Genomic DNA, 115343 nt, shown 5'->3' with positions numbered 1-115343 from the left:
GGTGATCGCGATGATCCACGGCGTGTGCGTCGGCGGTGGCCTGGAAATCGCTGCACTCTGCGACCTGCGTATCTGTGGCACGTCCAGCCGCTTCGGCGCGCCGGTCGGCAAGCTCGGGCTGGTCATGTCCTATGACGAAATGGCCGGGCTGGTGGCGCTGGCGGGACGCTCGACGACCCTGGAGATTCTCCTTGAAGGCCGCATTCTCGACGCCAACGACGCCTACGTGAAAAACCTCGTGACCCGCGTCGTACCGGATGCCGAAGTCGAATCCGAAACCCTCGCCACCGCCAAACGCATCACTAACGGCGCCCCGCTCGTCGCCCGCTGGCATCGCCAGGCGGCACGACAACTGGAAGCGGGCATCGCCCCCACCGTCGAGCAGATCGACAGCAGTTACGCCTGCTACGACACCGACGATTTTCAGATCGGCCTGAACGCGTTCATCGCCAAAGCCAAACCACAATTCGAGGGCAAATAACATGGGACCGCTGACAGGAATGCGCGTGGTAGAACTGGCTCACATCATGTCCGGCCCGGTGTGCGGCATGATGCTGGCCGACATGGGCGCCGACGTGGTGAAGGTCGAGAAAGTCCCGGACGGTGATGATTCGCGCCGCTTCTCGCCGATCATGGCCAGCGGTGAATCCGCTTCGTTCATGGTGGTCAACCGCAACAAGCGCGGGATCGGCCTGAACCTGAAAACCGAGGGCGGCCGCGACGTTCTGCGCCGCCTGCTGATGGACGCCGACGTGGTCACGGAAAACTACCGCGCCGGCACCATGGAAAAATTCGGCCTCGGTTACGAAACCCTGAAAACCCTCAACCCCGGGCTGATCTACTGCGCGATTTCCGGTTACGGCCGCAGCGGGCCGTTCGGCGAGAAAGGCGGTTTCGACCTGATCGCCCAAGGCATGAGCGGCATGATGAGCATGACCGGCGAAGCCGGGCGTGAGCCGGTCAAGGCCGGTTCGCCGGTGGCCGACATCAACTCCGGCATCCTCGCCGCCCTCGGCATCTGCGCCGCGTATGCCGCGAAACAGAAAACCGGCCTTGGGCAGATGGTCGACACCTCGCTGTTCGAAGCCGGCCTGCAACAAATGTACTGGCCAGCAGCGGCGTATTTCGCCGACGGCACCATCCTGCCAAAAATGGGTTCGGCCAACTCCACCAGCGCGCCGTACCAGGTGTTCCGCACGGCGGACGGCTGGATCAACATCGGCGCCGCCAACCAGGCCAACTACGAGCGACTGGTCGAGGCGCTGGCCGTTCCGCAATTGAAAGCCGACCCTCGTTTCGCCAGCAACGCCTTGCGCATGGAGCATCGCCTGGCGCTGGTGGAAATCCTCAACGAAGTCCTGGTCGCACGCACCACGGATGAATGGATGGTGTTGTTCGACAGCCTCGGCCTGCCTGCCGGGCCGGTCCTCGACATCGCCGCCGCGCTGGCCCACCCGCAAACCAAGGCACGCGGCATGGTCGTCGAAACCGAACACCCGACCGAAGGCCGAGTGCGCGGCATGGGCTTGCCGATTCACTTCTCCGACATGGACAACGCCGCGCCACCGACCAGCCGCCCTGCACCGCTGCTCGGCGAGCACACCCGCGAAGTGCTGAAGGAAAGCGGGTATGCGGAAAACGAAATCGACGAGTTGATTCGCACCCAGGCGGTGGTCGCACTCGCCTCCTGAACCGAACTGTGCGGGAGCGAGCCTGCTCGCGATGGACGTTAACGAAAACGCGTTTTTGGCTGGATAAACGCGACGCCCTCAGGTCCATCGCGAGCAGGCTCGCTCCCACAAGGAGCAGCGTTCGCGTTGCTTTTTTGAACAACTACAACAAAAACAATAGGTGAACATCATGAGCCGTATCTTGACCGAGTCCGTCAGCCGCCGATCCTTTCTAGTGTCTGCCGGCGTCACCGTGGGTGGTGCTTTCGCCGCCAACCTGCTGCCTTCCAGCGTCTTCGCCGCGACCAAACCCATCGTGCTGCGCTACACCAGCAGCCTGCCCGACACCCATCCGCTGAACCAACAGATGAAGGCCGCCTCGCTGGCGATCAAGGCCGAAACCAACGGCGCGGTGGACTTGCAGGTGTACGCCAACGGCGCCATGGGCGGCGACACCGACATGCTGTCCCAGGTGCGCGCCGGGGCAATCGATTTCATTCCACTGCCGGGTGCGATTCTCTCGACGCTGGTGCCGGCCATGTCGATTGAAAGCATGCCGTTTGCGTTCAAGGACTACGACAGTGTCTGGGCTGCACTGGACGGCAAGCTGGGCGAGTACGTGCGCGCCAAGACCGAGAAGGTCGGCCTGATCCCGATGGAAAAAGTCTGGAACAACGGCTTCCGCCAGATCACCAGCTCGACGCGGCCGATCAACACGCCGCAAGACCTCGCCGGCTTCAAACTGCGCGTCTTGGTCAGCCCGCTGTGGACGTCGATGTTCAGCGCCCTGGGCGCCTCGCCGACCGGCATCAGCATCAACGAAACCTACTCGGCCTTGCAGACCAAAGTGGTCGACGGCCAGGAAAACCCGCTGGTGGTGGTCGAGTCCGCACGTTTCTATGAAGTGCAGAAATATTGCTCGATGACCGACCACATCTGGGGCGGTTTCTGGATCGTCGCCTCGGGCAAGACCTTCCCGAAACTGCCGGCGGACGTGCAGGAAATCGTCTCCCGGCAGATCAACGCCGCCGCGCTGGTTCAGCGCCAACAGGTGATCGACCTCAACTCCAGCCTGGAGCCGTCGCTGACCGCCCACGGCATCACCTTCAACAAAGTCGACCGCACACTGTTCAGGACAGACCTGCAATCGAAAGGCTTCTACACCCAATGGAAGGACAAGTACGGCCCGGAAGCCTGGAGCTTGCTTGAGCAATACGCGGGTCAACTGTCCTAAGCCGGAGACAAAGTCATGAAAAATGAACTGCCAATGACGGATGTTGCTCCCGCTGAAGGACTCAGCCCACACCAAACCACATTTCGTCTCGGCCGCGCGCTGGACACCGGTCTGCGCTGGCTGACCGAGGGCAGCGCGGCGTTGCTGGTGGTCATCGAAGTCACGCTGCTGTTCTGCAACGTGTTCTCGCGTTATGTGCTCAACCAGCCGATTGTCTGGGGCGACGAACTGGCTTCGCTGCTATTCCTGTGGCTGGCGATGCTCGGTTCGGTGGTGGCGATGCGACGCGGCGAGCACATGCGCCTGACCTCGTTCATCTCGCGGCTGCCCGTGGAGAAACGTGCGTTCATCGACACCCTGGGCGCGGTGATCGTCATCACCTTCATCGGGCTGCTGTTTACCCCGGCCTGGGAGTACGTCAGCGACGAGTGGATCATCACCACCGCCGCCCTCGAAATCCCCAACGCCTTTCGTGTGTCCGCCATCGCCGTCGGCCTGAGCCTGATGTTGATGACCTGCGTCGCCCGGCTGTTGACCAGCGCACGGTTGATCGACTTCTCGGTCTCGGTGGCGATGCTCGCGTCCCTCGGCGCGTTGTTGTGGGTGGCCGAAGGCTGGATGCTGCTGATGGGCAACTGGAACCTGGTGATCTTCTTCATGGTCGGCGTGATGGCGATGATCGTCATCGGCGTCCCCATCATGGTCGCGTTCGGCCTGGCCACGGTGGCGTACCTGTCGACCATGACCAGCACACCACTCACGCTGGTGGTCGGGCGGATGGACGAAGGCATGGCGAGCCTGATCCTGCTGGCCATCCCGCTGTTCGTGTTTTTGGGTGCGCTGATCGAAGCCATGGGCATGGCGCGGGCGATGATCCGTTTCCTGTGCTCGCTGATCGGCCATGTGCGCGGCGGTTTGTCGTATGTGCTGATCGGCGCCATTTACCTGATCTCCGGCATTTCCGGCTCGAAAGCGGCCGACATGGCCGCCATCGCCCCGGCGCTGTTTCCGGAAATGAAGAAGCGCGGCGAGGACGAAAACGAACTGGTGGCGATGCTTAACGCTTCCGGGGCGATGTCGGAAACCATTCCGCCGAGCCTGGTGCTGATCACCATCGGTTCGGTGACCGGTGTGTCGATTTCCGCACTGTTCACCGGCGGTTTCATGCCGGCGGTGGTGGGCGCGATTGCGATGGCAGCCGTCATCTGGTGGAAGAACCGCAAAGGTGAGGCCTCTACCGGCAAACGCGCCTCGGGCAAGGAAATCGGCCACTCGCTGCTGCTCGCGATCCCTGCGCTGGCCCTGCCCTTCGTGATCCGCACTGCGGTGGTCGAAGGGGTCGCCACCGCGACCGAAGTCGCCGCCATCGGCGTGGCTTACACCTTCATCGTCGGTCTGCTGTGTTACCGCTGCTTCGACTGGCGCCGCTTGTACCCGATTCTGGTCAGCACCGCGTCGTTGTCCGGCGCGATCCTGATCATCATCGGCAGCGCCACCGCCATGGCCTGGGCGCTGACCCAGTCGGGCTTCTCGCACCAATTGGCGCAAGTGATGGCGACCGTTCCGGGGGGCGCGATGGGCTTCCTGATCATCTCCGCCGTGGCGTTCATCCTGCTCGGCAGCTTCCTGGAAGGCATCCCGGCCATCGTGCTGTTCGGCCCGCTGCTGTTCCCGATTGCCAAAGCCATGGGCATCAACGACGTGCATTACGCCATGGTCGCGATCTTCGCCATGGGCCTGGGCTTGTTCGCCCCGCCATTCGGCGTCGGTTTCTACGCCGCGTGTGCCATCGCCAAGGTCGACCCAAGTGGCGCCATGCGCCGGGTCTGGCCGTATCTCGGCGCCCTGGTCGTGGCCCTGGCGGTGCTGATCGCCGTGCCGTGGATTTCCATCGGTTTCCTGCCGTCTGCCTGAATCAACCTTTGACTGTCAGCACTCAAACACGAGGTTTTTTATGAATTTCTCCACTCTGCACCCAGGCTCCGCCACCGAACGCCCAGTGATCGTCGACAAACAACGCACCATTTCGTTTCTGGGCGAAGACTTGCGCATCTACGCCACGCCGCGCCTGGTCGACGACATTGAACAGACTTGCCTCGATTACCTGCTGACCTTCCTCGACGAGGGTGAAAACACCGTGGGGGCGGCGGTCGATATCCGTCACGTCGGCGCCACGCTGCTGGGCATGTCGGTGAACATTGTCGCCACGGTCACCCGCATTGAAGGTCGCAGCGTCACCTTCAATGTCGAGGTGCGCGATGACGTCGAGCTGGTGGCGACAGCGGCGCATACCCGTGTGGTGGTGAATGTCGCCAAACTGCGCAGCCGCGTCCAGGCCAAAGCCGAGGCAGCGGCCGCCGGCGACGTCGAAGACGGCGTGCTCAGCCCTTCGCAATTCTCCGCGTCGCGCTGAGTCAGGGTCTCCGTCATGATCACCCTTCACGAACGCAACGGCATGCCGAACCTGGCGACCGGGGATGCGCTGCCGGTCGTCGATGCCCATCACCATTTGTGGGACTTGGGCAACGGGCGCTATCCGTGGTTGCAGGACGAGTATCACGAGGAATTCTTCCTCGGCGACTATCACAGCCTGTGCCGTGATTTCCTGCCGGAACAGTTCCTTGCCCTGACCGAAAATCAACGCTTGGTCGGCACGGTGCACGTCGAGGCCGAGCGTGCGCGCGATGAGCAAGTCGCCGAGACACGCTGGCTGGAACAGGTGAACGCCCGTTACGGCTTCCCGAATGCCATCGTTGCCCATGCCTGGTTCGATCGCGAAGACAGTGCAGAGATTCTCGCCGCTCAAGCCGCCAGGCCACTGGTGAAAGGCATCCGTTCAAAACCGGTGACCTCGGCATCGCCGGACGTATCGGTGGCCGGTGCCAAGGGCACCATGCAGGACCCGAACTGGCTGGAAGGCTTTTCGCGGCTGGCCGAGCACGATCTGTCGTGGGACCTGCGGGTGCCGCCGTGGCACCTGGTCGAAGCGGCGGAAGTGGCGGCGATGTTTCCGCAGATCCGCATTGCGCTCAACCACACCGGTTTCGCCTGGGACCGCAGCCCACAAGGCATGGCGCGCTGGCGCAAAGGCCTGGAGGCGTTGGCCTTGCAGCCGAACGTGCACATCAAGCTGTCGGAGTTCGGGCTTAAAGATTCGCCCTGGAATTATGACGACAACCGGATTGTGGTCCTGACCGCGCTGGAAATCTTCGGCCCCGAGCGTTGCATGTTCGCCAGCAATTTTCCGGTGGCCGGGCTGCGCGCTTCCTACGACACGATTGCCGATGGCATGGCCGCGATGCTCGCCCCCATGGGCCGTGCGGTGCAGGAAGCGGTGTTCGCCGGCAACGCCCGACGCTTTTATCGATTGGAGGAGCAGCATGGATAACCTGTCGGCCATCGACTGGCGCGCACGTTTTCTGGCCAGCGGCGACGATGCGGATTTGCCCATCGTCGACGCGCATCAACACTATTTCGATATCGAAACCCATTACTACCCATGGCTGAACGACCGCCCGTTGCGGCCGTTTCGTTATGGCGATTACTCATCGATCTGCCGCAATTTCCTGCCCGCCGACTATCACCGTCTGACCGGCCGCCATCACGTCGTGCAAACGGTCGTGATCGAGGGTGAGTGGGACCCGGCGACACCGGCCGATGAAGTGCGGTTTGTCGAATCGCTGGCGAAAACCGAGTCCACCCTGGGCGCCATGGTCGCGCAGGCCTGGCTGGATCGTGAAGACGCTTTTGATCTGCTGCGCCTGTACGGCGATCACCCATTGGTGCGCGGCATACGCCACAAACCGGCAGTGACCAGCCGTGAGGCCTGGCGCGAAGATTTTGTCGCCCCCGGTTCGATGCGCGATCCGCGCTGGCGCGAGGGATACGCACAATTGGCCGAAAACGGCCTGCACTTCGAATTGCAGGCGCCGTGGTGGCACCTGCCGGAAGCCGCCGAACTGGCCCGGGACTTTCCCGACGTGTCCATCGTGGTCAATCACACCGCACTGCCCGCCGACCGCTCCGAAGAAGGTCTGGCCGGCTGGCGTGAAAACCTCGCCCTGCTGGCAAAGGAGCCGAACGTCGTGCTGAAGATTTCCGGCATCTGCATTCCCGGCCAGGCATGGCCGGTCGAGGCGAACCGCGTGGTGGTGAACGACGCGATATCGATTTTCGACGTCAGCCGCTGCGCGTTTGCCAGCAATTACCCGGTCGATGGCGTAGTGAACAGCCTCAGCGAAGTGTTCGACGGTTTCAAAACCATTGTCCGGGACCGCTCTCTCGAAGATCGGCTTGCGCTGTTTCATGACAACGCCCGACGCATCTACCGGCTCGCTTGACCCGATTTGAACAGCTCATCAGGAGTCCAACATGTTTGAAGTTTCAGGCCACAACTACATCGCCGGCACACGCTCGGCCAACGGCACGCACACCCTGCAAAGCCACGACGCCAGCACTGGCGAAGCACTGCCCTTTCGCTTCCATCAGGCGACAACCGAGGAAGTGAATGCTGCTGCAGAAGCCGCGGCCACGGCGTACCCGACTTTCCGCAACCTGTCGGCCGCCCGACGCGCCGGGTTCCTCGATGCCATCGCCGCAGAACTCGATGCACTGGATGACACGTTCATCGCCCTGGTGTGCCAGGAAACTGCCCTGCCCGCCGGGCGCATTCAAGGTGAACGGGCACGCACCAGCGGCCAGATGCGCCTGTTCGCCACGATGCTGCGTCGGGGTGATTTCTACGGTGCGCGCATCGACCGTGCGCTACCGGACCGTCAGCCACTGCCGCGTCCCGACCTGCGTCAGTACCGCACCGGGCTCGGTCCGGTCGCCGTGTTCGGCGCCAGCAACTTTCCGCTGGCCTTCTCCACTGCCGGCGGCGACACCGCTTCCGCCCTCGCCGCCGGTTGCCCGGTGGTGTTCAAGGCCCACAGCGGCCACATGGCAACCGCCGATTACGTCGCCGATGCGATCACCCGCGCAGCGCGCAAAACCGGGATGCCCGCAGGCGTGTTCAACCTGCTCTACGGCAGCGTCGGAGAAGCGCTGGTCAAGCATCCGGCCATTCAGGCGGTCGGCTTCACCGGTTCATTGCGTGGCGGCCGCGCCTTGTGTGACATGGCGGCGGCTCGCCCTCAGCCGATCCCGGTGTTCGCCGAGATGAGCAGCATCAACCCGGTGTTGCTGATGCCCGAAGCACTCAAGGCACGCGGTGAAAAAATCGCCGCCGAGCTGAGCGCTTCCGTGGTGTTGGGTGCGGGCCAGTTCTGCACCAACCCCGGTTTGGTGCTGGGCATTCGTTCGGCGGAATTCACTGCATTCCTCGAACGTTTTACCGGATTGATGAGCGAACAACCGGCGCAAACGATGCTCAACGCCGGCGCCTTGAAAAGCTATTGCCATGGCCTCGACAACCTGCGCGCTCACCCCGGCATCACACACCTGGCCGGCAGCGAGCAACAGGGCAATCAGGCACGGCCACAAGTGTTCAAGGCCGATGCGAGCCTGCTGATCAATGGCGATGAGTTGCTTCAGGAAGAAGTGTTCGGCCCGACCACCCTCGTCGTTGAAGTCGCCGACCACAGGGAATTGATGCAGGCATTGCACGGTTTGCGCGGGCAGTTGACCGCCACGCTGATTACCGAGGATTCGGAGCTCGATACCCTCGGCGATGTACTGGCCCTGCTGGAACAGAAAGTCGGGCGCGTGCTGTTCAACGGTTATCCCACTGGCGTGGAAGTCTGCGACGCCATGGTGCATGGCGGCCCTTACCCGGCGACGTCGGATGCACGCGGCACCTCGGTCGGAACCTTGGCGATCGATCGTTTCCTGCGGCCGGTGTGTTACCAGAATTGCCCCGACAGCTTGTTGCCGGAGGCCCTGAAAAACAGCAACCCGCTGAGCATCGCCCGACTGGTTGACGGCGTCAGCAGCCGCGATGCGCTGTAAGTCACCCGGCTTCAACTAACAACCACGTTTAGCGACAACTTCCGCGCCTGTTGAACTACAGGCGTCGGATTCGCTCGTCCCGAAAACCGCAACACCCACACAACAACAAAAACAGAGGAAGTCTCATGCAAGTCCAACGTCACCCGAAACAACGCCTGTGCAAACTGATGCTGGCCGTGTCCGCCGCCGTGATGATCAACATTGCAGGTGCTCAATTGGCCTTTGCCGAAACCACTCCCACCGCGACGACCGCGCCGATGCAATGCCCCACTGAAGCCACACCGCGCTACACCAAAACCCCCACCGGTTACCTCATGGTCCTGCGCACGGGCGACAACGCGTTCAAGGAGCTGACCAAACTGGCCATCGCCGAGAAGATCCCCAGCGCGTCCATCACCGGTATCGGCTTCGGCAACGTCAAGTTCGGTTTCTGGAACAAGGACAAGAAGGACTTCGACGCCAAGCTCTTGAACGGTGTCGAGATGGCGAGCATCACCGGCTCGGTCGCCTGGAAAAACGATCAGCCTTCGATCCACATGCACGGCGTGGCCGGTGACGCCACGTTCCAGGCGTATGGCGGCCACATCCTCGACTTCGAAGTCACCACCGGCTCGATGGAAATCACCGTGATCGTTCACCAGCGTCGCCTTGAGCGCGGCATTGACCCATGCATCGGCGCCAACGTGCTGGGTATCTGATCCAGGCATCACGCTCCCGCCTGTCACGGCGGGAGCCACCCTCCTGAATTCAAAAACTACAAAAAAAAGGGGCGATTTACATGAGCAACAAGAACACCGTTGTAACCCTGGCGCTGGGCGTCATTGCACTGAGCACCCAGGCCCACGCCGATTTCCTGAGTGACAGCAAGGCAACCCTGGGGATGAGGAATTTCTACTTCAACAACGACAACCGCGACGGCCCGGCCGCGCCGTCAAAAACCGAGGAATGGGCGCAGGGTTTCATGCTCGACTTCAAGTCGGGTTACACCGACGGCATGGTCGGCTTTGGTGTCGATGCGCTCGGGCTGATGGGGATCACGCTGGACAGCGGCAAAGGACGCCACGTCGGCAGCAGCATGATTCCGTCGGACAGCGACAACAGCGCGGTCGATGAATGGAGCCGGCTGGGGTTGACCGGCAAGGTCAAAGTCTCGAAAACCGAGCTGCGCCTGGGCACGCTGATGCCGAAACTGCCGATCCTGGTGTCCAACGACGGGCGCCTGCTGCCACAGACATTCGACGGCGGCCAGATCACTTCCAGCGAGTTCAAGGACCTGACCCTCACAGGTGGCCGCATCGAACATGCGACGGGCCGTGGCTCAAGCGACCGGACAGGCCTGGCGGCCACCGGCGGCACCCGTGAAAGCAATGCCTTCGACTTCGCTGGCGGCGACTGGAAAATCACCAAGGACCTGACCGCCCAGTATTACTACGCCAACCTCGACAACTATTACACCCAGCAGTTTTTTGGCCTGTTGCACACGCTGGCGATCTCGGACAATCAATCGCTGAAAACCGACCTGCGCTACTTCAAGACCGATTCGTCGGGCGCTAACAGCTCGGGCACGTCAGGCTACCGAATCAGCGGCTACACCGAAGGCGCCGATGGCGAAATCGACAACCGAACCTGGAGCGCCGCACTGATCTACACCGTCGGTGCCCATGCACTCACCGCCGGTTATCAAAGCGTCTCCAGCGGCAGCAACTTCACTCAACTCAGCCAGGGCAACCTGCCCGATAAAGGTGCCGGCGGCGCCAGCCTCTACCTGTACACCGATCGCCTGATCCAGACCTTCACCCGTGCGGGCGAACGCACGTCTTTCGGTCAGTATGCGTATGACTTTGCCGGTGTGGGTGTACCCGGTTTGAAGGCTTCGGTCATCTACCTCAGCGGCGATAACATCAAGACCGTCACCGGCGACACCCAGAAGGAATGGGAACGGGATTTCGGCCTGGACTACACGATTCAATCCGGCGCGCTCAAAGGAGTCGGGTTTGGCTGGCGCAACGGCAAGTCCAACAGCGAAGCGAGCCGTGATCAGGATCAGAACCGCTTGATCGTGAGCTACAGCATTCCGCTGCTTTAACGCGTACCGGTTCGCAGGGATGCGACCCCCTTAAAGAATCGAGCGAATGGTGCCGCCCTCGACGCGCATGGCCATGCCATTGAGCGCCGGTGACGCCGCCAGATGCAGCACGCTGCAGGCCACTTCTTCAGGCTCGATCATGCGCCGGATCAACGACGTCGGTTCGGTATCGTCAAAGTAATCGTGGACCACCTGCTGCGGGGTGATGCCTTTCTCGGCAGCGATTTCGCGGTGGTAACGCTTGACCGCCTCGGTGTAGGTCGGCCCCGGCAGGATCGAGTTGACCCGCACGGCGGTGCCTTTGGTGAGTTCGGCCAACGCTCTGGAAATCCCCAGCAGGCAGGTTTTCATCGCACCGTAATGAACCATCCACGGCTGTGGCTTGACCGCGGATTCACTGCTGATAAACACAATCGAACCGTGCCCGCGTTCGAGCATCTGCTTCATGACCAGCCGCGTCATGCGCACACCGCTCATGACATTGACGTTGAAGTAATGAAACCACTGGGCGTCGTCCGTTTCGAAAAAGTCCCGGACCTCGAAGATGCCGACATTGTTGATCAGGAAATCGATCGGCCCGGACTCAAGGGCCAAGGCCACCAGACGTTCCGCCGCGCCTTCCTGGGTCAAGTCTGCCACCAGGCCTTTGCTGCGTTCACCCAGTTCTGCGACGGCTGCGTCGACCTCTTCCGCCAACAGCCCGCTGATGACCACGTTGGCGCCTTCAAGGATGAAACGCTGGGCGATGGCCTTGCCGATCCCCGTCGCGCCGCCGGTGATCAGCGCGGTTTTTCCAGTCAGTTGATAGTCCATGAACACCCCTGGTTTGTTGTTATGCGGACAATCATGCCCCAGGCCTGGCGTGAAGACTTTCAAGGGTTGCTGAAGACTGATTCAGCAAAAAACCGAAACCGCGGGGTTGTGTTGCAATCAGGGCGAGGTCAACTGCGGCCCGATTCGCTCCAGCAGGAAATCAATGAACACCCGTACGCGATGGGGCAATTGCTGTCCCGGGCCGATGAACACGGCGTGAATCGCCTCGGTTTCACCACTGTCGAATGCCTCCAGCACCGGTACCAGACGCCCCGCTTCGATGTCGGCGCTGATGTGGAAATTCGCCAGCCGGGCAATCCCCAATCCGGCCAGCGCCGACTGACGCATGCTCTCGCCGTCACTGAGCAGGACATTGCCCTTGGGCTCGATCTCGATGCGTTGACCGTCAGCGCCGCGAAAAACCCAGGCCTGGGAATGGCGATGAAAACCAAAACTGAGGCGGTTATGCCGCTGCAACTCCTCCAGGGTTTTCGGCTGTCCCCAGCGGGCGAGGTAACCCGGTGAGGCCACGGTGATCTTGCGGCTTTCACCCAAACGTCGCTGGACCAGGCTCGACTCTCTCATCGGGCCGGTGCGGATCGCGACGTCCGCGCGGCGCTCCAGCAAGTCCACCACGGTGTCGGTCAGCTCGACGTTCAGCGTGATGTCCGGGTAGGCCGCAAGAAAATCCGGCAGCAGCGGCAACAGGCAATGCAGACCGAACGGCAAGTTGGCGTTGACCTGAATCAGCCCGCTGGGCCGGGTCACGTTGGCGATATCTCGCTCGGCGGAATCGATCAGTTCAAGAATCCGCAGGCATTCGTTGTTGAACCGCTCGCCTTCCGCCGTGAGTTCCAGACGCCGCGTCGAACGATGCAACAAGCGCGCACCCAAGCGCGCCTCAAGTCGCGCAATCAGTTTGCTGACCGCCGAGGGCGACATGTCCAGGCGTCGTGCGGCTTCAGAGAATGTGCCTGCGTTGACGACCCGGGTGAACACTTCCATCTCGCCGGAGCGGTTGATGTCTTTGATCGTTAGCATGAACTTGATTCACAGATACTTGTAGTTCCAGCAGTCTAGCTCATATACGGAGTGGATCGTATCGTGACCGGATTCCTTGACCAGGAATACCTGCGCCTTCCATTTAATGCGAGGCCGGGCATAACTCAAAGATGCAAGGGAGATAATCCATTGAAAATTTTCGTTACCGGCGTAACCGGTTACATCGGCGGTTCCGTAGCCAAATACCTGGTGGATGCGGGCCATGAAGTCAGCGGCCTGGTGCGTAACCCGGAACACCGCGCAGCGTTGCAGGCACTGGGCATCACCCCGGTACTCGGCACCCTCGATGACGCTTATATTCTCAGCGAACAGGCGCGCGCTGCCGACGCAGTGGTCAACGCCGCCAACTCCGACCATCGTGCTTCGGTGGAAACGTTTATCAGCGCCCTGAGCGGCAGCGGAAAAGTGCTGTTGCACACCTCGGGTTCGAGCGTGGTCGGTGATGATGCTCGTGGCGCCTATGAACGCCCGGATATCTTCACCGATGAAACACCGTTCACGCCGATGGACATCCGCAAGGACCGGGTCGAGATCAATCAGCTGGTGCGTAATGCCGGCGTTGAGCTGGGTATTCGCAGCATCGTGTTCTGCCCGACCATGATTTATGGCGAGACGTTGGGCGTGCCGGCGAAAAGCGATCAACTGCCGAAACTGTTCGCTCAATCGCGCAAGTATGGCGCGGGGGCTTATATGGGGGCCGGGGTGCATCGCTGGTCCAACGTGCACATCGAGGACCTGGCGGAGTTGTATCGTCTGGCTATCGAGAAGGCGCCTTCTGCTTCGTTGTTCTTTGCCGAGAATGGCGAGGCTTCGTTTATCGAGATTGCGACGTCGATCAGCAAGTCGTTGGGTTTTGGCGGGGCGATTCAGAGCTGGCCGGCGGATGAGGCGATTGCTGAGCTGGGGGATTGGGCGCGTTTTGCCATTGGTTCGAATAGCCGTGTGCGTGCGGTCAATGCTCGTGTGTTGTTGGGCTGGGCGCCGAAGCGGGAGTCGATTCAGCAGTGGATCGAGACTAGCGGTGTGCAGTGGTGATTGTTCGCTTTATGCGGTGATGCTGCTGGGTGTGTGCATATCCATTTCTGCGGTAACGGCGGCTATTGGTTCCGCTCTTACAGCGGGTCACTTGGAAGAGCGCCAAGTAACCAAGCGCTCTTGCCCCTTTCGTTCGGTGCCTCGCTAAGGCTCGGCATGCCCTCGCTCCGGTCCTGCTCCGTGGGCCCGCCGCCATCGGCCATCCATGGCCGGGGGCGGCTAACCCGGCATCCATGCCGGGTTGCCCACTGCGCAGAACCTCCACTCGGCCTCTCGAGGGGGCGCTCAGATCAAAAGCGGAAGGCGAGCTAACGCTCGGCCTGATGAGTGGTGGAAATCAAAAGCGTACGCGATTCCCTGTAGGAGCCGGCTTGCTGGCGATAGCGGCGGGTCAGCCAACGTATGAATCGGCAGGACAGACGCTATCGCCAGCAAGCCGGCTCCTACAGGGGGAACGCGTAAATGTCCGAAATTAGTGTGGCTACCACAGTACGGGAGTGTACGTACGGTTGAAGAGCCAGATCGGCTGGCAAGCCACCTCGCATTGCTGTTGCCGTAGTCGTCCCCCCTCGAAAGGCGCGCACGTTACGGATTTCCTGTAGGAGCCGGCTTGCTGGCGATAGCGGTGGATCAGTCAACGTATGTATTGGCTGGACAGACGCTATCGCCGGCAAGCCGGCTCCTACAGTTGATCGTATTTATCCAAACGCATCTGCATTTCCCTTGTAGGAGCCAGCTTGCTGGCGATGGACGTCAACGATAACGCAGGGTGTCTGAATAAACGCGTCGCCTAGACGTTTTTCGCCGGCAAGCCGGCTCCTACAGGGAATCCCATACGCTTTTGATTCCCACCACTCATCAGGCCGAGCGTTAGCTCGCCTTCCGCTTTTGATCTTGAGGTACACGCCCCCTCGAGAGGCCGAGCGCAGGTTCTGCGCAGTGGGCAACCCGGCATGGATGCCGGGTTAGCCGCGCACGGCCAGGGATGGCCGATCGCGGCGGACCCACGGAGCAGGACCGGAGCGAGGGCATGGCGAGCCTTAGCGAGGCACCGAACGAAAGGGGCAAGAGCCCTTGGTTACTTGGGGCTCTTCCAAGTGACTCGCTGTAAAAGCGAAACCATTAGCGGCCGTTACCGCAGAAACGGATATGCACACAAACACCAAGCCAAAAAAAAACGTGCAACCAGCGCGCTCGTCAATGAACACCCCGGTCACACGTACAGGCCCATAACGCCCAAAGGGAAAAACCGCAGGCGACCTCACCAAAAGCCGCCTCAATCAGTCAGCAAAAAACCGCAATCAACCCAGCACTTCCAGCGCCACACTTTCAATCCCGGCCGCATCAAGCCGGTAATGCCGGTAAAGATGAGTCGGCGGCGCAATCAGGCTGTACTCGTCGTAAATGCCATGCCGCCGCACTTTGACCCCAACGCCCTCTTCCGCAATCACCTCACACACCGCCCCACCCAAGCCGCCGATGATGTTGTGCTCTTCCACCGTCAGAATCGCCCGGCTATTGCGCGCCGCAGTCAGCACCGCCTCACGGTCCAGCGGCTTGATGGTCGTCATGTCGATCACCCCCACCGAACGCCCCGCGGCATTCAACGCCCGAGCCGCTTCAAGGGCCGGGTGAACCGTGGAGCCGGTGGCAATGATCGTCAGTTCATCGCCCATCAGGTGCACGGTGGCTTTGCCGAAGACAAAGTCCGGAACGGTGTCATACACCACCGGATCACGCCCGCGCTGAATGCGGAAGTAGATCGGTTGCGGGTAGTTGGCCGACGCCAGAATGGCCGCCTTGAGCTGATTGCCGTCCGCCGGTGCGACCACTGTGATGTCGGCAATCGAACGCATGATCGCCAGGTCTTCAGTGGCATGGTGCGAGGTGCCGTAAAAGCCCAGGGAAATCCCGGCGTGGTGGCCGATCAAACGTACCGGCAACGCGGAGTACGCCACGTCCATGCGGATCTGCTCGCAGCACAGCAACGGCAGAAACGAGGCAAACGTCGCCACAAACGGCTTCATGCCCACCGCCGCCATGCCGGCTGCCGCCGACACCATGTTTTGCTCGGAAATCCCGAATTGCACGAAACGCTCCGGGTGCAGCTGCGCGAATTTCGACAGGCCGTTGGAGTACTGCAAGTCAGCGGTGCCGGCGACAATCGGCTCGCCCTGCTCGACCAGTTCGATCAGTGCATCAGACAAGGCATTCAAGCTGGGTGTCTGGCTGTTCAGTTCCCGGTACTGCCAGGAGTTGTTCGACAGAGGTGCGGTATTCATGAGTTAAATCACCTTGCTTTTGATTTCGTCGATAGCACGTTGCGCATCTTCCGGATCGAGATAACCGAGGTGCCAGCCGGGCTCGGTTTCCATGTAGGAAACGCCCTTGCCTTTCACCGTGTTGGCGATGATGCAGACCGGCTGCGTGCGAGTGGTATCAGCCTTGAGGCGACGCAACAGACGGGTGACCGCCGCCAGGTCATGCCCGTCGACCACGTGGGTTTCCCAACCGAAGGCGATCCATTTGTCCGCCAGCGGTTCGATGCCGATGACGTCGTCGACATTGCCGTCGAGCTGGTAGCCGTTACGGTCGATGATCGCCACCAGGTTGTGGACTTTGTGGTGAGCCGCTCCCAGCGCCGCTTCCCAGACCTGCCCTTCCTGCATTTCACCGTCGCCGAGCATCACGTAGGTGGTGAACGACTTGCCGAGCATGCGCCCGGCCAATGCCATGCCCAGGCCGCCGGACAAGGCGTGCCCGATTGAACCGGAGGAGAAATCCACGCCCGGCACTTTGCGCATGTCGGGGTGATCGCCCAGCGGGTTGCCGAGGCGCGTGTAGTTATCGAGGATCTCTTTCGCAAAGAAGCCCCACTCCACCAGCACCGGAAACAGGCCGACCGCCGCATGCCCCTTGCCCATCATGAAGCGGTCGCGATCAGGCCATTTCGGCTCGCCAAACCGCAAGTCCATCACGTCGTAATACAGCGCGGCGAACAACTCGGCGGCGGAAAAAACCGAGGTGTAGTGACCGACCTTGGCGATCTCGATCAGCCGGATGGTTTCCAGGCGAATGAACTGGGCTTTTTCCCGCAGGCGAGCCAGTTCAGTGGCGGTCAGTTCGAACGCGCGATCACCTTCGCGCAGGTCCTGTCTTGTCAAATCAGTCATGTGTAGTGTCCAGGCGCATTACCAAAGTTGCGGCCACATCCAGGACGTGGCCGTACACACGCACGCAATCGCGACAAGGCGATTACTGCGCTTTCAAACGCGGTGTCATGTAGTCGTTCAAACGGGGCATGACCTGCTGCGCCGTCAGCTCCATCGAGCGCCGCCACAGTGCTTCGTCATCCCACTCGTGGAAGGCGGTCATCAAGGTGCCGAATGGCCCGGTCTGCTCACTGAACGCGACCAGTTGTTCGGTCACGGAATTCACGTCGCCGTAAATCACCATTTCCTTGATGCAGTGATCGACCGTCACTTCCGCGTCGGTCATGTCGGGGCGGGTCTTGAAGATCTTGGTGTAGTTGTTGGAGGACAGGTTATCGATCATGTAATCGAAGTAACGGCGCAGGGTGCAGCTCTCTTGCGCCAGGTAGTCTTCGGCCTGGGCCTGGGAGTCGGCGACGAACACCGAACGGGCCACGCGCCAGTTGTTCGCATCGGCCTTGACCCCGGCACTTTCGGCGCCCTGGCAGTAAGCCAGCCAATGGGAGGCCACGGTCGCCGTCGGGTTGAAGTTGGCCGACATCAGGTCCCAGTCTTTGGCCCCAGCCAGTTTCGCCGTTCCGGAAAACGGGCTCATGGCCGTGGTTGCAACCCGTGGGAACGGCTTCTGGAACGGCGTCGGCATGTAGCCGATTTCCAGCTCGTGATTCACCGAGTCCTTGAGGCTGACCTGGAAGTGTTCCGAGGAAAACTCGTAAGGGGCGCTTGAGTTCCAGATGGCGCGGATCATCTCGTAGCATTCGACCATCATCTGCCCACGGTCCTTGCCGTTGCTGCCGAACACCTCGAAATCCGAGGCCAGGCCACCTGGGCCGATGCCCATGATGAAACGGCCCTTGGACATGTGATCGAACATCGCGGCGTCGGCGGCAATCCGCGCCGGAAAATGATGCGGCAGGTTCAGCACCCCGGTGCACAACTTCATGCGTCGGGTCAGCGGAATCAGGCTGGACATGAATTGCAGGGCATTGGTCACCGGCTCCGTGCGTTGCGAGGTGTGCTCGCCGACCCAAAGCTCATCAAAACCGACGGCGTCGGCGTGGACGGCGCAGGCAATATCCTGATCGTACATCTCGTGATAATCCCAGCCCTTGTGATGAAGGGGCTGCATGAACATGGCAAGTTTCATGTCGTTCTCCTGCTGTTTTCAGTGATCGGTGCGCTGCTTGATTTCTATGCGCAGCACACCGCTTTCAGGACGTGCGCTCGTTTTGCAGGCGTGCCAGTGCCGGCGCTGCAAGTCGCAACGTTCAAGGGATGCGTTCAATTTTTCTCGGCGATCGGCTTGAGCAAGCGCAATCAGCCGCGCCTCTTCAACTGCCGTGCAGCAACCAGCCGCCGTCCACCAACAGATCGATACCCGTCACGTAGGAGGCCAGCGGCGACACCAGAAACAGCACCGCATTGGCGATCTCGAAGGGCTCTGCCGGCCGACCCAGTGCAATGTTGTTCAACACGTTGTTCTGTCGGTGTTGCGCCAGCAGCTCCGGCTCCAGATTGCCTGGCGTTGCCGTCAGCCCGGGGGATACCGAGTTGACGCGAATGTTGAAGGCGCTCAGGTCCTTGGCCAGGCTTCGCGTCATCGCCAGCACCGCGCCTTTTGACGCGTCGTAGGTGCAGTGATTGGCCATCGGCCGGTGACCGCAAATCGACGACAGATTGACGATCGCCCCGGCGCTCGCCTGCTTGCGCATTTGCCGTTGAGCGGCCTGTGCCCCTAGAAACACCGCACGCGTATTGATGGCGTGGAGTTCATCCCAGAAACCTGGATCAATGTCGTCAACGGCCTTGAGCGGATAAACGCCTGCGTTGTTGATCCAAATATCGAGGCGGCCGTATCGCTCGATGGCGGTGTCTGCCAGGCCCTGGATGTCGGTGGGACGACAGACGTCGGTGGCCAGGAACGAAACGGCAAAACCGGCTTCGATCAGTTCATGGCAACGCTCTGGCGCCAGGCTGCCGATCAGCACGTTGGCCCCGGCTTCGGCCAGCCGTTGGCTGATGGCGAACCCGATGCCACTGCCACCGCCGGTGACGACGGCGGTTTTACCGCGCAAGTCGAGCAACTCGGTAAAGGGCCGGTAAGGTAGCGGTTGATACGGGGTAGACATGATGGAGCTCCTCAGTGACAGCCCGTTATCAAGCGGTGGCCAGGGTCATGATGGTGTCGGGCGCGATCTGCGGTCGGTGCAAAATCCCTTGGGAACAACCGCGCGCCATGACCATCACCCGATGGGACAAACCGATGACTTCCTCAAGGTCAGAACTCACGACAATCACCGACACGCCGGTCTTCGACAGTTCGATGATCAACTCGTAAATCGCCGCTCGCGCGCCCATGTCGATGCCCCGGGTCGGCTCATCGAGAATGATGACTTTCGGGTTGCGCGCGATCCATTTCGCGATGACCACTTTCTGCTGATTGCCGCCCGACAACTTGTCGAGCATCTGTTCCGCCAGGCCCTTGATCCCCAGTGTCGCAATGCGCTCCTGGGCAAACGCCAGAACCCGCTGATTGGCCATGACGCCGCAGGAGCTCAGGCTGTCGAGATTGCAGTAGGCAAGGTTTTCGGCAATGGTCTGGCTCAGCACCACACCTTCGGACTTGCGGTCTTCGGGAATCAGCACCACGCCGGCACGGATCGCCGCCAGCACGTTGTTGGCAGGCAGGTGCCGGTCACCCAGCATCACCTTGCCGTGATTCACCGCACTCAACCCGGCAATCGCCTGAACCAGCTCCGTGCGGCCGGCGCCGACGATGCCCGCGATGCCGAAGACTTCGCCGGCCTTCACCGAAAACGAAATGTCGTGGAAGCGCCCGGCCTTGTCCGACAGTTGTTCGACATTCAACACCACCTCTTCGCGAGGCGCTGGCAACTGCGGAAACAAGCGCTCGATCGAACGTCCGACCATCTGCGATACCAGCACGCTGACATCGGCCGCTCCGGTTTCGTGGCGAGCAATGAGGTGGCCATCGCGCATGACCACCACCTTGTCGGCGATCCTGGCAATCTCCTCCATCCGATGGCTGATGTAGATGAAAGAAACGCCCTCTTTCTTCAACTCCTCGATCTGTCTGAACAACAGGTCGGTCTCTTCCTTGCCCAGCGCCGCCGTCGGTTCGTCGAGGATCAGCAGCCGCGAATTGAACGTCAGCGCGCGGGCAATCTCCACCAGTTGCTGCGCGGCGATTTTCAACTGGCGCACAGGGGTGTCCGGCGAGATATCGAGGCCCAGTCGACGCAGCTGTTTTTCTGTCTCGCGGTACATGTGCTTGCGGTCGATGATCCCGTCCCGGGTCGGTAGATGGCCGAGGAAAACGTTCTCGGCCACGCTCAGGTCAGGCAGCAGATGGATCTCCTGATGAATCATGTTGATCCCCAGGGCAATCGCCGCCCCCGGACCGGTCGGTGCATAGGGCTGGCCGGCGAGGAACATCGTGCCTTTGGACGGCGTCAGCGCTCCGGCGACGATGGAGGAAAAGGTCGATTTGCCCGCACCGTTTTCCCCCAGCAGCGCCACCACTTCCCCGTAACCGATATCGAGACTGATGTCCTCCAGCACCTTGACCGAGTTGAAGGATTTTCCGATGTTGCAGGCGCTGAACAGCGGCGCCTGATCGCTGGTGATCGCTTTCATGACGTGCCCTCCTTCGCCGATCTCAAGGATGTTGCTCAAGGAAAGCCGCGACGTTTTCCCGGGTGGTGACGAAGGCCGGCAGCAGCTGGGTCTTCTCGACCGGTTTGCCTTGTTGCAGATTCACCGCAGTGCGCAAGGCTGTACGGCCCATTTCCACCGCTTGCTGGGTGATGGTCATGTCCAGCTTGCCGTCGCGGATGGCTTCCAGCGCCGACGGCAAACCGTCGTAGCCGAACACCCAGACCTTGTGATCGATGTTGGCGACTTTGACCGCCTGGGCGGCACCGAGCGCCGGGGCATCGGAACGCCCGATGAAGACGTTGATCTTCGGGTTCTTCTGCAGCATGTCCTGGGCGACTTTGAAGCCGTTGTCCTGTAGCCAGTCGGTAGGTTTCTGGTCGACGATTTTCATCTCCGGCGCCTGGGACAGCACCGCGTTCAGGCCCTTGGCCCGAGCCACTTCCGTCGAGTCGCCCAAGGTGCCCTGGAGCAGGCCGATTTCAGCCTTGCCCCCGGTCAATGAGATCATCTGCCGGGCCAGCTCACCCGCTGCCGCCAGGTTATCGGTGGAGATGTAGGCATCGCATTCGACGTTCTTCGGGAAATTGTCGATGCAGATCACCGGCACGCCCTGCTGACGCGCCAGCCGCACCGGCACGGCCGACGCCGCGCTGCCCGTGGCGGTATAGAGCAGCACATCAATGCCCTTGCTCAACATGTCCTGAATCTGGCTGACCTGCCGGGCGGGATCGGCCTGTGCGTCGGCCACCAGCACGTTCTTGATGCCCAGGGTCTTGGCCTGTTCCATGACGCCGTCACGGACCATCAGGTAGAACACCCATTGCAGGCTCGGGATCGACATCCCGACAGTGATCTGTTCCGCCGGTTTACTCTCGGCGTGAACGCCTGCCGACATCATGCAGGTCAACAGCGGCAGCCACAGAAAGCGCCGCGAAAATGCGTGGAGGTTCATGTCTTTATCCTTTTTATTGTGTGTTGGACGGTTCGACCAAAGGGGTTCAGTCAGCTTTGCGCTTGAGCAGATCGAGCATCACCGCGAAGGCAATCACCGCGCCGATGACCACTTGCTGGACGAAGGGAGAGATGCCGGCCAGGTTCAAGCCGTTGCGCAAAACGCCGATGATCAGTACGCCGACAATCGTGCCGACCACGCTGCCGGCGCCGCCCTTGAGGCTGCCGCCACCGATGACCACCGCCGCGATCACATCCAGCTCATAACCGACACCGGCGCCCGCTCCGGCAGTGTCCAGGCGCGAGGTCATGATGATTCCGCCCAGAGCGGCGCAAATGCCCGAGATGATGTAGACGGCACTGGTGTAGCCCTTGACGCGGATGCCGGCGAGCTTGGCCACCTTGCTGCTGCCGCCGATGGCGTACAGGCTGCGGCCGGGGACGGTGAACTTGAGAACGAACCAGAACACCAGGGCCAGCACGATGAAGCAGGTCACGGTCAGCGACAGCACACCGCCGTAGCGAATCACCGAGAGGTTGCTGAACCACTCCGGGAAACCGCTGACTTGCGCGCCGTCAGTAACCATGTAGGCCAGCCCGCGAGCGATGGACATCATTGCCAGCGTCGCAATGAAAGACGGCAACCCTGCCCTGACCACCATCAACGCCGTGGTTGAACCACACGCCGCACCGGCAGCGATCGCACCGAGCATGGCGACCCACATCGGCAACCCGAGCACCTGTTCGAGCCAGCTCATGACCATGATCGCCACCGCGAGCACCGCGCCCACGGACAGGTCGATACCGCCGATGAGAATCACCAGCGTCATGCCCAGCGCCATGATGCCGAGCACGGTGACTTGATCCAGTACGTTGAGCAGGTTACTCAACGTCAGAAAACTATCGGTGAAGACTGTTAATACCGTGCATAACAATAAAAGGCCGATCATCGGGCCTGCGACATTGGTGTCCAGTCCGATCCACTTGGGAATGGACCCGGACAGTCTTGATTTCACCAGCAACTGATTATTCATACCCACATCCACTTCTTATCTAATTGTTATAAGACCGAGCAAGACACAACGACTGTTTAATTCCCAAGTTCCCTGTAACGCCCGCCCATATACAGAAGCGGCGCTTCCAGAGGTTGCGTAATCACATCAATGACATTGCCGATGAATATGGTGTGCGTGCCGTGTTCGATTTCCTGCACCACTTCGCAAAAGATCGCAGCCTGCGCGTCGACCAGGTAACGAATGCCGTGCATACCGGTCTGCCAATCGCCTGCGACGAAGCGCTGCTCGCGCAGGTCCGGCTGACTGAAAATCTTGCAGATCGGTTCGTGGTTGTTTTGCAGCATGTTTACGCAGAACAGCCCGGAGCGTTTGATCACGGGTGAGGCGCTGGCGCTTCGGTTGATGCAGATCAGCGCCGACGCGGGGTCCATCGACACCGAAGAAAAAGCGGTTGCCGCCAGACCATGGGGGTGGCCGTCATCATCGAGTGTGGTGATCAGGGTTATGGAGGAGGCGAAGCGACCCATCGCCAATTTGAATTGGCCGGCCAGATCAATCGCTGGGGCGGCCTCTTGATATTGAACACGCATACATAAACCCTCTTCTTATTGTGACTCATCAAGCGCAGGCATTCATTATTAACAATCACCCAGCATTTTCTATTCACTTTTAAAAAATTGACTTTTCAACTATTCCGAAAGGTGAAGCCAACAACAAACTCATTTGAATTACCTTCACAAGTGCCCTGAAACGCCCGCCCCAAGGGGCTCTCATGTTTATGGCCGCACTTATCAACACCGCCGACAATATGGCTTTAACTGAATAATCGGCCGATACTTCATGAACAACTAACAAGAAACTTCCGCGAGACGAACTGCCATGGTTGATCGATTACAGGACATGCGAATGTTTCGCCTGGTCGTGCAGACCGGGTCACTTTCAACCGCCGGACGACAAATGGGCCTGTCGCCAGCGGCCATGAGTGGCCGGCTCAAGGCGATGGAGGAGTTCTATGGTTTGCGCTTGCTCAAGCGCAACACCCGCAGCCTGAGCCCCACCGCCGAAGGGCAGTTGCTGTTTGAAAACGCCCTGAAAATTCTCGAACAGGTTGATGCGCTCGACAGCGTCATCAAAAACGGTCACAGCGATCTGCTGGGCACCATCGGCCTGACCTGCCCGACCGACCTGGGTCGGCAGTGGGTCAGCCAATTGGTCGATGCGTTTATCCGCGAAAACCCGCATGTCAGCATCCGCCTGTTTTTCACTGACCGGATACTGGACTTCGTCGAGTCCGGCTCGGACATCGCGATCCGTTTCGGTGACCTGCCGGACAGCTCGCTGATCGCCCGCAGCCTGGGTGTGGACCGGCAAATGGTCTGCTGTTCGCCGCAGTACCTTGAACAACACGGCACGCCCCTGCACCCCGAAGACCTGCATCAACACAACTGCCTGGTGCAACTGCGCGCCGACTTTGCACTGGATCGCTGGAAGTTCATCAACAAGGGCGTGCCGACCACGATTCAGGTCAAGGGTAACCGGCTAGCCAACGACGGCTTTACCCTGCGCCAGTGGGCGGTTCAAGGCTTGGGAATTATCTGGAAGTCGGTCTGGGAGGTGGCGGAGGACATTCAGGCCAAGCGGCTGGTGCCGCTGCTGGAAGACTATCAATGCCCTACCACGGGGTTCCATTTGCTCACCGAAGGCGGGAAGAAATTGCCGCCACGGGTCAGATCTTTTGTCGAGTTTGCCGTTCAGTACTTCAAGCACCTCGACACCGCGTCGCGACACATTCTGAGCCCGACGCCCGACGCCATCGTGCTCAGGGAAGCGAAACCGCCTGCAGATCGGCAAATACCGGCTTGAGGTTTGTCAGCATCCGCTCATAGGCCTTGCGCATGCCGGCATAGAACGCCTGTTTTGAAACGTCGGGCAAGGTCAGGGTTTCGTCCGGACTCGGCCAATCAGTAGCGGTCTGCTGCAAATCTGCGAACACCCCGGCACCGTGCCCTGCCAACATGGCTGCGCCGAGCACACCGTACTCGGCGGCTGGGGGTTTGCGATAAGGCAGGCCCAGCACATCGGCCTTGATCTGGTTAAACAGCTGGCTGCCAGACCCGCCACCCAGACTGAATACATCAACCGGATCGACAACGATCTGCATGTCCTTCATGCACCCGAGAAAACGCGCGTATTCGTAGGCAATCGACTCCAGCATCGCCCGGTATTGGTCGCTGCGGTCGTGGGTCCAGTCGAGACCGACGAAGGCGCCCGCCAGCGAGGCATCGAACGGCGCATGGCGCCCGCCGAGATGGGGCAAGAACAATAATTTATTGCGCTCGGCCAACGGCGCGGCGGCCCGCTGTTCGAGCTGTTGGCATTCGACGCTATCGAGACCGAACCGATTGAGGCTGATGCCGGCCCCACCGACGTAGGCCATCGAATAAAACAGCTCGGGGATGCAATGCCGGAACGTGGCGAGGGTGTTGTGCTGCGAGTCGACCGCATAGTGGTCGAGCAACGTCGCCAACACTGAACCGGTGCCGGCAATGTCGAACAGTTGCCCCGGCGTGAAGGCCCTGGTGCCCAGCAACGAGGCGGCGATATCCCCACAGCCGGCATAAATCGGTGTGCCGGCCAACAGTCCGCAAACGCTCGACGCACTGGGGCCGACCGAGCCGATGCGATCCCAGGGTTTTACCAGCGTGGGCAGCCGGTCGGCCTCAAGGCCGAATGCCTCAATGAGCGAAGTGTTCCATTGCATCGCCTGGCTGTCGGCAAAACTGTTGAAGCCCAGGTAGGTGTAATCCATGAACGCGGCATCGCTGTTCAAGTCAGCCATGCGCCCCGCCACATACGCGGCCGGCATGATGATCTTGCTGATCTTGCGATAGGTGTGTGGTTGCTCCTCGCGCCAATACAGCCATTTCGCCGCGTGATTGGCACTCACCGGGCCACCCGAGCATTGGATGATCTGTGGCTCGCAGGCCTTCAGTCGCGGGACCTGACTGGCGCAACGCAGATCCAGCCACGAGTCATAGGGCGTGGTCGCCTCCCAGTCCCGGCCGATGGTGGAAATCCCGGCCATCTGTCCGCAAATCGCCAGGCCGCCAACGTCCGAGAGCTGGAAGTCGGACTGACTCAAGGCATCCTTTATCGCCAACAGGACCGAGGCATACAGTTCGTCAGGGTTCTGTTCGAACACCTGACGCGCAGGATTCAACAAACGTGTGGGGCGACTGGCGGCGCCCAGGTTGCGGCCGTTTTCGTCCATGACAACGACTCGAGTGCTTGAGGTGCCCATGTCCACCCCAACCAGCAATGCTCGACTCTTCAAGGGTTGGCGCTCGCACAATTCAGCGGTGATTGTTATGCAGACAGAATACTGTCATCAAACACCCTGCGCATTAACTGCCACTGTCCGTGCGAAAAAGCCTGAGCGCTGGTGGTCAGAAGCGACGGCGCAAGATTTCGCCGCCGCCTCTTGCAGGCAGTTTTCAATCCTTGAATTGCGTCAGTTGCTGGTTCAACGACCCGGCCTGATCGCGCAATTGCAGCGACTGATCGAGCAGGCTGCGGATCGCGTGATCGTTCTGCTCGGAGATGCGGCTGACACCCTGGATGGCGACGGACAATTGCTCACCGGTGGCGGCCTGGCTTTGGGTCTGGCGCGCCACTTCGCTGATGCGCGTCAGAATGTCCTGGGCATGCTGGCGAATCTGATCGACACCTTGCGCCGAGGTGGTCAGTTGCACCACGCCCAGGCGCACCGCTTCGCCGACTTGCTGGACGTTGGCAACCGTGTTGCGCACATCAGAACCGATGGCGCCGATCATCTCGCCGATTTCACCGGTCGAGCGGCTGGTGCGTTCTGCCAGTTGCCGCACTTCGTCCGCCACCACGGCGAATCCGCGTCCCTGCTCCCCTGCCCGTGCGGCTTCGATTGCAGCGTTCAGGGCCAGGAGGTTGGTCTGGTCGGCGATGCTGCGAATCACCGCGATGATCCCGGCAATCTGCTGCGAGCGTTTTTCCAGGTCGCCCACAGTGCCGGCAACGTCGTCCATGGTCTGGTCGATGTGGGTGATCCCGGCCAGGGTCTGGTTCATATCGCCGGAGATATGCTTGGTCAGCTCTTCGGTGTTGCGCGCCAGTTGCTCCACGTCTTCGGCTTGCTGCGACATCTCGGTGACCGAGTGCGCCAGCGCGGTTACGCCACTGGCCATTTCTTCGGTCGCGGTGTGTTGCGACGTCGCCCGGTCGGCAACGGCCTGAGTGGTATCGCCCAGGTGATTGGAGATCTGCATCAGGGCGCCGCTGCTGTGGCGAATCGACCCCACCAGGTCCCCCAGGCGCTGGATAAACTGGTTGAATGCGCCCGCCAGTTTGCCGGTTTCATCGCCGCTGCGTTGTTCAAATCTCAGGCCCAACTCGCCGCCCCAGGCCTGGATGCCGACCGTCAGGCCGGACAGCGGACGAATGTGCCACGCCAGCAAATGCCAGAGCACGATGGCCAATGCCAACAGCGCCACCAGGCCGATGACGACCGCAGTCCAGAGGAACTGATTGATACCCGCCATGGCTTCGGCCAGCGGGTACGCCACCATCAGCGCCCAGGTGTTCGGGGCTTTGCCGATGCGCACCGGTTGCAGCACATAACCCCAGCCATCGCGCTGGAAGTCATACGGCTGACCGGCCTTGATCGCCTCTTTGGCAGCCGTCGGCAAATCGTCGGCCGGCTGGCTCAAACGCTTCGCATCAGGGTGGCTGGCGTACAGGCCGTTGCTCGAAACCAGAGCGCCATAACCTTTGTAGGCATCGATTTTCGCCAGTTGCCGATTGATGCTTTCAAGCGGGATATCGACACCCGCCACGCCCAGGGCTTTGCCGCCCTGCAACAGCGGCGCCATGATCGACACCATCATGACTTTCTGGCCGCTGCCCGTGCTGTAGGCAAACGGTTCGGAAGCCCACGGCTGACGGCTGTGCAGCGGCTGATAGTAGTACTGGTTATCGGCATTTTCCGGGGCATAACCGCTGAGCGCTTCCGATTTCACCGAGCCACTCGCACGGTTCCAGTAGGTCAGGTAACGGCCGGTGGCGTCGTGATTCGGCTGGTTGGCGAATTCGCTGTCCTTGCCATCGAAGGCGTTGGTTTCCCAATACTGCCCCAGGCCCAAAAGTTGCGGATTGGCTTCAAACAGTTGGCGGGTCACGGCATCGGCGGTCTTGCGATCAACGTGCTGTTGCTGCATGGCCGTTGCGACACTGGCCAGCGATTCGGCGACGGTAAAACCGACACCCAGTTCGACTTCCACTTCCTTGGCATTGGCCTTGACGACCGTGTCGACCAGCTCGGCGGTTTCTTTGATGGAGGAGCCATAAGCGATATAGGCGATGGAGCCCAGCAGCAGCGCCATGACGACGACGGTCCCGATCAGGGCCGTCCAGAACAGCTTGAAGTGCAGAGAGCGATTAGGCATGGACATTCTCAAGTGCGCGATTCGTCAACCAGCACGGAGCGCCCAACGGTGTGAATGCAGCCCTGCTGGCAAATTATTTATAGTTGATATTATTTTGCCACTATATAGAAGCGCGCTCTGCCGGTGCAACTTGAATGACCGCGAGGTCACAAGCCTTGCACGGCATCACTCGGAAACGGCGATCTGGTTTCGGCCACGGGCCTTGGCTCGATACAGGGCCTTGTCGGCGTTGTTCATCAAGCTGTGCAAATCAAGGTCGGAGGCGTCCATCGACGCGACACCGAGGCTGGCCGTTATGCAATGCACCGGCCCGGTCATCAATTCGGCAATCGAGCGGATGAGTTGCTCGGCAATGTTCAGGGTTTCTTCAATCGAGGTGTCCGGGAGCAGAATGGCGAACTCCTCTCCCCCCAGCCTGCCGTAGACATCCGTTTCACGAAACGAGGTGCTGATGACCAGGCCCATCTGGCTCAGCACCTGATCCCCGACCTGATGGCCATAGGTGTCGTTGATGTGTTTGAAGTGATCCATATCCAGCATCACGGCGCACAGCGGCAGCTGATTGTTTTTGCAGTAACTGTGCAACTGCTGGGCGTGCTCGAAAAAAGCCCGGCGATTCCTCAGGCCGGTGAGTTCATCGGTCTGCGCGGCAAGATTGGAAATGCGGTGCGCCTGCTCCATTTCACGGGTCAATCGAAAGGCGGTTTCCACCGCATCGGAGAGTTTGCGGGTAGCGCTGGCCACGAAGGAGGCAAACACCAACACCGCCAGTGCCATGCCGACTTGCATCGCTGACGGCTGGAACAACAGCCATATCGTGCACGGCAACAACACCAGGCCAATGGACACCAACGTCATGTATCGGTAGGCCGAATAGCAGGACACCGCACTGACTGACATCCCGACGGTAAAAAGCATGACCAGTGACTGAGCCAGAATATCGTCCGGGGGCATCAATGCCAGCGCGCCTGCGCCCCAGATACCGGCAGATAACACCAGCGTGCTCCAGTATTTCCACTCCCATTGCTCAGGTGTGCGCGTACTTTTGTCGCTACGGAAATAGGCGATAAACATCGAGACGCGCAATGAAGTCGACGCCGTCAGAATGCCCATCCACCAAAAAATGACGTGGTGATCGAAGCGCTCCCAACACAGCAGGCACAGCATGATCGCCGCCAGGACACTGCCCGGGATCGCCGTCACCGACTGATGGAACAACTGGTGCAGGCGATCAGTGCGTACCTGCGCTGCTATCAAAGCATCCGGGTCATACCGGGGTCCGAGTCCTTCCATTTGATCCGCCTGATCATGATGCTTCGTCAAAGAAGTATTGTGGCACCCAGCCAGTAGCGCAAACAACCGAGGCCTTGAAATGTTTCCGGGCGCCAGATTGAAAGAGTACGTCTATCACGCCCCAACACTCGCCCTATTAGCTGACTTCCCGACTCAGGTCTAACCTTAGTCTGCGCTGGCGCCATAAGCCGGCCGGATTAGCGCTGAAAAGGAGACAGGAATGAGCCCGAAGCTTGACTAGGCCACCCGTGGGCCACCGCGCTGGCAACCTGATTGCCGCTGTTCAGAATTCCCGTGTGGTCACCACAATCAGTTGATCCAACTGCTGGCCCTGCAGCCTATGTCCTTGATTCCGCTCGTTGCTATTTAACGCCCGCCCCGGGCCCGATAGCCGGATGAACACGACCAAAGGTAGCTCGCACATGGCAAACGAATCGAAATGCCCGTTCAATCATGCCGCAGGCGGTGGCACCACCAACCGTGACTGGTGGCCGAACCAACTGAATCTGAAGATCCTGCACCAGCACTCGTCCCTGTCAGACCCCATGGACGAGGGCTTCAACTACGCCGAAGCGTTCAAAAAACTCGATTTTGCGGCGGTCAAGCGCGACCTGACTGCACTGATGACCGACTCACAAGACTGGTGGCCAGCAGACTTCGGTCACTATGGGCCGCTGTTCATCCGCATGGCCTGGCACGCCGCCGGCACGTACCGCACCGGTGACGGTCGTGGCGGTGCCGGTTCCGGTCAGCAACGCTTTGCCCCGCTCAACAGCTGGCCGGACAACGTCAGCCTCGACAAGGCGCGCCGGCTGCTGTGGCCGATCAAGCAAAAATATGGCAACAACATTTCCTGGGCCGACCTGATCGTCCTCACCGGTAACGTCGCGCTGGAGTCCATGGGCTTCAAGACCTTTGGTTTTTCCGGTGGCCGCGCAGACGTCTGGGAACCCGATGAAGACGTTTACTGGGGCTCGGAAAACAAATGGCTGGGCGGTGACGTTCGCTACGACAAAGCGCAAAAACCCGTGCAAGCACCCGGTGATGTTCCACTGGTGGCCGAGCCCGGGAGAAATGAAGACAGCCGTACCGATGAGGGGCGCAATCTGGAAAACCCACTGGCCGCCGTGCAGATGGGCCTGATCTATGTGAACCCGGAAGGTCCGGAAGGCAATCCCGATCCCGTCGCTTCGGCCCTGGACATCCGCGAAACGTTCGGCCGCATGGCCATGAACGACGAAGAAACCGTGGCCCTGATCGCCGGCGGCCACGCCTTTGGTAAAACCCACGGCGCCGGCCCTGCCGACAACGTCGGTGCCGAGCCGGAAGCCGCCGGCCTCGAAGCCCAGGGCCTTGGCTGGAAAAACAGCTTCGGCACCGGTAAAGGCCCGGACACCATCACCAGCGGGCTGGAAGTGACCTGGACCACCACGCCTACCCGGTGGAGCAACAACTACCTGGAAAACCTGTTCGGCTTCGAGTGGGAATTGAGCAAAAGCCCGGCAGGCGCTAACCAGTGGGTGACAAAAAACGGTGCCGGGGCCGGCACCATTCCGGATGCACACGACCCGTCCAAGCGGCGTAACCCGACCATGCTCACCTCGGACCTGGCGCTGCGCTTCGACCCGATCTATGAACCGATTGCCCGGCGCTTCCTGGCCAATCCGGATCAGTTGGCCGATGCCTTCGCCCGCGCCTGGTTCAAGCTGATCCACCGCGACATGGGCCCGCTCTCGCGCTACCTCGGCCCGGAAATGCCCAACGAAGAACTGTTGTGGCAAGACCCGATTCCGCCGGTCGACCATGCCTTGGTCAACGACAGTGACGTCGCAGCACTCAAGAGCAAAATCCTCGCCTCTGGCCTGAGCGTCTCGCAGTTGGTATCAACGGCCTGGGCGGCGGCGTCGAGCTTCCGTGGCTCCGACAAACGTGGCGGCGCCAACGGTGGACGCCTGCGACTGGCGCCACAGAAATCCTGGCAAGCCAACCAACCCGAACAACTGGCGAGCGTGCTGGCGAAACTGGAAAGCATTCAGAGTGAGTTCAACAACAGCGGCAAGAAAATCTCGCTGGCGGACCTGATCGTGCTGGCCGGCAGCGCCGGTGTCGAACAAGCCGCAAAAAATGCCGGTCACAGCGTGACGGTGCCGTTCACACCGGGACGGACGGACGCCTCGCAAGAGCAGACGGACGTCGAATCCTTCGGCTTCCTCGAACCCATCGCCGATGGTTTCCGCAACTACCTGAAAACCCGCTACCGCGTGTCAGCCGAACACCTGTTGATCGACAAGGCGCAACAACTGACCCTCAGCGCACCGGAAATGACTGTGCTCGTGGGCGGCTTGCGGGTGTTGAACACCAACGTCGGACAAACCCGACACGGGGTGTTTACCCAGCAACCGGAGGCGTTGACCAACGACTTCTTCAAAAACCTGCTGGACATGGGGGTGGAATGGAAGCCGGTGTCGGACGCCAATCAGGAGTTCGAAGGCCGCGATCGCAAAACCGGCCAAGTGAAATGGACCGGGACGCGGGTCGATCTGGTCTTCGGCTCGAATGCACAACTGCGGGCCTTGGCCGAGCTGTATGCCAGCAGTGATGCGAAGGAGAAATTCGTCAAAGACTTCGTAGCGGCCTGGACGAAGGTGATGAACCTGGATCGTTTTGACCTGTAGGAGCCAGCTTGCTGGCGAAGCGGTGGCGGCCGTGAGGACGCCATCGCCGGCAAGCCGGCTCCTACAGGTTACGGGGTTCATCGATGGATTCTTGTAAATAAACGGTACCGCTGAAACAACAACGCCTCCCAAGTGGAGGCGTTGTGCTTGTTGCGCATTGAAGGAAGGAATCAGGTCGGAGAGATCGTGGCCAAGGCACCGATCAAAATGGTTAACAGCAGAAATCCACCCAGAAAAATGGCCATCTTGGGCATGGGGCCTCCTACATGATGAGTTTGCGGTTCAGTGGCTACCGCGACTGCGGACCGTGCGGTCATTGTGGGGCGCAGGCCGAGTACATGACAGATGCAGATAGCGCAGAAAAATACGGATCAGAGCAAAATCGCCCCGGGCGAGACACCACCCAACCTGTAGGAGCCCGGCTTGCTGGCGATGGCGTCCGTGAGATCGCCATCGCCGGCAAGCCGGCTCCTACAAATTGCGGGGTGTTTGGGATTGAGGGCCCACACAAAACCTGTAGGAGCCAGCTTGCTGGCGATGGCGTCCGCGAGATCGCCATCGCCGGCAAGCCGGCTCCTACAAATTGCGGGGGTGTTCGGGATTGAGGGTTAACGCAAAACCTGTAGGAGCCCGGCTTGCTGGCGATGGCGTCCGTGAGATTGCTATCGCCAGCAAGCCGGCTCCTACAAATTGTGGGGGTGTTCGGGATTGAGGGTTTACGCAAAACCTGTAGGAGCCCGGCTTGCTGGCGATGGCGTCCGTGAGATCGCCATCGCCGGCAAGCCGGCTCCTACAGATTGTGGGGGTGTTCGGGATTGAGGGGTCACGCAAAACCTGTAGGAACCGGCTTGCTGGCGATCCAGGCGCTGCGGTGCATCAAGTACGCTGATAACTACAGGGACGGCGAGCCGGCTGGCTCAGCCACTTCCCGAGTGAGGAAGTCGATCAAGGCCCGTGCGGTCGCTGACAATTGGCGATGGGGCGGATAGATCACCGAGAACGGTCGGGAGCGTCCGCCCGACTGTTCAAGCAGCGGCACCAGGCGTCCACTTTGAATGCGCTCGCGGACGATGAAATCGTAGCTCTGGCAAATCCCCATCCCATGCTCGGCCAGGGACACAATGCCCAGCACGTCATCGGACACCTGCACATTCGCCTCGGGTATCCACTCCCGATCAACCCCCTCTTCGCGAAACAGCCAGGGCCCGACGCGGCCGCTGCTGGGCATCACAAACGGCAGGCAGGCATGCGCCGCCAGTTCGTCGACACTGCACGGTGTGCCGGCACGTTTCAGGTAGTCCGGCGCGGCGACCAGGCACAAACCCGCGTCCTCAAGCTTGCGTCCGATCAGGCCGCTGTCCGGCAATTGCCCGAGACGAATCGCCAGGTCATACCCTTCCGCCACCAAATCCACATTGCGATTGCTGATGCTCAACTCGATGCGCACTTGCGGGTACTGCCGGGTAAAGCGGCACAGCAATGGCGGCAACCGGAAATGCCCGTAGGTCGTCGGCACACTCAGCCGCACACGCCCGGTCAACTCGCCTTCCTGCCCCTGGATCGTTCGTTCGGCATCATCGATCAACCCGAACGCCGCGCGGGATTGTTCAAGGTAAAGCAGGCCCGCCTCGGTCAGGCTCAGACGCCGGGTCGTGCGCCGCAACAGCTGGACGCCGAGGCGCGCTTCCAGGCGCGAAATCGCCCGGCTGACCACCGACGGCGTGGTCGCCAGAAACACCGCCCCGGCGCTCAACGAGCCCTTTTCCACCACGGTGACGAACACTTCAACGTCCGCGAGATAATCGAATCGGCGGGTCACTCTTACCTCCAAAGAACAAGTGCTTTCCTTCACAGCGAGTTTATCGCCCACACAGGCATGAATATAGTGAATCAACGATCCGGCGACCGCCGATCGATCACCTCACTGTTCGGAAGCTCCCATGCGCCCTATCGCCCGACTCGCCCTCGCCATGACCATTTCCGCGGCTGCCTTCAACGCACAGGCCAGCAATGTCCTGATCGTGCTGTCCGATTCCGACCACCTCGACCTCAAGGACCAGAAGGTTTTCGCCACCGGTTTCTACCTGAACGAACTGATGCAACCGGTGAAACTGCTGCTCGATGCCGGGCACTCGGTCACCTTCGCCACACCGACTGGCAAGGCGCCGACACTGGACCAATCGTCCAACGACAAGATGTATTTCAACAATGACGTGGCGGCCTTACAGGCGCACAAGGCGCTGCTGGATCAGCTAAAAGTCACTTCAAAAGGCGAGTCGCCGGTCATCAGCCTGGCGCGGGTCGAACAGATCGGCTACGAGCATTTCGACGCCGTCTACGTCCCCGGCGGCCACGCGCCGATGCAAGACCTGCTGCACAGCGCTGCGCTGGGAAAACTGCTGAACAACTTCCATGACAACGGCAAGACCACCGCCCTCGTCTGCCACGGTCCGATTGCCCTGCTGTCGACCCTGGCCGATCCCGTCGCATTCACCCGACAACTCGAAACCGCTGGCAAAGCCTCCACCAAAGGCTGGACCTACGCCGGCTACAAATTCACCGTCATCAGCAATCAGGAAGAGGAATTGGCCAAGGGCTTGTTGAATGGCGGCGCGATGAAGTTCTATCCGCAAACGGCGCTGGAACAAGCGGGCGGCGTCTATCGCAGCAACACCTCGCCGTGGACCTCCAACGTCGTCATCGACCGCGAACTGGTGACCGGCCAAAACCCAGGTTCCGCGCTGGACGTGGGCAAGGCAATCGTCGAGCGTCTCAAGCCTCGGAGCTAGAGACTGAGTGGTCCCGGAATGGTAAAACTCGTGGCGTTGTTTTTTGTTTGAATGACCTCGAAAAAGGATCACATCGGTGAAGTCACCCGCCACGCCAGATTCAAGTGTCACAGCCGAGTCTGGCCTGCGCCTGCAAACCCGGCTGATCGCGCTGGTGGTGGCGGTGACCTTTTTCATGGAGAACCTCGACGCGACGGTCATCGCCACCGCGCTGCCCACCATGGCCAGCGCATTCGGCATTACGCCGGTCGACATGAACATCGGCATCACCGCCTACATTCTTGCTGTGGCGATCTTCATCCCGCTGTCCAGCTGGATCGCCGACCGCTTTGGTGCGCGAAAAGTGTTTGCCGGCGCAATCATCGTCTTCACCCTCGCCTCGCTCCTGTGCGGGCTCAGCCAGAACATCGAAATGTTCGTTTTCGCCCGCGTGCTCCAGGGCATCGGCGGCGCGCTGATGGTGCCGGTGGGACGCCTGGCCGTGCTGCGCAACACCGACAAAAAAGACCTGGTGAAAATGATCGCGGTGATTACCTGGCCCGGCCTGGTAGCGCCCATTCTCGGGCCAATCGTGGGCGGCCTGATCGTCACCCACGCATCATGGCCGTGGATCTTTTACGTCAACCTGCCGCTCGGTGCGTTGGCGCTATTTGCCGCACTGTGGCTGGTGCCCGAAGGACGTGAAGCAAACGTACGCCCATTCGACGGCAAGGGATTCGCCCTGCTGGCCGGCGCCTGCGCCTCGCTGCTGGGCGGCCTGGAATGGCTGGGCAGCCAGCACGGCAACGCCATGTACTCAGGACTCGCGCTAGTGATCGCCGGCGTGATCCTCGCCGCATGGGCCGTGCACCACTGCCGACATCACACCCACCCGCTATTGCCGCTCGGCACCGTATCCATCAACACCTTCCGGGTCAGCCTCTTCGGCGGATCACTCTTTCGCCTGGCCATCAGCGCCTTGCCGTTTTTGCTACCGCTGTTGTTCCAGGTCGGCTTCGGCTTATCGCCCGTCGACGCCGGCCTGCTGGTGCTCGCAGTGTTCGCCGGCAACCTGGCGATGAAGCCGTTCACCACGGCGATCATGCAGCGTTATGGCTTTCGCCAAGTCCTGCTGATCAACGGTGTCATCGGCGTCATCTCGATTGTCGCCTGTGCCTTCTTCACCCCAGAGACACCCTTTGCCGTGATTGCCGCTGTGCTATTTGTCGGCGGCTTGTCGCGATCCATGCAATTCACTTGCTACAACTCCATCGGCTTTGCCGACGTACCCAAGACGCGCATGAGCGAAGCGTCGGCGTTATTCAGCTTGTTTTTTCAACTGGCCATGGGGTTGGGGGTGACGGTTGCCGCGTTGTTGTTGCGAGCGTCGATGTCGGTGCAAGGCCATGAGTTGCAGGCGCAGGTGGCTGACTTTCGAGTGGCGTTTGTGGGTGTGGCGGTGTTGGGGTTGTTGGCGTTGGTTGATGTGATCAGGTTGCCCAAGGATGCAGGGGACAGTGTGTTGAAGCGGGTTTGAACCTGCCTCAAAGCGGCTGAACAGAGACGGCTCATTCGAGCCGCCCCTGTACTTGATTACCCGCGTTTGGGCAATTTCCAGTTGGGTCGGATGAAGTGGCAGGTATAACCGTCGGGAAGCCGTTCGAGGTAATCCTGGTGTTCCGGCTCCGCTTCCCAAAACGGCCCGGCCGGGGTGATTTCGGTGACCACCTTGCCGGGCCAAAGGCCGGAAGCTTCGACGTCGGCCACGGTGTCTTCGGCAACCTCTTTCTGCTCATCGCTGAGGTAGAACAACGCAGATCGGTAGCTCGCGCCGACATCGTTGCCTTGGCGATTTTGGGTGGTCGGGTCATGAATCTGGAAAAAGAACTCGAGAATCTGGCGATAGCTGATTTGTTGCGGATCAAACACGATCTCGATGGCTTCCGCGTGATTGCCGTGGTTGCGATAAGTCGCGTTCGGCACATCGCCTCCCGAGTAACCCACCCGTGTGGACAGCACGCCGGGGTAACGTCGCAGCAAATCCTGCATACCCCAGAAGCAACCACCGGCCAGGATGGCGGTTTCGGTTTGCGTCGTCATGAACGGTCATTCTCCTCAATGAAAGTAGCGCGTTATTGATTACGGATCGGACTGTTGAACGAGTCGGAGCGACTGCCGCAGGGGTGTCGACGCAATGATCATAAACCTTAACCGCTACGCCGTAAGCTCGACGTAGCTCGACTCCCCACCACCCGTCGCGCCCGACAACCACCCCCAAACGAAGGCCAGAGTGGTACGCCCGGCGTGATCAACGCCCACCGTGCCACGAGACCAGCCGGCAAGCATCTCGCCATTCGCCGTCAAACACTGAAAAAGCAGCTCAATGGTATCGGGGCCTGTCACACGCCCGACTTGATGACCGATGCGTATCCGTCCGCCCTGGTAAGTGCTCGAAATGGCATTCCCCTCGACGTGGTAGTGAAACACGGTGCCGGCACCGGACAGCCCTTGAGCGTTATTCGCGACGGTAAACCGGCGATTGTTCAAACGCTCGCTGATTTGAGAAAAGGGGGTTTCCATGAATGTCGCGTCCTTTGGTTGAGAGGTTCCGTTTTTAGGCTTTGATGATCCTAACTCATTCTTTTCCGAGTGATGAAGGCACTGGGTTGGCGATCTCTGATGCTGTGACTTCAATCCAAAAACAAAAAAAGCTCTGCCCCGACTAATTGGGGCAGAGCTTCTGTTGGCGCATCACGTTATATCAACGCCCTCGCCTACTCCTGCGGGTCAACCTGATCCAGCACCCGATTCACCGTCAATTCCGCTAACGCAATCATTTGCTGAATGCCCAGCGCCAAATTGCATTTGGGACCTTCGAGTATGAACGCCAGCTCACTGGCCATAACGCTTGCAGAAGCGAGTGTTTCGCACGCGTGAACCAGCAAGGTTTCAGTGTTTGCGGTGGGGACGACGGCGAAGATCGGGTTTGCCCGGCGCTCGGCCTCGGCGGGTTTGCGGGGTGGGGATTCAGAAGTTTCGGATGGGTTAACGTTTTCGTCGAGCATTTGGAACTCCAATGAACTGGGCTCCTATGAGAAAGACGGGCTACCACACCCGGTCGCTGTATTGGCAGCGGCAGAGGGAGGTTAGTAATGTTGCTTCCTAGGTGCAAGCCTATTAGGTTGTAGGAAATTTCGATGTAGTTTGGCGACGAATCTGTGGGGTTGCCTTCGGCCGAAGCAATTTTCTGTGAGCAGGCAGTTCGGCTATTTGCGGTACATCGACAGCACACGGGTGGAGCTTTTCGGGCCAGCGGGATCGGGTTGTCGCATTGGTAAAGAATACAGTGGCACTTTATCGCCTTGAGAGGCAGGCTAGAGTGGTTCATGTCAAAGGGAAGGAGCTTATGGAGATCGACCTTACACATCCAACAAAACTTTATCGATACTCAGAGCGAAAGTGGTTAGAGCGATCACTTGAGCTTGGAGAGTTTCGTCTTCGGCCCGCATCCGACTATAAGCAGCATGAGATGGATCCAGCGAGGCACGACGATGAGCTGTTTCGTATTAGTAAATCTCCCGCCAGCTCTGTGTGCATCACTCTCAAAAGCACTGGGCAAATTATCAAGCCAATCGGCGATGTCGTCTACCGATCAGAAGTCGGAACAAACTACTTTACTATCTGTTTTTCCAAACGATGGGATGAACATCTATTTGACGAATTTCCAAACACCGACTCCTGCTTGGTAATTCATGACGTAAAAGAATTTAGTAATCGATTTCACTCAGCTGCTGAAGGACTTCTTCCTGAGTGGATCGGTGTTGATGCTGCGATTGAATATGGAAAGCAAAGCAAACTTGGTGCAGTTTTTTCAAAGCCACTTCTATTCGCTTTACAGCATGAGTGGCGTTTTGCTTGGCGTCCATCGCTACCGATTGAGCACCTAGATCCAATAACAATCGAAATTGGTAGCATCATTGATATTGCAGAAATCGTCGACAGGTCAAACCATGTCGTGTCACGCGCCTAAGAAACGGCATCAATCATTTGCTAAGGCGAGCAACTTAAATCACCTCGAATCCCACTTATAGGGGACCACTTATAGGGGGCAGATTTATTTTTTAGAAAAAAATCCAAAAATAAATCTGTCACCTTTTTTTGAGATGGCATTTTGATATTTCGCGGTGTACATTATCGTCATAAAAATATAAAAATCGCTCCAAACAGATGAAAACCTCTATATTTTTAAACTCAAAAAAATGAGCCGACCGTATGCCTCTTAGCTCCAACTCACTAATCCACCTTACTAACACTAGAAAAGCTCTTGAAGGAATTCTTGAAAATAGCTTTCGCGTCAAGTACTGCAAAGAGAAAATAAAGTGGAATGAAAAAACATCAACCATTCATGTCCCAATGGTTAGTTTTTGCGACATACCCCTATCACAAATAAAAGACCACATATCTAGCTATGGATGTTATGGCATTGGACTCACAAGAGAGTGGGCCGTTCGCAACCGTTTAAACCCCGTACTCTATGTTGAACAGTACTCTCATCTTGCACACAGCTATGAACAGGCGCTTACACATTTCAGCAAGAATGACGATGATGAAGACGAAGCGGCAGATAGAGCACACAAACAATTAGTTGATATTGCCAGATACACAAAAAACTATGAAGGCATGCTTGAACGTAACGGTGAACCTCCAAAAAAATATAGATTTTCAGATGAGAGAGAATGGAGATACGTCCCTGATATAGACCACGCATGCAAGATGTACTACAACAAAGTAGAGTTTGGAGAATCTGGTGCAAAAGAAGAAGCCGCAAAAAGTGTCGCTGACTTGCGCTTAAAATTTGAACCTGACGACATCAAATATATAATCATAAAAGACGAAAGAGAAATAACTGAATTTATAAATCATCTTCGCGCGTCAAAAGGAGCCAATTTCAACATGCATGTCGTGGAGAAATTAACAACCCGCATACTGACATCAGAGCAAATAAAAACAGACTTCTAATCAAACAACAAAAAAACCCGAAAACTCAGATGGAAAACCATTAAAAAAAAACGGGACAGACTTATTAAACGCTATAAAAATAATTCCGTCCCTTTTTCCTATATCACGATATAGCAGCCATTAAATATTGAAGCTATCCGCAATTGCCCCCGAAAAAACTGCCTCTACCGGCCCAATCAAAAACACCGCCCCCACCCCATCCCATTGAACCGTGACACTCCCGCCATCACATTCAACCTCAACGGTATCGTCCAACAACCCCCGACGAATCCCGTTAACCGCAGCACCACAAGAGCACGAACCTGAACCCAGCGGAATACCGCCCCAGCGCTCCCAAATGCGCAGCCGAATATGCTTGCGGTCAATGATCTGGACGAAATGCACATTCGTCCTCAGCGGAAACAGCGGGTGGGTTTCAAGGGTCGGTCCGATGGCCGCAATATCAATCGCCGTCAGGTCATCCATAAAATAGGTGCAGTGCGGATTACCCATACTGCACGCCGCCGGGCCGCCATCAAGGGGCAGAACCAACGTATCCATTTCATGAGCCAGGGGAACATCCGACCAGCCGAACAGCGGCGGTCCCATGCTGACGGAAATGTTGCCGTTGGAGGTTCGTTGGCAAGTGAGCAGACCCCGGTTGGTGCGGAGCGTTATCGACGTCGAATTCGATTCGCGCATCAGTCTGTCCGCAGCACCCCGCGTTGCGCTGCCACACACATCCAGCGTGGAGCCATCGGTATTCCAGAACATCAATCGCGCATCGGCGTCTTCGCAATCGAGCACCACCGCGAGTTGATTGAAACCGATGCCGCGGTGGCGATCCCCCATTCGCCGAGCCAGGGCGCTTGTCACTGGATTGGCCGAGTTTCGCGCGTCCACGACCACGAAGTCGTCGCCATTGGCGTGCATCTTATGGAAACTCAGTGGCATAGACAGATCCCTGTGGTGAATGGCCGTTTGCAGGCGATCTAGCCCCATTCGCATTGCTTTTGCAAGTTGCGTGAGGGCACGCGAAAGCTACCCGTCAGCCCCGAATTCCAGGCACAAAAAAGCCCACTGACCGTCACCGGTTCAGTGGGCTTTTTGACTGGGCGTCTGGTTACAGAGCCATATCAGTTGCAGCGTTTGCTTTCGGCGCTTTTGGCGCTTCAGCCGGGGCAGCTGCCGGGGTCGCTACTTGACCGATCGCCGGTGGCGGGGTCAGTTGCAGGACCTTGGCGGTGTAAGCCCACTCTTGTGCAACCTTCTCAGGACTGCCATTCAGCTGAGTGCCGTAGCTCGGCACGATCTGGTGCAGTTTTTCCTGCCAGGCCGGCGAAGCGACCTTGTCCTTGAACACTTTCTGCAGCACGGTCAGCATGATCGGCGCAGCGGTCGAGGCACCTGGCGATGCGCCCAGCAGGCCGGCGATGGTGCCGTCAGCGGAAGCAACGATTTCGGTGCCCAGTTTCAGCACGCCACCGGCGGCTTCATCACGCTTGATGATTTGCACGCGCTGGCCGGCTTGCCACAGGCGCCAGTCTTCAGCCTTGGCGTTCGGGAAGTATTCTTTCAGGGCGTTGAGGCGGTCTTCGTCCGACAGCATCAGTTGACCGGCAAGGTACTCGACCAGCGGGTATTCCTTGATGCCGACCTTGGTCATTGGCCACACGTTGTGCGTGGTGGTGGTGGTCAGCAGGTCCAGGTACGAGCCTTCTTTGAGGAACTTGGTGCTGAAGGTCGCGAATGGGCCAAACAGGATCACGCGCTTGCCGTCCAGGACACGGGTGTCCAGGTGCGGAACCGACATTGGCGGTGCGCCAACGGAGGCTTTGCCGTAGGCCTTGGCCAGGTGTTGCTCGGCGATGGTCGGGTTTTCGGTGACGAGGAACGAGCCGCCGACCGGGAAGCCTGCGTATTCCTTGGCTTCAGGAATGCCGGACTTCTGCAGCAGGTGCAGGGCACCGCCGCCCGCGCCGATGAACACAAACTTGGCGTCGGTTTCGGACTTGCTGCCGTCTTTCAGGTTTTTGTAGCTGACGCGCCAGGTGCCGTCTTCGTTCTTGGTGATGTCTTGCACTTCGCTAGACAGTTTCAAGTCGAATTTCGGGGTGGTTTGCAGGTGCGCAACGAACTGGCGGGTGATTTCGCCGAAGTTCACGTCGGTGCCGATCGGGGACCAGGTGGCCGCGATTTTCTGGTTCGGGTCGCGCCCTTCCATCATCAGCGGAACCCACTTGGCGATTTGCGCCGGGTCTTCCGAGTACTGCATGCCGGCGAACAGCGGGCTCGCTTGCAGGGCTTCGTAGCGCTTTTTCAGGAACTTGATGTTGTCATCGCCCCACACGAAGCTCATGTGCGGTGTGGAGTTGATGAACGAACGCGGGTTTTTCAGCACGCCTTGCTGAACCTGCCAGGCCCAGAACTGACGGGAGATCTGGAACGCTTCGTTGATTTCAACGGCTTTCGGGATCGAGACATTGCCCTTGTCGTCTTCCGGGGTGTAGTTCAACTCGGCCAGGGCGGAGTGACCGGTACCGGCGTTGTTCCAGCCGTTGGAGCTTTCCAGGGCGACGCCGTCGAGGCGCTCGATCATTTCCATCGAGGTGCCAGGTTCCAGCTCATTGAGCCATACACCGAGGGTCGCGCTCATGATGCCGCCGCCGATCAGCAGCACATCGACTTTCTTTGCCTCTTCCGCGTGGACGGACGTGATCCCCATCGACAAAGCCAGCCCCAGCAGGGCCGTGTTCATTTTCTTAAACATCTTGTAGCACCTTTGATAAAACGTCATCCGCCCTTCCATCCTCACGACGAAACCCTTGTTTCACACGGCATTCAGGCAAATGTCGTGGGGGCTCGCACATGAGATCCGGAGGGTGGGCACACAAGGCCGACGTGATCCATCGACCTCAGTTTATATGTCCCTACTGAACTGACTTTTTATCTTTATTGGCTTCAGCTGCTTGAGCGACAGTGATTCTGTTGGCGCGTCTCGAGAACACGCAAACTGAATAGGTCAAACCAAGTTGAGGTGAAGAATATCACGCCGGAGCAAACCCGCGCGTCTGTTCCCGACCTGATAGTCCGAACACGCGCGCCGGGGCCACTATACTCAACCTGTTTTTTCGATGAACCGGTGAGGAGCAGTCATGAGCGATAAAAACGATCTGCGCAAATATTCCTCTCAAGTGGTCGATGGCGTGGAGCGTGCGCCCGGTCGCTCGATGCTGCGTGCCGTGGGTTTCACCGACGAGGACTTCAAGAAGCCGCAGATCGGCATCGCCTCGACGTGGGCGATGGTCACGCCCTGCAACATGCACATCGACAAACTGGCGGTCGAAGCCGAAAAAGGCGCGAATGCCGCCGGGGCCAAGGGCGTCATTTTCAACACCATCACCATTTCCGACGGCATCGCCAACGGCACGGAAGGCATGAAGTATTCGCTGGTGTCACGCGAGGTGATTGCCGATTCCATCGAGGTCGTGGCCGGTTGCGAAGGCTTCGACGGCCTGGTGACCGTGGGCGGTTGCGACAAGAACATGCCGGGCTGCCTGATCGGCATGGCGCGGCTGAACCGCCCTTCCATCTTCGTCTATGGCGGGACGATTCGGCCCGGTGCCGGTCACACCGACATCATTTCCGTGTTCGAAGCCGTGGGCCAGAATGCGCGTGGCGACATCAACGAAATCCAGGTCAAGCAGATCGAGGAAGTGGCGATTCCCGGTCCCGGTTCCTGCGGCGGGATGTACACGGCCAACACCATGGCCTCGGCCATTGAAGCGCTGGGGATGAGCCTGCCCGGTTCCAGCTCTCAGGACGCTGTCGGCAGCGACAAGGCCTCGGACAGTTTCCGCGCCGGCCAGCAGGTCATGGAGTTGTTGAAGCTGGACCTCAAACCACGGGACATCATGACCCGCAAAGCCTTTGAAAATGCGATCCGCGTGGTCATCGCCCTCGCCGGTTCGACCAATGCGGTGCTGCATCTGTTGGCCATGGCGCATGCCGTGGATGTCGAGTTGACGCTGGATGATTTCGTCGAGCTGGGCAAGGTCTCGCCGGTCGTGGCCGACCTGCGCCCCAGCGGCAAATACATGATGAGCGAACTGGTGGCCATCGGCGGCATTCAACCGCTGATGAAGCGCATGCTCGCGGCCGGCATGTTGCATGGCGATGCGATGACGGTGACCGGCAAGACCCTCGCGGAAAACCTCGAAAACGTGGCGGATTATCCGGAAGGCCAGGACGTGATTCTGCCCTTCGACCAGCCGGTGAAAAAGGACTCGCACCTGGTGGTGCTGCGCGGCAACCTCTCGCCCACTGGCGCGGTGGCCAAGATCACCGGCAAGGAAGGTTTGCGCTTTGAAGGTACGGCGCGGGTCTACCACGGCGAAGAAGGTGCGCTGGCCGGGATTCTCAACGGTGAAGTGAAAGCGGGCGACGTGATCGTGATTCGCTACGAAGGACCCAAGGGCGGCCCGGGCATGCGCGAAATGCTTTCGCCGACGTCGGCGGTCATGGGCAAGGGGTTGGGCAAGGATGTGGCGTTGATTACCGATGGCCGTTTTTCCGGGGGTTCCCATGGTTTTGTGGTGGGGCATATTACGCCGGAAGCATTTGATGGCGGGCCGATTGCGTTGATCGAAGACGGCGACAAAATCACCATCGATGCCGAAACCCGGCAGATCACGGTCGGCGTTTCCGATGCCGAACTGGCCGAGCGCAAAACCCGTTGGGTGCGGCCTGAGTCCAGGTACAAACGCGGGGTGTTGGCGAAGTATGCGAAGACGGTGTCCAGCGCCTCCGAGGGTGCCGTCACCGACAAATACCTTTAATGCTTTGATTCTGTATCGTTTGAGCGATTGCCATCGCGAGCAGGCTCGCTCCCACAGTTGATCTTCGCGTTGACGCAATCAATGTGGGAGCGAGCCTGCTCGCGATGGGGTCCGGTCTGGCAACATCAATGTTGAATGGATATCACAGCCGAAACCGATCCACCGACTGCGACAATTTTCCCGCCAGCGCCGACAGGTCATCCGTCGTCGAGGGTGCCGTCACCGATAAATACTTGTAGGAGCCGGCTTGCTGGCGATGCTAACAACGCGGTATCCCGTCAAACCGAGTTGCTCCTATCGCCAGCAAGCCGGCTCCTACAGGTTCGTGTTTATTTTCAGAGGCGAAACCGATCCACCGACTGCGACAATTTCCCCGCCAGCGCCGACAGGTCATCCGTCGTCGAGGGTGCCGTCACCGACAAATATTTGTAGGAGCCGGCTTGCTGGCGATGCTAACAACGCGGTATCCCGTCAAACCGCATTGCTCCTATCGCCGGCAAGCCGGCTCCTACAGGGTCGTGTTTATTTTCAGAGGCGAAACCGATCCACCGACTGCGACAATTTCCCCGCCAGCGCTGACAGCACATCCGCGCGTAACGCGTCGTGCATCATGTCGGCTTCGAGGTGATTGCGCAGCGCGGTCATGCTGACCTCGTTGTCATTCACTGCGGTCGCCATTTGCGAATTTCCCAGGTAACTGACCAGGCTCATGATCACGGCCGTGAGCAGGCCGGTGCCGATCAGCAAGAGCAAGCGTAATTTTATCGACACGCTGTGGGTCTCCTGTCAGTGGGTGCGGCCATTCGCGCATGGCTTCTGAACAGGTTATCGACTGCGTCACAGCGCAATTGAAGGGCTATTTGCGTTCGTGCGGTTTTTACGACATGCGGTAATTCCCCCTGGCCATGTTCGTTTTTTTCTCAGTGCATGTTAGGTTGTACGACGACTGATGAATGATCTTTATGTTCATCACTCGATCACCCACAACAACAAGGAAACACCCATGAAAAAAGCGAAATTGCTGGTTGGATTTCTGTGCCTGTTCAGTGGCTATGTCGCGGCCGCCCCGTCCGCCGCTGAAAAAGACGTGGCCCAGGCTGTCGACCACCTGACCCAGGCCATGCTGAAAAAGAACATTTCCGAACTGAACGCTCTGACCGCCGAAAACCTGACCTACGGGCATTCCAGCGGGAAAATCCAGAACAAGCAGGAATACATCGCCGACATCGAAACCGGCCGGAGCGCCTTCAAGACCCTCGAAATGCAAAACCAGACCATCACCCTGTCCGGTGACGTGGCGTTGGTTCGCAACCATTTCTCGGCACAGGCGCTGAAAGGCACTGAAGTGATTCCGACCGAAATCGAGAACTTCCAGATCTGGCAGAAGCAGAAAGGCCACTGGCTGCTGGTCGGGCGTCAGGCGTTCAAGTTCTGATTTCCGTGTAACCGCTGTAGGAGCGGGCTTGCTCGCAAGGATTTATGAGCGACGCGTTTGTTCAGGAAATACGCGTAATCGTTGACGTCCATCGCGAGCGGGCTCGCTCCTACAGGGGTCCGTAAACGACCGTTGATCCGCGATTTTGGCGTGCAACCGATAAAAACATATTTTTATGCTTAAATTGATATTGTCGAACAATCCCACTTCCCGAGGGTGCCGTCATGAATATCAAGATCCTGGCTTTAATGTTGTTGGCGTTCTGTGCTCAACCGGTCTGGAGTCAGACGCCGCCCGCCTCAACGGCTGCGCCTGACAGCGTTGCATTGACCACGCGCCTGGCCTTGCGCGACCTGTGGGTCGAACATGTGTTCTGGATCAGAAATTACGCCATCGCCAATCAGGCTGCCGACAAGCAGCAAGCCAAAGTCGCCGCAGATCAGGTGGTCGACAACGCAACCAAAATCGCCAATAGCATCGCCCCGCTCTACGGTCAGCCTGCTGCCGATCAGTTGCTCAAATTGCTGGCCGGTCACTGGGGCGCGGTCAAGCATTACAGCGATGCAACTGTCGCCAAAGACAACAAAGGCAAGCAAGCCGCAGTCGCGGACCTGACCAGCAATGCCAAGGCGATTGCCGCGTTCCTGGCCAAAGCCAACCCCAACTTGCCTGAAGACACGCTGGTTGCCATGCTCGGTGCTCACGGGGGCCATCATGTCGCGCAGATCGATGAACTCGCCGCACACGATTACGCGGGCGAAGCGCAGACCTGGCACATGATGCGCGGCCATATCCTGACGCTGGCCGATGCGCTGACGGCGGCACTGGTCAAGCAGTTCCCGGACAAGTTCTGACGTCGGGCGAGGACACACCATGCTGGAAGGACTGGGCCGGACACAGCAAGACCTGCTCAATGCGCTGCTGCACCACGCGAGTGGCATGAGCATTGACGAGTTGGCCGAACAACTGGCCGTCACGCGCACTGCGATTCGCCAGCATCTGGCGGCGCTTGAGCGTGACGGCCTGGTGTTGCGGGGCGAAACCCGGCCGACGGGCCGGCGGCCAGAGCAACTGTACCGGCTCACCGACCATGCCAAGGAGCAGTTTCCTCGCCAGTATCAAATGCTGGCGAGTGTGCTGATCGATGAAGTGGCCGGCATCATCGGTCCCGAAGCGCTGGCCACGCTGATGCGCAGCATGGGCCGAAAACTGGCGCTGGATCGTGAATCGCAGGTGGTCGACGAAGCCAGGATCGTGCAGCACATGAACCAGGCGGGATACCAATCAGAGGTGTTTTTTCGCTCCAGCGGTGACCCGGAAATCGTCGCGCACAACTGCGTTTTTCACCGACTCGCAGAGGCCCATCCGGTGGTCTGTGAACTGGACCTGGCCTTGATCGGCACGCTGGGCGGCGCAGAAGTCGATCACACGGAATGCATGGTGCGCGGCGGTAACGTCTGCCGGTTCAAGCTTCGACCAACCGCAGAAACGGCCACAGGGCCCGATAACGTGCGGCCTTCTGAGCAAACAGATCCGGTTGATGATTGAGCCGTCTTCGACATCGCCCGGATCGTAAGACGCGTACACCTCACCGCCTCCCTACCAAGGTCGAGGCAGCGTTGGCCGAATGGCATCCGGCGAAGTCAGAGATTGCAGTGGCGATCCTCTCAAAGGTAGTATTGAGAACGATTCACACTAACATCTGGAAAGCCAACCGGTGCAAGTTCCTCCGACCAGCAAGCTGGGCTTCTTTTTCAGCGACCATCATCGCTGGCTGCTGCAGCATATCCAGCGGCGCCTGCGCAATCACGCGGACGCCGAGGACACCGCCGCCGATACGTTTTGCCAGATGCTGGTGGCCCGGGTAGACCCCGACAGCATCGAACAACCTCGCGCGTACCTGTCGACCATTGCCCGACGCCTGATCTTTGACCGTCATCGCCGGCGCAAGCTGGAACTGGCCTACCTCGAACGCCTGTCCACGCTGCCTGAATCGTTCACCCCCTCCCCTGAAGAACAGTTGCAACTGATCGAAGCCCTGGTCGCGATCGACCGGGCGCTCGACGGCTTGCCACTGGTCGTCAAAGCCACGTTCCTCTACAGCCAGCTGGACGGTCTGAGCTACGTGGCGATTGCCCACAAAATGGGGCTTTCGGAACGCACGGTCAGCCGCTACATGAAACAGGCGTTGCGTCAGTGCTACCTGAGCGAGTTGGCGCCATGAGCACGCCGCGCCTTGATCCGGTCAGCGAGCAGGCCATCGACTGGATGGTGAGCCTTCGTGCCGGCAAGCCCGATGCCGCACTGCAAGAACGGTTCAACGCATGGCTGGCGATGGACCCCGCACACGCACGGGCCTGGGCCACCTTGCAGGAACGCCTTGGCGGTTCCTTCAACACGATTCGTGCCCTGGATCGGCGTCTGCCCGGTCAAGCCAACGAAGCGCGGCAACTGCTGTTGCAGCCTCATGGTTCACGCCGCGATGCACTCCGCGTGATCGCGGGCCTGGGCCTGCTGGGCGGCGGCGCGTGGCTCGGCATTCGCAGCCCGCTGGGTGACTCGCTGCTGGCGGATCTGCACACCGGTCGTGGCCAACGTCAGGATTTCACGCTGGCCGACGGCAGCCGCCTGAGTCTGAACGCGAACAGCGCGGTGGACCTGCGCTTCGATGACAAGCAAAGGCTGGTGATTCTGCGCCACGGCGAACTGGTGATTCAGGTGGCGGCCGACCCCCTGCGTCCGCTGCGGGTACGCACCGCTCAGGGCGAAATACGGGCACTGGGCACCCGTTTCCTGGTGGCTCAGGAACAAGACGCGACTCGCGTTGTGGTGCTGCAACACTCCATCGAAGCCCGTCTGTTCGACGGCACGACACTCGACCTGCAGGAAGGTCAATCGGCCTTGCTGTATGCAGGGAAAATTGTCCCGGTGGCCGGCGATCAGCGTCATCGCGCCGATTGGCTCAGCGGGCGATTGAACGTGCTGGACGATCCTCTGGAACACGTCGTCGATGCGCTACGCCCGTACAGCCGGGGTTTTGTCCGCGTGGCTCCCGAGGTTCGCGGCTTGCGCGTCCAGGGCGTATTCCCGTTGAACGATCCGGATCGGGTGTTCACGGCCCTGGCGGAAACCCTGCCGATTCGCGTGGATCGCTACAGCCCATGGTTGACGCTGATACGTGCAAAAGAGTCGCGCTGATAAATTTTTTTGAAAATAACTCTCATTCGTGTCCGGTTTTCATTTCTCGTCCCACCTATCTCCTGACACTTCCACATTTTCAGGAGAACGCTGTGTTCAACCCGTGGCCCCATGCCCTTTCCGCCGCTGTCGCCCTGGCAACCCTGGCGAGCCCTGCCCTGTCGCAGGCGCAAGACCTGATGTTCAACCTGCCGGCCGGCCCACTCGCCAGCACGCTGAATGCCATCGCCAGCCAGAGCGGTCATATCGTTTCATTGGAGCCTTCGCTGGTGCAGGGCAAACAAGCCCCGGCAGTGGTCGGCCAGATGCCTGCGGAACAGGCGATGCAAAAGGCGTTGTCGGGCAGCGGCCTGCAATTGCGAGTGACCGGGCAAGGTAACTTCAGCGTCGAGCCAGCCCCGGACAACAGCGCGGCGTTGCAGTTGGGCGTGACCAACATCGTCGAACGCAGCACCGACGCCACCACCGAAGGCTCAGGCTCCTACGCTGCGCGGGCGGTGACCATCGGCAAGGGCACCCACACCCTCAAGGAAATCCCGCAGTCGGTCACGGTGATGACCCGCAAGCAAATGGACGATCAGGATATCGTCGATCTCAAGGACGCGGCCAACAAGACCACCGGCCTGGTCGGCGCCCAAGGCGTCGGCAGAGGCCTGATCCTGAGCTCGCGCGGTTTCCAGATCGATGACTGGCAGTACGACGGCGTGCCGATTCCGCGCAACTATTACTCGCTGGGCAACTGGGCCACGCAGGACCTGATTTTCTTCGATCGCATGGAAGTGCTACGTGGCGCGTCCGGCCTGCTGCAAGGCACCGGCAGCCCTGGCGGCGCGGTCAACCTGGTGCGCAAACGCGGCCAGGCCGCACCGATAGTGACCCTCACCGGCAAGGCCGGCTCATGGGACCACTACGGTCTGCAACTGGACGCCGGCGGGCCGCTGAACCAGGCCGGCACCGTGCGCGGGCGCTTCATTGCCGACCAGGACGACAGCCACTCGTTCGTCGATTCCGAATGGTACAAGACCACCTCGCTGTACGGCGCGCTGGACTTCGACCTGCGTGAAGACACCACCCTGGGCCTGGCAGTCAGCCAGTCCGACGGCGAATCGCGCTCGAATGTCCGCGGCTTCCCCCGCTACGCCGGCGGTAAGCCCATCGACCTGCCGCGCAGCACGTACACCGGGGCCAAGTGGAACCATTCGGACATCGATGTCACCACGCTCTACACCGACCTGGAACACCGTTTCAACGACGATTGGGCCTTCAAGGTCGGTGCCGTGCGCATGACTGAAACCAATAAAGCGAAAAACCAACGGGTGCAATCCAGTGGCAACGGCATCAATGCCGATGGCAGCGGCGTGCAGTACGCTGACTTCGTGACGGACATGGACTCCACCAAAGTTGCTCTGGACATGAACCTCAACGGCAAATTCGAAGCCTTGTCCATGCAGCAGGAAATCATGGTGGGCGGTAACTACTCCAAGTACACCTCGGATGACAAATTCGCTCGGACCTTCAATAACAGTGCCGACACCATCTTCGACATTGATCACAACCGTCCCGAAATCAGCTACGACGGTTTGCTCAATAGCCCCGGTGGCCGTGGGACACCGAGCAAATATGACATCCGCCAAAAAGGCCTCTACGGCAGCTGGCGGGTCAAGCCGATTGATCCGCTGACCCTCGTGCTCGGCTCACGGGTCAGTTGGTACGACTACAGCTATAAATCGTGGCGCCAGGACGCGACCAGCATTACCGCCGATCCTGAAAGCACCAGCAACGAAAACGGTGAAGTCACCCCCTTCGCCGGTATCGTCTATGACTTGAGCCGCGAATGGGCGGTCTATGCCAGCTACACCGACGTGTTCACGCCGCAAACCGAACGCAGTACAAGCGGCTCGGTAATCAAACCGATCATCGGTACGAACTACGAGTTGGGTCTCAAGGGCGAGCTGATGGAGGGCCGGGTCAATACGTCCCTGGCGTTGTTCCGTTACGACCAGGAAAACCGCGCCACGCTCGATATGGAGGGTGGGCAAAACTGCGACGGTTGGTACTGCTCGAAGGCATCCGGCAAAGTACGCAGCCAGGGGCTCGACGCCGAAATCAGCGGCGAAGTGCTGGACGGTCTGCAACTGTTTGCCGGTTATACCTACAACACCACCAAGTACCTCAAGGACCCGGACAACGAAGGCAAAGTCTTCAGCTGGTGGACGCCGAAACACATGCTGCGCGTCTGGGGCAACTACCAGTTGGGTGGCGACTGGAGCCGTGTGAGTACCGGCCTGGGCTTCACGACCCAAAGCCATACGCTGGGTTACGACCACGTCGTCAACGTACCGGGCTACACCGTCTGGAATGCCCGTGTCGGCTACCAGCTCTCCTCGGAGATCGAGCTGGCGATGAACGCCAACAACCTGTTCGACAAGACTTACTACACGGCGGCCTACAACCAGATCAACGGCAACAACAACTACGGTGAACCACGCAACGTGATGTTCAGCGTGAAATACACGCCGGAGTTCTAACACCACCGTTCGACCATCAACGCCCTCCTTCCGGCTGCTGTCGCAGGGAGGGCCGTTTCAGGGTCATTCAATTTCCAACGGTATCGCAAACGTTCTTTTATTATTCTGCATCGCGACAAACGTCTTGAACTGCTTGATATTTCCGAAGAAAAACAACTCTCTGGTTAATTGTTCGTACTCACTCATGTCGCGTACATTCAACACCAGCAAAAAGTCAAAATCCCCCGTCACATAATAAACCTGCTGAACTTGCGGACAACTCACAAAGCGCCGCTTTATCTCATCCAGCAAATCGAGTCTTTCATTCTCTAGTTTAACTTCGACGATAACGGTAATCGGTCGGCCGACCGCTGCCGGGTCGACAATACTGACGTTATATCTGATCACTCCTGCCGCTTCGAGGGCGGCGATTCTTCTATTGACTGCCGAGGGAGACAGGTTCACGCCCTCAGCCAGTTCCCGCTGGGAAATCCGGTTGTTTTCCTGAAGGAAGTTGAGAATTTTGCGGTCATAGGCATCTAGCTGCATAGGGGAACTCCTTCACCTGGGGCCCAGCCATTACAGCAGAAAAGGCACCTGGACGCTCATTCGTTGCGCACAAACCCTTGTACCAACGCACTTGGCCTGAGCGCCGCGCAACAAAATGCTGAAAACGCAACGATGGTGCGTTTGACGCCGCGATTTTCGAGCAATCGTGCGCCCCCTGAGCATTAGCATCGTTTTATCCCACCTGCTTGTCAGGCAAGGGCTGCGCTCCACCCGCCGAAAACAATAAAAACGGAGAATGCATGACTAACGCCATCTCACCCCCAATCGCAGCTTTTAGTTTGGTACTGCCCCACCACTTAACCGATGGGAGTTTCACGATGAACAGTGCTCAAGAAAGTCGAGTTGACCGCCGTATCATTTCAAAGGCCGGTCGTTTTCTTATCGTTGGCGCAGCCAGTCTTATCTTCAGCCTCGGCATTACCGGCGCAGCGAGTGCAGCCAGCCTGGCAGAGATAAACACTCGCGGCACACTTAACGTTGCAACCGAAGACAGTTATTACCCTTTCGAATTCATAAAGGACGGTGAGTCCGAGGGTTTCCATAAGGACGTTATCGCGGAGCTGCGCAAGTACGCTCAATTCAAAGTGAATCAGGACATCATGCCCTGGACCGGCCTGCTGGCGGGTATCACCTCCGGGAAGTACGACGCCGCCATCACCGGTGCCGGTGTTACGGAGGAACGCCTGGGCGCCTTTGACTTCGTGGCACCGGTCGCCCCTGAGGTCTCGCATTACATCAAGCGCGCAAACGATGACCGCATCAAAAGCGTCTCGGACCTTTCCGGGTTGATCGTCGGCGTGCAGGCCGGTGGTGCGCAACTGGCCCGACTGACGCAGCTGGATGCAAAGCTCAAAGCCTCCGGCGGCTCCATTGGCAAGATCGTGCAGTACCAATCCTACCCGGAGGCGTATGCCGACCTGGCGAATCACCGGCTCGACTACGTTGTGAACTCGATCGTGCCCGCCAACATGCTGGTGAAGGAACGTCCACAAGTGTTCGCCGTTGGCGAGGCCACTTCGAGCATGGGCTACATCGCCTGGCCAGTGGCCAAGGGCAACAAGGAGCTCCTCGATTACCTGAGTGGTTTTGTGAACCACTTGCGTGACACCGGCAAGCTCGCCGAACTACAGAAAAAATGGCTCGGACAATCGTTCGATGACCTGCCCCACGAGTCGATTACTTCTGCGCCACAGTTCACTCAACTGACCGCGAAATAACCTGAGAGCCGCCATCGTTGGCGCAAGAAGTGTCAGCGATGGTCAGGTCAGTAGATCGTTCTTTTGACCCGGCAGGTAGCCGACGGCCAAAAGACTTGTTCGAAGGATGTTTTCAATGCAAAGCAGTGACTGGATCACGCTTGTGTACGCGGCCTGGACGACCCTTTGGGTGTCCGGCATTTCTATCGTGCTCGGCATCATTCTGGGGCTGGTTGTTGCCATGTTGCGGGCGGCAAAAATCCCGGTCTTGAGCCAGGCCCTCGCTGTCTATGTCAGTTTGATCAGGGCGACACCGATGGTCACGCTGGTGCTGTTTCTGTTTGTGATTGCGCCCTCCATCGGCTGGGAAGTTGACGCCCGGGTGGTGGCCATTGCCGCCATGACCCTCAACACCACGGCGTTCAACGCCGAGATCTGGCGCAGCGCCCTGACCAGTTTCTCGCGCGAACAACTGGAAGCGGCAAAAGCCGCCGGCATGACCACGGGGCTGACACTTCGCCGCATCATGCTCCCGCAGATGTTGACCACCAGCCTTCCCGGGCTTGTGAACGAAATGTCCCTGTTGGTCAAAAGCAGTCCCGCGATCGCCATGATCGGCATTGTGGACCTGACGCGCGTGACGAATCGGATCGCTGCCGTCACTTACGATCCGCTTCCTCCCATCCTCGCGGCGGGCCTGCTTTACATCGTGATCATCGGTGGACTTGTCCGCTTCCAGAGAATTGCAGACTCGCGCGCCAAGCGCCTGGCCATGTAGGGGCTCCCATGAACGGAATTAAAATGCTGTGGGACAACCTGGACGTGTTCGCGGCCGGGCTGCAGAACACACTCATACTCTTTGGCGTGTCGTCTGCCTGCTCATTTATGTTGGCCTGCGTTATCGCTTTCCTGCTGGAAGGACAGGACAACCTGTTTCGACGGCTTGTTCGCTGGGCGTTGGACCTGATGCGAATGCTGCCCTTCCTGATCTTCCTGTACCTCCTTTACTACGGGCTTCCCAACCTGGGTATCAGCCTGGATGTATGGTCGGCGGGTTTCATTGCCCTGATTACGTATCACGGTGCTTATTTCGCCGAGATCCTGCGGGCGGCGAGAACCGCGCTGCCCGCAGGCCAGGCGGAAGCGGCCTATGCCCACGGCTTCGTCAACTCAAACATGTACTGGAGGATTCTCCTCCCGCAAATGGTGATGCGTTCCGGGCCGCTCTTTGGCAACCAATTGGTCTGCCTGCTGAAGGACACCGCCTTCCTGTCGATCATCACTTTGATGGATCTGACGGCTGCGGCCTCTGCTGTACAAGCCAAATATTTTGTTCCGCTGCCGCCCTTCATATTCGTGATCGCACTGTATTGGTCCATCACCCTGTTGGTTGAGGCATTACTTCGTCGCCTGGGTCGCCGAGCGCAGAAAAGAGGATTGGTCCATGAATAAGTCCGCCCCGGTCGTTGAAATCCGCGACCTGCATAAACACTTCGCCGGCATTGAGGTGCTTCGCGGCATCAACCTCAAGGTCGAGCGAGGACAGACTGTCAGCATTCTGGGCTCTTCCGGCTCAGGCAAATCCACCATGTTGCGTTGCATCAACTGGCTGGAAGTGCCTGATACCGGTGAAATCTACATCGGCGGTGATCGCATGGGCGTTAAAAGTGGCGGCGGCAAAGCCATGTCCAATCGCGAACTGGCGGCGATGCGCGCAAGAACCGCCATGGTGTTCCAGAGCTTCAATCTCTGGCCCCATCTGACGGTGCTTCAGAATGTCACCGAGGCGCCCATTCATGTCATGGGTGTCAGTCGCAAAGAGGCCAATGATCAGGCGGTTGCGCTGCTGGAGAAAGTGGGCCTGTCACACAAACACGATGCTTATCCCTGGTCGCTGTCAGGAGGCCAACGGCAGCGGGTTGCCATTGCGCGAGCCTTGGCGATGAACCCGCAAGTCATCTTGTTCGATGAGCCGACATCTGCGCTCGATCCAGAACTGGTCGGGGAAGTCCTGGCGGTGATGCGTTCACTGGCCGAGGACGGTTTCACGATGGTCATCGTGACCCATGAAATGGAATTTGCCCGCGCCGTCTCCAACGAGGTCGTGTTCATTGAAAAAGGACAGATCATTGAAAGAGCGGCACCGGAAAAATTCTTTACCAACTCAGACAGTGAACGCGTTCGCCAGTTTTTAGGGCGCTACAGAACGACCACGGCATGACTGCCCCTGGAACTCGCCAAAACGCGCACGCCTTTTCTCCAGCGTTACAAGGAACCGCTATGTTTTTCGCTAACCCACGCGCCTCTCGCTGCACCTACCCAAAACACCTTCAGGACATCATGAGTGTCGACGCGGCCCATGAGTCACGAGACTGGCTATCGAGTTGGGAACACCTGAACCAAAAGGCGACACCGCTGTGGGAACTTCCGGGCATGGCTGAAGAACTCGGCGTGGCCGGGTTCTGGGTCAAGGACGAATCGACACGTTCACCCCTGGGCAGCTTCAAGGCACTCGGCGCACCGATCGCGTTGATCCGGCTGATTCTGCGGCTGATGCCCCATGAATCCTTTGATCCCAAAGGGCTCATCACCGGTCAATATCGGCAGCGCCTGCATGATTTCACGGTCATCAGTGCCACTGACGGCAATCACGGGCGAGCCCTGGCTGCTGCGGCTCAAACCGTCGGCTGCCAATGCGTCATCGTTTTGCATGCCAACGTGAGTACGGAGCGCGAGGCGGCCATTGCCGCGTATGGCGCCCGCATCATCCGGGTAGAAGGTAACTACGACGAGTCGGTGGAACATACCGCCGCCGTGGCAGAACAAAACGGTTGGCCGGTGGTGTCGGACACCTCGTATGAGGGCTACGAGATCGTCCCTCGCGACGTGATGCAAGGCTACGGCACCATCGCCGCCGAGTTGATCGAGCAAACCACGGGCAATGCCCAGGCGGCCTGCCCTTTCACCCACGTGTTCCTGCAAGGGGGGGTGGGAGGCATGGCAGCGGGCATCAGCAGTTACCTCTGGGAAATTTACCAGGAACAGCGTCCCGTCTTCGTCATGGTCGAACCCCGGCAAGCGGATTGCCTGTACCAAAGTGCGGTTCAGGGCCTGCCCGCCAAAGCAACAGGCTCGGTGGACTCGGTCATGGCGGGCCTCGCCTGCGGCGAAACCTCTCCCCTCGCCTGGCGATTCCTCGAACCGTGCGTAGATTTTTTTATGACCATCAGCGACGACGACGCCGTGTCTGCCATGCAGCAGCTGGCTCACGGCAGTCCGACCGACATTCCTGTGGTGGCCGGTGAGTCGGCGGTGGCCGGTCTGGCAGCGCTTCAAATCCTGCTATGCGATTCGGCAACAGCCAAAACGGTCGGCATCGACCGAGACTCCCGAGTGCTCATCATCAGTACCGAGGGTGCGACGGCCCCGTCGGTCTACGAGCGCCTCGTGGGTGAATCCGCGCAAGCGGTCACTGCCCGTCAGCACCGATGGCAGCTACAAAAAAATGTGTGATCAACAGAACGCAGGAGCCCATGCAGTGATCGACGACCACGAGTTTTACGCGCAGCTGGTCAGCTGGCGTCACCACCTCCATCAACACCCTGAGGTCGGTTTCGAAGAAATCCACACGTCCGACTACGTGGCTGATGCGCTCGCGTCGATGGGCCTTGAGGTGCATCGGGGCATTGGCGGCACCGGCCTGGTCGCCAGTTTGAAGGTCGGAGACAGTCCGGCGGTGGTGGGGCTTCGGGCCGACATGGATGCACTGCACATTCACGAAGATGCTCCAGGGCGACATCACGCCTCGGTAACCGCAGGGAAAATGCATGCCTGCGGTCATGACGGCCACATGTCCATGATCCTCGGCGCCGCCAGGCTGTTGACCACCACTCGCGATTTCAACGGGACGGTACGCTTCATTTTTCAGCCCGCCGAAGAACACGGCTGTGGCGCCAAAGCGATGATCGCTGATGGCCTGTTTGATCGCTTCCCGGTGGATGCGATCTACGGTGCTCACAACATGCCGGGGTTGCCCGCCGGCACAATCGCGACGCGCTCTGGAGGGATCATGGCCAGTGAGGACAACTTCGTTATCCGGATCAAGGGCCAGGGCACGCACGCGGCACGACCACACATGGGGGTTGACCCGATCGTCATCGCTTCCGAGGTGGTGCTGGCCCTGCAAACGGTGATTTCCCGCAACCTCGACCCGAGCGTTCCGGCCGTGATTTCCTGCACAGAGTTCATCACCGATGGCATCCGCAATGCGATTCCAACCCACGTCGTCATCAAGGGCGACACGCGCAGCTACGCGCCCGAAGTCCAGGCCATGCTGGAAAGGCGCATGCGAGAAATCTGCGAAGGCATTTGCAGGCTCCACGGCGCATCGTGCGAGTTCGAATACACCCATGAATTCGCACCCACCGTGAACTGGGAAAAGTGCACCCCCATCGCTGTCGCGGCGGCGACCCGAATTGTTGGCCCGGACCGGGTGAATGCGGACATCCAGCCGATGATGATTTCAGAGGATTTCGGCGCGTTCCTGCAGGTCGTACCCGGCAATTTCGTGTTTATCGGCAACGGTGACACAGCGGATGAAGGGGGGACTCCGCTTCACAACGCCAGGTATGACTTCAACGACAATGTGCTGGCCACGGGGGCGCACTATTTCGCCGAAGTTGCCCGTAAGGCACTCGCTGCGGGATAACCCGCCACAGAGCAGCACGCCAACGTGCTGCTTTTTCTGTCGGGTGGCTACGCGCTTCGACTGCCCTTGAACGCCTCACGCCGCGCCTGCCTCTCTGCGCGGTACGCCGCGCTCTGCTCACTGATCAACTCTTCGCGGCGCAACAGCTCACCGCAATGGGCGCACAGCGGCCCTAACCCGGCGGGCTCGCCACAGGTTTTGTGGGTGTACACCACCGCCAACCCTTCTTCCGGCGACTTGCACCAGGTTTCGCCCCAGGCGCGCAGTGCCAACACCACCGAGTAGAAGGCCTGCCCTTTCGCGGTGAGGTGATACTCGTAGCGCGGTGGCCGTTCGTTGTAGAGGCGGCGTTCTACCAGGCCGTCGGCTTCCAGGTTTTTCAGGCGTGTAGCGACCATTTGCGGGGTGCCGCCGGTCTGCGCCTGGATCTCGTCATATCGATGACTTCCCATGAACAACTCACGCAGGACCAGCACGGTCCAGCGGTCGCCCACGACTGTCTCGGCCCGCGCAATCGGGCATAGAGTGTCGGGAGCAGCAATGTTGGTCGACATACGGGCTTGCCTCTTTCGCTGTAACTATGATTATCATATCAACAAGATGCCCAGGCAAGTCCCCGGCACCGATCACTCAACTTTTGTGGAGAACATCGTCATGTCGAACGCCCTTTATCCGCTCAACAGGACCGCCTATCTGCTGGTCGATCCGTACAACGATTTCCTCTCGGAAGGCGGCAAGGTTTTCCCCTTGATCAAGCCGATCGCCGAGCAAGTCGGCCTGCTCGACAACCTGCGCACGCTCGACCGCACGGTTCGCGCCCTCGACATTCCGGTCGTCATCGTACCGCACCATCGCTGGGAACACGGTGACTACGAAGGCTGGGACCATCCAACGCCGACCCAGTGCAAGATCATGCACATGCACCACTTTGCTCGCGGGGAATGGGGCGGTGAATGGCATCCGGATTTTGCGCCGAAGGACGGTGACATCGTCGTGCAGGAGCATTGGGGGTCGAGCGGGTTCGCCAACACCGACCTGGATTTTCGCCTCAAGCAAAAAGGCATCACCCACGTGATCATCGTCGGTCTGCTGGCCAACACCTGCATCGAAGCGACCGCCCGTTATGCATCGGAAATGGGTTACCACGTCACCCTGGTGCGCGATGCGACCGCCGCCTTCCGCCCGGAAATGATGCACGCCGCCCACGAGTTGAACGGCCCCACGTTTGCCCATTCGATTGTGACCACGGACGAACTCGTCGCCGCCCTCGAAGGGCAGGAATAACCGATGATGACACTGACAGGAAACCTGATCATCGGGACCCACGATGTCGCGGCCACCGAAGGAACGATGAAAGCGCTCAACCCCGCGACCAACACGCTGATCGAACCGGATTTTGCCCTCGGCGGCGTCGCGCAAGTCCACCAGGCAGCAACGCTCGCGGACGAAGCGTTCGACAGTTACAGCCATACGTCGCTCGCACGGCGCGCGGCGTTTCTCGAGAGCATTGCCGACAATCTTGAGGCCACCCGCAAGGAGCTGGCGGCACGGGCCGCGCTCGAAACGGGTCTGCCAGAAGCTCAGCTTGAGGGCGAAGCGAGCAGAGCCGCCGTCCAGTTCCGTCAGTTCGCGGAGGTCGTGCGCAAGGGCCGCTTCCTGCAACTGGCCATCGATCCGGCACAACCTGATCGTCAGCCTCGCCCGCGCATGGACCATCGCCTGCAGAAAATGGCCATCGGCCCGGTGGCCATTTTCGGCGCGAGCAACTTTCCGATCGCCTATTCCGTGGCCGGTGGCGACACCGCTTCGGCATTGGCCGCCGGCGCGACCGTCATCCTCAAAGCGCACAACGCCCATCCGGGCGCTTCGGAAATCCAGGCGAGGGCCATCCAAAAGGCCGTGCAGGAGCACGGGTTGCACGAGGGGGTTTTCTCGATGGTACGCGGCAGCGGCAACACCATCGGCGAAGCGCTGGTCGATCATCCTTTGATTAAAGCCGTGACGTTTACCGGTTCGGAACAAGGCGGCATGGCGCTGTATCGGCGTGCGCAACTGCGGCCCGATCCCATCCCGGTATTTACCGAAATGACCAGCATCAACCCCACATTCATCCTGCCCGCAGCCCTGGCCGAGCGCGGCGCGCAGATCGGCGATGGCTTTATCGAGCGCATGCTGGTCAATGTCGGGCAAGCCTGCCTCAGACCCGCGCTGCTGATCGCGATCAAAGGCGCCGGCCTTGAAGCGCTGCGCGCCGCCATGGTGCAGCGCGTCAGTGAGGCCGCAGCCCGCACGATGCTGACGCCGGGGATCCATGCGTCTTACCTGAACGGTCTCACCGCGATGGAAAACGCCGGTGCGCAGCGCATCGCCGAAGGCACGGCCGCCAGCGCCGACGTTGACGGCCAATCGGCGTTACTGGAGGTCACCGGCCAACGTTTCCTCGAGGAAGCCACCCTGTCGCAGGAAGTCTTCGGACCATCGGCGCTGCTGGTGACCGTCGAGGACGAGGCTGAACTGCTCGCCATTGCCCGCTCGCTCAAAGGCCAACTCAGCGCCGCCCTGCACCTCGAAACAACTGACTTGCCACTGGCCCGGCGTTTGTTGCCGGTGCTGGAGCGCAGAACCGGACGCATCGTCGTCAACGCCTTCGCCCATCCGCAGGAGGTGACGCACGCCACTGTTCACGGCGGTCCGTTTCCGGCGACCTCGGACAGTCGCTTCACCTCGGTGGGCATGACGTCGATCGAACGCTTCCTGCGGCCGGTGGCTTACCAGGGTTTTCCGGACGCGCTGTTGCCTGAGGTATTGCGTGATTTCAACCCGTTGGGGCTGCCTCGCCTCGTCGACGGGCAATAGTTGTCAGCCAGACCGGAGATCAAGGATCAACCTGAGCCATGAGTTCAGGGATGGTTTCCTTGCGATTGGCATAGCGCTGCGCCAACACGGCGCAGACCATCAGTTGAATCTGGTGGAACAGCATCAACGGCAGGATCAACACACCCATGGTGCTGCCGGCGAACAGGACCTGGGCCATCGGCACGCCGGTGGCCAGGCTCTTCTTCGAACCACAGAACAGGATGGTGATGCGGTCTTCCTGATTGAAGCCGAACGCCTTGCCCAGCACGGTGGACGCCAGCAAGACCAACGCCAGCAAAATGCAGCAAGCGACCACCAGTCCGGCCAGTTCCCAGAGCGGTATCTGATGCCAGATCCCTTCGATCACCGCTTCGCTGAACGCGCCGTAAACCACCAACAGGATCGAGCCCTGGTCGACGAATTTCAGCCAGCTCTTGTTGCGCGCAACCCAGGCGCCGATCCAGCGTCGAGCGATCTGCCCGGCAATGAACGGCAGCAACAGTTGCACGCTGATCTTCAGAATTGCATCGAGCGTCGAGCCGCCTTCGCCGTGCACATTCAGCAGTAAGGTCACCAGCAACGGCGTGAGGAAAATCCCGAACAGGCTGGAGGCCGCCGCACTGCAAATCGCCGCTGGGATATTTCCACGCGCCAGGGACGTGAACGCAATCGCCGATTGCACCGTAGCGGGCAGCGCACAAAGGTAGAGCATGCCCATGTACAGGTCGGCGCCGATCATCGGCGACAGCAAGGGTTTGAGCGCCAGCCCAAGCAAGGGAAACAGGACAAACGTCAGGCTGAACACCAGCAAATGCAGGCGCCAGTGGCCAGCCCCGGCGATGATCGATTCACGCGACAGTTTGGCGCCGTGCAGGAAAAACAGCAGGGCAATGGCGATGTTGGTCAGCCAGCCAAAACCGACCGCGACCTGACCGCTGGCGGGCAGCAGGCTGGCGAGAATCACCACGCCGATCAGGGTCAGGGTGAAGTTGTCGGGTAAAAAACGGGGGCGGGTCATCGGTATTATCCGGTGGTGGCGAGGGGCGTGGGTCGACTCTAACGCGCCTGCCGATTACCGACTAACGCTAATAAGCCAGTAGATATCGCCTAACGGACATAACGTTGATGCGAATGTATTCATCAGCAAAAACAACGGGGGGCGAGTATCGACATTGCCCCGAGAGTTGATGCATTACACCTAACCCTGTAGGAGCCGGCTTGCCGGCGATAGCGGTGGGTCAGTCCACATATTTATCGCCTGAAAGGACGCTATCGCCGGCAAGCCGGCTCCTACAGGGGAACAAGTACACCCGAAGAAGCCGGTTGGCTGTTAGTCAATCATCCTCATGCAACTTGATGCCCCTGGCATGCAGCAGATGCGGCACCACCAGCACCAGCAACGTCAACGCCAGAAACGCGGCGGAAATCGGTTGTGTCAGAAACACCGTCCAGTCGCCCTCGCTGATCGACAACGCGTTACGCAGCTGTTTCTCCGCCATCGGCCCCAGCAGCATGCCCACGATCACCGGCGCGACGGGGAAATCGAACCGCCGCATCAACACCCCGCCCCACCCGATTGCCAGCATCAGCAACAGGTCGAAAGATGAGTGACGCATGCCATACACGCCGATGGTGGCGAACACCAGAATCCCGGCATTCAGATAAGGCCGGGGGATTTGCAGGAGTTTGACCCACAGCCCCACCAACGGCAGGTTCAGCACCAGCAGGATGACGTTGCCGATGTACAGCGAGGCCACCAGGGTCCAGACCAGTGCACCCGAGGTTTCAAACAGCAGCGGCCCCGGTTGCAGGTTGTAGTTCTGGAACGCCGCCAACAGGATGGCTGCCGTGGCGGAAGTCGGGATACCAAGCGTCAGCAACGGCACCAACGAACCGGTGGCGCTTGCGTTGTTCGCCGCTTCAGGGCCGGCGACGCCCTCGATGGCGCCCTCGCCTTTGTTGGCGGCAAATTCTTTCGGATACTTGCTGAGTTTGCGCTCGGTCGAATAGGACAGGAACGTCGGGATCTCCGCACCACCGGCCGGAATCGAACCGAAGGGAAAACCGATCAGCGTCCCTCGCAGCCAGGCCGGAACCGAGCGCTTCCAGTCGGCGCGCGTCATCCACAACGAGGACATGCGGTGTCGACCGGAGGCCTCTTCTTTCTGGTACAGCAGGCTGTACAACGCCTCGCCCACCGCAAACAGCCCGACCGCCACCAGCACGACTTCGATGCCATCGACCAGCTCGGGGACGCCCAAGGTGTAACGAGCGATACCCGAGGTCGAGTCCAGCCCGATCAAACCGATGGTCAAGCCAATCCCCAGGGATGCAAAGCCGCGCAACATCGACGCCCCGAGCACCGCAGACACCGTCGTGAAGGACAGCACCAGAATCGCGAAATACTCCGCAGGCCCGAACTTCAGTGCCAGTTTCGCCACAATGGGCGCAAACAAGGTCAGCAGAACCGTGGCGACAGTGCCTGCCACAAAGGACCCGATGGCCGCCGTGGCCAAGGCCGGGCCCGCTCGGCCATTGCGGGCCATGAGGTTGCCTTCCAGGGCCGTGACCATGGAAGACGATTCCCCTGGGGTATTGAGCAAAATGGAAGTCGTGGAACCACCGAACTGAGCGCCGTAGTAGATACCGGCGAACATGATCAGCGCGCCGGTGGGATCGACCTTCGCGGTAATGGGCAGCAACAGCGCCACGGTCAGCGCCGGCCCGATGCCCGGCAAGACGCCGATGGCGGTGCCGAGCAGGCAACCAATGAACCCCCACATCAGATTGATCGGCGTCAGGGCCGAGGAAAAACCCATTGCCAGGCTTGCGAGAATATCCACCCTGTTGATCTCCTGCGGCCTGAATCAGATCCAGGCGTTGACAAGCGGCGGAAGGGAAACCCCCAGCCCGGCATTGAACAGCCAATAAATCGGGAGCGTCAGGGCAATGCCTATGGCGAGATCGCGCAGCGGATGACGACTGCCGAAACCCCGCGCCGAACAGGCAAACAACAACGCGGCCGACAGGACAAAGCCAATGAGATTGATAAGCACGGCAACGCCTAGCAGCCCCCCCGTCACCCAGGCCACCCCCGCTTTGCCGCCAGGCACCACTTTGGCGGACTCGTCATCGTGATCGGCCAGTTCGCGAAAACCGCCGGTAACGGCTTGAAAGCACAGAACCACCCCCACGCCCGCGAGGAATACCGCCACGGCGTAGGGATAGACGTACGCCCCCAGGATGACGAACCCCATCTCCTCGGGAAACAGAAAGGCGCCGTAGCCCAACATAGCGCTGATGGCGAGCACACCGACGCCAATCGCCAGTTGCACCGGCACGATTGCACGCGATTGACTCATGGCTTGACCAGCCCCACTTCCACCAGCATTGCCCGCAGCCGCACGTGCTCCGCATCGACGAATTTGCCGAACTCGTCACCGGTGAGGATGTTGGGCGACCATTTGTTGGTTTCGATGTTGTCTTTCCAGACCTTGCTGTTGGCGGCCGCCACCACGGCGTCGGTGACTTCCTTGCGCTGCTCGGGCGTGAGGCCCGCGGCACCGTAAACACCACGCCAGTTGCCGATGATCACGTCATACCCGCTTTCTTTAAGCGTCGGGGCGTCGATACCTGCAACGCGCTCCGGTGCGCCGATGGCGAGTACACGGAACTGATCGCTCCTGATGTATTGGCCAAGTTCGGCATAACCGCCGGTGATGACTTTGATCTGCCCGCCCAAGGCCTGGGCAACCACTTCACCTCCGCCGGCGAAAGCGACGTAATTGACCTTGTTGACCGGGACGCCCATTTTCGCGGCCAGTTCAGCAATGCCGATGTGATCGATCGAGCCCTTGGAGCCCCCGCCCCAGGCGATACTGGTCGGTTTTTCCTTGAAGGCTTTCAGCAAGTCGTCCAGGGTTTTGAATTCGGATTCCTTGCGCACCGCAATTACGTTGTACTCAGTGAATAACCGGGCAATCGGCGTCACATCCTTCAAGGTAATCTGCGGGTTGTTCTGCTCAATGCCAGCGACCATGATCGCGCCCATGACAAGCAGCGCATCCGGATCGCCCTTGGTGCTGTTGGCAAACTGCGCCAGCCCCAGCGTGCCCCCCGCGCCGCCCTTGTTTTCGAAGGTGACGGATTTGGCCACATTGGCTTCAATCAAGGCTTTGCCCAGCACGCGTGCGGTCTGGTCATAACCGCCCCCCACCGAACCTGGGGCCATGAACTTGACGGTTTCCAGCGCAAAGGCAGGCGTTGTGAGCACAGCGGCAGTGACGACAACCGCGAGGCAAAGGGTGGATCGACGTAACGATGCGAACATGCGTTTTCTCCCGGGACTTTTGTTTTTATGGGGCGCCGGCTGAACGTCGGTCCGGGCATAAATCCGGATCGTTGAACAGCTATCTCGGGATAAGCGTAGGCCATGGTTGGAATGGCGGCATACAACAGTGAATCAGTTCATTTCAGGAAGACGCCTGAATGAACGCGCGGGGCGTTGCACGGACTCAAAGTGGTGGCCGTCGCGGTGGGAGCAGTTGCAGGGTTACAGGATGGCTTTTGAGCGTCGTTGACCGGGATTGACCCGCTGACACTGCCCCTTCCCTGACTCGCGCAGTCAAGGAAGGGGCAATCAACCTCAAGTATTGGTTTTCAACTTGGTCCACAGACGCGTGCTCAACCGCGCAATCGCCGCAGGCAGTTCCTCGACAGTGAACAGCTTGTCCAGCACGCTCTTCGGCGGGTAGATCGCCAAGTCCTGCTTCACGGCCGGGGTCACATATTGATCCGCAGTGAGGTTGGGGTTGGCGTAGTGGATGCTGTTGCTGATGTTGGCAATGACTTGCGGCGTCAGCAGGTAGTTCATGTAGGCGTAGCCGTTTTTCTCGTGCGGCGCGCTTTTTGGCATGACCACCATGTCGAACCACAGGGTCGAGCCTTCGTCAGGAATCGAATAGGCGATGTCGATGCCGTTGTTGGCTTCCTTGGCGCTGGCGGCCGCCTGAACGATGTCGCCGTTGAAGCCGATCACCGCGCAGACATTGCCGTTCGCCAGGTCACTGATGTACTTGGACGCATGGAAGTACTGCACGTACGGCCTGATTTTCAGCAGCGCCTGCTCGGCTTTCTTGTAGTCCGCCGGTTCGTGGCTATGGGGCGGCAGGCCCAGGTAATTGAGGGTGATTGGCAGGATTTGCGTCGGGTTATCGATGATCGCCACGCCGCACTGGCTGAGTTTCTTGATGTTTTCTTCTTCAAAAAACAGCTTCCAGGAATGGGTGACATCGGTGTTGCCGAAAATCGCCTTGATCTTCTCGACGTTGTAACCGATCCCCGCCGTGCCCCACATGTACGGATAGCCGTACTGGTTGCCCGGGTCGTTCACTTCGAGTTTTTTCATCAACGCCGGGTCAAGGTTTTTCCAGTTCGGAAGCTGGCTCCGGTCGAGTTTCTGAATGGCCCCGGCCTTGATCAGGCGCGACAGAAAATGGTTCGAAGGGCTGACCACGTCGTAGCCGGTGTTGCCGGTCATCAACTTCGATTCCAGCACTTCGTTGCTGTCGTGGATGTCGTAAGTCGCCTTGATCCCGGTTGCCTGGGTGAAGCTGGTCAGGGTGTCGTCGGCGATGTAGCCGTTCCAGTTGGAAATATTGACGACTTCATCGGCGTAAGTGGCGGCCGACAACGTGGTCAGTACAACCATCAGGGGAAGTGTGTTCGCGCGCATGTTCAATCACCTTATTGATGAGCTTTTGTTGTTTTTTGATCGCCGGGGTTTCTAGATTTCTGTTCTGGCCCTGATCGCCTCCACGCGCATGCGAAGCATGGCACCGATATCGAGCAAGGGCTTTGGCGGCAGCCAGCCCGGTTGCGCCCTGCGCATGACCGATTCGAGGATCGGCGAGCTGGTGCCCGAGGCCATTTCGGCGAGCAATCGCCCCCACAGCGTGCCGCGCGCGACACCCGAACCATTGCAGCCGGCCACCGCAAACACACCCTCTTCGACCTTGCCGAAATAGGGTTGCCCGGTGCGCGAGGCGCTCAAATGTCCGGTCCAGGTGTACTGGATGTCCTGCTCGCCCAAAAACGGAAAACGCCGTTGCAAGCCGAGCACATGGTGTTTGCGCCGATGCAGCAGTTCGCTGTCGGTCAGGTCACGGGAGCGGTACTCCGCAGTGTTGCGGATCATCACGCGACGGTCCGGGGTCAGGCGCACCGTGGCGCCGAGCGGCCGGGTGGAGAGCACGCCCCACGGCTCGACGGCGCCGATGGACTGAAATTCTTCATCGCTGAGCGGACGGGTAAGGCTGGCGCTGAGTTCCATCGGGAAGGTTCCGCTGTCCTCTATACCCGACCGAGGAATGAACGCGTTCAGGCACACCAGGACTTGCGGCGCCTCGATACTGCCAGCGATGCCATTGGCGCGAATTCGCCCTTTGCCCAGACGCTCCAGGCCGGTGATGTCGGTGTTCTCGAACACGGTCACGTTGTCCGGCAGTGCATCCAGCAAGCCCTTCACGTACTTCGCCGGTTGCAGCAGCGCGTTGCCCTGACCGCACCAGATCGCGGCCTGGTAGTGCCGGGTGCCGAGTTTTTCGCTCAGTTGCTCACCTTGCAGAAACTCAGCAGAGGCGCCGACGGCGCGTAGCGTCGCCAGTTTGCCCTCGACATCGGTCAACTTGCCTGGGTCGCTGACCGCGAAGAAGTAACCGCAATCCCTGAAGTCGCATTCGATACCGTGACGGGCGATGCGTTGGCGCGCTTCGTCGCTGGCAGCCCGTGAAATCGCGGTGTCCACCTCGTAGCCGGCGAACCCGTGGTTACCGATCAACTCGTCCCTGGTCGGGTGCTCGTGGCATACGACAAAGCCTGAGTTGCGCGCCGAAGCACCCTGCGCCGCGCGCTGCCGGTCGACGATCACGATCCGCGCCTGAGGGTGCAATTGCGCGAGCGAGTGCGCGGCACTCAGCCCGGTGATACCGGCACCGATAATCAGCCAGTCGGCTTTTACCGTGCCTTTGAGAGGACCGCGAGCGGCTGAACTTCCCGCCTGCGCAATCCAGCCACATTCATTGGTCATGCCTCACCTCATTGACTGTCATTCTGCGAGCACATGCTGTAATCGCATGGACGTTTCCGGAAAACGCTCGCCAGAGCTAGAATCTATAAGGCCTGTAGTGATACAACCAACGTTATAAAATCATCGAGCCATTCAGAAAACGCATGGATAAAATTCGCCACGTTCCTTCGCTCCAGGCCTTGCAGGCACTGGTGGAAGTCTCCGACTCGGGCAGCTTCACCCAAGCGGCCGCCAGGCTGTGCCTGACCCAAAGTGCGGTGAGCCGAAAGATTCAGCTGCTGGAAAGCCACTTTGGCGTGCCGATGTTTGCGAGGAACAGCCGCCATGTGCGACTGACGCCGGAAGGTGAACAGGTGTTGGGCACCGCACGAAATATCCTGGCGCAACTGAAAACCCTGGAGGACCGCCTCTCGCCACAGGAACGCCCCTTCCGCATTCGCATGCATGTGTCGCTGGCGGTTCGCTGGCTGCTGCCGAAGTTGAGCGAGTTTTATCGAAGTCATCCGCAGGTTTCGCTGTCGATCGAGACCGTGGCGACAGAAGTGGTGGAGCCGGCCATCGACAGTGATGCGTACATTCTCTATCTGCCCGAGCCGTCCGCTGACCCGGATAGCCTGACCCTGTTCAAGGAAGCGTTGGTGCCGGTGTGCGCGCCCGGGCTGGGCACCTCGACGCGGCCATTGGCAGCGGTGGAAGACCTGGTGAGTTTCCCGCTGTTGCATCGCTCGGCGGACCGCAATGATTGGGCTCAGTGGTTGTCGGCCAATGGCGGTAAATCGCTGGATGATTACCGGCACATCCCCTTCAACCTCGATGAACTGGCGCTGGACGCGGCGGCGAGAGGATTGGGTGTGGCGATGACGGATATGACGCTGGCAGGAGAGTCGATAGAACGGGGGGTGCTGGTTATCCCGTTTGGCCGTCCGTTGGCAACACGCGGTATTTACGCGTTGAACCTGCAACCTTCAGCCGTTGCTCATCCGGCTTGCGCGATGGTCCTGCAATGGTTTGCGCAGCAGGCGGACAGGCAAGACCTTCAGCGTTAGGTGCTCCCACCGGCCCCATCGCCAGCAAGCCGGCTCCTACAGGTTCGCGGCGTTTGTACCGAATCCTTGCCGGCGATGGCGGTCGCAAGATCACCGCAAAACCCAATGGCCGTGCATTACAAACTTGTCATCGAGTTGTCAGCGTAGCCAGCACCCTCGCTTCCTAAAGTGGCGTCGTCAGTCACCCACACCGGGTGACGCCTCCCACTGATGATGACAAGGGTCGATACCATGAAACCATTGAACAAACTCTGCCTGATCGCCGCCAGCCTGCTGATGCTCGGCACCGGCTCCGCCATGGCCGGCGACATCGCGCCGGTCAAGGCCGACAACGTCGTGCTGGTACACGGCTCCTGGGCTGATGGCTCAAGTTGGGCGGACGTGATTTCGCGGTTACAGGCCGCCGGATTGCACGTCACCGCCGTTCAAAACCCGTTGACCTCGGTCGCCGATGACGTCGCCGCCACCCAGCGTGTACTCAACCAACAGGACGGCCCGACGGTGTTGGTCGGCCACTCCTACGCCGGCACCGTGGTCAGTGAGGCCGGGGTGAACCCAAAGGTCAGCTCGCTGGTATACGTCGCGGCCCGCGCCCCGGACGCCGGGGAAGATTTCGTCGCCCTGTCAGCCAAATACCCGACCATGCCCGTGCGTGCCGGCACCGAAGAACACGACGGTTTCGTCAGCCTGAAACAGGATGCCTTCCTCAAATATTTCGCCAGCGACGTGCCCCACGACAAGGCGATGCAACTGTTCGCCGTGCAGCAACCGATTGCCAAAACCCTGTTCACTGATCGCACCACCGCAGCCGCCTGGCACAGCAAACCGTCGTGGTACGCAGTCTCCAGCCTCGACCAGACCATCAACCCGGACCTCGAACGCTTCCTCGCCAAACGCATGGGCGCGACCACCATCGAGCTGCCGTCGAGCCATTTGTCGCTGGTTTCCCATTCCAAAGAAATCGCCGACCTGATCCTCGAAGCCTCCGGTCGCCAGCCATAACGCCAGGCCCGGTTTCATTACAACTTTGTCATTGAACTGTTGGTCGGCTGTCCGGATCGCCTGTTTAACCTGAACTCACTGTCAGGCCATTCCCGGCAGCCAACCTGAATAGAGAGACACCTCATGAAAATGTTAATCCTCGGTTTCGCCGCCCTCCTCGCCACCGGCTCGGCGTTTGCCGATACGCAGACCACTGCGCCGGTGATCCACGACAAGACCGGTTTCTTCGTGCACATGGACGTCGCCAAAGTCCTCGCCAGTACCGACATCTCGCAGCAATGCGGCGTGATCCCGGCGCGACTCGACTACCTCGACCACCAGGGGCGCGAGCACGTCCTCGATTACCAGGTCAACGGCACGGGCTGCACCAACGATCATTGATCCGGCTACACTGGCGCCAATTGGCTGAGGCACAAACCCCATGAATATCCTGGTAGTCGAAGACGAACCCAAGGCAGGTAATTACCTGCTCAACGGCCTGCAGGAACTCGGTTACTCCGTCAGCCTGGCGCGGGACGGCATCGATGGCCTGCACCTGGCTCTGGAGCACGATTTCGATGTCATCGTTCTGGACGTGATGATGCCGAAAATGGATGGCTGGGAGGTTCTGCGCCGCTTGCGCAAGGAAGCCGACACGCCGGTGTTGTTTCTCACCGCGCGGGATGACATCGCCGACCGCATCAAGGGCCTGGAACTGGGCGCCGACGATTACCTGATCAAGCCTTTTTCCTTCGCCGAACTGGTGGCGCGCCTGCGCACCCTGACCCGCCGTGGTCCCACCCGCGAAGAAGAACAGCTGCAGGTGGACGACCTGCAGATCGACGTGCTCAAGCGCCGCATCACCCGCGCAGGCGTGAAGATCACCCTGACCAACAAAGAATTCGCCCTGCTGCATTTGTTTGCCACGCATCAAGGCCAGGTCTTGTCGCGCTCGATGATCGCGTCACGGGTCTGGGACATGAATTTCGACAGTGACACCAACGTCGTCGACGTCGCCGTGCGTCGCTTGCGCCTGAAAATCGATGACCCGTTCCAGCTCAAGCTGATCCACAGCGTGCGCGGTATCGGCTACCGCTTCGACACCCAGGCATGAGTCGCCTTCGCCATTCCCTGACACTGCGCCTGGCGCTGGTGTTTGCCCTGCTCGCGTTTGTCTCGCTGACCCTGTTGGGCGTGGCGCTGTACCGCGACCTGGAGCGCGAGCTGATCCGCCGCGACGACGCGGCCCTGGTGAACCGCATCGATCAACTGCGCACCTTCCTCAACGACAGCAATACGCTGGAGCTGATCAAGACCAAACCGGCGCTGTTCCAGAACATGCTGGGCAATCGCGAAGCCCTGCTGACCATTGGCGCCCCCGGACAAAAACCGCTGCTGGTGGTCAATCCCGGCAACCTCGCCTTGCCATCGCTGGCACCGGTGTCGATGGACCATCCGTTGAGCCTGGCCGATGTGCAGCACTATCCCGGCGTGGACGGCGTCCCTTTCGCGGCCGTCGCGGCGACCATCGAATCCGACGATATGGGCAGCTTGCAGGTGGTCACCGGACGCCTGATGACCGAGCGCACCGCCGTGCTCGCCCGTTACCGCCTCAACGTGTACCTCTTCGCCAGCGTGGCGGCGATTCTGCTGGCGCTGTCCGGCTATCTGCTGGTGCATCGCGGCCTGCTGCCCGTGCGACGCCTGGCCCGGCATGCCCACGGCATCGGCGTCGGCAACCTCACCGAGCGCCTCGATGGCCAGGGCGCGCCACGGGAGCTGCTGCCGATGATCGACGCGCTCAATGCAATGCTCGACCGCTTGGGCAAGGGTTTCGTGCAACTGGGTCAGGTCTCGACCGACATGGCCCATGAATTGCGCACGCCGATCAACAACCTGCTCGGCGAAACCCAGGTAGCGTTGCAGCAGAACCGCAGCGTCGAGGCCTATCAGCAACTGCTCGCCTCCAACGTCGAAGAGCTTGAGCGTCTGGCGCGGATGCTCGACAACATGCTGTTTCTGGCGCGTACCGACCCGGCCAGTGCCCTGAGCCAACGCCAGGAGCTGGATGCCGCTGACGAAATGGAACGTATGGCCGACTATTTTGAAGGGCTGGCGGCGGATGTCGGGATCAGCATCGATGCCCAAGGCAGCGGCGTGATCTGGGCTGAGCCGATGCTGCTGCGCCGTGCGTTGGCCAACCTGTGCGCCAATGCCATCAAATATGGCGCGGCGCATTCTGAGTTGGTCATTCGCGCCATACCTTCGGCTGAGGGTATCCGGGTGATCGTGCGTAACTTTGGCCAGACCATCCCTGCCGAGCACCTGCCCCGGCTGTTCGAGCGCTTTTATCGGGTAGACGAATCCCGCGAGCGTTCGGCTCATTCCAATGGCTTGGGGCTGTCGATCGTGGCGACGATCATGCAGTTGCATAACGGGGCTTACAGTGTCAGCAGCAGTGAGGGGGTGACGTGTTTTGAGTTGTTTTTTCCGGGGCGGCGGGTGGGTGAGTGAGGTTTGGTGTTGTCGCGGTTGGTGTGAATATCCGTTTTTTTGGTGATGGCGGCTGGCGGTTTCGCCCTTACGGCGAGTCACTTGGAAGAGCCCCAAGTAACCAAGGGCTCTTGCCCCTTTCGTTCGGTGGCTCGCTAATGCTCGCCATGCCCTCGCTCCGGTCCTGCTCCGTGGGCCCGCCGCCATCGGCCATCCATGGCCGGGGGCGGCTAACCCGGCATCCATGCCGGGTTGCCCACTGCGCAGAACCTGCGCTCGGCCTCTCGAGGGGGCGCTCAGATCAAAAGCGGAAGGCGAGCTAACGCTCGGCCTGATGAGTGGTGAGAAGCAAAAGCAAATGCTGATCCCTGTAGGAGCCGGCTTGCCGGCGAAAAGCGTTTGGACAACGCGTTCATTCAGACAGCCCGCGTTATCGTTGACGTCCATCGCCAGCAAGCTGGCTCCTACAATTTTGAGTCGTGTGAACCCAATCCTCGTGTAGGAGCCGGCTTGCTGGCGATAGCGGTGGATCAGTCAACGTATGTATTGGCTGGACGGACGCCATCGCCAGCAAGCCGGCTCCTACAGGGGGGGCACATGTGCGGAATGAGTGAACGCATCAAAAAAGGACAACGCGTACAACTGAAGAGCCAGGTCGGCTTTCAGGCCGCCTCGGCGGCTGTGGCGGTGGTCGCCCCCTCGAGAGGCCGAGTGGAGGTTCTGCGCAGTGGGCAACCCGGCATGGATGCCGGGTTAGCCGCCCCCGGCCAGGGATGGCCGATGGCGGCGGGCCCACGGAGCAGGACCGGAGCGAGGGCATGCCGAGCCTTAGCGAGGCACCGAACGAAAGGGGCAAGAGCGCTTTGGTTACTTTCGCGCTTTTCGAAAGTGACTCGCCGTAAGGGCGAAACCAATAGCCGCCGTGACCGAAGAAACGGATATGCCCCCCCCCAAACCACTCAGACCGATCTAAAATCCCCCCACCAGAACTGGCAAAAAACACCACCCCCCTTGAGCACTTTCGACCTATCCCAACCAAACCACCGCCCCTAGACTCTTGCCCCCAATAACAGCGCCAAACGCGCACAAGACCGAACCAGGAAAACCCACATGAACCCATCCGACATTTTCGTTATCAGCGCCGTCCGTTCCGCCATCGGCAGCTTCGGCGGCTCGCTCAAGGACGTGCCACCGATTCAACTGGCCACTGACGTCTGCCGCGCCGCCATCGAACGCTCGGGGCTGGCACCTGAACACATCGGCCATGCGGTGATGGGCCATGTGATCCCGACCGAAGCCCGCGACGCCTACATCTCCCGGGCAGTGGCGATGAATGCCGGCCTGCCGAAAGAGACACCCGCCTTCAACGTCAACCGCCTCTGCGGTTCCGGTTTGCAGGCAATCGTCAGTGCTGCGCAAAGCCTGATGCTCGGTGATGCGGGCGCGGCGCTGGCCGGTGGCGTCGAGTCCATGAGCCGTGGCGCGTATCTGTTGCCGCAAGCGCGCTGGGGCGCACGCATGGGCGACATGCAGGCCATCGACTACATGCTCGGCGTGCTGCAAGATCCGTTTGCCGGTTTCCACATGGGCATCACCGCGGAAAACATCGCCGAGCGTTATGGCATCACGCGTCAGGCCCAGGATGAACTGGCCATGCTCAGCCAGCAGCGCGCCGCGCGGGCAATCGCCGAAGGCCGCTTCAACAGTCAGATCGTGCCAATCGAAGTGGCATCGCGAAAAGGCACCGTGACCTTTGCGACCGACGAACACGTGCGCGCCGAGGTCAATGCCGAGCAACTGGCCAAGATGAAACCGGCCTTCAAAAAGGACGGCAGCGTCACCGCCGGCAACGCCTCGGGCCTGAATGACGGCGCCGGTGCGCTGATCATGGCCACCGGTGAAATGGTGCGCGCACAAGGCCTCAAACCAATGGCCCGGCTGGTCGGCTATGCCCACGCCGGTGTCGAGCCGGAACTGATGGGGCTCGGCCCGATTCCCGCCACTCGCCTGGTACTCAAGCGTGCCGGCCTGACCGTCGCCGACCTGGATGTCATCGAGTCGAACGAGGCCTTCGCCGCGCAAGCCTGTGCCGTGGCGCAGGAACTGGGCTTTGACCCGGAGAAGGTCAACCCCAACGGTTCGGGCATCTCGCTGGGCCATCCGGTGGGTGCCACCGGCGCGATCATCGCGACCAAGGCCATTCACGAACTGCACCGCGTCCAGGGCCGTTATGCACTGGCGACCATGTGCATCGGCGGCGGCCAGGGCATCGCCGTGCTGTTCGAACGCGTCTGATTCGTCCACCCTGCCCCCGTTCAACGGGGGCAGCCGAACAAACTATTGCTCGAAGGTTTGACTGATGACCTAACCTCATAGGCTGAATGACTAACAACAGAGTCAGGCACTCCTATGCGTCATGCACTGAAAGCCATGATTTTCGTCGCTTTCACGCTTTTCGGGGCGGGCCCCGGAATGCTGTTGGCGGCAGACCCTGCGGACATTTCAATGCCCAGGGCGGTTGCCGCGCCCCCCAGCGTTTCCCCAAGCGACCTCCAGGCGTTGCAACTTCGGCTGGACGCCCTCAAACAACAGATCTCGCTGGTTGATAACTACAGCCAGCTGGAGGCCCCGCAGGACCTCGTCCAGATGTTCATGCTGGATGTCGATCGCCTCTCGACCTCGCTGCTTCCCCTGCAGACTCAACTGCGCGCGCAACTGGGTGTGCTGGGGCCTGTCCCGCGCGATGACGCCGCGGCCGAGCAGCCCGATATCACCGCGCAAAGGGTCGCGCTCACCGAGCAAAAAAACAAAGTCGACGCCACCCTGAAAACCCTGGCCACCCTGAAAACGAGTGCCACCGACCTCATCACCCAGATTGCCGGCATCCGTCGCAACATGCTGGAAAGCGAACTGACCCTGAGCACCCGAAGCGTCCTGAACCCCGAATTCTGGTCACCGATCCTGAGCCCTTCGATGGATGATCGACAGCGCTTCGCATCGTTCCTCGGTCAGGCAAGTGAGGTCGTCAAACTGGCCTGGCAACCGGGCCAACGCCTCTACACCAGCGTACTGTTGCTGCTGGCCCTGCTTATCTGGACGCTGGGCCGTCGTCTCGCAGAACGAGGGCTGACGTGGCTTTGCATTCACCGGATGCCAGAAGGACGCCTGCGCCGCAGTTCCCTGGCGCTGGCTTCCGTATTGGCCACGGTGCTGACGGTCGGCCTGTCCCTGCAACTGCTGTTTTATGTCTTCACACGCCAGGCTCCGCTGACGCCGACACTGTCGACGTTTTCCCAGGAATTCGAAAAAGTCGCCTACACCTGCGTGTTGATCACCGCGTTGAGCCGCGCCCTGTTGTCCACGAAACACCCGTCGTGGCGGCTGCCGGCGCTTGCCGATCAGGTGGCGCTGTCACTCAAGCCTTATCCGCGGGTTCTGGCGGGCGTGCTGCTGGTTCTGGTGACGATGATCCAGATTACCAACGCAACCGGCATGAGCAGCGGCATCGTGATCGCCGGTCGAGGGGTCGTCGCACTGGTTGTTACGTGCGTTCTGGTGGATTTATTGTGGCGCACCGGCAAAGTCCGCAGAGCCGTCGTGGCGTCTGGCGAAGCCTATGAAGCCGGCAGGACGTTCGCGGGCGTGCTTTACACCCTCGCCAGTCTTGCGATGGTGATCTGCCTGGTATCCCTCCTGACCGGTTACGTGTCCCTGGCCAGGTTCGTCACCTATGAACTGGTCTGGGGCTTTCTCATCCTCTCCGGTTTCTATTTGCTGATGCAGTGCTTCAAAGATGCCTGCGAATACTTTTTTTCAATCAAAAGCCCCAGCGGCAAGGCGCTCAAGCAGTTGCTCGGTATTGAAGACCGGCGCCTGGAGCAGATCTCGATCGTTCTTTCAGGGGTCGGGCGGGCCGGACTCTTGCTGCTTGCGCTGGTCACCCTGTTCGTCGGCGGGGTCGGCACGACGCTCGGGCAACTGCTCACCAACGTCTTTTCCATTCTCGGCGGCGCCGGGCTGCGCAAACTGAACATCATCCCCGGGCACTTGCTCAATGCCGCACTGGCCTTGCTGATCGGCATCTACCTGATTCGCACGCTGGGCCGCTGGCTGGACAAGGAGCTCCTGCCGAAAACCGAGATGGACCCTGGCATGCGCGCTTCGCTGACCACGCTGTTTGCCAACATCGGCTATGCGTTGGTCATTCTGCTGACGCTGTCATCGTTGGGCGTGCAGTGGACCAACCTGGCCTGGATCGTCAGCGCGTTGTCGGTGGGGATTGGTTTTGGCTTGCAGGAGATCGTCAAGAATTTCGTCTCAGGCCTGATCCTGCTGACCGAGCGCCCGGTGAAAGTCGGCGACCTGATCAGCATCAGCGGGGTCGAGGGCGACATCCGCCGGATCAACGTGCGGGCCACCGAAATCCAGCTCAGTGACCGCTCGATTGTCATCGTGCCCAATTCGCAGCTGATCTCGCAAAACCTGCGCAACGTAACCCTGGGCGGCAGCGCCCAAGGGGTGGCGTCACTCGAACTGACCTTCCCCCTGGACATCGACCCCGAACAGGTGAAAGACCTGCTCTACAACACCTACCGCGAGCACGAGACCATTCTCGACAAACCGGCGCCGATGGTGCGCTTCAGCAAACTGACCCCCGAAGGCATCACGCTGACGGTCACTGGCTATGTCGGTAGCCCGAGAATCGTCGGCGTGACCAAGAGCGACCTGCTGTTTGAAATCCTCAAGCGCCTGAGTGACGCCGGTATCGAGCTGGCGAAGCCGGCACCCACGGTGTGAATCAGTGGGCGATGCACACTGATTTCAGCTCGGTGTAGGCCTCGATCACCGCACGCCCGAACTCGCGGCCCATGCCGGACTGCTTGACGCCACCAAACGGCATGGCCGGGTCGAGCAGCACGTGGGCGTTGACCCAAACAGTGCCGGCCTCGATGCGCGGCACCAGGTTCATCGCTTTGCCGAGGTCATTGGTCCACAGGCTCGCGGCCAGGCCGTAGCGGTTGTCGTTGGCCAGGGCGATCACGGCGTCTTCATCGTCAAACGGCATCACCCCCAGTACTGGGCCGAACACCTCTTCGCGGGCCACCGCCATGCTGTGATCGATGTCGGCCAGAATGGTCGGCTGCACATAGAAGCCCTCGCCTTCCACCAACTCGCCCCCGGACACTACTCGTGCGCCTTCGCGACGCGCCAGCTCGATGTGCTTGAGCACGCTTTGTTGCTGCTTGCGCGAGACCAGCGGGTTGATCGCCGCTTCGCCGTTCATGCCTGCGCCGATAGGCATCGCCGAAACGGCGGCGGCGAGTGCTTCAACGAATTGATCGTGGATCGAGCGATGCACGTAGAAGCGCGAAGCTGCCGCACACACCTGGCCGTTGTTCAGCAGACCGCCGAGGATTGCGCCCTGCACGGCTTTTTCGATGTTGGCATCGGCCAGCACGATCATCGGGTTTTTGCCGCCCAGCTCCAGCGAGAACCGCGTCATGTTTTCCATGCACGCCACGCCGACGCTTTTGCCCACCGCCGTGGAACCGGTGAAGGACACTTTGCTCACCAGTGGATGCGCCGTCAGCACACCGCCGACATTGGCGCCGCCACCGGTGACGACGTTGAACACGCCCGCCGGAATGCCCGCTTCCAGCGCCAATTCAGCCAGGCGCATGGCGGTCAGCGGCGTTTCCATCGCCGGTTTGATGATCACCGTGCAGCCGGTGGCCAGCGCCGGCATCAACTTCCACGCTGCGATCAGCAACGGGAAGTTCCACGGCACGATCCCGACCACCACGCCCACCGGCTCACGCTTGGTGAACGCGGTGAATTTCGCCCCCGGCGGCAGCGGAATCGACACGTCAAAGGTCTGCCCTTCGATCTTGGTCGCCCAGCCGGACATGTAGCGCATGAACTCCACGGTGGCGTTCAGGTCCAGTGCGCGCGCCATGTTGATCGACTTGCCCTGGCTCAGGGTTTCCAGCTGCGCCAGCTCTTCGGCATGCGCTTCTACCAGCGCAGTGAAGTTCAGCAGGATGCGTTCGCGGTCCGCCGGGCGCAGGCCCGACCACACGCCGGACTTGAAGGCTTTATGCGACGACTGCACGGCTTGCTCGACCACGTCCAGCGGCGCGTCGAGGGTTTCGCACAGGGTTTTTCCGGTGGCCGGGTTGACCACGGCAATGCGCGGCCCTTCGGCGAACACCCATTGGCCATCGATAAAGCAGCCGTGGCGGCGGTCAAGAAATGCAGCAACCTGCGGCAGGATTTCAACGTTGCTCATAAATCACCTTTGGTTCAGACGTGTTGTTCAGCCGGATAACGGGCTGATTACTGTTGTTCTTTGAGGAAACACACGACCGCCTGGCGATCGTCCGCGGAGGCCAGGCCCATGTAGGGCATGTAGGTCCCCGGCACGAAGGCCTGGGGTTGGGTGATGAGTTGCGCGATGTTCTCGGCCTGCCAGTTGATGTCTTTGCTGCGCATGGCCTGGGAATAGTTGAAGCCTTCCAGCGAGCCGGATTTGCGCCCGACCACACCCGCCAGGTTCGGCCCCATCATTCCCGTCATGCCCTTGGTCACCGAATGGCAGACCGCGCATTCATTGGCGAAGACCTGGGCGCCATGCCCTTGGTCGGGCGCGCAGTCAGCGGCCAGCGCGGTGTGCGCGAGGGTGAGTGAGAGCAGGCCGATGAGGGGCAATCGCAGCGAGGTGAACATAGGAAACGACCTTGAAAATCCGCGCTCATCCATTGAGCGGCAACACGGGAGCGCCGACGCAGCGGTGCATCGACAGGGTTGAGAGGGATTGTCGATGGTCAGTGATGCGCAGGTTTTGCCCTGCGTGCCAGTCGTATTGGCGAGGCTGCCAAACCGGGCATTTTGGCAAGCACAGCCAACTCTTTGGCAACCACACAAAAGGCCGGAAAAGTTCCGCGCCTTAGTATCGAAAAAGACCGCAAACCTGCGCTCAAGAACAAGAACGGATGCCACACATGCTCAAGTCCCCCTTGCTGCGTCTCTCTACACTTGCCCTGATGATCAGCGCCGGCCAAGCCGGCGCGTACGAACTCTACGCCGATGACGACAGTCACCTGAACGCCACGCTGGAAGCGGTCTTCGGCATCTTCCACAGCCAGGAAAACTACGCGCTGTCCGGCCGCCTCGACCCGGGTTCTTCGTCGTGGCGCGAGGGCTACATCAAATATGGCCTGAGCTTCGACAAGGGCCTGGCCGGTGTCGGCACCGCGTATGGCGCGGCGAACATGCTCAGCTCCGGCACCTGGGGCGACGGCGATGCCGCAGGCTTCAGCGACGGTTCGGAACGCACCACCAAATTCGAAGACGCCTATCTCGGCTGGCGTTCGGGCAAGCTGTTCGACGTGCTCGGCGAGGACGGCGTCGACCTGTCCTTCGGTCGTCAGAACATCGTGGTCGGTGATGGTTTCCTGATTAATGGCGACGCGCTCAACCTGGGCAAAGGTCTGGCCGACGGTGAGTTCAACCGCGGAGGTGCCTACTGGCTGGCGGCGCGCAAAGCCTTCGACGAGACTGCCGTGCTGCGTTTGGGAGGCAAGGAAGGCTGGCGTAGCGATCTGATGTGGTTGAAGTCCGATAACCGCGCACAAGCGAAAACCGAAATGTACGTCGGCACGCTTGAGCATGTCGCCGAAGCAGGCACGGTCGGCTTGACCTACATCGACACCACCGATGTCGACGAAGAATTCGCCTCCCCTTCGCAGCTTGAACGCGACGGCATGAAAACCTACAGCCTGCGCGCAGCCGGCAATGCCGGGGTGCAAAACCTGTTCCTCTCCGGCGAATACGCCAAGCAGGACAAACCCCACACCAGCACCGAAGACGCCTGGTACCTGGAAGCCGGCTGGACCTTCGCCGACGTGGCCTGGACGCCAAATGCCAGCTACCGCTACAGCCGTTTCTCGGAAGGTTATGACACGCTGTTCTATGGATTCAGCCGTGGCTTCGGCACCTGGTTCCAGGGTGAAGTCGCCGGTAACTACGCCGGCCCGTTCAACACCAACTCGCGTATCCAGCAAGTCAAGTTCACCGTCTCGCCGCTGGAGAACCTGACGGTCGGTGCGATGTATTTCAACTTCGACACCATCGACCGCAACCTCGGCAATACCGATGGCCACGAAGTCGATCTGTATGCCGAATGGCACGTCAACGAGCACCTGACGGTGATGCCGCTGATCGGCCTCTATCAACCAGACAAAAGCGCCGACGAGGGTGGCACGCAGCTGGGCAGTAACGACAAGAACCTCTACAGCCAGGTGATTTTCGCCACTACGTTCTAAGCCCCCACGCAATCCCTGTAGGAGCGAGCCCGCTCGCGATGGACGTCAACGATGACGCGTGTTGCCTGAATAAACGCGTCGCCCAGACATTTTTCGCGAGCGGGCTCGCTCCTACAGGGGACCGTGTCATGCCTCAAGGAAAAAGGCCTTTCCAATGCACAAAAAATTCCTGACGATTCAGAGCAAGATCGCCCTGCTCGCCGGCCTCTGCCTGCTGTTGGTGGTGGGTTTGCTGATGGGTTTGTCGCTGTATCAAACCCATCGGAGCAGCCAGCAAGTGGCCGAGGCCAGCAGCGAAATGCTCGCCAACGCCGCCAAGGAACACATGCAGGCGCTGGGCAAAGTGCAAGCGATGCAGGTGCAACGCACCTTCATGCAGACGCACGAATATGGCCAAGGGTTGTCGCGCTATCTGCTCTACCTGAGGCAGTTGCAACATCAGGGCAACCTTACCCGTCCACAACTGCGCCAGGAGCTGAGCACCCAGCTGCACCAGGCCCTGATCGACAAGCCCGACCTGCTCGGGCTTTATGTCATTTTCGAACCCGATGCCCTGGACGGCGGCGACGCCGGTTTCGTCGATCAGGCGGCCATGGGCAGCAACGAAACCGGGCGCTTTTCGCTGTATTGGGTGCAAAGCAAACCCGGCGAACTGCAAGCGGTGATCGGCGACGAAGCGCTGCTCGCCAACACCTCGCCCGGCCCCAGCGGCGCGCCCTACAACGCCTTCTACACCTGTGCCCGTGACACCCGCAAAGCCTGCGTTCTGGAGCCATATTTCGACGAGGCCTCCGGCAGCCGCAAACTGGTGACCAGCATCGCGTTCCCGCTGCTGGACCATGACAAGGTCATCGCCGTGGTCGGCCTCGACATCAACCTCGCCGCCCTGCAACAGAACAGCGAAGCCAGCGCGCGCCAACTGTTCGACGGCAACGGGCAGATCAGCATCGTCAGCCCGCGCGGGGTGATTTCCGCCAACAGCCAGGACGTCAGTCGCCTCGGGCAACCGCTGGACAATGTAGAGGTGATGGACACCTTGCGTCAGGGCCAGCCGAAAGTGTTCGTCGATCAACAGCAGATCAAAGTGCTTGAGCCGCTGGCACCGATTGCCGGTGCGGCGCAGTGGGGCGTATTGGTCGGCGTGCCGCAGAACGTGCTGCTCGCCCCGGTCACCACGCTGCAACAGGAACTCGATGCGCAAGCCGTGCGAAGCACCGCGCTTGAGCTGTTGCTGGGCGGCGGCTCGGCGCTGCTTGGCCTGGTGTTGATCTGGTACGCGGCGTATCGCATCACCCGGCCGCTGCAACTGCTGACGCGAGTCATGGAGGATATATCCCTGGGCGAAGGCGATCTGACCCGACGCCTGGCCGTGCAATCACGGGATGAAATCGGCCAACTGGCGACGGCGTTCAACCGCTTTGTCGAACGTATCCACCATTCCATTCGCGAGGTGTCTTCGGCGGCGCTCGGCGTCAACGAAGGCGCCAAGCGTGTGCTGCTGGCGTCCAACGCATCGCTGAGCAATTTCGATGAACAATCGACCCGCACCAACAGCGTCGCCGCCGCGATCAACGAACTGGGCGCCGCCGCCCAGGAAATTGCGAACAACGCCTCCGACGCCTCGCAGCAAGCCTCCGCCGCGCGCCAACAGGCCGAAGACGGGCGTCAGGTGGTCGAGCGCACGATTGAGGTGATGAACGAACTGTCCGGCAAAATCAGCGCGTCGTGCGTCAACATCGAAGCGCTGAACAGCAAAACCGTGAACATCGGACAAATCCTCGAAGTGATCAAAGGCATCTCCCAGCAGACCAACCTCCTCGCCCTCAACGCCGCCATCGAAGCGGCACGGGCGGGTGAAGCGGGCCGCGGCTTTGCCGTGGTCGCCGACGAAGTGCGCAGCCTGGCCGGGCGCACACAAACCTCGGCAGCGGAGATTCAGCAGATGATTGAAGCACTGCAAGTCGGTGCGCGTGAGTCGGTGACAACCATGACCGAGAGCCAGCAGCACAGCGAGGAAAGCGTCAGCATCGCCAACCTCGCCGGCACGCGACTGGGCAGCGTGACGCAACGCATTGGTGAGATCGACAACGTCAACCAATCGGTCGCCGCAGCCACTGAAGAACAAACCTCGGTGGTCGAGGCGTTGAACGTGGACATCACCGAGATCAACACGCTGAACCAGCAAGGAGTGGAGAACCTGCAATCGACATTGCAGGCATGTACCGAGCTGGAACGCGAGGCTGGGCGGCTGAATCAGTTGGTCGGGAGTTTTCGCATCTGAAGGCAGCGGTGCCTGATCTACCGCTATCGCGAGCAAACGGAACGCCGCCCGGCTGCTCCTACAGTGACCGCGTCCGTCCGGGCACCCCGGTCACCTGTAGGAGCGAGGCTTGCCCGCGATGAACGATAACGCGGTTCCTCAGTAATGGCCTGGACAGCCCGACAATGGTGGCTTCAACCCTTTGCAAGATCCATCTTGTACCCCGCACCCGGCACTCCTTCATGCAACGCTGCCTGGATGTTTCCATACAAGGCATTTGCCTCGGCGGTTGTGATTGAACGCGAACAATCACGCAGTACCACACGCAGAAGCACATTTTCCTGACCCGGCAGCAGCCCCAAGCGCTCAATTGCCTGCACGGGTAAATCCGAGAACGCCCAACGTCCCTTGATCTGCATCTCCTCGATCCAATCAGAGCAATCACCGGCCGCCTGCAACATTCTTTCGGTCAAAACTTCCTCGCTCAGCCCTGGCGCCACGGCCAACGAAATATCCCGAGCAATCGAAGGTAACCGTGATACAGGACTCCATGGATGCAAATCATGCATCTGCGCCTGCACTCGTACGTTCTGATCACGCAGCAAGCGAATATCCGGGATGCCCTTGCGTAGCATGGTCAGGCGATCCAGCCCCATTCCGAGCGCCAGCCCTCCATGGCGCAGCGGATCTATCTTCAAGCGCTCTAGCAAAGACTTCGCAATGCGACCGCACTCCAGCACCTCGACGGGAGCGCCTTCATTTAACACATTCACTTCGATTCCACCCTCGGTGTAGTGGTGTGGACTGTCGCTGTAGACCCATGGCTTTTCAGGAACGGCAGACTTCAGGATATCGTTGACCAGGCGCAACAAATGTTCATGCGTCGAAAGCTGCGGATCACCCAACACCCAGATATCCATTTGATGAGGTTCTGCGCAGTGCCAACGATCCCGACTATCGCGGCGAAAAGTGATACCTGGTGCGGCCAGCAATATTGTCTCGCCAGCTTGCCGTGCATCAGCAGCACGTAGAAGTGCTGCCGGAATCTGGCTGGTGGTTTGTGTTCGCAGCAGCGAATACTCGTCGACCCACCGGGTGTGTTCACTACCAAGCGTGACTTCTTCGGGGTCATAACCCAACAAACCGTAATTTTCTTCAGCGGACACAATGCGCGGCCCTGTTAGTAACTGTGCTTGAGGCCAGCCTTTTTCAGTAAGTCCCTGAAGGATCTCTTTCAGCAGTAATCGGACGGCGTGGTCTGGATCGTTAGTTTCGGTCAGGTCCACCAATAACAGAGCCTGATGGACTGACAAGTCTGTCAGATATTTCTTTGACGCATGCACTATATAAACCCTCAATCGGCACTTGAACATTGAGCAAAAAAAAATAAAATCCATAAATAAACCTAACGACACAAGATCATCAGCCGCAACCAAAATATGGAAAACATAAAATTTTCAGAACAGGACTACAGATCTATCCTACATAAATAACTGCCTGCAGCACCCAAGAACAAAAACCATCAAAACTATTCTAAAAAACACCCAATAAACCATTTAATACATCAAAAAAATCTGTATTAATTAATTCTCTCCCAAGCAGTTTCGGGAGCAAAAATCCAAAAATGAAAAAGGAAGATCAAATGAAAAACACCGAGATCGTTAAGGAAAACCTAAATCGGATCACTTCAGGACCGGATAACTTTGGATGGGCACCGCTGGCTTGGGCTCATACTGAAGAGTAACTGATACCAATGCGCGGCAATCATTATTACCGCGCATTGGAAAACAAGGAGGGTTTTATGTCACTACCGAATATGATATCGACACTTTTCGGCCACGAAAAACCATCAATTATTGCAGACTCAGAAGACTTCCTCAGAGAATGCAAGCATTTAGGGTTCAATACGGCCAATATTTCAGATCTGGCAAACCTGCCAAAAAACAGTATTGTCTTTTCGTTTAGTAACGATGCCGCAAAAATGACTTTTGAACTGGCAAAAAACACGGAAAACAAGAAGAGTATTTTCTGCGCAACTCAAGTGTTCGAGCCAACTGTAGCCAGCGCGCTCTATAGTCTGAAGCTTTTACTGAGCAGCAATTTTGAAAATGCCTTATGTACACAACGGTCTGTGTTAAACATGCTGAATTCAAATGAATCTTTTTTTCTGACTGGCAACGACGCCGATGCACGCGTCACAGTTTTCCCGCACGCCCAACCCTATGCACTACTCGCCGAAGACGTATCACACAATTTTGTTCAGTCCGTGGCAGAGTTCTTTGAAGTCCATTACGCTCACATGAACCCGCAAGAGCCATGTCCATTTTCATTTAGCGGCACGTTAAAAGTCGCAGGAATACTGACCGTACTGAGAAAGCCTAACTCGACACTCCCTGAGGGTTTGAAAACCTCACTCAAATGGTTGAGTGATCGTATTTCGGAGGAAGATACATTCTTATCAATTGAAGATAACACCGTGACGTCTCTAAAAATAAAAAACGAGGATCACATAAAGCTTTTGGATCTAGCGGCCGGCCCTCGGGGGCTCAAGCTGACTGAGTTCGCCATCGGCGTAAACGAGGCTATAGCTCAAAACATAGATTACAAAATCAACTCACAAATGAATGAAGGCATCAGCGGGGTTCATTTAGCCATTGGTGATGGATCTTCCGGCTACCACATTGACTTTCTTAGCCCGGCAGTGATCGTAACCCCAATAAACCAGCGATTTCCCCAGCAACTATAAATGGTACAAAAATCATCAAAACACCTAATTTAATACATTCTTTCAACGTGTCTTTTACAAGACATACCGCTATCGCGGGCTTGCCCGCGATGAACGATAACGCGGTGTTTCAGCAAGCCGCCACAGCATGCTCAATCCGATGAAACAACCGGTTGAAATACACCAGGCTATCGCCCTCCCCACGCACACCTACCTTCGACAATTCCACAAACATCACCGAATGCGACCCGACTTCCTTGCACTCGCTGATCCGCCCTTCCAGCTGCACCAGTGCATCACGCAGCACCGGCACGCCCGTGTCGCCGCCGTCCCACAAGTCCCAGGCAAACCGCTCGGCCATCGGCACCTGGGTCATGCCGGCGAAGTGTCGGGCCAGTTCTTCCTGTTCGCCGCACAGCACGTTGACGCACAGCCGGCCGTTGGTGCGGAACACATCGTGGGTGGCGCTGTTGCGGTTGACGCACACCAGCACGGTCGGTGGCGAATCCGTCACCGAGCACACGGCGCTGGCGGTGATGCCGCAGCGTCCGCCGGGGCCGTTGGTGGTGATGATGTTCACCGCCGCCGGCAGTTGCGCCATGGCGTTGCGAAAGTCGATTTGCTGCTGGCTCAGGTTGGCCATGTCGGTGCCCCTTCCTTCAGGAGGACCGCGCGTTCGCGGCCCGTGGGTGATGGAACAAGACTAAAGCCCGACGTGGCGCGCAACCATTCTGACGATCCCCATGCCGAGGTAGGCTTTCCGCTAGTCGACTAGGTGGTTTCTTTATCGTCAGGGCCCGTCGCAGTGGGTATTCTGCTAAAAGGCGCCAACATAGGTGTCGACGTCCGCCGCAGCGTGCACGCGTGCGAAAACAATAATTAGAAAATCTCGTGGCAACCCCTGATGGAAACCCGCAAACCGATTGTTTATATCGTTGATGACGACAAAGACCTGCGCACCTCGCTGGCCTGGTTGCTGGAGTCGGTCAGCGTCCAGGCGCAATGCTTTGCCGGCGCTGAAGAGTTCCTGAGCCAGTACGACCCCAAGCAACCGGCGTGCCTGGTGCTGGACGTGCGCATGCCGGAAACCAGCGGCTTTCAGCTGCAGGAAATCCTCAACCAGCGTGGCAGCACCCTGCCGACGATCTTCGTGTCCGCCCATGGCGACATTCCGATGTCGGTGACCGCGATGAAGAACGGTGCGCTGGATTTCGTCGAGAAACCCTACAACCCGCAGCAGATGATCGACCGCATACAAGCGGCGCTGAAGACCGCCGTGCATGCCCAGGCCGATCAGCAGCAACGCCAGCACCTGCAAGGCAAACTCGCCCTGCTGACCAGCCGTGAACGGGAGGTGTTGATGCTGGTGATCGATGGCAAGGCCAGCAAGGTCATCGCCCGGGAGCTGAACATCAGCGTGAAAACCGTTGATGTGCACCGGACCAAGATCAAGGAAAAGATGGGCGTGACCAGCATTGCCATGCTGGTGCGCGAAGTGCTGCATTTACCGGTGGATGAGCCGTCTCGGCATTGAGGGATCTGCAGCGGTCATGAGGCCGCCATCGCCGGCAAGCCGGCTCCTACAGGGGTCTGCAGCGAACTCAAGGTATGTGCACGGCGAAGATCTACTGTAGGAGCCGGCTTGCTGGCGATGAGGTCGGCACATTCAACATTGATGGCGTCTGACACTCCGCCATCGCCAGCAAGCCGGCTCCTACAGGGGTCTGCAGCGAACTCAAGGTATGTGCACGACGAAGATCTACTGTAGGAGCCGGCTTGCCGGCGATGAGGCCGGCACATGCAACATTGATGGCGTCTGATGCCCCGCCATCGCCGGCACGCCGGCTCCTACAGGGGTCTGCAGCGAACTCAAAGTATGTGCACGACGAAGATCTACTGTAGGAGCCGGCTTGCCGGCGAAGGGGCCGGCACATTCAACACTGATGGCGTCTGATGCCCCGCGATCGCCGGCAAGCCGGCTCCTGCAGGAGAGGTCAGTTGTGGCTGTAGCGCTTGCGATAAGCGCCCGGCGATACGCCGAAGCGGGATTTGAACGCCGAGGAGAAGTAGCTGGAATCAGAGAATCCCCAGGCGTAACACAGCGCCGAGAGCTTCTGCTCGTCAGGTGAGCGGCGCAGGTTTTCCGCGCAGAAATCCAGGCGTCGGTGCTTGATGTATTGCGCCACCACCAGGCCGCGCTTGGAGAACATCCGGTACAACCCACGCACCGAAATCCCTACCTCACGGGCAATCAGTTCGGGGCACAGGTCTTCGGCGCTGATGTGTTCGTCGATGTAGGCGATGATCTTGCGAAACTGCCGCTCGTGGGCATCCGCGCCGCTGTCGCGGGCACTGATCCCGGGCAACAGCAGGCTGACCAACGCATCCAGCACCGCTTCGCTTTCCTGCATGTCCAGGCCTTCCTGCTGCCGGGTATCCAGCACCAAGCGGTTGGCCATAGCCGCCAGTGGTGTACCGGCCGCGATGCGTGTGGCGCAGTTGACTGCATTGAAATGCGAACCGCGCTCGACCACCTGACGCGGCAGGATCAGCGACAACTGTCGGGAATCCTCGTTGTAGGTCATGTCACTCGGGCGGCAGGCGTCGATCAGGGCGATGTCGCCCGTGCCCAGTTGAGCGCGGTTGTCGCCCTGCTCCAGCCGGGAACTGCCACGCATCTGGAACACCGCGTAATAGTGGCCGTCGCTGCTGACGCTGACGTCCTTGCTGGTGCGATACAGGTGCACATGCGCCATGTCGACGACACTGAGGTTGATCGCGCCGCTGCGATATTCCGCCAGCTCACCGTAGAAATCCGTATCCAGGGCCCGGGCATCGAAACGCCCGCAGGCCTGGTTGACCTGGCTCAGCCAGCTTTCGAACGCCTCGTTGCGAACCGCCGAAGAAGTCATCATCACTGCAAAGCCTCACGCATTTTATTGTTATTTTTCGACCGCTTCGTCGAGCGGTTCGGCAAATGTTACTTACCTTGGCTGTCTCCTCCTTCGACGGCCGCCGGGCCCTATTCAACAGGCTCCGGCGCTGGCTTGCCAGCCTTCCCTTGCGTTAGATGTCCAATACCAGACGGGCGGAAACGGCGCGGGAAACGCAGGCGCAAATCTGTTTGTTGGACGCCTTTTCCTTGTTCGACAAACAGTTGTCGCGGTGCTCCGGCACACCGTCCAGCACCTCGACGATGCAGGTGCCGCAGATGCCTTCGCGGCATTCGGTGTCGATGTCACAACCGTGGGCCTGCAACACATCGACCAGACTCGCGTTGGCCGGCACCTGAAGCACCACGCCGGAACTGGCCAGCTCCACTTCAAAACCGCCACTCGGACCGGCATTCGCTGCGGGATCGGCCTGGAAGTGCTCAAGGTGGATCGCATCGTCGCAGCGGCTGCGCGCCGCCACTTCCACCACTTTGTTCATGAACGGTGCCGGGCCGCAGGTGTACACGTGTGCGGTACTGCCCGCGTGGTTCAGGCACTCACTCAACGTGGCATCCATGTCACCCGGCTCGATGCCGTAGTGGAACTGCACATGCCCGGCGAACGTGCTCGCCAACAGCTCGGCGAACGCGGCGTATTGCGGCGAACGGGCGAAATAATGCAGGCGCCACGGCTGGCCGTTTTCGCTCAGCCGATAAGCCATGCTCAGCAGCGGCGTGACGCCGATACCGGCGGCGCACAGCACATGTTCGCTGGCCGTCGGGTCGAGGCGGAACAGGTTGCGCGGCGCGCCCATTTCCAGCTCCATGCCCTCTTCCACCTCGTGCAGCGCCGCTGAACCGCCACGGGACTGCACTTCTTTTTTCACCGCCACCAGGTACGCGCGACGGTCCTGCGGCGGGCTGCACAGCGAATATTGACGGGTCACGCCGGTCGGCCCGGTCAGGTCGACGTGGGCACCCGGTTCATAGGCGTCGAGCGGCTGGCCGTCACTGCGCACGAGGCGAAAGGAACGGATATCCAGCGCTTCGTCGACGATCCTTTCGATCTTCACCTTCATCATTGCATCACCTGAAATACGGTTGATTTTTGGGACGTTTGTTAGGCCCCCTGTAGGAGCTGGCTTGCCAGCGATGGCGGTCTTGAGATTTGCATCGCCAACGTGGACGCCATCGCCGGCAAGCCGGCTCCTACAAGGGATTGTTCCGGTCTTGAGATTTGCATCGCCAACGTGGACGCCATCGCCGGCAAGCCGGCTCCTACAGGGTTGTGTGTGAAGCCTTGTTTAGCGCATGAACAGGCCGCCGTTGATGTCCCAGCACGCGCCGGTTACAGAGGCGGCGTGGTCGGCGATCAGCAGCAACACGCTGTCGGCGATGTATCCGGGGTCGCCGAGGGTGCCGGCCGGGATCATTTTCAGGATCTGTTCCAGTCGCTCCGGGGCCACGGTTTCGCGCACCACCGGCAAGTCCAGCGGCCCCGGCGAAATGCTGTTGACCGTCACGCCTTGCGGGGCCAGTTCACGGGCGAAGACCTTGGTCAGCGTCGCCACGCCGCCCTTGGCCGCTGCGTAGTGCGCGCCGGTGGCGGTGCCGCCGTTCTGCCCGGCGAGCGAGGCGATGTTGACGATGCGACCAAAACCACGCTCGGCAAAGTGCGCGCCGAACACCTGGCACGCGACAAAAGTGCCGCGCAGGTTGATTGCCATCGACTCGTCGAACTCCTCCGGGGTGATGTCCATCAACGCGGCGACTTTCGACACGCCGGCGTTGTTCACCAGGATGTCGCAGCCGCCCCAATGCTCGACCAGCACGTCGCGGGCATGCTGGAAGTCGGCCTTGCTGCGCACATCCAACTCAATGGCGACAGCACTGGCACCGCTGGCATCCAGCTCGGCAGCCAATCGCCGCACGCCCTCGAGACGCACGTCCGCCAGGGCGACGCGATAACCCGCCCCGTGCAGACGGCGGGCGATGCACTCGCCCAGTCCGCGCGAGGCACCTGTTACAAGGACTACTCGACTCATGATGTTGCCCTCACAGAAGGAAGCCGAGCGCGCTCAGGCTGTCGGTGGAGTTGATCAGGCGCACGACCTTGCGCTCCAGCTTCGCGACGCCGTCGGTGAAGCGAATGCGATGATTCAGGTCGGCCACGAACGGCGTATGCACGCCGCGCTTGTAGGCGTACAGCAACTGCGCCGAGTTGACTTCGACGATGTCGCCGGCGGCTTCGACCAGGCGGAAACGCGAGATCGTGCGGATGGTTTTCGCCGCGTCCACCGCCGACGGTGAATAGCCGGCGGTCAGGCGTTCGATGCGCAGGTCACGCATGCGCGCATCGTCGTAGGCGTAGTTGAGGCTCGCTTCGAAGTCCTCGGTGTCCGGGTCGATCGGCACGATGTACTTGCCGCTGTCGCTCCACAAGGTCGCCCATTCGGCGTAGTTCTTGTGGTCGAGCAATTCGGCTTCGCGCCAGATGAATTCGATGGCCTGGGCCAACGGGCCGGAAAAACCGTTCAGGGTGTCGTGATTGCTCATTGGCTCATCATCCTTTTCCACATGTCATAGGCACCGCGCATGCCGCCTTCGTCGGTGGCGTGGCTGACCTTGTCGCCGTTTTCGGCGGTGATTTCGCGATTGAGGCCACGGTTGACCAGGATCGGTGCATCGACACCGGCGTACGAACCGCGCTGCACACGGTCCCAGGCCTCGGCATCGTCCGGGCTGCCGAAACCGAACGGCCCCTGGAAGTGTTCGTGGATGCGCATGCGTTCGCGGTTGGCGATTTCCGGGCCGCCGTCCATGCCGAGGGCAACGTGGCGGATCTCGGTTTCGGTCACAGACACCGGGCGCAGCACGCGGAAGAACGACATCGACATCGCGACGTTAGGAAACAGGTTCAGGTTGAAACCGGCGCCGTGCAGCGAGCGCACGATGCGACGGACTTGCGCAGGCTCCATGGTTTTCGACAGCTCTTCCGTCACGTGAGCGAAGCGTTCCTGCAACTGTTCGGTGCCGTCGTCGTGATCCAGATCGACGTGTTCCGGCACCATCACCATCACGCTATGGCCGTTGCCCAGCGAATGGGTGACCGCTTGTTCGTCGGTCATGAACGAGAGCATTTCCGAGGTTTCTTCATCCACCGACGACATGAACGACTTGTGCACGATCGGGAAGTGATAACCGTCGGTGGTGTTTTCCAGCTGGATCTTCCAGTTGCCCTTGAAGCTGAACTTGTGTTCGCCCTGGGTCTTGATCGGGAAACCGGCGCCCTGCTTCATGAACAGGTCCATCCAGTGTTTGGCGCCGCCGAGGAAATCTTCCAGCGGTTCGATCTCGTCGTTGTAGCTGGCGAAAACCATGCCGGCGTAGCTTTCCACGCGCAGGCTGGTGAGCGGCAGTTCGGACTTCTCCAGAATGCCTTCGTAGCCATCCGGATACGGCAGCGCACGGAGCTTGCCGTCCAGACCGTACGACCAGCTGTGATACGGGCAAGTGAAACCGGTGGCGTTGCCTTTGTGTTTTTCACACACCGTGGCGCCACGGTGCCGGCAGCGGTTTTCCAGGACGTTGATGTTGCCCTTCTTGTCGCGCACCACAATCACCGGGCGACGGCCGATGGTCGCGGTCTTGAAGTCGCCGCTGTTGCGCACTTCGCTTTCGTGGGCAACCCACACCCAGGTGCGGTAGAAAATCTTTTCCAGCTCGGCTTCGAACAGCGCCGGGTCGTTGTACAGCGAGACGTCGACGCGGTCGTGCTGGACCAGGTCTTCGGGGCTTTTCGATGATGCGATCAGCCGGTATTCATGAGTGCTCATGCGGTTCTCCTCATGGCTTTTTATGATTTCTTGTTAGGGGTCGACCGTTCGCCGGCCATGCTCTGTTGCAACTGCGCACCGAAGGCGCAGACCAGTTCGTCCTGACCTTTACGACCGACAATCTGCAGGCCGACTTTCAATCCGCTGCCCTCCAGTTCCACCGGCACCGTCAGCGCCGGATGGCCGCTGAGGTTGAACGGCCGCACCAACGGGGTCATGCCGGCCACCGCTTTGCTGGCGCTGCGGGCTTCGATCAGCGTCGGTGGCAGGCTCGGCATCGTCGGCAACAGCAGCACCGCGAATTCTTCCAGCGCGGCGTCCACTTGCTGGCTGAAGCGCGCGCGGACTTTCTCCGCTTGCGCCAGGTCCGCCGCACTCGTGCGACTCGCGGCCAGCAGGCGTTGCTCAACGTCCGCGCCGATCAGGCCTTTACCTGTGAGGTGGCCGAATGCGGCCCAATTTTCAAAATTGATGACGGTGAGGCCGGCGGCGAACGCGGCTTCGAAATCGCTCAGGTGCAGCTGGCTGCGACGCCAGCCTGCACTGTCGGCGGCGGCACCGAGGCTTGCTTGAAGATGCGGGTCACAGTCGACTTCAAGAAAACCCACCGACGCGTTGCCAGAGGGCAAACCCTGCACCTGGAAGCCTGGGCAAATCACTTGCATCGCCGCGATCAGATCCGCCATGTCGGCGGCAAACGGCCCGACACAATCGAGGCTGGACGCCAACGGATGCGCACCGACCCGACTGACTCGCCCATAAGTCGGTTTCAACCCGGCAATGCCGCAGCACGCCGCCGGTACACGAACCGAGCCGCCGGTGTCAGTGCCGATGGCGATGTCCGCCAGACCGGCGGCGACCGCTGCCGCCGAACCGCTGGAAGAGCCGCCCGGCACGCGGTCCGGTGCTTGCGGGTTGATCGGCGTGCCGGTCCAGTCGTTGATCCCGGTCACGCCAAACGCCAACTCGTGCATATTGGTTTTGCCAACGATTTGCCAGCCTGCGTCGAGGATCGCGTCCACCACGTCGGCGTTGCGCAGCGCCGGTTCCGCATCGGCAAACGCACGACTGCCCGAGCGCGTCGGATGGCCGGCGATGTCGATCGAGTCCTTGATCGCGACCCGCTTGCCGTCGCCACCGAGTAAAAATTCGCTGATAAACGTGCTCATGCGCCCGACTCCGAGGTGAAGAGGTCCGAATTGAACAAGCGTTGCGTGCGGAAATGCGCGATCAGCCAGACACCCTCGACACAGCGAAAATCGATGTTCAAGCGCGTGCCGAACAACTCGCTGCGCCCATCGGCGTAGGTGGACACCTGCTGCATGATCCACTGCCCCTCCGCGCTGCTGCCGTCGACCAGGATCGACTCGCTGGTGAGGTAATGCAGGTTCAGATGAAAGTGCTCCGAGGGCGGCAAGTAACCGCCGACAAACGCCGCAATCGCCTCACGCCCGCGGTGCTGGCCGAAGGTCTGCGCGGTGACGCTGCCGACGCCTTCCCACACGGCGTCGATGCAGAACAATTGCGCCAGCTCGCTGACGTGGGTGATCGCCCTCGGCACATCGCACAGGTCCATGTAGCGCGCCATCAAGCGGCGCACCTGGCTCTCCCCTTCGAGCGTCGCCAGACGCTGCAACAAGGCCTCGTTCATGGCTTACACCCTGGCGGCATCGGGGATGGTCAGTGGACGACCGATGCGCGCTTCGACCTTGGCGTAACGCCACAGGCTGTACTCGTTTACCGGCGTGGTGCGGAACAGGTTGCAGGCATCGATCACCGATTGGTGGCAGTCGACGTCGGCCATGATGTAGACGGTCCATGGCGAGGTGGTGGACGGGCCGACCATCAGCCGGTCATCGTCCATCGCGCCGAGTACGGTGATGCCGGGCATGGCGCCGAGCGAGCCCATCATCTGGCTGAAGCCTTTCCAGACGCTCAGGCCTTCGCCGGTGGGCAGGTCGAAAAAGTTCTGGGTGATGCCGATGCAGAAGACGACGCGCAGCGGTTCTTGGGTGGTCTGGGACATGAATATTGATCCTTGAAGAGTGGGTTCAGATGTAGCCAGGGAACGGCGGCACGCCGAGGAACACCGAGCCGGCGCCGTCGTACAGGCCTTCGCTGAGGAACGCGTGCTGGGTGACCACCATCGAATCGCGCAGGTAACGCTGCAGCGGATGGCGCAGGTAAATCGCGGTGGTGCCGGCGAGGCTGTACGCGCTCTGCACCACGGCGGCGCCCGCCTGGGACACGTGAATCGCGGACAAGCGCAACAGGCTGGTTTGTTCGGCGGTGACCGGGTTGCCGGCCAGGATCGAATTCCACACTTGCTCGGTGGCGTTGTAGAAGAAGCCACGGGCGGCGGCCAGTCGGGCTTCGGCCTTGGCGATCTCGATGCGCACGTAGGCGCGGTCGGCCATTTTCGGTGCGCCGGTGATGCCGCTGCCGGCGGCCATGCGACTGACTTCGTCGAGGGCGGCGCGGGCCAGGCCAAGGTTGACCACGGCCAGCACTTGCGCGGCGTAGGCAATCGACGGATAGCGGAACAGCGGCTCGTCGATGGTCGCGGCACCGCCACGGATGAAGGTCCAGCGTTCGTCGACGTGTTTGTCGCTGACGCGCAGGTCGTGACTGCCGGTGCCTTTGAGCCCGACCACATCCCAGTTTTCGATGATCTCGACCTGGTCCGCACGGAACACCGCAGTGCGCGGCTTGCCACCCGCCGCGCCAATCCCCACGCCGAGCAAGTCGGCGCCCTTGCAGCCGCTGGCGAATTTCCAGGTGCCGTTGACCTGCCAGCCGCCCTCGACTGCTTCAGCGGGTTGCAGCGGGAACAGGCCTCCGGCGAACACCAGATCAGGGCTTTGGGCGTAGATGTCGGCGAGGGTTTCCGGCGGCAATGCGGCGAGGTAGACGCCGGCGCTGCCGAAACTGGCGACCCAGCCCGCAGAGCCATCGGCTTCGGAAATACGCTCGATCATTTGCAGGAACAGCGCCGGCGCCAGGGCGTCACCGCCGAAGCATTTCGGCGTGGCGGCGCGGTAGATGCCCACGTGCTTGAAGCGCTCGATCATGTCCCGTGGCACGTGGGAACCGGCGTCGAATTCATCGCGACGCTGGCGCACTTCCGCCAGCACCTGCTCAAAGGCCTGGCGGTGGACGGTGTTGCCGTCGACGCCTGGCAGAGGGTCTTTCTCCGCGACAGCTGAACGCAGCATGGGCTTCTCTCCGTTTAATTGTTATTAGCCGCAGCCTGCCGGGAGGCGTGGCGAGCGTTATGTGGCACGGGTAACGACCGACGCGATTCCCTGTAGGAGCTGGCTTGCCAGCGATGAGGCCCTTGAATCTGGCGGCGCTCTTGAAGACGTCATCGCCGGCAAGCCGGCTCCTACAAGGGTTCGCGTTCACAGGGAAGATTGTTGGCTGTGAGGTCGTTGCCCTTGCATTGAGGTCCAGTGTAAAAACCGCGTCGGGTCGCCACTATTGGTGCGTGCAGCCTCTTCACTAAAGGAATCCCCTAGCCCGCCCCCGGTTACCTCTGAGCGCATCCCCACGCGCAAGCGGGTATAAAAAGCCATACTTTCCCTTCACCGGTTCCTCAGGACTGCGCGATGTACCTGCCAAAACCGCACGACTTTTTCACCCTCATCGAAGCCATGCCGCTGTGCATCATTCTTCACGATGCGCAGAGCAAGGAGATCCTCTGGGCCAACACCGCCGCCCTCGACGCGCTGGGTTTTACCCTCGAAGAACTGACGCCGCTGAAAGCCCCGGACATGACCCGCGACGCGCCCAAGTACCGGCGCTCGGTCGGCCTGCGCTGGCTGGAAGGCGCAGCGCGCACGGGCCAGCGCGCCATCGAGTGGTGTTATCGCTCCAAGCAAGGCGTGGAAATCCTCTCCGAGGCCGTCGCGACGCTGGTGCATCTGGACGGTCGCGATGTGCTGATGGTGCAGTTCCGCGACATCTCCAGGGAGGACAAGGTCAAGCGCGACCTCAAGCGTTTCGAAAGCCGACTCAAGGCATTCATGCAGGACCTTGCCGAAGGTGTCGCGGTGCTCGGTCCTGAAGGTGATATCCGCTTTATCAGCGACTCCGGCGCGCACCTGCTCAACAGCGAAGAACACACGCTGATCGGCGAAAACTTCCTGTCATGGTGCGACGACGATTCGCGCCGCCGGCTGCTGCAACAGCTGGCCAGCGAGACCCCGGAACATGCGCCCTTCCGCGTGCACTACCACCTGCAACGCCGCGACGGTGAGTGGCGCTGGCATGAGGCGACGTGTCGTTTTATCGAGATCGAAGATGACCTGGTCGGCCACCTGCTGCTGTTTCGCGACGTCACCGAACAAGTGCGCGCCGAAGAAGCTCGGCGGGTCAGCGAGCAGAAACTCGAATACCTGGCGCGCTACAACGCCATGGGTGAAATGGCCGTGGCCATTGCTCATGAGCTAAGCCAACCGCTGGCCGCCACCCGCAACTTCATCGAAGGCGCGGTGATTCGCCTGGGCAAGGAGTCCGCCACGGATCAGGGCGTCGCCTGGGGTTTGCAAAACGCTGTGCGGCAAATCGAGCATGCGTCGCTGATCATCAAAAGCGTGCGCGATTACGTGGTCAAACTGGAGCAGGCCGAAGAGCTGATCGACCTCAACGAACTGCTGCGCGAAACCCGCTATTTCATCAGCCTGCGCGCCGATCCGAGCCTGGTCCGCGTCGAGATTGTCGCCAGTCCCGCGCCGCTTTGGGTGAGCTGCGAGAAGGTGCTGATCGGTCAGGTCATTCTTAATCTGGCGTTCAACGCGATTGAAGAAATGAGCGATCTGCCTGTTGAACGACGGGTGCTGCGCATTCACGCCAGCCGCGAAAACGACGTGGCGTTGGTGCGCATCGAAGACTGCGGTCGCGGCATTCAGGCCCAGGCGCAAGAGAAGCTGTTCGACGGTTTCTTCTCCTCCAAGGTCAGCGGCAACGGCATTGGCCTGGCGCTGTGCAAAAACATCATCGGCCGCCATCGCGGCGATATCTGGGCGCAAAACCTTGAGCCCTGCGGCGCGGTGTTCACCTTCACCCTTCCCCTCGCAACTCCCGCCTGAAACCGCCGAAGAACCTGAATCTAAACGCGAACCTGTAGGAGCCAGGCTTGCCGGCGAAGGCGTACTCAAGGACGCCTTCGCCGGCAAGCCTGGCTCCTACAGGTCAGTGGTTTTGGCTTGCAATTGCGGTGTGTTCAGCCGGTTTTTCGAGACTGGCACAGACACACAAACGCTTGGCAGCCACAGCAATTCCCCCCTTCTGCCAGCGAGGCAGAATCGAACTGCAAAAATCTGCCAATGCACTTGCGATTTGCACGAACAATAATTCAGGGAGTTCCCCCTAATGCGAGCCACCAGGATCACCGTACAGTCAGCGCTGAGTCTCAGCCTGCTGGTACTGGGTTTGAACAATGCCAGCGCGGATCTGCCCGCTGACACGATCGGCCAGACTGTTCTGGCATTTCCGCCGGAAGTTCATCGGGCCTTTATCGTCGACGTCGAATTCGAAAGTTTCGTGGCGGGCCGTGTCACCGTGGTCGACCCCGATAAAAAGCGCGTGCTCGGCATGGTGCCGACTGGTTTTGCTGCGCCCTCGACGCTCAGCCACGATCAGAAAACCCTCTACAGCGCCGACATCTGGTATTCGCGCGGCACCCGTGGCACCCGCACCGACGTGCTGACCGCCTGGGACAGTTCCACCCTGTCGCCGGCCTGGGAAGTGCTGATTCCGAACAAGCGCGCCGAGTCGCTGACCCAACGCTACGGCTTGAAGACCAGCGGTGATGACCGCTTCGTCTACGTCTACAACTTCACCCCGTCGACCTCGGTGACCGTGGTCGACACCCAGGCCAAAGCCGTCACCGCCGAACTGGCGATTCCCGGTTGCGTGCTCAACTACCCGATCGGCAATCGCCGCTTCGCCTCGCTGTGCGGCGACGGTAGTTTGCAAGTGATCACGCTGAACGATCAGGGCCAGGAAACCGCACGCAGCCGCACGCCGTTCTTTGACCCGAACGCGGAAAAACTGGTGGAACGCGCGGTGAACGTCGGCGACACCTATTACTTCACCACCACCACGGGCACCGTGCGCCCGGTGGATTTCTCGGCCGACGCACCGAAAATCCTGCCGTCCTGGTCGCTGACCAACGACGAGGAAAAGAAGGCCGGCTGGGCACCGGGCGGCTGGCAGCTTATGGCTGTCGCGCCGAAGCTGAACCGCTTGTACGTGCTGATGCACGACGCGCACGAACCGATGAAGTGGGAAGACCCAAGCCCGCTGATCTGGGCGTTTGATCTGAAAACCCACAAGAAGGTCGCCACGCTGGAGGCACCGGTTCCGGTGTGGAGCATGCAGGCCACCGGCGACGACAAGCCGCTGCTGCTGGGCGCCGACGTTGCAGGCGGTTTGCAGATCTTCGACCTGAAGACCAACACGCTCACCGGCAGCATGGCGAAGGTCGCGAAAACCGCGACTCAGGTCATGAGCTACTAACCGAGGTTCGGCCATGCACTTAGATCCGATCTTCATCATTGCCAGCGCCCTCGCCATCGCGGTGCTGCTGGCCAGTGCCGCGACCCACAAGGTGCGCGCACCGGCACGTTTTGCCCGGCAACTGGCGGACTACCAACTGCTGCCCGACGTGGCCGTACGCCCCGTCGCACGCGTCATTCCGGTGGTTGAACTGGCCATCGCCTTTGCGCTGCTGGTACCGGTCAGCCGTGCCTGGGCAGCGTTGGGCGCCGCCAGCCTGATCGCACTGTATGCCGCAGCCATTGGCATCAACCTGTGGCGCGGCCGTCGCGATATCGATTGCGGCTGTGCCGGCCCGGACCAGGCCCAACCACTGCGCCCGGTTCTGCTGCTGCGCAACAGCGCGATGGTAGCGCTGGCGCTGCTGGCCAGTGTCTCGCCGGTGGTTCGTGACCTGGGTTTTTTCGACGGCTTCGTGACTGTCGCCGCCAGCGCCGTCGCGCTGCTGATTTACGCCGCAGCCGATGGCTTGCTGGCGAACTCCCCTCTTCTGCTCAAACTGATTGGTAGGTGATCAATGGAAGGCTTAATCGTTTCCAACGTTCTGCTCTGGGTACTGCTGGTGGCCGTGGCGTTTGCCGTCATGGGCCTGGTCCGGCAGATTGGTGTGCTGCACGGCCGTCTGGCCCCGGCCGGTGCGTTGATGATGGACAAGGGCGTGGCGGTCAACGAAGCCGCGCCACAGGTCACCGCCTCCGACCGCAAAGGGCGCCCGGTGAACTTCGGCTATGCCGGCGAGAAATCGCAACTGCTGTTCTTCCTCTCGCCAACCTGCCCGATCTGCAAGTCGCTGCTGCCGGCGATCAAGTCCATCGCCAAGGAACAGGCCGATCGCCTCGACGTGGTGTTCATCAGCGACGGCGACATGGACGCCCAGCAAAAGCTGATCACCGAACACAAACTGGAAGACGCCACTTATGTGGTCGGGCCTGAAGTGGGCATGACCTACCAGATCGGCAAGCTGCCGTACGCCGCGCTGATCGACAAGAGCGGCACCCTGCGCGCCAAAGGCCTGGTCAATTCCCGCGAGCACCTGGACAGCCTGTTCGAAGTCGAGCACCTGAAAAGCGCGACGCTGCAGGAATACCTCAACAGCCAGCCGCATGCACACGACCACAGCCACGGCCATAGCCACTGATAAGGCAGGAGACTTTCATGAAACTGCTGGATCTGTTGTTTGAGCGTTCGACTCGTCGTGTTGCCGACACAACCTCACGACGCAAACTGCTGTCGCGCATGGGTTCTCTGATGGTTGCCGGCGCCGCGTTGCCGCTGCTGTTGCCGCTGGATCGCACCAGCAAAGCCCTGGCCGCCGACAACCCGAAAGCCGGTGACCCGGGCGATCCGAACACCTGCGACTACTGGCGCTACTGCTCCATCGATGGCTTTTTGTGCAGCTGCTGCGGAGGATCGGTGACGTCCTGTCCGCCGGGCACGGAAGTGTCGCAAGTGACCTGGATCGGCACCTGCCGCAACCCGGCCGACGGCAAGGATTACATCATTTCGTACAACGACTGCTGCGGTAAGCAGAGCTGTGCGCAGTGCGCCTGCACCCGTAACGACAGTGAAGAACCGGCCTATCGCCCGTTCAACAACAACGATGTGAACTGGTGCCTGGCCGCCAAATCGCACATCTACCACTGCACCGTTTCGATCATTCGTGGCGTCGCGGTTTAACGCCTAATTGTGGTTGGCTATTTGTAGGAGCCGGCTTGCTGCGGGCGGCGTTCCGGCGATGGCGTCTCTGAAAACGCTATCGCCAGCAAGCTGGCTCCTACAGGTCCGTTTTTTACCTGCACAGGTGGAGGTGCTGCTTATGGGTAGGTTGCTCATCCTCGGTCTTGTCTGCGCCATGACCGCCCCGCTCGTTCATGCCAGGGCCATCCCGGACCCGGCGCAACGGCATGCGCCGGGCAATGAAGCACTGCAAAAACCGATTGCCCAGGCCGGTTACAGCGTTGGCGTGAACTACCAACTGCAATGCGCCGGTTGCCACTTGGGCAATGGCATGGGTTCTGCCGCGAATGACACGCCCCGGATGGCAGGGTTTGTCGGCAACTTTCTGAAAGTGCCGGGCGGCCGCGAGTTTCTCGTGCGCGTACCGGGCATGTCGCAGTCCGCGCTGGACAACGCGCAACTGGCCGACCTGCTCAACTGGTTGATCCGTGCCGACGGGATGGCGGGCAAAAGCACGCCGGCCGACTATCAGCCTTACAGCGCCGACGAAGTGGCGGCACTGCGCGCAGAAACCATGCTCAACCTCCCCGGCACCCGCGCCGGCCTGATCCAGCAAATGCGTGCGCAAGGCATCGCAATTGAAGACGGGATGAACAACTGACAACGGCTTGAACCAAAGCCGTCATTGCAAAAACGGGGGCCAGTTCCCCCGCCCTTCCGCTACGCCAACTCTCCTCTGCGATAACAAGACGACCTTGCGGCAAACGCCGTGCAGGCGTCTCTCCGTGGTTTGCCCGGCACCTTGTATCCGAGTGCATTTTTATTTATGGATGTTGTCTGAATCCGTAGCTATAGAATGAATGTGTGCACAGTGGTGCTAAAGTGACAGCACCTGTCTTCGTCTCACCGGATTTACGCATTTGAGGGTGCAAACCTGTCACAAGTATGAGCAGCTTGTCGGTGACGCTGAGGCTCTCAAAATGAGGGCTGTGTTGACCTGAATCTCGTCATCACCGAGCGCAAGGGAAAGCAAATGAGGTCTAAAGATGATATTTGAGCCTAACAGTACCCGTTCCGTTCTCCAGCGAAGAAGCAGTACCAGTATCGTTGTTCAGGCCGGTCTCGATTGCGTTGCGGTAACCGGTGTTGCGTGGTTCTTGATCAATTATCACATCGGCTTCATCTCGCAAGACTACGTCATCATGCTCTTGCTGCTGCTTGGCGCGCTGGCCGTCGTGTACGACCACTATGCCATTTACCGCAGCAATGTCGGGTTCACTGTCAAAGCCTTCAAGCTTCTGAAGGCATGGACCGCGACTTTTGGTTTTCTCGTTGCCATGGCTTTCCTGACCAAAACCAGCGAACGGTATTCGCGGCTATTGGTTGGGGAGTTATTTGTTCTTGGCTATTTCGCCCAGTTGTTTTTGCACCTCGCCTCACGGGAAATGCAGAAGAAATTCCTGGCCCACCCGACGCAACTGGAAAACTCGCTGATCATTGGCTCGGGCGAGTTGGCGAGCTACCTCCACAAGAAAATCAGTAACAACCCCTGGCTCGGTGAACGCATCGTTGGCTGTGTGTTGATTGGCGCGGACGATGACTGGGCAAAGGAAGGCGTGGAAGGCGCACCACGCCTGTCGATACTGGGCAATATCTCTGATCTTGATGAGTTGGTTGTCAAACACGCCATTCGTACCGTCTATTTTGTGACCCCTGTGGGCGGCTCCGAAGTTATCCAGAAGGTTTATTTAAGCCTGTTCGATAAACACGTCAGGGTTAACTGGGTGCCTGACATTTTCGCCTTGAAGTTGATCAACCACAGTGTTCGCGAGATTGCCGGCATTCCCGTGCTGACCTTGTCCGAAACTCCGCTGATGGGGATGCGACTGTTCCTGAAGAATCTCGAAGACAAGGTCGGCGCTTTCCTGATCCTGCTTTTTGCGGCGCCAGTGCTGGCGTTAGTTGCCCTTGCGATCAAGATCGATAGCCCCGGTCCCGTGTTCTTTCGTCAGCAACGCATGGGGTGGAGCGGCGAAGTTTTCAGTATCTGGAAGTTCAGAAGCATGGTGGTCCATCAGCCGTCGGACGGCACCGTCAAGCAGGCACAAAAGAATGATCCACGCGTGACCAGGGTGGGCGCCTTTATTCGCAAAACCAGCCTCGATGAGCTGCCGCAATTGTTCAACGTGTTGATGGGCGAAATGTCGCTGGTGGGGCCTCGCCCGCACGCGATTCAACACGACGTGCAGTACTCGCCCGATGTCTCGGGCTACTTTGCGCGACATAACATTAAACCGGGTATCACCGGGCTGGCGCAGGTACGGGGCCTTCGCGGTGAAACGAAAGATGTAGAACAAATGATTCGCCGGGTTGACTCAGACATCGAGTACATCAACAACTGGTCGCTCTGGCTCGACTTCATCATTCTTTTACGGACGGTATCTGCCTTCTCCGGCAAACAGGCCTATTAATCCGTGGTGAAACTGTAGGAGCAGCACGATGACGGAAACAGGTCCAGCGTGCGCTCGACCTCATCGGGGTCGATAGTAAAACCATTGCCCGCGGGAGTACCGACGACAAAACCAAAGTGTTGATGGTCACGATCGGTCAGGTACTTGAAATAGCAGATGAAACGCTCAGGAGGTTGCAACACCAGCAGCGAACCACCCGGCGGCAATACATTAACCCCATGGATCAATTGACTGCCCTCGACCCCTATCACGGTCCTTGCACCGGCACAGGTCGCGACAATGGTCGCAACATCGCACAGCGCCGGGTCGAGAATGCGAAAACCCCGACGATCACGCAGACGCTCAGCCAACTCCATTTCGTTACGCAACAAGCGTAAATCGCCGCGACCACCTCTCAGGATAAACACGCCTGGATGAGCGCTCGTGTTGACGTGAGACAGCAACTTTTCGCCCATTGCACGGAAGCGCAGATGCTTGTGGCGATTTTGACTTATGTCGTCAAAGATCACGAGTTCACGAAAAAACGCATTACGTAAACGAACCGGCTTCATGCCAAGCCAGTCCTCATAACCGGAGGTGTGAAGGATGCCGTTCCTGGTGGTGGAAACAATGTTGGCGGAGGGAGCCGTGGTCACTGGAACGCCTTCGTTGCAGGCCAGTGAATAGGTCAGGCAATCGTCCGTCAGCCAACTGCCAAACCACTTGTTGCCCCCCGCCGTGCAATACAACGCGCCGCGCTCGATTTCGTTTTCGACGCGAACCCCCGGCAGCCGGCCAACGCCAGGCGTCAACCAGGATTTGGCGCTTCCTTTGTAGAGCGCGCCATCGATCATCCAGACATCTTTGAGCAAATAACCCCGGGTCGGTCCATGTTCAACACGACCGATGCCTTCCATTGTGCGACGAGGATGTTCATGGGGATAAAAAAGTTGCTCTTCCCATCCCGTCACACGTTCAAGTTGATTGGGAAGAAAGAAGGCGGGTTGAGCAAACGCGACTTCACCCGGCGCAATATCCCAGGTTTTCACCGCCATACTTTGCAGCGTTAATGCTGGTTTCCGGGCAAGGCGTGTTTTAAAGAGGTGTTTATAAGCCGCCAGGCTCCACTTCGCCGGGCCGCTACTTGCCAACGCGCTGAATTCCGACATAGACACCCCCGGCGCAATATGATTGCGCAGTATTTACAGCCAACTACTTTTCAATATCTCAAGTGCAGAGAACAGTTTGCAGAATGGGCGGCGACTTCAAATGAGCGTAGCGACTACGCAAGTTATCGAGCAGCGTGGCGTCCGGCGCCCTGGAACAATGGAGATACAGTTTGGATAGTCCCCCAAAGCCCATTTCACGATATCGATTTGCAACTTCTTCATCACTTGGCCCGTCGGGTATTCCAAGATGAAGTGTCAGATGTTTGCCTTCTACAGCAAAAAGCGGTGTCTCCCACAGAAACTGCGCAGCGCCGGTCCTGGGCAGCCGAACAAACACGTAGCCATGGTTTCCCAGCGTATCGACATCGCCGCCGCGCCTTCTTTTCCACTCAAGAAGCCCGTCGTCCGGACGTGCCAGACACGTCCCGATATCGTAGTAATCAAATCCGTTTTCTATTGCCCACTCAAGCGCCATGAACGTGGTGATGGAATTGACTTCACGTAATTTCCTGGCATCTGAAAACACCTCGTCAGGGTAGCCAAAACGCACGGTGCTCCAATAGCGCTTGCCCGCGCGGGTGACGACGCACCCCAGATGGCAGGCAACAACCTGGTCTTCCAACACCACCAGATCGAGGCGTCCGGCTCTTTTAGCCACCCGCTGAACTTCATGTGATGCAATTTGCGAGGCGGCTGCGCCATGACGGGCCCTGGCATAGGGTTGAAGCATTTCCCGATCCGCCGTTTCAATCTCATCATCGTTCAATGCTTGCTTCATGCCGTAGCGCAACCGGTTCTTGCGTAGATTGCGCCGTAACTCGGTGTTGTATCGCGCCGTAATCTCATCAATGGATCTGCGCAGTGGCACGACAGCACTCAGGTATTGCGGCACATACAATGCACCCCAGGTCGGCATGTCACTGACAACGACCGTGCGGTCTGATTTCGACAGGTTATCAACCCCCTGAGTCTCAGCCCCCAAGAGCACCTTCACAAATTCCCGCTGGGATTTTCTGCCCACATAAAGAATGTCGTAGCGGCTGTCTTCCCGCAGTTTGAACCTGGCGATTTCCCAGCGCCAAACACAGGCGCGCGCGGCTATATCACGTAACCAGGAGAGCGCTTTTCTTAGCTCAAATCGCATGGAAGGCGACATTAACTTGTGTATCAGTTTTGATATATATGCGTTCATTTGCTTATTAGCACACATCAAGAAGCGTTCATTTGAGTTTTCAAACCAATAGATCAAACACTCGAAATGAGAGTCGATAGCTCACCACGCTTTTCAAAATATGCGGCAAACCATAACTACCCATATGATGTGCGCTGTTTTTTGAATGTACGTCCAGCTGTCTTTCTTGCGAGAAACTCGCCATTCACTCTCTGTAATCAAGATTTTCTGACGTCATTTATTCGTCTCCAACCTTAACAAAAAAACGCTCCAACTCATCCACCGAGTCGGTAATACAAGGGTGAGTAAAGATGCTGGCGCAGAGTTTTGCAAGATATTTCAGACGTGCTTTTCAGGCAGCCCGAATATTAAAACTGACGTCAAATTCCTGTTACGTCAGAAACTTCGACAGATGAGTGTGCGTAACAAAAACTTGGGGTTACCCACGATATAGCGAGTGAATAAACGCTTGGGCTCACTGAGCAGCCGGAACACCCACTCGCAACCGAGGCGACGCACCCATTGCGGAGCACGCGTCACCTTGCCACCGAGAAAATCCAGGATCGCCCCACCGCATACCACCAGGCATGGCACGCCACTGGCGGCCAGCCTCGCAGCAACGACTTCCTGCTTGGGCATACCCATCCCCAGCACCACCAGTTCCGGCAGTGACTGACGGGCAAGGTTGACGTAATCATCCACCCCTGCAAAACCATGGTGAGCAGAGACGACATTGACCGCAAACACCGCTTCGCAATGCCGCACCGCGTTGGCCAGAAAGGTCTCTTCAGTCCCCCAGAACGCCACGCGCCGGCCCTTGTAGGCGGCCAGTAATTTGGGGATGAAATCGGTGCCGTTCATATTCAGCCCCGGTTCGAGACCGAGTCGGCGATACAGGATGGCCATGCCGGAGCCATCCCGTAACAACACGTCGGCCGCCGACAGCGCGTCGTAATAAGCGGGGTTGGCCGTCACCAGGTTCATGGCATGGGCATTGACGAATCCAAGCACTGTCGTCCCCTCGGACCGGGACAACACATCAATCAATTGTTGTTCGTCGCCAGCATCGCGAACCACCCTGAGTTTGCGCAGGATGGTTTGCCAGTTTTGCTGCCAGGATAAGGGGCTCATCAGGTGTCATCTCGCTTCGAACGCACCCAGTCGACCTGGCGCTTGAGCACAAAACCAATGTACAGCGGGATTTTCTTCAACGCGTAGAACGGCGCATACAACAAGGCTGAAAACGCGATGATCCCGCGACCGAACCGACTCCATGCCAGCAAGACAGTCACGCCCAACAGTGCGAGCCCGAAAGACGCGATCAAGGCTGGCGCCAACGCGCCGCCGAGCAACACCACCAGCCATGAGAGGCTGAAGGCGACCACCAGCAGCAACGTCAGCAAGGCCAGCGGCGGGACCAGTAAATCCGCGGTCATTGCCAGAAGATTCAAGTTGCCTTTGCGGATAGCCTCTAACAGCAACCTTGGCGCATCACTGAGGATGACCCCGAGATGACCATGCTCCCAGCGTGTGCGCTGGATGCTCAGGCCTTCGTCGCTGCGCGGAAAATCACTGCTGACCAACGCACCGGGGCAAAACAGGGGCGGTTTGCCGCTTCGGCAGAAATCCAGGCCCATCTTCAAATCTTCGACGATGTGGCCACTGGCTAATTCGATCAACGCCAGATCCCGCCAGACGAACGCCATTCCCGAGCCCATCAACGAACAAGGCAACCCCAGTCGGGCCCACCCCTGCGCTCGCACCTGATTCTTCACGCACCAGGCGAATTCGGCAATTTGCACTTTCAACCCGGAGCCTGCCGGCGCATGCATCAAGTACAGGGCCTGTGCTGGACGCCCGGAGTCGATGCAGCACAGTGCCAAACGCTCAATCGAGCCTTCACCCACCCGCGAATCGGCATCGACAACAATCATCACGTCCGGTGCATCGCTGGCCAGGTAACGCACCCCGAAGTCCAGTGCATACCCCTTGCCTCGCTGCTGAGCATTGCTGCGCTCCACCACCTCGGCACCCGCGGCGCGGGCCAGCGCGGCCGTGTCGTCAGTACAGTTGTCCGCGACAACCACCAGGCGATCGCCCGCCAGCAGTTGCGGCAGAATGCTGTTCAACGTCGCGACGATCAGCGAGGACTCGTTGTGAGCCGGCACCAGCACCGCCACCCTCGGTCGCGATCCTTGCGCCGGTGCAAGCGATCGCACCGGCAGGCTGGCCAGCAGCACCTGCACGAACAACACCCACACCGGCAGGACGATGAGTATCAGCAGTGCACTGAACAGCCAACCCAGTAACGTGATCATGCGTGCGCCTTGAACAATTCAGCCAGCTTGGCTGCTTCGGTATCGATATCGTGCCGCTCCAGCACCCGCTGATACGCGGCATCGCCCATCCGCTGCAACACCTCGACAGGTTGCGCGAGGCAGTCGGCCAGCGCCACCGCCAACTCATCCACGGCGCCCGCGGGAAACAACCAGCCGTTCTCGCCCTGACGCACCAGTTCGGGAATGCCCGCCACGTAGGTCGTCAGCACGGGCCGGCGCAAGGCCATGGCTTCCATGATGACCACCGGCAAGCCCTCGCCGAAGCTCGGCAACACCAGGGCCCGCGCCGCCAGGATTTGCGCCCGCACCTGATCGCTGCTGATCCAGCCGGTAATGCGCACCTGCGCCTGCAAGCCATGCCGCGTAATCAGGGTTTCGATCTCTGCACGCATTTCCCCGTCGCCGGCCAGTACGATCTCGAACACCACGCCTTGCGCCGCCAGTTTTCGCGCAGCCTCAAGCAACAACAGTTGCCCCTTCTGCTCGCACAAGCGCCCCACGCACACCAACCGCGGCACAGACGGCACAGCGACAGCCGGAACCTCATGAAACGCCCGCTCCAGGCCGCAGTGAACCACCTTGACCTTTTCCCAATGCGCATGCTCCACCCAGCGAAACAACTGGCTGCGCCCATAGGAACTGATCGCTGCGACAAACGCCGCGCGCCGGACTTTCTCGCCCAGATGGATAAATTGTGGTTTGTCGAACTCTTCCGGGCCGTGCACGGTAAAGCTGTACGCAGGCCCGCCGAGCGCATGGGCCAACATCACCACCTCGGTTGAATTGGTGCCGAAATGCGCATGCACATGCCTGGCGCCGAACGCTTGTAACCAGGACAACAACCGGCACGCCTCGAACAAATAGATCACATGGTACGGCCACGGCCGATCGGCACGCAGGCCCATGCGCAACGCCAGCCACAGCGTCGAAAAAAAGCGTCGAGGCTGAACGCGCAGCACTTGCAGCACCGGCCCTGCCAGCGCTTTGACTCCGCCCTGCAACACATAGTGGGTCTGGGCTTGCTCGGACACGTCCTCGGCATCCACCAACTGCGCATCCCAGCCGCGCAGGGCAATGCGCTGCACTTCAAAGCCCTGACGCTCCAATGCCAGAATCTCGCGACGAATGAAGCTATGGCTGACTTTGGGGTATTGATTGATGAAATAAGCGATACGCATAAGCACCAAGCTTGGCTGTCGTTGCGGTGAATGATTACAGCGGGGCATCCCACAGTAGTTCAGTGGCCTGGAACGTCAATCAGCCCCACGCGGGTGGCTATAACTGCCAATCAACACACCGTCTATCTTTCTGAACGTGTCCTCCAGCAACTCGTAACGCCTGCGGTACATGGCGCGTTTTTTCGACGCGATACTCTCAAGCGGTTTGCTCGACGGGGCCATGGGGATTTCAAAGAAGTCTTCCCGCGCTGACGGCGTCGCGCCATGTTCCAGCCAGATCACATCGTAATTGGCCGCCAGGTCCTGGGTTTTTTCAGCACCAAAATAGGCGTGTCGGTGATGACGAAACCCGTCGCTTACTGCGTAGATCCTTTCAACGCCAATCCGGGTCGCGATGTATTTGATGACTTCAATCAGAAAGCTTCGTGGCCGAAGACCTTCGAAACTTTTTGTCAGCTCCCGGTAAATGTCCAGGGAGCGTTCGCTCTCTACCCCTTTGTGAATCCCTTGCACGGCACCGATGAAAATACACAGCTCACCCTCGGTGCAACACAAGGTGAACGCAATCGATGCAATGCGTAAATCACCCTGAAACAGGTTCAACACCAACTCGCCTTCGCGCATAAACCAAATGGGTCGATCCAGCACCAGGGAACAATCGGCAGCGAAGGCCGACAAGTCACTCAACACCAGACTTTCACTTCGACCAAACAGCAATAGCTGCGGACAGCTTTTCGTCACCACCTCATAGTGCGACGCCAACACACTCAGTCGGTCCTGAGGGTTCCAGCTTTTGCTGATGTAGGGCCAATGAACGACCCCCACACAATCCCCGCCCAACTTCGCAAAACCGGCGCTGCCCAAAGCGTTCGACATGCGCCCGGTGAACAGCTTGAGGTCAGCCCAGTTCTTCGCCACTAAAATCATTAATTCGAGCTTGTTTTTCACGGCTCTCAATGAATAACCAGCGTGTAAAGAAAACGCGTTTTTCAGCAGTTGCCAGTTATTCATTTAAGTCTCACTTGTATTCGATCAACGCGGACTTGCGAGCGCCGAACCTGTTCAAAAGAAACTTCAATTGCCCCAGCATCTCGGGAAATTTTCCCAGCACCAGAAAGAATGCCTGCAACCAGTTTTCCCGCGCGGATCCCGAACCCCGACGGGCCAGGCGCACGACCTGCAATGGGTAGACCAGCAACAACAGCAGGCCAGCCCCTCCCAGCACCAGGCTGGCGAGAACAGTTGCCAGCGGAATGCCCAGGCCCCAGAACCAGGCGCGGCGTGACTCACGCAGCCAATGTTGCTCGGGGGCCGCCCCATGCAAATAAGCACCTTCGGCAAAAGCGTAGCCGCCGCGCAGGGTTCGCTTCCACCATTGGCCGAACCGGGTCATGGTCGCATCGTGCAGGGTCATTTCCTCAGGCAGCCGCCAGACCTTCCAGCCCTTGGCACGCAGCCGCACACACAACTCGGGCTCTTCCCCGGCAATCAGATCCGGGCGAAACCCGGAGACTTCGGCGAAGGCGTCAGCGCGCATCAACGCATCGCCCCCGCAGGCCTTGGCCTCGCCTATCGGCGTGTCCCATTCGAGATCACACAACAGGTTGTAAATCGAATGCTGAGGAAAGCGTTCACGGCGCCGCCCACACACCACCGCCACCTCAGGATACGCATCCAGAAAGGCTTGCGCCTTTGACAGCCAGCCGCCGACGACCTCGCAATCACCATCGACGAACTGCACATGACGCAGCGAAGGCAACACGCGTTGCACGCAGGCAAATCCTTCATTGCGCGCGCGTGCAGCGGTAAAGGGGATGCTCATATCCAGCTCGACCACCTCGACGCCAAGCGCCTGCGCCATTGGCACCGAACCATCGGTTGAGCCGGAGTCGACATAAACGACCTGCTGCGCGGCATCAACCAGCGACGCCAGGCAACGCTGCAACCGCTGGCCTTCATTACGACCGATCACAACGACACCCATGCCGGTAGTCATGACGTTCACTCAGCGCCGCCATCGAAACAGGCCTTCGGATAACTCATGAGTATTCCTCTGTTTCTACTGACTTCCTTTTCTTGATGGTCGCGGGCACACCCACGGCCACCGAATCGTCGGGTACGTCGATCAGCACCACGGCGTTGGCCCCGATCACGACATTGTTACCAATGCGGATGTTGCCCAATACCTTGGCCCCGGTGCCGATATCCACATTATTGCCAATCACCGGAGCAATCGGCTCGTTCACATTCTTCAGGCCTACGACGACGCCATTGCGGATCCGGCAATCATCGCCAAACTGCGCATAGCCACTGATCACAATGCCGCCGAAATGATCGATGACGAAGTTGCGCCCGACCACGACTTCACAGGGCAACTCGATGCCCGTCATGATCTGCACCAGTTTGAAGAGCACTTTATAGATAAAGGAGAGCAGTTTGCGTAGCAGTGCCGGGCGCACACCGTAGCGCCAGCGCCCAAAGCGATAAACCAGCATGACCCAGAATCCCTGAGCGCCCCAATCACCACCATAGGCACGCAAGTCCGCCCGTATATTCTCGAACATTGATTGACCTACCGTGTGGGTTGGGTAGCGAGTCGGGTTTCACGCAGCAGCGCCCAAGTGGCACGCGTATGCTGCCAGCACGCTGCGATGGCGGCTCGGCCACGACCTTTGAGCAGCGCCTTGAGCGCCAGAATCAGATCCCCCAGGCAAACCAGGAACATATGCCAGCCCAACCCCAGCAGGCCGTGGTGCTTGCGGAAGTACAACAGCTCGCTTTCGATTTGCATCCTGGGTATTTGCCGACTGACCGCGTTGAGTTCAACCACTGTTTTGGCGCTTTCACCACCGATATGCACCACCGTGGTATGCGGGTAAAAAACCACCTTCCAACCGGCCTGTTTGACGCGTTTGCAGTGGTCAACTTCCTCGTAGTAAAGGAAGTAGCGCGGGTCGAACAAGCCCACCTGGTCGATGACTTCCCGGCGAATCAGGTAATAGCAGCCGGGCACCCAGTCGCATTCACGGACCGAGTCGTGATCCCATTCCATGTCGTCGACCCGCTTCACCACCGGAAAAAAGCGCTCAAGCCCTGCACGGGAAAGGAAGACATTCAACGGCGTGGGGAAATAGCGGCAGGAGGGTTGCAAGTCGCCTTCGCGTCCGACCAGCCGAACGCCAAGCACGCCGCAATCAGGATGAGCCTCCATGTATTCGAGGGTTTTGTTCAGGGTGTCGGCGGCAACAAAAGCGTCGGTATTGAGGAGTAACGCGTACTTGCCCTGCAAGTGTTCAACCAACTGATTGTTGGCACGGCCAAAGCCCACATTTTTGTCATTGGCCAGCAGCAACGCCTCCGGGCAAATGGAGGCCAGACACTCCAGCGAATTGTCGGCAGAGGCATTGTCCACCATCAAGTAGCGCGTCAGATCCGCACTGTTTGACTGGCGCAATGCATCAAACATCGGCTGCAACAGCTTCGCTGTGTTGTAGTTGACGACCAGCACATCAAGGGGCGTATTGATCATTTGGGTGACTCGCCAAAAAAGTACTGCACTCGCATGGCCATCAGCGCCGGCTCCACGCCTGGATCATAGGCACCGTTGCGTTCTCTGATCAGGTCCATCCACGGATAGTCGTTGCAGCGCGTCTCGAATTTTTTCATCAGCTCGTCAACGGTACAAATGACCCTCGCTGGATTGCCCGCGACCACGACACCAGGCGGAACATCTTTCCTGACAACAGCACCTGCGGCGACAATTGAGCCCGGACCTACGGTCACACACGGCATGATGATCGCAGCATGCCCGACAAAGCAGTTGTCACGGATGTCGACAGGTCCGACAGCATCGAGTTTTACGTTGTAGATAGTGGAGAAGAAAACGGCACCATCGTGGCAGAACAGCGTGCAATCCGCTAAAGCGATGTTGTTGCCGAGGCGCACCAGCGAAGGGTCAGCGATATTGCACCCGACATTGATCCACACATTGCTGCCGACGGAATGCAGTGATCCCCAGCGCGCCAGATATCGAGCCCACTCGAACCCGTCAGGATTACAAAACCGTTTAAAGAGCCAGCGTCCCCGCCCCGTTTTGTTGACGTAATAACTTACAGCACGTCTTGCCAGCCCTATCATCCTGTCAGCCTCACAAATCCTGCGATGTTCATCCGTGCCAGAGCCAGGTACACCCCGGTTTTTTTGATTGTAGTATCAGGAATATCTGCCCGCCGGGCCCTCTTGATGATTGAGATGATCTGCCAGCCTCAGGGTAAGCTGTAAAAGCGGCATGGTCGGATTGCTCGCACCGGCTGTAGGAAAGACACTGCTGCCCGCCACGTAAAGATTCTCGGTGCCGAACACTTTGCAGTTCTCGTCGACCACACCGGACTCAGGCGCCGAGGCCATCCGTGTAGTCCCCATATGATGAGCATGGGGCGTCACTTTCAGTGGCACAGAGACGTCATACACGTACTCATGCAGCTTGACGAAGCCCAACCCCGTTTCGGCAAAACACTTCGCCACCTCCAGCCCTATCGATTTGATGGTATGCCTGTCTTCGAGGACCAGCTCCCAGTTGATGTTGACCTTGCGCATCCCCAAGGCATCTCGCGCCTCGAGCAAATTGACGCGGCTGTTAAGGTTGGGAAATTGTTCGATGAGGGTGGTAATCACCCCGTCGCCAGGGCAATTGAAGTTCGTAATGAAATCGATCTTGTGCCCCAATCCGACGTCGCAGACGAGGGTCTCCAGAAAACCCTTGATGGCCGCTGTTCGCCCATAGGCTTTGACCTCCGCCAGCAGCGCAGCAGAAACGTTCCCTTTACCTGACTGAAAGTGCGCGACAAACGCATCGGTGGTGAAATACTGCCGAGGCTCGGTACTCTGCCCCTCCCCCAGAATGAAGGTACCCAGTTCGAGGTTCAGGTGTTCCATGAAACATCTGCCGACAAAACCGTCCTTGCTGACAATCCCGGCGGATGCCAGGGACTCGCTGTTCATCAGCTGCCGGGCATTCTCGATGGCGCCCGTCGCCAGAATGAATTGCTTTGCCTTCACTCGTTCCCGGTGCTTCTCGTAATCGGACACAACGATGGTGGCTATGCGGCCGGTCTTGGCATCGAACTCAAGATCGACACAGTTGCAATTGATGAAGACATCAAGCCCCTCGGTCTCTTGAAGTTCCTTGGCGTATTTTTGTGCAAATCGTGTCGGCGGGCTCAGCAGGAAACGATCCGCGTCAAAGTCGTTGCCATCCATGGACGCATTAATGGCCTTGAACCCGGAATCCGTCGGAAGATCCACAATAGCCATGGCCGCTGGCAGATAACGCTCGATCTCGGAAAACGCGATGGGCCAGCCGGGCAGTTTGACCGGAGGAGCCATTTCGAAGTCTGACTTCTCGAAGGGACGGCAACGCCCCGCCCAGTGGTTGGACGTGCCGCCGAGAAAGCGCAGGCGTGTTTCATGTGCGTAGACATCCAGGCCTGTCGAGGGGCAGTCATAAAGGGTTTGCGAGGGCTGCGAATACTCGTGCCCCCCGCCCTCGATCAGCAACACGTGCCGACCATTCCCGGCCAGGCGCAACGCCAGCGTGATGCCCGCCGGCCCGGCCCCGATGATGCAGAAGTCATAATGATCGCGGAGTTCTTTCTGCGATTGGTAATCTTTGATCATGTTCGCGTTTGCCGAAAATACTGGGCCGGCAACACCCAGCCGTTGACGACGACAAACCCGCTTTTTTCAGAAGAAGGCGAAGCAAGGAGCGAGGGCAGTCCAAATGTCATCCCCCCCAGACTCAATAGAGCGAACGCCTGGAGGAGTTCTCTGCGCCCCATCGCGGAGATATTCAAATCAAGTTCACTCATGCTTCAAGCTCCCCGACATTGA

General features: G+C 59.5%; 101 protein-coding genes and 4 pseudogenes (1 of these 105 only partly in view). 51 read left to right on the top strand and 54 right to left on the bottom strand.

Going from position 1 to position 115343, the window contains the following annotated elements; translation table 11 throughout:
- From IB246_RS00795 to IB246_RS00750, 10 genes are all read left to right on the top strand, one after another.
- Nucleotides 1-481: the 3' portion of an enoyl-CoA hydratase-related protein gene (locus IB246_RS00795; RefSeq protein ID WP_008043086.1), read on the top strand. The gene continues 299 nt to the left of window position 1, outside the view; 481 of the gene's 780 nt are visible here — the last part of the coding sequence; the start codon falls outside the window, past its left edge; the stop codon is at nt 479-481.
- A gap of 1 nt (nt 482) precedes the next feature.
- On the top strand, nt 483-1691 hold the full coding sequence (locus IB246_RS00790) for a CaiB/BaiF CoA transferase family protein (protein WP_008033811.1): 1209 nt from the start codon (nt 483-485) through the stop codon (nt 1689-1691).
- A 169-nt stretch (nt 1692-1860) separates the two neighbouring features.
- Nucleotides 1861-2904, top strand: a complete 1044-nt coding sequence (locus IB246_RS00785) for a TRAP transporter substrate-binding protein (protein WP_008033809.1) — start codon at nt 1861-1863, stop codon at nt 2902-2904.
- 15 nt (nt 2905-2919) lie between these two features.
- A complete protein-coding gene (locus tag IB246_RS00780; protein WP_008043094.1) occupies nt 2920-4818 on the top strand; it encodes a TRAP transporter large permease subunit in 1899 nt (632 codons plus the stop codon).
- 40 nt (nt 4819-4858) lie between these two features.
- Entirely contained in the window at nt 4859-5317 is a 459-nt protein-coding gene (locus IB246_RS00775; protein ID WP_008043095.1) for a thioesterase family protein, read from the top strand.
- 15 nt (nt 5318-5332) lie between these two features.
- Nucleotides 5333-6292: an amidohydrolase family protein gene (locus IB246_RS00770; protein ID WP_008043096.1), complete on the top strand. Its 960-nt coding sequence runs from the start codon at nt 5333-5335 to the stop codon at nt 6290-6292.
- Nucleotides 6285-7244 carry an amidohydrolase family protein gene (locus tag IB246_RS00765; RefSeq protein WP_008043097.1) on the top strand — a complete coding sequence of 320 codons (960 nt, stop codon included), beginning with the start codon at nt 6285-6287 and terminating at the stop codon, nt 7242-7244. Before IB246_RS00770 ends, IB246_RS00765 begins: the two co-directional genes overlap by 8 nt.
- 31 nt (nt 7245-7275) lie before the next feature.
- The gene (locus IB246_RS00760) at nt 7276-8853 is read left to right on the top strand and encodes an aldehyde dehydrogenase (NADP(+)) (protein WP_008043098.1); all 1578 of its coding nucleotides are present in this window, start codon (nt 7276-7278) and stop codon (nt 8851-8853) included.
- A gap of 125 nt (nt 8854-8978) precedes the next feature.
- A complete protein-coding gene (locus IB246_RS00755) occupies nt 8979-9551 on the top strand; it encodes a PPC domain-containing DNA-binding protein (protein WP_008043099.1) in 573 nt (190 codons plus the stop codon).
- A gap of 80 nt (nt 9552-9631) precedes the next feature.
- Nucleotides 9632-10939 carry an OprD family porin gene (locus tag IB246_RS00750; protein WP_008043100.1) on the top strand — a complete coding sequence of 436 codons (1308 nt, stop codon included), beginning with the start codon at nt 9632-9634 and terminating at the stop codon, nt 10937-10939.
- Between the two features lie 30 nt (nt 10940-10969).
- Here IB246_RS00750 and IB246_RS00745 read toward each other — a convergent pair whose 3' ends face one another.
- Together IB246_RS00745 and IB246_RS00740 are read right to left on the bottom strand one after the other, a co-directional pair.
- Nucleotides 10970-11752 carry an SDR family NAD(P)-dependent oxidoreductase gene (locus IB246_RS00745; protein ID WP_008043101.1) on the bottom strand — a complete coding sequence of 261 codons (783 nt, stop codon included), beginning with the start codon at nt 11750-11752 and terminating at the stop codon, nt 10970-10972.
- A 117-nt stretch (nt 11753-11869) separates the two neighbouring features.
- Nucleotides 11870-12793, bottom strand: coding sequence for a LysR family transcriptional regulator (locus tag IB246_RS00740; RefSeq protein WP_008043103.1), 924 nt, complete (start codon nt 12791-12793; stop codon nt 11870-11872).
- A 150-nt stretch (nt 12794-12943) separates the two neighbouring features.
- On the opposite strand from IB246_RS00740, the gene IB246_RS00735 reads away from it, so the two are divergent.
- Entirely contained in the window at nt 12944-13849 is a 906-nt protein-coding gene (locus IB246_RS00735) for an NAD-dependent epimerase/dehydratase family protein (protein WP_008035828.1), read from the top strand.
- Between the two features lie 1301 nt (nt 13850-15150).
- Here the strand turns inward: IB246_RS00735 and IB246_RS00730 are convergent.
- From IB246_RS00730 to IB246_RS00695, 8 genes are all read right to left on the bottom strand, one after another.
- Nucleotides 15151-16131, bottom strand: a complete 981-nt coding sequence (locus IB246_RS00730; RefSeq protein ID WP_008042097.1) for a transketolase family protein — start codon at nt 16129-16131, stop codon at nt 15151-15153.
- Nucleotides 16132-16134: 3 nt separating this feature from the next.
- On the bottom strand, nt 16135-17022 hold the full coding sequence (locus tag IB246_RS00725) for a transketolase (RefSeq protein ID WP_008042088.1): 888 nt from the start codon (nt 17020-17022) through the stop codon (nt 16135-16137).
- An 82-nt stretch (nt 17023-17104) separates the two neighbouring features.
- Nucleotides 17105-18208 (bottom strand): LLM class flavin-dependent oxidoreductase, encoded by a 1104-nt coding sequence (locus IB246_RS00720; protein WP_008042079.1) that lies wholly within the window; start codon nt 18206-18208, stop codon nt 17105-17107.
- A 184-nt stretch (nt 18209-18392) separates the two neighbouring features.
- The gene (locus IB246_RS00715; RefSeq protein ID WP_008042076.1) at nt 18393-19190 is read right to left on the bottom strand and encodes an SDR family NAD(P)-dependent oxidoreductase; all 798 of its coding nucleotides are present in this window, start codon (nt 19188-19190) and stop codon (nt 18393-18395) included.
- Between the two features lie 28 nt (nt 19191-19218).
- Nucleotides 19219-20718 carry a sugar ABC transporter ATP-binding protein gene (locus IB246_RS00710; RefSeq protein ID WP_008033229.1) on the bottom strand — a complete coding sequence of 500 codons (1500 nt, stop codon included), beginning with the start codon at nt 20716-20718 and terminating at the stop codon, nt 19219-19221.
- Nucleotides 20719-20740: 22 nt separating this feature from the next.
- Complete coding sequence (locus tag IB246_RS00705; RefSeq protein ID WP_008042074.1) at nt 20741-21691, bottom strand: sugar ABC transporter substrate-binding protein; 951 nt, start codon at nt 21689-21691, stop codon at nt 20741-20743.
- A 46-nt stretch (nt 21692-21737) separates the two neighbouring features.
- A complete protein-coding gene (locus IB246_RS00700; protein WP_008033226.1) occupies nt 21738-22724 on the bottom strand; it encodes an ABC transporter permease in 987 nt (328 codons plus the stop codon).
- Nucleotides 22725-22780: 56 nt separating this feature from the next.
- Nucleotides 22781-23296 carry a flavin reductase family protein gene (locus tag IB246_RS00695; RefSeq protein WP_008042072.1) on the bottom strand — a complete coding sequence of 172 codons (516 nt, stop codon included), beginning with the start codon at nt 23294-23296 and terminating at the stop codon, nt 22781-22783.
- 289 nt (nt 23297-23585) lie between these two features.
- On the opposite strand from IB246_RS00695, the gene IB246_RS00690 reads away from it, so the two are divergent.
- Nucleotides 23586-24569 carry a LysR family transcriptional regulator gene (locus tag IB246_RS00690; protein WP_225608990.1) on the top strand — a complete coding sequence of 328 codons (984 nt, stop codon included), beginning with the start codon at nt 23586-23588 and terminating at the stop codon, nt 24567-24569.
- On the opposite strand, the gene IB246_RS00685 is transcribed toward IB246_RS00690, so the two are convergent.
- From IB246_RS00685 to IB246_RS00675, 4 genes and pseudogenes are all read right to left on the bottom strand, one after another.
- Complete coding sequence (locus IB246_RS00685; protein WP_274517693.1) at nt 24526-26013, bottom strand: xylulokinase; 1488 nt, start codon at nt 26011-26013, stop codon at nt 24526-24528. The genes IB246_RS00690 and IB246_RS00685 overlap by 44 nt on opposite strands.
- Before the next feature lie 187 nt (nt 26014-26200).
- Nucleotides 26201-26737, bottom strand: a pseudogene (locus IB246_RS28960) (methyl-accepting chemotaxis protein); the annotation flags it as partial.
- Between the two features lie 324 nt (nt 26738-27061).
- A pseudogene (locus IB246_RS28955) lies at nt 27062-27955 on the bottom strand (cache domain-containing protein); the annotation flags it as partial.
- Between the two features lie 393 nt (nt 27956-28348).
- Nucleotides 28349-29476: a sensor domain-containing diguanylate cyclase gene (locus IB246_RS00675; RefSeq protein WP_008042064.1), complete on the bottom strand. Its 1128-nt coding sequence runs from the start codon at nt 29474-29476 to the stop codon at nt 28349-28351.
- A gap of 422 nt (nt 29477-29898) precedes the next feature.
- Between IB246_RS00675 and katG the strand changes: the two genes are divergently transcribed.
- Nucleotides 29899-32151, top strand: coding sequence for a catalase/peroxidase HPI (gene katG, locus IB246_RS00670; protein WP_008042062.1), 2253 nt, complete (start codon nt 29899-29901; stop codon nt 32149-32151).
- An 892-nt stretch (nt 32152-33043) separates the two neighbouring features.
- On the opposite strand, the gene IB246_RS00665 is transcribed toward katG, so the two are convergent.
- Nucleotides 33044-33970, bottom strand: a complete 927-nt coding sequence (locus IB246_RS00665) for a LysR family transcriptional regulator (RefSeq protein WP_008042775.1) — start codon at nt 33968-33970, stop codon at nt 33044-33046.
- Nucleotides 33971-34091: 121 nt separating this feature from the next.
- Here IB246_RS00665 and IB246_RS00660 point away from each other — a divergent pair, with 121 nt between their 5' ends.
- Nucleotides 34092-34940 carry a type 1 glutamine amidotransferase domain-containing protein gene (locus IB246_RS00660; RefSeq protein ID WP_008042774.1) on the top strand — a complete coding sequence of 283 codons (849 nt, stop codon included), beginning with the start codon at nt 34092-34094 and terminating at the stop codon, nt 34938-34940.
- 76 nt (nt 34941-35016) lie between these two features.
- Nucleotides 35017-36456: a DHA2 family efflux MFS transporter permease subunit gene (locus tag IB246_RS00655; RefSeq protein WP_008042773.1), complete on the top strand. Its 1440-nt coding sequence runs from the start codon at nt 35017-35019 to the stop codon at nt 36454-36456.
- Between the two features lie 56 nt (nt 36457-36512).
- On the opposite strand, the gene msrA is transcribed toward IB246_RS00655, so the two are convergent.
- The 3 genes from msrA to IB246_RS00640 form a co-directional block, all read right to left on the bottom strand.
- Nucleotides 36513-37019 carry a peptide-methionine (S)-S-oxide reductase MsrA gene (gene msrA, locus IB246_RS00650; RefSeq protein WP_008042771.1) on the bottom strand — a complete coding sequence of 169 codons (507 nt, stop codon included), beginning with the start codon at nt 37017-37019 and terminating at the stop codon, nt 36513-36515.
- Between the two features lie 114 nt (nt 37020-37133).
- Nucleotides 37134-37499: a hypothetical protein gene (locus IB246_RS00645; protein ID WP_008042768.1), complete on the bottom strand. Its 366-nt coding sequence runs from the start codon at nt 37497-37499 to the stop codon at nt 37134-37136.
- A 194-nt stretch (nt 37500-37693) separates the two neighbouring features.
- A complete protein-coding gene (locus IB246_RS00640) occupies nt 37694-37984 on the bottom strand; it encodes a DUF6124 family protein (RefSeq protein WP_008042766.1) in 291 nt (96 codons plus the stop codon).
- Nucleotides 37985-38325: 341 nt separating this feature from the next.
- Here IB246_RS00640 and IB246_RS00635 point away from each other — a divergent pair, with 341 nt between their 5' ends.
- Nucleotides 38326-38949, top strand: coding sequence for a hypothetical protein (locus IB246_RS00635; protein WP_157222790.1), 624 nt, complete (start codon nt 38326-38328; stop codon nt 38947-38949).
- A gap of 242 nt (nt 38950-39191) precedes the next feature.
- Entirely contained in the window at nt 39192-39938 is a 747-nt protein-coding gene (locus tag IB246_RS00630) for an abortive infection system antitoxin AbiGi family protein (RefSeq protein ID WP_008042762.1), read from the top strand.
- A 120-nt stretch (nt 39939-40058) separates the two neighbouring features.
- Here IB246_RS00630 and dapF read toward each other — a convergent pair whose 3' ends face one another.
- Nucleotides 40059-40871, bottom strand: coding sequence for a diaminopimelate epimerase (dapF, locus tag IB246_RS00625; protein WP_008042759.1), 813 nt, complete (start codon nt 40869-40871; stop codon nt 40059-40061).
- Between the two features lie 169 nt (nt 40872-41040).
- Nucleotides 41041-42687: a malate dehydrogenase (quinone) gene (mqo, locus tag IB246_RS00620; protein WP_032832742.1), complete on the bottom strand. Its 1647-nt coding sequence runs from the start codon at nt 42685-42687 to the stop codon at nt 41041-41043.
- Between the two features lie 385 nt (nt 42688-43072).
- Between mqo and ilvD the strand changes: the two genes are divergently transcribed.
- Complete coding sequence (gene ilvD / locus IB246_RS00615; protein WP_008042755.1) at nt 43073-44755, top strand: dihydroxy-acid dehydratase; 1683 nt, start codon at nt 43073-43075, stop codon at nt 44753-44755.
- 549 nt (nt 44756-45304) lie between these two features.
- On the opposite strand, the pseudogene IB246_RS00610 reads toward ilvD, so the two are convergent.
- A pseudogene (locus IB246_RS00610) lies at nt 45305-45526 on the bottom strand (hypothetical protein); the annotation flags it as partial.
- Between the two features lie 232 nt (nt 45527-45758).
- On the opposite strand from IB246_RS00610, the gene IB246_RS00605 reads away from it, so the two are divergent.
- The 6 genes from IB246_RS00605 to IB246_RS00580 all read left to right on the top strand — a co-directional run bounded on the left by IB246_RS00605 (nt 45759) and on the right by IB246_RS00580 (nt 51916).
- Nucleotides 45759-46190 carry a nuclear transport factor 2 family protein gene (locus tag IB246_RS00605; RefSeq protein WP_008032405.1) on the top strand — a complete coding sequence of 144 codons (432 nt, stop codon included), beginning with the start codon at nt 45759-45761 and terminating at the stop codon, nt 46188-46190.
- A 224-nt stretch (nt 46191-46414) separates the two neighbouring features.
- Complete coding sequence (locus IB246_RS00600; protein ID WP_008042751.1) at nt 46415-47044, top strand: hypothetical protein; 630 nt, start codon at nt 46415-46417, stop codon at nt 47042-47044.
- A 19-nt stretch (nt 47045-47063) separates the two neighbouring features.
- Entirely contained in the window at nt 47064-47738 is a 675-nt protein-coding gene (locus IB246_RS00595) for a helix-turn-helix transcriptional regulator (RefSeq protein ID WP_008042749.1), read from the top strand.
- Between the two features lie 169 nt (nt 47739-47907).
- On the top strand, nt 47908-48414 hold the full coding sequence (locus tag IB246_RS00590; protein ID WP_008042747.1) for a sigma-70 family RNA polymerase sigma factor: 507 nt from the start codon (nt 47908-47910) through the stop codon (nt 48412-48414).
- The gene (locus IB246_RS00585) at nt 48411-49388 is read left to right on the top strand and encodes a FecR domain-containing protein (protein ID WP_008042746.1); all 978 of its coding nucleotides are present in this window, start codon (nt 48411-48413) and stop codon (nt 49386-49388) included. The genes IB246_RS00590 and IB246_RS00585 overlap by 4 nt, the downstream gene beginning before the upstream one ends.
- A gap of 92 nt (nt 49389-49480) precedes the next feature.
- A complete protein-coding gene (locus IB246_RS00580) occupies nt 49481-51916 on the top strand; it encodes a TonB-dependent siderophore receptor (protein WP_192229981.1) in 2436 nt (811 codons plus the stop codon).
- A gap of 63 nt (nt 51917-51979) precedes the next feature.
- Here the strand turns inward: IB246_RS00580 and IB246_RS00575 are convergent, their stop codons facing one another.
- Complete coding sequence (locus tag IB246_RS00575) at nt 51980-52444, bottom strand: Lrp/AsnC family transcriptional regulator (protein ID WP_008032416.1); 465 nt, start codon at nt 52442-52444, stop codon at nt 51980-51982.
- A gap of 260 nt (nt 52445-52704) precedes the next feature.
- On the opposite strand from IB246_RS00575, the gene IB246_RS00570 reads away from it, so the two are divergent.
- The 6 genes from IB246_RS00570 (at nt 52705) to IB246_RS00545 (ending at nt 58369) form a co-directional block, all read left to right on the top strand.
- Entirely contained in the window at nt 52705-53682 is a 978-nt protein-coding gene (locus IB246_RS00570) for a transporter substrate-binding domain-containing protein (RefSeq protein WP_225608988.1), read from the top strand.
- A gap of 115 nt (nt 53683-53797) precedes the next feature.
- Complete coding sequence (locus IB246_RS00565) at nt 53798-54439, top strand: amino acid ABC transporter permease (RefSeq protein WP_008042731.1); 642 nt, start codon at nt 53798-53800, stop codon at nt 54437-54439.
- 8 nt (nt 54440-54447) lie between these two features.
- Entirely contained in the window at nt 54448-55113 is a 666-nt protein-coding gene (locus IB246_RS00560; RefSeq protein ID WP_008032420.1) for an amino acid ABC transporter permease, read from the top strand.
- Nucleotides 55106-55882 (top strand): amino acid ABC transporter ATP-binding protein, encoded by a 777-nt coding sequence (locus IB246_RS00555; RefSeq protein ID WP_008032422.1) that lies wholly within the window; start codon nt 55106-55108, stop codon nt 55880-55882. The genes IB246_RS00560 and IB246_RS00555 overlap by 8 nt, the downstream gene beginning before the upstream one ends.
- 59 nt (nt 55883-55941) lie before the next feature.
- Nucleotides 55942-57174 (top strand): diaminopropionate ammonia-lyase, encoded by a 1233-nt coding sequence (locus IB246_RS00550; RefSeq protein ID WP_008042730.1) that lies wholly within the window; start codon nt 55942-55944, stop codon nt 57172-57174.
- Nucleotides 57175-57199: 25 nt separating this feature from the next.
- Complete coding sequence (locus tag IB246_RS00545; RefSeq protein WP_008042729.1) at nt 57200-58369, top strand: M20 aminoacylase family protein; 1170 nt, start codon at nt 57200-57202, stop codon at nt 58367-58369.
- 47 nt (nt 58370-58416) lie between these two features.
- Here IB246_RS00545 and IB246_RS00540 read toward each other — a convergent pair whose 3' ends face one another.
- Nucleotides 58417-58923 carry a winged helix-turn-helix transcriptional regulator gene (locus IB246_RS00540; RefSeq protein WP_008042728.1) on the bottom strand — a complete coding sequence of 169 codons (507 nt, stop codon included), beginning with the start codon at nt 58921-58923 and terminating at the stop codon, nt 58417-58419.
- 100 nt (nt 58924-59023) lie between these two features.
- On the opposite strand from IB246_RS00540, the gene IB246_RS00535 reads away from it, so the two are divergent.
- Together IB246_RS00535 and IB246_RS00530 are read left to right on the top strand one after the other, a co-directional pair.
- A complete protein-coding gene (locus IB246_RS00535; protein WP_008042727.1) occupies nt 59024-59653 on the top strand; it encodes an isochorismatase family cysteine hydrolase in 630 nt (209 codons plus the stop codon).
- Between the two features lie 6 nt (nt 59654-59659).
- A complete protein-coding gene (locus IB246_RS00530) occupies nt 59660-61225 on the top strand; it encodes an aldehyde dehydrogenase (NADP(+)) (protein WP_032832740.1) in 1566 nt (521 codons plus the stop codon).
- Nucleotides 61226-61244: 19 nt separating this feature from the next.
- Here IB246_RS00530 and IB246_RS00525 read toward each other — a convergent pair whose 3' ends face one another.
- The 6 genes from IB246_RS00525 to IB246_RS00500 all read right to left on the bottom strand — a co-directional run bounded on the left by IB246_RS00525 (nt 61245) and on the right by IB246_RS00500 (nt 68312).
- Nucleotides 61245-62243 (bottom strand): bile acid:sodium symporter family protein, encoded by a 999-nt coding sequence (locus IB246_RS00525; RefSeq protein ID WP_008032437.1) that lies wholly within the window; start codon nt 62241-62243, stop codon nt 61245-61247.
- A gap of 316 nt (nt 62244-62559) precedes the next feature.
- Nucleotides 62560-64068 (bottom strand): tripartite tricarboxylate transporter permease, encoded by a 1509-nt coding sequence (locus IB246_RS00520; protein ID WP_008032438.1) that lies wholly within the window; start codon nt 64066-64068, stop codon nt 62560-62562.
- 24 nt (nt 64069-64092) lie between these two features.
- The gene (locus tag IB246_RS00515; RefSeq protein ID WP_008032439.1) at nt 64093-64587 is read right to left on the bottom strand and encodes a tripartite tricarboxylate transporter TctB family protein; all 495 of its coding nucleotides are present in this window, start codon (nt 64585-64587) and stop codon (nt 64093-64095) included.
- Nucleotides 64584-65555 (bottom strand): Bug family tripartite tricarboxylate transporter substrate binding protein, encoded by a 972-nt coding sequence (locus IB246_RS00510; RefSeq protein WP_008032440.1) that lies wholly within the window; start codon nt 65553-65555, stop codon nt 64584-64586. The genes IB246_RS00515 and IB246_RS00510 overlap by 4 nt, the downstream gene beginning before the upstream one ends.
- A gap of 315 nt (nt 65556-65870) precedes the next feature.
- Nucleotides 65871-66959: a polyamine ABC transporter substrate-binding protein gene (locus IB246_RS00505; RefSeq protein ID WP_008043700.1), complete on the bottom strand. Its 1089-nt coding sequence runs from the start codon at nt 66957-66959 to the stop codon at nt 65871-65873.
- Nucleotides 66960-67010: 51 nt separating this feature from the next.
- Nucleotides 67011-68312, bottom strand: coding sequence for an NAD(P)/FAD-dependent oxidoreductase (locus tag IB246_RS00500; protein WP_008043701.1), 1302 nt, complete (start codon nt 68310-68312; stop codon nt 67011-67013).
- Nucleotides 68313-68455: 143 nt separating this feature from the next.
- Between IB246_RS00500 and IB246_RS00495 the strand changes: the two genes are divergently transcribed.
- From IB246_RS00495 to IB246_RS00465, 7 genes are all read left to right on the top strand, one after another.
- Nucleotides 68456-69358 (top strand): LysR family transcriptional regulator, encoded by a 903-nt coding sequence (locus IB246_RS00495; protein ID WP_008043702.1) that lies wholly within the window; start codon nt 68456-68458, stop codon nt 69356-69358.
- Between the two features lie 231 nt (nt 69359-69589).
- Nucleotides 69590-70360, top strand: a complete 771-nt coding sequence (locus tag IB246_RS00490; RefSeq protein ID WP_008043703.1) for an alpha/beta hydrolase — start codon at nt 69590-69592, stop codon at nt 70358-70360.
- A 123-nt stretch (nt 70361-70483) separates the two neighbouring features.
- Complete coding sequence (locus IB246_RS00485; RefSeq protein WP_008032450.1) at nt 70484-70741, top strand: DUF2790 domain-containing protein; 258 nt, start codon at nt 70484-70486, stop codon at nt 70739-70741.
- A 40-nt stretch (nt 70742-70781) separates the two neighbouring features.
- A complete protein-coding gene (locus IB246_RS00480; RefSeq protein ID WP_008043704.1) occupies nt 70782-71453 on the top strand; it encodes a heavy metal response regulator transcription factor in 672 nt (223 codons plus the stop codon).
- Nucleotides 71450-72853: a heavy metal sensor histidine kinase gene (locus tag IB246_RS00475; protein WP_008043705.1), complete on the top strand. Its 1404-nt coding sequence runs from the start codon at nt 71450-71452 to the stop codon at nt 72851-72853. The genes IB246_RS00480 and IB246_RS00475 overlap by 4 nt, the downstream gene beginning before the upstream one ends.
- Nucleotides 72854-73942: 1089 nt before the next feature.
- Nucleotides 73943-75127, top strand: coding sequence for an acetyl-CoA C-acyltransferase family protein (locus tag IB246_RS00470; RefSeq protein WP_008033866.1), 1185 nt, complete (start codon nt 73943-73945; stop codon nt 75125-75127).
- A 114-nt stretch (nt 75128-75241) separates the two neighbouring features.
- The gene (locus IB246_RS00465; protein WP_008043081.1) at nt 75242-77629 is read left to right on the top strand and encodes a DUF3772 domain-containing protein; all 2388 of its coding nucleotides are present in this window, start codon (nt 75242-75244) and stop codon (nt 77627-77629) included.
- 1 nt (nt 77630) lies between these two features.
- Here the strand turns inward: IB246_RS00465 and IB246_RS00460 are convergent, their stop codons facing one another.
- Complete coding sequence (locus IB246_RS00460; RefSeq protein ID WP_008043078.1) at nt 77631-79121, bottom strand: aldehyde dehydrogenase family protein; 1491 nt, start codon at nt 79119-79121, stop codon at nt 77631-77633.
- Nucleotides 79122-79168: 47 nt separating this feature from the next.
- The gene (locus IB246_RS00455; RefSeq protein ID WP_008033873.1) at nt 79169-79558 is read right to left on the bottom strand and encodes a c-type cytochrome; all 390 of its coding nucleotides are present in this window, start codon (nt 79556-79558) and stop codon (nt 79169-79171) included.
- 275 nt (nt 79559-79833) lie between these two features.
- Here IB246_RS00455 and IB246_RS00450 point away from each other — a divergent pair, with 275 nt between their 5' ends.
- From IB246_RS00450 to IB246_RS28945, 3 genes and pseudogenes are all read left to right on the top strand, one after another.
- Complete coding sequence (locus tag IB246_RS00450; RefSeq protein ID WP_008043075.1) at nt 79834-81156, top strand: hypothetical protein; 1323 nt, start codon at nt 79834-79836, stop codon at nt 81154-81156.
- Nucleotides 81157-81310: 154 nt separating this feature from the next.
- Nucleotides 81311-82579 (top strand): annotated as a pseudogene (locus IB246_RS28950) (HAMP domain-containing protein); the annotation flags it as partial.
- Nucleotides 82580-82606: 27 nt separating this feature from the next.
- Entirely contained in the window at nt 82607-83437 is an 831-nt protein-coding gene (locus tag IB246_RS28945) for a methyl-accepting chemotaxis protein (protein WP_411740552.1), read from the top strand.
- A 173-nt stretch (nt 83438-83610) separates the two neighbouring features.
- Here the strand turns inward: IB246_RS28945 and IB246_RS00440 are convergent, their stop codons facing one another.
- Nucleotides 83611-84759 carry a hypothetical protein gene (locus IB246_RS00440; RefSeq protein ID WP_008043039.1) on the bottom strand — a complete coding sequence of 383 codons (1149 nt, stop codon included), beginning with the start codon at nt 84757-84759 and terminating at the stop codon, nt 83611-83613.
- A gap of 458 nt (nt 84760-85217) precedes the next feature.
- Here IB246_RS00440 and IB246_RS00435 point away from each other — a divergent pair, with 458 nt between their 5' ends.
- Nucleotides 85218-86162, top strand: a complete 945-nt coding sequence (locus IB246_RS00435) for a hypothetical protein (RefSeq protein ID WP_008043038.1) — start codon at nt 85218-85220, stop codon at nt 86160-86162.
- Between the two features lie 109 nt (nt 86163-86271).
- Here the strand turns inward: IB246_RS00435 and hpaC are convergent, their stop codons facing one another.
- A complete protein-coding gene (gene hpaC / locus IB246_RS00430; protein WP_008033884.1) occupies nt 86272-86784 on the bottom strand; it encodes a 4-hydroxyphenylacetate 3-monooxygenase, reductase component in 513 nt (170 codons plus the stop codon).
- A gap of 261 nt (nt 86785-87045) precedes the next feature.
- Between hpaC and IB246_RS00425 the strand changes: the two genes are divergently transcribed.
- Entirely contained in the window at nt 87046-87675 is a 630-nt protein-coding gene (locus IB246_RS00425; protein ID WP_008033885.1) for a response regulator transcription factor, read from the top strand.
- Nucleotides 87676-88135: 460 nt separating this feature from the next.
- Here the strand turns inward: IB246_RS00425 and feaR are convergent, their stop codons facing one another.
- The 9 genes from feaR to IB246_RS00380 form a co-directional block, all read right to left on the bottom strand.
- Entirely contained in the window at nt 88136-89056 is a 921-nt protein-coding gene (gene feaR, locus IB246_RS00420; RefSeq protein WP_008041136.1) for a transcriptional regulator FeaR, read from the bottom strand.
- Between the two features lie 151 nt (nt 89057-89207).
- A complete protein-coding gene (locus IB246_RS00415) occupies nt 89208-90155 on the bottom strand; it encodes a PDR/VanB family oxidoreductase (RefSeq protein WP_008041135.1) in 948 nt (315 codons plus the stop codon).
- 222 nt (nt 90156-90377) lie between these two features.
- Complete coding sequence (locus IB246_RS00410) at nt 90378-91118, bottom strand: SDR family NAD(P)-dependent oxidoreductase (protein WP_008041133.1); 741 nt, start codon at nt 91116-91118, stop codon at nt 90378-90380.
- 10 nt (nt 91119-91128) lie between these two features.
- Nucleotides 91129-91629 carry an aromatic-ring-hydroxylating dioxygenase subunit beta gene (locus tag IB246_RS00405; RefSeq protein WP_008041132.1) on the bottom strand — a complete coding sequence of 167 codons (501 nt, stop codon included), beginning with the start codon at nt 91627-91629 and terminating at the stop codon, nt 91129-91131.
- Complete coding sequence (locus IB246_RS00400) at nt 91626-92909, bottom strand: aromatic ring-hydroxylating oxygenase subunit alpha (RefSeq protein WP_008041131.1); 1284 nt, start codon at nt 92907-92909, stop codon at nt 91626-91628. Before IB246_RS00400 ends, IB246_RS00405 begins: the two co-directional genes overlap by 4 nt.
- Before the next feature lie 20 nt (nt 92910-92929).
- The gene (locus IB246_RS00395; RefSeq protein ID WP_008041130.1) at nt 92930-94078 is read right to left on the bottom strand and encodes an amidase; all 1149 of its coding nucleotides are present in this window, start codon (nt 94076-94078) and stop codon (nt 92930-92932) included.
- On the bottom strand, nt 94075-94560 hold the full coding sequence (locus tag IB246_RS00390; protein WP_008041128.1) for a nuclear transport factor 2 family protein: 486 nt from the start codon (nt 94558-94560) through the stop codon (nt 94075-94077). The genes IB246_RS00395 and IB246_RS00390 overlap by 4 nt, the downstream gene beginning before the upstream one ends.
- A 3-nt stretch (nt 94561-94563) precedes the next feature.
- On the bottom strand, nt 94564-94935 hold the full coding sequence (locus IB246_RS00385) for a hypothetical protein (protein ID WP_008033901.1): 372 nt from the start codon (nt 94933-94935) through the stop codon (nt 94564-94566).
- A 25-nt stretch (nt 94936-94960) separates the two neighbouring features.
- Nucleotides 94961-96124: an acyl-CoA dehydrogenase family protein gene (locus tag IB246_RS00380; RefSeq protein WP_008041125.1), complete on the bottom strand. Its 1164-nt coding sequence runs from the start codon at nt 96122-96124 to the stop codon at nt 94961-94963.
- Nucleotides 96125-96517: 393 nt separating this feature from the next.
- Between IB246_RS00380 and IB246_RS00375 the strand changes: the two genes are divergently transcribed.
- From IB246_RS00375 to IB246_RS00345, 7 genes are all read left to right on the top strand, one after another.
- Nucleotides 96518-97999, top strand: a complete 1482-nt coding sequence (locus IB246_RS00375; protein ID WP_008041123.1) for a sensor histidine kinase — start codon at nt 96518-96520, stop codon at nt 97997-97999.
- A 283-nt stretch (nt 98000-98282) separates the two neighbouring features.
- Nucleotides 98283-99431 (top strand): amine dehydrogenase large subunit, encoded by a 1149-nt coding sequence (locus tag IB246_RS00370; RefSeq protein WP_008041113.1) that lies wholly within the window; start codon nt 98283-98285, stop codon nt 99429-99431.
- A gap of 13 nt (nt 99432-99444) precedes the next feature.
- Nucleotides 99445-99984 (top strand): MauE/DoxX family redox-associated membrane protein, encoded by a 540-nt coding sequence (locus IB246_RS00365; RefSeq protein ID WP_008041096.1) that lies wholly within the window; start codon nt 99445-99447, stop codon nt 99982-99984.
- Between the two features lie 3 nt (nt 99985-99987).
- Entirely contained in the window at nt 99988-100608 is a 621-nt protein-coding gene (mauD, locus tag IB246_RS00360; protein WP_008041094.1) for a methylamine dehydrogenase accessory protein MauD, read from the top strand.
- Between the two features lie 17 nt (nt 100609-100625).
- Nucleotides 100626-101147, top strand: a complete 522-nt coding sequence (locus IB246_RS00355; protein WP_008033908.1) for a methylamine dehydrogenase light chain — start codon at nt 100626-100628, stop codon at nt 101145-101147.
- A 139-nt stretch (nt 101148-101286) separates the two neighbouring features.
- A complete protein-coding gene (locus IB246_RS00350; RefSeq protein WP_008041092.1) occupies nt 101287-101808 on the top strand; it encodes a hypothetical protein in 522 nt (173 codons plus the stop codon).
- A 385-nt stretch (nt 101809-102193) separates the two neighbouring features.
- Nucleotides 102194-103618 (top strand): undecaprenyl-phosphate glucose phosphotransferase, encoded by a 1425-nt coding sequence (locus IB246_RS00345; RefSeq protein WP_008041091.1) that lies wholly within the window; start codon nt 102194-102196, stop codon nt 103616-103618.
- Here the strand turns inward: IB246_RS00345 and IB246_RS00340 are convergent.
- From IB246_RS00340 to IB246_RS00285, 12 genes are all read right to left on the bottom strand, one after another.
- On the bottom strand, nt 103615-104766 hold the full coding sequence (locus IB246_RS00340; protein WP_008041090.1) for a glycosyltransferase 61 family protein: 1152 nt from the start codon (nt 104764-104766) through the stop codon (nt 103615-103617). The genes IB246_RS00345 and IB246_RS00340 overlap by 4 nt on opposite strands.
- Before the next feature lie 58 nt (nt 104767-104824).
- Nucleotides 104825-105910 (bottom strand): hypothetical protein, encoded by a 1086-nt coding sequence (locus tag IB246_RS00335; protein WP_008041089.1) that lies wholly within the window; start codon nt 105908-105910, stop codon nt 104825-104827.
- A 423-nt stretch (nt 105911-106333) separates the two neighbouring features.
- A complete protein-coding gene (locus IB246_RS00330) occupies nt 106334-107068 on the bottom strand; it encodes a WecB/TagA/CpsF family glycosyltransferase (RefSeq protein WP_008041088.1) in 735 nt (244 codons plus the stop codon).
- Entirely contained in the window at nt 107068-108255 is a 1188-nt protein-coding gene (locus IB246_RS00325; RefSeq protein ID WP_008041086.1) for a glycosyltransferase family 2 protein, read from the bottom strand. Before IB246_RS00325 ends, IB246_RS00330 begins: the two co-directional genes overlap by 1 nt.
- On the bottom strand, nt 108252-109454 hold the full coding sequence (locus tag IB246_RS00320) for a glycosyltransferase (RefSeq protein ID WP_008041084.1): 1203 nt from the start codon (nt 109452-109454) through the stop codon (nt 108252-108254). The genes IB246_RS00325 and IB246_RS00320 overlap by 4 nt, the downstream gene beginning before the upstream one ends.
- Before the next feature lie 75 nt (nt 109455-109529).
- A complete protein-coding gene (locus tag IB246_RS00315) occupies nt 109530-110465 on the bottom strand; it encodes a DUF535 family protein (protein ID WP_008041080.1) in 936 nt (311 codons plus the stop codon).
- Between the two features lie 7 nt (nt 110466-110472).
- On the bottom strand, nt 110473-111450 hold the full coding sequence (locus tag IB246_RS00310; protein WP_008041079.1) for a glycosyltransferase family 2 protein: 978 nt from the start codon (nt 111448-111450) through the stop codon (nt 110473-110475).
- 43 nt (nt 111451-111493) lie between these two features.
- Entirely contained in the window at nt 111494-112018 is a 525-nt protein-coding gene (locus IB246_RS00305) for a serine O-acetyltransferase (protein WP_008041078.1), read from the bottom strand.
- Nucleotides 112019-112026: 8 nt separating this feature from the next.
- Nucleotides 112027-112983, bottom strand: a complete 957-nt coding sequence (locus IB246_RS00300; protein WP_008041076.1) for a glycosyltransferase family 2 protein — start codon at nt 112981-112983, stop codon at nt 112027-112029.
- Nucleotides 112980-113591 carry an acyltransferase gene (locus tag IB246_RS00295; RefSeq protein WP_008041075.1) on the bottom strand — a complete coding sequence of 204 codons (612 nt, stop codon included), beginning with the start codon at nt 113589-113591 and terminating at the stop codon, nt 112980-112982. The genes IB246_RS00300 and IB246_RS00295 overlap by 4 nt, the downstream gene beginning before the upstream one ends.
- Before the next feature lie 75 nt (nt 113592-113666).
- Nucleotides 113667-115130: a GMC oxidoreductase gene (locus tag IB246_RS00290; RefSeq protein ID WP_008041074.1), complete on the bottom strand. Its 1464-nt coding sequence runs from the start codon at nt 115128-115130 to the stop codon at nt 113667-113669.
- Nucleotides 115127-115321 (bottom strand): hypothetical protein, encoded by a 195-nt coding sequence (locus IB246_RS00285; RefSeq protein WP_008041073.1) that lies wholly within the window; start codon nt 115319-115321, stop codon nt 115127-115129. Before IB246_RS00285 ends, IB246_RS00290 begins: the two co-directional genes overlap by 4 nt.
- Between the last annotated feature and the right edge of the window lie 22 nt (nt 115322-115343).

Origin of the sequence: Pseudomonas sp. PDM01 (assembly GCF_014852325.1) — a bacterium.
GTDB classification, from domain to species: Bacteria; Pseudomonadota; Gammaproteobacteria; order Pseudomonadales; family Pseudomonadaceae; genus Aquipseudomonas; species Aquipseudomonas migulae.
This window is presented reverse-complemented; position numbering and strand designations above follow the sequence as displayed.

Bases quoted from the DNA above. Each gene is read 5' to 3' on its own strand.
- IB246_RS00340 (WP_008041090.1), bottom strand. From the start codon at position 104,766: ATGTCGGAATTCAGCGCGTTGGCAAGTAGCGGCCCGGCGAAGTGGAGC.
- IB246_RS00710 (WP_008033229.1), bottom strand. From the start codon at position 20,718: ATGAAAGCGATCACCAGCGATCAGGCGCCGCTGTTCAGCGCCTGCAAC.
- IB246_RS00300 (WP_008041076.1), bottom strand. From the start codon at position 112,983: ATGATCAATACGCCCCTTGATGTGCTGGTCGTCAACTACAACACAGCG.
- IB246_RS00490 (WP_008043703.1), top strand. From the start codon at position 69,590: ATGAAACCATTGAACAAACTCTGCCTGATCGCCGCCAGCCTGCTGATG.
- IB246_RS00450 (WP_008043075.1), top strand. From the start codon at position 79,834: ATGCTCAAGTCCCCCTTGCTGCGTCTCTCTACACTTGCCCTGATGATC.
- katG (WP_008042062.1), top strand. From the start codon at position 29,899: ATGGCAAACGAATCGAAATGCCCGTTCAATCATGCCGCAGGCGGTGGC.
- IB246_RS00605 (WP_008032405.1), top strand. From the start codon at position 45,759: ATGAAAAAAGCGAAATTGCTGGTTGGATTTCTGTGCCTGTTCAGTGGC.
- IB246_RS00640 (WP_008042766.1), bottom strand. From the start codon at position 37,984: ATGCTCGACGAAAACGTTAACCCATCCGAAACTTCTGAATCCCCACCC.
- IB246_RS00760 (WP_008043098.1), top strand. From the start codon at position 7,276: ATGTTTGAAGTTTCAGGCCACAACTACATCGCCGGCACACGCTCGGCC.
- IB246_RS00660 (WP_008042774.1), top strand. From the start codon at position 34,092: ATGCGCCCTATCGCCCGACTCGCCCTCGCCATGACCATTTCCGCGGCT.
- IB246_RS00325 (WP_008041086.1), bottom strand. From the start codon at position 108,255: ATGATCACGTTACTGGGTTGGCTGTTCAGTGCACTGCTGATACTCATC.
- IB246_RS00750 (WP_008043100.1), top strand. From the start codon at position 9,632: ATGAGCAACAAGAACACCGTTGTAACCCTGGCGCTGGGCGTCATTGCA.
- IB246_RS00355 (WP_008033908.1), top strand. From the start codon at position 100,626: ATGAAACTGCTGGATCTGTTGTTTGAGCGTTCGACTCGTCGTGTTGCC.
- IB246_RS00725 (WP_008042088.1), bottom strand. From the start codon at position 17,022: ATGACTGATTTGACAAGACAGGACCTGCGCGAAGGTGATCGCGCGTTC.
- IB246_RS00290 (WP_008041074.1), bottom strand. From the start codon at position 115,130: ATGATCAAAGATTACCAATCGCAGAAAGAACTCCGCGATCATTATGAC.
- IB246_RS00535 (WP_008042727.1), top strand. From the start codon at position 59,024: ATGTCGAACGCCCTTTATCCGCTCAACAGGACCGCCTATCTGCTGGTC.
- IB246_RS00505 (WP_008043700.1), bottom strand. From the start codon at position 66,959: ATGCGCGCGAACACACTTCCCCTGATGGTTGTACTGACCACGTTGTCG.
- IB246_RS00500 (WP_008043701.1), bottom strand. From the start codon at position 68,312: ATGACCAATGAATGTGGCTGGATTGCGCAGGCGGGAAGTTCAGCCGCT.
- IB246_RS00405 (WP_008041132.1), bottom strand. From the start codon at position 91,629: ATGAGCAATCACGACACCCTGAACGGTTTTTCCGGCCCGTTGGCCCAG.
- IB246_RS00705 (WP_008042074.1), bottom strand. From the start codon at position 21,691: ATGAACCTCCACGCATTTTCGCGGCGCTTTCTGTGGCTGCCGCTGTTG.
- IB246_RS00455 (WP_008033873.1), bottom strand. From the start codon at position 79,558: ATGTTCACCTCGCTGCGATTGCCCCTCATCGGCCTGCTCTCACTCACC.
- IB246_RS00715 (WP_008042076.1), bottom strand. From the start codon at position 19,190: ATGTCTACCCCGTATCAACCGCTACCTTACCGGCCCTTTACCGAGTTG.
- IB246_RS00585 (WP_008042746.1), top strand. From the start codon at position 48,411: ATGAGCACGCCGCGCCTTGATCCGGTCAGCGAGCAGGCCATCGACTGG.
- IB246_RS00510 (WP_008032440.1), bottom strand. From the start codon at position 65,555: ATGTTCGCATCGTTACGTCGATCCACCCTTTGCCTCGCGGTTGTCGTC.
- IB246_RS00720 (WP_008042079.1), bottom strand. From the start codon at position 18,208: ATGAAACTTGCCATGTTCATGCAGCCCCTTCATCACAAGGGCTGGGAT.
- IB246_RS00465 (WP_008043081.1), top strand. From the start codon at position 75,242: ATGCGTCATGCACTGAAAGCCATGATTTTCGTCGCTTTCACGCTTTTC.
- IB246_RS00435 (WP_008043038.1), top strand. From the start codon at position 85,218: ATGTCACTACCGAATATGATATCGACACTTTTCGGCCACGAAAAACCA.
- IB246_RS00375 (WP_008041123.1), top strand. From the start codon at position 96,518: ATGTACCTGCCAAAACCGCACGACTTTTTCACCCTCATCGAAGCCATG.
- mauD (WP_008041094.1), top strand. From the start codon at position 99,988: ATGGAAGGCTTAATCGTTTCCAACGTTCTGCTCTGGGTACTGCTGGTG.
- IB246_RS00330 (WP_008041088.1), bottom strand. From the start codon at position 107,068: ATGAGCCCCTTATCCTGGCAGCAAAACTGGCAAACCATCCTGCGCAAA.
- IB246_RS00790 (WP_008033811.1), top strand. From the start codon at position 483: ATGGGACCGCTGACAGGAATGCGCGTGGTAGAACTGGCTCACATCATG.
- IB246_RS00370 (WP_008041113.1), top strand. From the start codon at position 98,283: ATGCGAGCCACCAGGATCACCGTACAGTCAGCGCTGAGTCTCAGCCTG.
- IB246_RS00380 (WP_008041125.1), bottom strand. From the start codon at position 96,124: ATGCTGCGTTCAGCTGTCGCGGAGAAAGACCCTCTGCCAGGCGTCGAC.
- IB246_RS00410 (WP_008041133.1), bottom strand. From the start codon at position 91,118: ATGAGTCGAGTAGTCCTTGTAACAGGTGCCTCGCGCGGACTGGGCGAG.
- dapF (WP_008042759.1), bottom strand. From the start codon at position 40,871: ATGCCACTGAGTTTCCATAAGATGCACGCCAATGGCGACGACTTCGTG.
- IB246_RS00345 (WP_008041091.1), top strand. From the start codon at position 102,194: ATGATATTTGAGCCTAACAGTACCCGTTCCGTTCTCCAGCGAAGAAGC.
- IB246_RS00785 (WP_008033809.1), top strand. From the start codon at position 1,861: ATGAGCCGTATCTTGACCGAGTCCGTCAGCCGCCGATCCTTTCTAGTG.
- IB246_RS00695 (WP_008042072.1), bottom strand. From the start codon at position 23,296: ATGCGTGTTCAATATCAAGAGGCCGCCCCAGCGATTGATCTGGCCGGC.
- IB246_RS00570 (WP_225608988.1), top strand. From the start codon at position 52,705: ATGACTAACGCCATCTCACCCCCAATCGCAGCTTTTAGTTTGGTACTG.
- hpaC (WP_008033884.1), bottom strand. From the start codon at position 86,784: ATGGCCAACCTGAGCCAGCAGCAAATCGACTTTCGCAACGCCATGGCG.
- IB246_RS00310 (WP_008041079.1), bottom strand. From the start codon at position 111,450: ATGACTACCGGCATGGGTGTCGTTGTGATCGGTCGTAATGAAGGCCAG.
- IB246_RS00690 (WP_225608990.1), top strand. From the start codon at position 23,586: ATGGTTGATCGATTACAGGACATGCGAATGTTTCGCCTGGTCGTGCAG.
- IB246_RS00575 (WP_008032416.1), bottom strand. From the start codon at position 52,444: ATGCAGCTAGATGCCTATGACCGCAAAATTCTCAACTTCCTTCAGGAA.
- IB246_RS00315 (WP_008041080.1), bottom strand. From the start codon at position 110,465: ATGAATAACTGGCAACTGCTGAAAAACGCGTTTTCTTTACACGCTGGT.
- IB246_RS00730 (WP_008042097.1), bottom strand. From the start codon at position 16,131: ATGAATACCGCACCTCTGTCGAACAACTCCTGGCAGTACCGGGAACTG.
- IB246_RS00475 (WP_008043705.1), top strand. From the start codon at position 71,450: ATGAGTCGCCTTCGCCATTCCCTGACACTGCGCCTGGCGCTGGTGTTT.
- IB246_RS00515 (WP_008032439.1), bottom strand. From the start codon at position 64,587: ATGAGTCAATCGCGTGCAATCGTGCCGGTGCAACTGGCGATTGGCGTC.
- IB246_RS00565 (WP_008042731.1), top strand. From the start codon at position 53,798: ATGCAAAGCAGTGACTGGATCACGCTTGTGTACGCGGCCTGGACGACC.
- IB246_RS00395 (WP_008041130.1), bottom strand. From the start codon at position 94,078: ATGAGCACGTTTATCAGCGAATTTTTACTCGGTGGCGACGGCAAGCGG.
- IB246_RS00400 (WP_008041131.1), bottom strand. From the start codon at position 92,909: ATGAGCACTCATGAATACCGGCTGATCGCATCATCGAAAAGCCCCGAA.
- IB246_RS00415 (WP_008041135.1), bottom strand. From the start codon at position 90,155: ATGATGAAGGTGAAGATCGAAAGGATCGTCGACGAAGCGCTGGATATC.
- ilvD (WP_008042755.1), top strand. From the start codon at position 43,073: ATGAGCGATAAAAACGATCTGCGCAAATATTCCTCTCAAGTGGTCGAT.
- IB246_RS00740 (WP_008043103.1), bottom strand. From the start codon at position 12,793: ATGCTAACGATCAAAGACATCAACCGCTCCGGCGAGATGGAAGTGTTC.
- IB246_RS00305 (WP_008041078.1), bottom strand. From the start codon at position 112,018: ATGTTCGAGAATATACGGGCGGACTTGCGTGCCTATGGTGGTGATTGG.
- IB246_RS00600 (WP_008042751.1), top strand. From the start codon at position 46,415: ATGAATATCAAGATCCTGGCTTTAATGTTGTTGGCGTTCTGTGCTCAA.
- IB246_RS00700 (WP_008033226.1), bottom strand. From the start codon at position 22,724: ATGAATAATCAGTTGCTGGTGAAATCAAGACTGTCCGGGTCCATTCCC.
- IB246_RS00755 (WP_008043099.1), top strand. From the start codon at position 8,979: ATGCAAGTCCAACGTCACCCGAAACAACGCCTGTGCAAACTGATGCTG.
- IB246_RS00550 (WP_008042730.1), top strand. From the start codon at position 55,942: ATGTTTTTCGCTAACCCACGCGCCTCTCGCTGCACCTACCCAAAACAC.
- IB246_RS00675 (WP_008042064.1), bottom strand. From the start codon at position 29,476: ATGGAAGGACTCGGACCCCGGTATGACCCGGATGCTTTGATAGCAGCG.
- IB246_RS00295 (WP_008041075.1), bottom strand. From the start codon at position 113,591: ATGATAGGGCTGGCAAGACGTGCTGTAAGTTATTACGTCAACAAAACG.
- IB246_RS00770 (WP_008043096.1), top strand. From the start codon at position 5,333: ATGATCACCCTTCACGAACGCAACGGCATGCCGAACCTGGCGACCGGG.
- mqo (WP_032832742.1), bottom strand. From the start codon at position 42,687: ATGTTTAAGAAAATGAACACGGCCCTGCTGGGGCTGGCTTTGTCGATG.
- IB246_RS00470 (WP_008033866.1), top strand. From the start codon at position 73,943: ATGAACCCATCCGACATTTTCGTTATCAGCGCCGTCCGTTCCGCCATC.
- IB246_RS00635 (WP_157222790.1), top strand. From the start codon at position 38,326: ATGGAGATCGACCTTACACATCCAACAAAACTTTATCGATACTCAGAG.
- IB246_RS00335 (WP_008041089.1), bottom strand. From the start codon at position 105,910: ATGCGATTTGAGCTAAGAAAAGCGCTCTCCTGGTTACGTGATATAGCC.
- IB246_RS00745 (WP_008043101.1), bottom strand. From the start codon at position 11,752: ATGGACTATCAACTGACTGGAAAAACCGCGCTGATCACCGGCGGCGCG.
- IB246_RS00495 (WP_008043702.1), top strand. From the start codon at position 68,456: ATGGATAAAATTCGCCACGTTCCTTCGCTCCAGGCCTTGCAGGCACTG.
- IB246_RS00460 (WP_008043078.1), bottom strand. From the start codon at position 79,121: ATGAGCAACGTTGAAATCCTGCCGCAGGTTGCTGCATTTCTTGACCGC.
- msrA (WP_008042771.1), bottom strand. From the start codon at position 37,019: ATGACGACGCAAACCGAAACCGCCATCCTGGCCGGTGGTTGCTTCTGG.
- IB246_RS00485 (WP_008032450.1), top strand. From the start codon at position 70,484: ATGAAAATGTTAATCCTCGGTTTCGCCGCCCTCCTCGCCACCGGCTCG.
- IB246_RS00285 (WP_008041073.1), bottom strand. From the start codon at position 115,321: ATGAGTGAACTTGATTTGAATATCTCCGCGATGGGGCGCAGAGAACTC.
- IB246_RS00425 (WP_008033885.1), top strand. From the start codon at position 87,046: ATGGAAACCCGCAAACCGATTGTTTATATCGTTGATGACGACAAAGAC.
- IB246_RS00780 (WP_008043094.1), top strand. From the start codon at position 2,920: ATGAAAAATGAACTGCCAATGACGGATGTTGCTCCCGCTGAAGGACTC.
- IB246_RS00775 (WP_008043095.1), top strand. From the start codon at position 4,859: ATGAATTTCTCCACTCTGCACCCAGGCTCCGCCACCGAACGCCCAGTG.
- IB246_RS00525 (WP_008032437.1), bottom strand. From the start codon at position 62,243: ATGACCCGCCCCCGTTTTTTACCCGACAACTTCACCCTGACCCTGATC.
- IB246_RS00385 (WP_008033901.1), bottom strand. From the start codon at position 94,935: ATGTCCCAGACCACCCAAGAACCGCTGCGCGTCGTCTTCTGCATCGGC.
- IB246_RS00540 (WP_008042728.1), bottom strand. From the start codon at position 58,923: ATGTCGACCAACATTGCTGCTCCCGACACTCTATGCCCGATTGCGCGG.
- IB246_RS00765 (WP_008043097.1), top strand. From the start codon at position 6,285: ATGGATAACCTGTCGGCCATCGACTGGCGCGCACGTTTTCTGGCCAGC.
- feaR (WP_008041136.1), bottom strand. From the start codon at position 89,056: ATGATGACTTCTTCGGCGGTTCGCAACGAGGCGTTCGAAAGCTGGCTG.
- IB246_RS00320 (WP_008041084.1), bottom strand. From the start codon at position 109,454: ATGCGTATCGCTTATTTCATCAATCAATACCCCAAAGTCAGCCATAGC.
- IB246_RS00530 (WP_032832740.1), top strand. From the start codon at position 59,660: ATGACACTGACAGGAAACCTGATCATCGGGACCCACGATGTCGCGGCC.
- IB246_RS00560 (WP_008032420.1), top strand. From the start codon at position 54,448: ATGAACGGAATTAAAATGCTGTGGGACAACCTGGACGTGTTCGCGGCC.
- IB246_RS00555 (WP_008032422.1), top strand. From the start codon at position 55,106: ATGAATAAGTCCGCCCCGGTCGTTGAAATCCGCGACCTGCATAAACAC.
- IB246_RS00480 (WP_008043704.1), top strand. From the start codon at position 70,782: ATGAATATCCTGGTAGTCGAAGACGAACCCAAGGCAGGTAATTACCTG.
- IB246_RS00645 (WP_008042768.1), bottom strand. From the start codon at position 37,499: ATGGAAACCCCCTTTTCTCAAATCAGCGAGCGTTTGAACAATCGCCGG.
- IB246_RS00595 (WP_008042749.1), top strand. From the start codon at position 47,064: ATGCTGGAAGGACTGGGCCGGACACAGCAAGACCTGCTCAATGCGCTG.
- IB246_RS00365 (WP_008041096.1), top strand. From the start codon at position 99,445: ATGCACTTAGATCCGATCTTCATCATTGCCAGCGCCCTCGCCATCGCG.
- IB246_RS00350 (WP_008041092.1), top strand. From the start codon at position 101,287: ATGGGTAGGTTGCTCATCCTCGGTCTTGTCTGCGCCATGACCGCCCCG.
- IB246_RS00630 (WP_008042762.1), top strand. From the start codon at position 39,192: ATGCCTCTTAGCTCCAACTCACTAATCCACCTTACTAACACTAGAAAA.
- IB246_RS00390 (WP_008041128.1), bottom strand. From the start codon at position 94,560: ATGAACGAGGCCTTGTTGCAGCGTCTGGCGACGCTCGAAGGGGAGAGC.